The 114,448-nt window shown below is 64.1% G+C and carries 99 protein-coding genes and 1 tRNA gene (2 of these 100 only partly in view); 56 read left to right on the forward strand and 44 right to left on the reverse strand.

Annotation, left to right across the window (positions count from 1 at the left end; genetic code table 11):
• The 3 genes in view from pcnB to hda are tightly spaced (at most 11 nt apart) and all read right to left on the reverse strand, a layout consistent with a single transcriptional unit that may run on beyond the window.
• Positions 1-512 carry the 5' end (the start) of a polynucleotide adenylyltransferase PcnB gene (pcnB, locus tag NCS02_RS02725; RefSeq protein WP_008351395.1) on the reverse strand. It extends 1,066 nt beyond the left edge of the window, so only the first 512 of its 1,578 coding nucleotides appear in the window; its start codon is at positions 510-512; the stop codon falls past the left edge of the window.
• Entirely contained in the window at positions 505-1,191 is a 687-nt protein-coding gene (locus tag NCS02_RS02730; protein ID WP_008351393.1) for a histidinol-phosphatase, read from the reverse strand. Before NCS02_RS02730 ends, pcnB begins: the two co-directional genes overlap by 8 nt.
• 11 nt (positions 1,192-1,202) lie before the next feature.
• Entirely contained in the window at positions 1,203-1,997 is a 795-nt protein-coding gene (hda, locus tag NCS02_RS02735) for a DnaA regulatory inactivator Hda (protein WP_008351391.1), read from the reverse strand.
• 250 nt (positions 1,998-2,247) lie between these two features.
• Between hda and purM the strand changes: the two genes are divergently transcribed.
• Positions 2,248-3,303, forward strand: coding sequence for a phosphoribosylformylglycinamidine cyclo-ligase (gene purM, locus NCS02_RS02740; RefSeq protein ID WP_244807700.1), 1,056 nt, complete (start codon positions 2,248-2,250; stop codon positions 3,301-3,303).
• 63 nt (positions 3,304-3,366) lie between these two features.
• On the opposite strand, the gene NCS02_RS02745 is transcribed toward purM, so the two are convergent.
• The 3 genes from NCS02_RS02745 to mutL all read right to left on the reverse strand — a co-directional run bounded on the left by NCS02_RS02745 (position 3,367) and on the right by mutL (position 6,865).
• Positions 3,367-3,804: a hypothetical protein gene (locus NCS02_RS02745; protein ID WP_244807701.1), complete on the reverse strand. Its 438-nt coding sequence runs from the start codon at positions 3,802-3,804 to the stop codon at positions 3,367-3,369.
• A gap of 155 nt (positions 3,805-3,959) precedes the next feature.
• Positions 3,960-4,907: a tRNA (adenosine(37)-N6)-dimethylallyltransferase MiaA gene (gene miaA, locus NCS02_RS02750; protein WP_244807702.1), complete on the reverse strand. Its 948-nt coding sequence runs from the start codon at positions 4,905-4,907 to the stop codon at positions 3,960-3,962.
• Positions 4,904-6,865: a DNA mismatch repair endonuclease MutL gene (gene mutL, locus NCS02_RS02755; RefSeq protein WP_175979827.1), complete on the reverse strand. Its 1,962-nt coding sequence runs from the start codon at positions 6,863-6,865 to the stop codon at positions 4,904-4,906. Before mutL ends, miaA begins: the two co-directional genes overlap by 4 nt.
• 502 nt (positions 6,866-7,367) lie before the next feature.
• On the opposite strand from mutL, the gene NCS02_RS02760 reads away from it, so the two are divergent.
• Together NCS02_RS02760 and NCS02_RS02765 are read left to right on the forward strand one after the other, a co-directional pair.
• On the forward strand, positions 7,368-8,669 hold the full coding sequence (locus NCS02_RS02760) for an esterase/lipase family protein (protein WP_250522878.1): 1,302 nt from the start codon (positions 7,368-7,370) through the stop codon (positions 8,667-8,669).
• 182 nt (positions 8,670-8,851) lie between these two features.
• Positions 8,852-9,511, forward strand: a complete 660-nt coding sequence (locus NCS02_RS02765; protein WP_008351380.1) for a DedA family protein — start codon at positions 8,852-8,854, stop codon at positions 9,509-9,511.
• Positions 9,512-9,569: 58 nt separating this feature from the next.
• Here the strand turns inward: NCS02_RS02765 and NCS02_RS02770 are convergent, their stop codons facing one another.
• Positions 9,570-9,821 carry a GlsB/YeaQ/YmgE family stress response membrane protein gene (locus NCS02_RS02770; RefSeq protein ID WP_008351379.1) on the reverse strand — a complete coding sequence of 84 codons (252 nt, stop codon included), beginning with the start codon at positions 9,819-9,821 and terminating at the stop codon, positions 9,570-9,572.
• Positions 9,822-10,135: 314 nt separating this feature from the next.
• On the opposite strand from NCS02_RS02770, the gene NCS02_RS02775 reads away from it, so the two are divergent.
• From NCS02_RS02775 to NCS02_RS02785, 3 genes are read left to right on the forward strand one after another with little or no spacing between them, the layout of a single operon-like run.
• On the forward strand, positions 10,136-11,065 hold the full coding sequence (locus NCS02_RS02775; RefSeq protein WP_033536531.1) for a peptidoglycan DD-metalloendopeptidase family protein: 930 nt from the start codon (positions 10,136-10,138) through the stop codon (positions 11,063-11,065).
• A gap of 42 nt (positions 11,066-11,107) precedes the next feature.
• Positions 11,108-11,656 carry an outer membrane protein assembly factor BamE gene (locus NCS02_RS02780; protein WP_244808099.1) on the forward strand — a complete coding sequence of 183 codons (549 nt, stop codon included), beginning with the start codon at positions 11,108-11,110 and terminating at the stop codon, positions 11,654-11,656.
• Positions 11,657-11,664: 8 nt separating this feature from the next.
• Positions 11,665-12,060 (forward strand): hypothetical protein, encoded by a 396-nt coding sequence (locus NCS02_RS02785; protein WP_250519312.1) that lies wholly within the window; start codon positions 11,665-11,667, stop codon positions 12,058-12,060.
• A 321-nt stretch (positions 12,061-12,381) separates the two neighbouring features.
• On the opposite strand, the gene NCS02_RS02790 is transcribed toward NCS02_RS02785, so the two are convergent.
• Complete coding sequence (locus NCS02_RS02790; protein ID WP_008351375.1) at positions 12,382-12,873, reverse strand: hypothetical protein; 492 nt, start codon at positions 12,871-12,873, stop codon at positions 12,382-12,384.
• 312 nt (positions 12,874-13,185) lie between these two features.
• On the opposite strand from NCS02_RS02790, the gene NCS02_RS02795 reads away from it, so the two are divergent.
• A complete protein-coding gene (locus tag NCS02_RS02795) occupies positions 13,186-14,073 on the forward strand; it encodes a glutamate/aspartate ABC transporter substrate-binding protein (protein ID WP_250480296.1) in 888 nt (295 codons plus the stop codon).
• Between the two features lie 16 nt (positions 14,074-14,089).
• Here the strand turns inward: NCS02_RS02795 and NCS02_RS02800 are convergent, their stop codons facing one another.
• The 7 genes from NCS02_RS02800 to NCS02_RS02830 all read right to left on the reverse strand — a co-directional run bounded on the left by NCS02_RS02800 (position 14,090) and on the right by NCS02_RS02830 (position 21,435).
• Positions 14,090-14,644, reverse strand: coding sequence for a carboxymuconolactone decarboxylase family protein (locus NCS02_RS02800; RefSeq protein ID WP_034470707.1), 555 nt, complete (start codon positions 14,642-14,644; stop codon positions 14,090-14,092).
• Positions 14,645-14,652: 8 nt separating this feature from the next.
• Positions 14,653-15,984, reverse strand: coding sequence for an aspartate aminotransferase family protein (locus NCS02_RS02805; protein ID WP_250481481.1), 1,332 nt, complete (start codon positions 15,982-15,984; stop codon positions 14,653-14,655).
• 108 nt (positions 15,985-16,092) lie between these two features.
• On the reverse strand, positions 16,093-16,953 hold the full coding sequence (locus tag NCS02_RS02810; RefSeq protein WP_175979834.1) for a MurR/RpiR family transcriptional regulator: 861 nt from the start codon (positions 16,951-16,953) through the stop codon (positions 16,093-16,095).
• 119 nt (positions 16,954-17,072) lie between these two features.
• Positions 17,073-17,149, reverse strand: a tRNA-Met gene (locus NCS02_RS02815).
• Positions 17,150-17,237: 88 nt separating this feature from the next.
• Complete coding sequence (locus tag NCS02_RS02820; RefSeq protein WP_008351365.1) at positions 17,238-18,896, reverse strand: MFS transporter; 1,659 nt, start codon at positions 18,894-18,896, stop codon at positions 17,238-17,240.
• A 233-nt stretch (positions 18,897-19,129) separates the two neighbouring features.
• Complete coding sequence (locus NCS02_RS02825) at positions 19,130-20,701, reverse strand: sensor histidine kinase (protein WP_008351363.1); 1,572 nt, start codon at positions 20,699-20,701, stop codon at positions 19,130-19,132.
• 5 nt (positions 20,702-20,706) lie between these two features.
• Positions 20,707-21,435: a response regulator transcription factor gene (locus NCS02_RS02830; protein WP_250480300.1), complete on the reverse strand. Its 729-nt coding sequence runs from the start codon at positions 21,433-21,435 to the stop codon at positions 20,707-20,709.
• A 282-nt stretch (positions 21,436-21,717) separates the two neighbouring features.
• Between NCS02_RS02830 and recA the strand changes: the two genes are divergently transcribed.
• From recA to NCS02_RS02870, 8 genes are all read left to right on the forward strand, one after another.
• Entirely contained in the window at positions 21,718-22,788 is a 1,071-nt protein-coding gene (recA, locus tag NCS02_RS02835; RefSeq protein ID WP_008351360.1) for a recombinase RecA, read from the forward strand.
• A 19-nt stretch (positions 22,789-22,807) separates the two neighbouring features.
• Complete coding sequence (gene recX / locus NCS02_RS02840) at positions 22,808-23,755, forward strand: recombination regulator RecX (RefSeq protein ID WP_250481482.1); 948 nt, start codon at positions 22,808-22,810, stop codon at positions 23,753-23,755.
• A gap of 112 nt (positions 23,756-23,867) precedes the next feature.
• Complete coding sequence (locus NCS02_RS02845; RefSeq protein WP_034470713.1) at positions 23,868-24,506, forward strand: DUF2889 domain-containing protein; 639 nt, start codon at positions 23,868-23,870, stop codon at positions 24,504-24,506.
• A 105-nt stretch (positions 24,507-24,611) separates the two neighbouring features.
• Positions 24,612-25,778, forward strand: coding sequence for an ADP-forming succinate--CoA ligase subunit beta (sucC, locus tag NCS02_RS02850; RefSeq protein ID WP_008351353.1), 1,167 nt, complete (start codon positions 24,612-24,614; stop codon positions 25,776-25,778).
• Between the two features lie 97 nt (positions 25,779-25,875).
• Positions 25,876-26,757 (forward strand): succinate--CoA ligase subunit alpha, encoded by an 882-nt coding sequence (gene sucD, locus NCS02_RS02855; protein ID WP_008351350.1) that lies wholly within the window; start codon positions 25,876-25,878, stop codon positions 26,755-26,757.
• Between the two features lie 108 nt (positions 26,758-26,865).
• Complete coding sequence (locus NCS02_RS02860) at positions 26,866-27,576, forward strand: TerC family protein (RefSeq protein ID WP_250481484.1); 711 nt, start codon at positions 26,866-26,868, stop codon at positions 27,574-27,576.
• Between the two features lie 111 nt (positions 27,577-27,687).
• On the forward strand, positions 27,688-28,278 hold the full coding sequence (locus NCS02_RS02865) for a pilin (protein WP_008351347.1): 591 nt from the start codon (positions 27,688-27,690) through the stop codon (positions 28,276-28,278).
• Positions 28,279-28,440: 162 nt separating this feature from the next.
• Complete coding sequence (locus NCS02_RS02870; protein ID WP_244807708.1) at positions 28,441-30,246, forward strand: PglL family O-oligosaccharyltransferase; 1,806 nt, start codon at positions 28,441-28,443, stop codon at positions 30,244-30,246.
• A gap of 4 nt (positions 30,247-30,250) precedes the next feature.
• Here NCS02_RS02870 and moaC read toward each other — a convergent pair whose 3' ends face one another.
• Positions 30,251-30,748, reverse strand: coding sequence for a cyclic pyranopterin monophosphate synthase MoaC (gene moaC / locus NCS02_RS02875; RefSeq protein WP_008351343.1), 498 nt, complete (start codon positions 30,746-30,748; stop codon positions 30,251-30,253).
• 167 nt (positions 30,749-30,915) lie between these two features.
• Here moaC and NCS02_RS02880 point away from each other — a divergent pair, with 167 nt between their 5' ends.
• Positions 30,916-32,886 carry a M48 family metalloprotease gene (locus tag NCS02_RS02880; RefSeq protein WP_244807709.1) on the forward strand — a complete coding sequence of 657 codons (1,971 nt, stop codon included), beginning with the start codon at positions 30,916-30,918 and terminating at the stop codon, positions 32,884-32,886.
• 5 nt (positions 32,887-32,891) lie between these two features.
• On the opposite strand, the gene NCS02_RS02885 is transcribed toward NCS02_RS02880, so the two are convergent.
• The 6 genes from NCS02_RS02885 to NCS02_RS02910 all read right to left on the reverse strand — a co-directional run bounded on the left by NCS02_RS02885 (position 32,892) and on the right by NCS02_RS02910 (position 37,604).
• Positions 32,892-33,476: a DUF2946 family protein gene (locus NCS02_RS02885; protein ID WP_250481486.1), complete on the reverse strand. Its 585-nt coding sequence runs from the start codon at positions 33,474-33,476 to the stop codon at positions 32,892-32,894.
• Between the two features lie 6 nt (positions 33,477-33,482).
• Positions 33,483-34,574 carry a YheT family hydrolase gene (locus NCS02_RS02890; RefSeq protein WP_244807711.1) on the reverse strand — a complete coding sequence of 364 codons (1,092 nt, stop codon included), beginning with the start codon at positions 34,572-34,574 and terminating at the stop codon, positions 33,483-33,485.
• 33 nt (positions 34,575-34,607) lie between these two features.
• Positions 34,608-35,054 (reverse strand): nuclear transport factor 2 family protein, encoded by a 447-nt coding sequence (locus tag NCS02_RS02895; protein ID WP_008351336.1) that lies wholly within the window; start codon positions 35,052-35,054, stop codon positions 34,608-34,610.
• Positions 35,055-35,219: 165 nt separating this feature from the next.
• Entirely contained in the window at positions 35,220-36,293 is a 1,074-nt protein-coding gene (waaF, locus tag NCS02_RS02900) for a lipopolysaccharide heptosyltransferase II (protein WP_008351335.1), read from the reverse strand.
• Positions 36,294-36,419: 126 nt separating this feature from the next.
• Positions 36,420-36,617 (reverse strand): zinc-finger domain-containing protein, encoded by a 198-nt coding sequence (locus tag NCS02_RS02905; RefSeq protein ID WP_008351333.1) that lies wholly within the window; start codon positions 36,615-36,617, stop codon positions 36,420-36,422.
• Between the two features lie 66 nt (positions 36,618-36,683).
• Complete coding sequence (locus NCS02_RS02910) at positions 36,684-37,604, reverse strand: branched-chain amino acid transaminase (RefSeq protein ID WP_008351330.1); 921 nt, start codon at positions 37,602-37,604, stop codon at positions 36,684-36,686.
• 355 nt (positions 37,605-37,959) lie between these two features.
• On the opposite strand from NCS02_RS02910, the gene NCS02_RS02915 reads away from it, so the two are divergent.
• The 5 genes from NCS02_RS02915 (at position 37,960) to fba (ending at position 43,660) form a co-directional block, all read left to right on the forward strand.
• Entirely contained in the window at positions 37,960-38,706 is a 747-nt protein-coding gene (locus tag NCS02_RS02915; RefSeq protein ID WP_250519313.1) for an AzlC family ABC transporter permease, read from the forward strand.
• Positions 38,703-39,026 carry an AzlD domain-containing protein gene (locus NCS02_RS02920; RefSeq protein WP_008351327.1) on the forward strand — a complete coding sequence of 108 codons (324 nt, stop codon included), beginning with the start codon at positions 38,703-38,705 and terminating at the stop codon, positions 39,024-39,026. The genes NCS02_RS02915 and NCS02_RS02920 overlap by 4 nt, the downstream gene beginning before the upstream one ends.
• A gap of 407 nt (positions 39,027-39,433) precedes the next feature.
• Positions 39,434-40,630, forward strand: coding sequence for a phosphoglycerate kinase (locus NCS02_RS02925; protein WP_008351325.1), 1,197 nt, complete (start codon positions 39,434-39,436; stop codon positions 40,628-40,630).
• 352 nt (positions 40,631-40,982) lie between these two features.
• A complete protein-coding gene (pyk, locus tag NCS02_RS02930; RefSeq protein ID WP_008351324.1) occupies positions 40,983-42,419 on the forward strand; it encodes a pyruvate kinase in 1,437 nt (478 codons plus the stop codon).
• Positions 42,420-42,595: 176 nt separating this feature from the next.
• Positions 42,596-43,660 carry a class II fructose-bisphosphate aldolase gene (gene fba / locus NCS02_RS02935; RefSeq protein ID WP_008351323.1) on the forward strand — a complete coding sequence of 355 codons (1,065 nt, stop codon included), beginning with the start codon at positions 42,596-42,598 and terminating at the stop codon, positions 43,658-43,660.
• On the opposite strand, the gene NCS02_RS02940 is transcribed toward fba, so the two are convergent.
• Positions 43,645-43,794, reverse strand: a complete 150-nt coding sequence (locus NCS02_RS02940; RefSeq protein WP_160172878.1) for a hypothetical protein — start codon at positions 43,792-43,794, stop codon at positions 43,645-43,647. The two genes, fba and NCS02_RS02940, sit on opposite strands and share 16 nt — an antisense overlap.
• Between NCS02_RS02940 and NCS02_RS02945 the strand changes: the two genes are divergently transcribed.
• Genes NCS02_RS02945 through NCS02_RS02960 form a run of 4 tightly spaced genes read left to right on the forward strand, consistent with a single transcriptional unit; the run spans position 43,787 to position 47,452 of the window.
• A complete protein-coding gene (locus tag NCS02_RS02945) occupies positions 43,787-44,677 on the forward strand; it encodes a phosphoribosylaminoimidazolesuccinocarboxamide synthase (RefSeq protein WP_008351322.1) in 891 nt (296 codons plus the stop codon). The genes NCS02_RS02940 and NCS02_RS02945 overlap by 8 nt on opposite strands.
• A 9-nt stretch (positions 44,678-44,686) precedes the next feature.
• Positions 44,687-45,199 (forward strand): 5-(carboxyamino)imidazole ribonucleotide mutase, encoded by a 513-nt coding sequence (purE, locus tag NCS02_RS02950; protein ID WP_008351321.1) that lies wholly within the window; start codon positions 44,687-44,689, stop codon positions 45,197-45,199.
• Positions 45,200-45,224: 25 nt separating this feature from the next.
• Positions 45,225-46,412: a 5-(carboxyamino)imidazole ribonucleotide synthase gene (locus tag NCS02_RS02955; RefSeq protein WP_008351320.1), complete on the forward strand. Its 1,188-nt coding sequence runs from the start codon at positions 45,225-45,227 to the stop codon at positions 46,410-46,412.
• 20 nt (positions 46,413-46,432) lie between these two features.
• Positions 46,433-47,452, forward strand: coding sequence for an L-threonylcarbamoyladenylate synthase (locus tag NCS02_RS02960; RefSeq protein ID WP_244807712.1), 1,020 nt, complete (start codon positions 46,433-46,435; stop codon positions 47,450-47,452).
• 231 nt (positions 47,453-47,683) lie between these two features.
• Here the strand turns inward: NCS02_RS02960 and NCS02_RS02965 are convergent, their stop codons facing one another.
• Both NCS02_RS02965 and dacB read right to left on the reverse strand, forming a co-directional pair.
• On the reverse strand, positions 47,684-48,787 hold the full coding sequence (locus NCS02_RS02965) for an SGNH/GDSL hydrolase family protein (protein ID WP_008351318.1): 1,104 nt from the start codon (positions 48,785-48,787) through the stop codon (positions 47,684-47,686).
• Between the two features lie 223 nt (positions 48,788-49,010).
• Positions 49,011-50,609, reverse strand: a complete 1,599-nt coding sequence (dacB, locus tag NCS02_RS02970) for a D-alanyl-D-alanine carboxypeptidase/D-alanyl-D-alanine endopeptidase (protein ID WP_244807713.1) — start codon at positions 50,607-50,609, stop codon at positions 49,011-49,013.
• Positions 50,610-50,871: 262 nt separating this feature from the next.
• On the opposite strand from dacB, the gene NCS02_RS02975 reads away from it, so the two are divergent.
• The 6 genes from NCS02_RS02975 to NCS02_RS03000 all read left to right on the forward strand — a co-directional run bounded on the left by NCS02_RS02975 (position 50,872) and on the right by NCS02_RS03000 (position 56,496).
• Positions 50,872-51,534, forward strand: a complete 663-nt coding sequence (locus tag NCS02_RS02975; protein WP_008351316.1) for a response regulator — start codon at positions 50,872-50,874, stop codon at positions 51,532-51,534.
• Entirely contained in the window at positions 51,534-52,835 is a 1,302-nt protein-coding gene (locus tag NCS02_RS02980) for an ATP-binding protein (protein WP_008351315.1), read from the forward strand. The genes NCS02_RS02975 and NCS02_RS02980 overlap by 1 nt, the downstream gene beginning before the upstream one ends.
• A gap of 133 nt (positions 52,836-52,968) precedes the next feature.
• Positions 52,969-54,474: a DegQ family serine endoprotease gene (locus NCS02_RS02985; protein ID WP_008351314.1), complete on the forward strand. Its 1,506-nt coding sequence runs from the start codon at positions 52,969-52,971 to the stop codon at positions 54,472-54,474.
• A gap of 140 nt (positions 54,475-54,614) precedes the next feature.
• Positions 54,615-55,109, forward strand: a complete 495-nt coding sequence (locus NCS02_RS02990) for a hypothetical protein (RefSeq protein ID WP_008351312.1) — start codon at positions 54,615-54,617, stop codon at positions 55,107-55,109.
• Positions 55,110-55,252: 143 nt separating this feature from the next.
• The gene (locus tag NCS02_RS02995) at positions 55,253-55,630 is read left to right on the forward strand and encodes a DUF427 domain-containing protein (protein ID WP_008351311.1); all 378 of its coding nucleotides are present in this window, start codon (positions 55,253-55,255) and stop codon (positions 55,628-55,630) included.
• A gap of 74 nt (positions 55,631-55,704) precedes the next feature.
• Positions 55,705-56,496 (forward strand): SRPBCC family protein, encoded by a 792-nt coding sequence (locus NCS02_RS03000; protein WP_008351310.1) that lies wholly within the window; start codon positions 55,705-55,707, stop codon positions 56,494-56,496.
• A gap of 10 nt (positions 56,497-56,506) precedes the next feature.
• On the opposite strand, the gene NCS02_RS03005 is transcribed toward NCS02_RS03000, so the two are convergent.
• A complete protein-coding gene (locus NCS02_RS03005) occupies positions 56,507-57,151 on the reverse strand; it encodes a TetR family transcriptional regulator (RefSeq protein WP_033536527.1) in 645 nt (214 codons plus the stop codon).
• Positions 57,152-57,600: 449 nt separating this feature from the next.
• Here NCS02_RS03005 and NCS02_RS03010 point away from each other — a divergent pair, with 449 nt between their 5' ends.
• From NCS02_RS03010 to NCS02_RS03035, 6 genes are all read left to right on the forward strand, one after another.
• Positions 57,601-58,860, forward strand: a complete 1,260-nt coding sequence (locus NCS02_RS03010; protein WP_244807714.1) for an efflux RND transporter periplasmic adaptor subunit — start codon at positions 57,601-57,603, stop codon at positions 58,858-58,860.
• Between the two features lie 15 nt (positions 58,861-58,875).
• The gene (locus tag NCS02_RS03015) at positions 58,876-62,040 is read left to right on the forward strand and encodes an efflux RND transporter permease subunit (protein ID WP_244807715.1); all 3,165 of its coding nucleotides are present in this window, start codon (positions 58,876-58,878) and stop codon (positions 62,038-62,040) included.
• 1 nt (position 62,041) lies between these two features.
• Complete coding sequence (locus NCS02_RS03020; RefSeq protein WP_250522879.1) at positions 62,042-63,568, forward strand: efflux transporter outer membrane subunit; 1,527 nt, start codon at positions 62,042-62,044, stop codon at positions 63,566-63,568.
• Between the two features lie 477 nt (positions 63,569-64,045).
• Positions 64,046-65,245, forward strand: coding sequence for an efflux RND transporter periplasmic adaptor subunit (locus tag NCS02_RS03025; RefSeq protein WP_250481490.1), 1,200 nt, complete (start codon positions 64,046-64,048; stop codon positions 65,243-65,245).
• A 17-nt stretch (positions 65,246-65,262) separates the two neighbouring features.
• Positions 65,263-68,442, forward strand: coding sequence for an efflux RND transporter permease subunit (locus NCS02_RS03030; protein WP_250481491.1), 3,180 nt, complete (start codon positions 65,263-65,265; stop codon positions 68,440-68,442).
• Position 68,443: 1 nt separating this feature from the next.
• Positions 68,444-69,904 (forward strand): efflux transporter outer membrane subunit, encoded by a 1,461-nt coding sequence (locus NCS02_RS03035; RefSeq protein ID WP_244807718.1) that lies wholly within the window; start codon positions 68,444-68,446, stop codon positions 69,902-69,904.
• Positions 69,905-69,983: 79 nt separating this feature from the next.
• On the opposite strand, the gene NCS02_RS03040 is transcribed toward NCS02_RS03035, so the two are convergent.
• A complete protein-coding gene (locus NCS02_RS03040) occupies positions 69,984-71,375 on the reverse strand; it encodes a nucleobase:cation symporter-2 family protein (RefSeq protein WP_008351297.1) in 1,392 nt (463 codons plus the stop codon).
• Between the two features lie 334 nt (positions 71,376-71,709).
• Between NCS02_RS03040 and NCS02_RS03045 the strand changes: the two genes are divergently transcribed.
• The 4 genes from NCS02_RS03045 (at position 71,710) to fghA (ending at position 76,471) form a co-directional block, all read left to right on the forward strand.
• Positions 71,710-73,143, forward strand: coding sequence for a xylulokinase (locus NCS02_RS03045; RefSeq protein WP_250519314.1), 1,434 nt, complete (start codon positions 71,710-71,712; stop codon positions 73,141-73,143).
• A gap of 108 nt (positions 73,144-73,251) precedes the next feature.
• Positions 73,252-74,466, forward strand: a complete 1,215-nt coding sequence (locus NCS02_RS03050; RefSeq protein ID WP_034474373.1) for an AGE family epimerase/isomerase — start codon at positions 73,252-73,254, stop codon at positions 74,464-74,466.
• A 27-nt stretch (positions 74,467-74,493) separates the two neighbouring features.
• A complete protein-coding gene (locus NCS02_RS03055) occupies positions 74,494-75,600 on the forward strand; it encodes an S-(hydroxymethyl)glutathione dehydrogenase/class III alcohol dehydrogenase (RefSeq protein WP_008351283.1) in 1,107 nt (368 codons plus the stop codon).
• Positions 75,601-75,622: 22 nt separating this feature from the next.
• Positions 75,623-76,471: an S-formylglutathione hydrolase gene (fghA, locus tag NCS02_RS03060; RefSeq protein ID WP_244807721.1), complete on the forward strand. Its 849-nt coding sequence runs from the start codon at positions 75,623-75,625 to the stop codon at positions 76,469-76,471.
• A 115-nt stretch (positions 76,472-76,586) separates the two neighbouring features.
• On the opposite strand, the gene NCS02_RS03065 is transcribed toward fghA, so the two are convergent.
• The 4 genes from NCS02_RS03065 to NCS02_RS03080 are packed head-to-tail and all read right to left on the reverse strand — an operon-like array spanning position 76,587 to position 79,642.
• On the reverse strand, positions 76,587-77,375 hold the full coding sequence (locus tag NCS02_RS03065) for a metal ABC transporter permease (RefSeq protein WP_175979860.1): 789 nt from the start codon (positions 77,373-77,375) through the stop codon (positions 76,587-76,589).
• An 8-nt stretch (positions 77,376-77,383) separates the two neighbouring features.
• Positions 77,384-78,265, reverse strand: a complete 882-nt coding sequence (locus NCS02_RS03070; protein ID WP_008351261.1) for a metal ABC transporter ATP-binding protein — start codon at positions 78,263-78,265, stop codon at positions 77,384-77,386.
• Positions 78,262-79,143, reverse strand: coding sequence for a metal ABC transporter solute-binding protein (locus NCS02_RS03075; RefSeq protein WP_008351260.1), 882 nt, complete (start codon positions 79,141-79,143; stop codon positions 78,262-78,264). The genes NCS02_RS03070 and NCS02_RS03075 overlap by 4 nt, the downstream gene beginning before the upstream one ends.
• 40 nt (positions 79,144-79,183) lie before the next feature.
• Entirely contained in the window at positions 79,184-79,642 is a 459-nt protein-coding gene (locus tag NCS02_RS03080; protein WP_008351259.1) for a Fur family transcriptional regulator, read from the reverse strand.
• 333 nt (positions 79,643-79,975) lie between these two features.
• Here NCS02_RS03080 and NCS02_RS03085 point away from each other — a divergent pair, with 333 nt between their 5' ends.
• From NCS02_RS03085 to NCS02_RS03110, 6 genes are all read left to right on the forward strand, one after another.
• Entirely contained in the window at positions 79,976-80,749 is a 774-nt protein-coding gene (locus NCS02_RS03085; protein ID WP_250522880.1) for an L-iditol 2-dehydrogenase, read from the forward strand.
• Positions 80,750-80,982: 233 nt separating this feature from the next.
• The gene (locus NCS02_RS03090; RefSeq protein WP_008351257.1) at positions 80,983-82,350 is read left to right on the forward strand and encodes an ABC transporter substrate-binding protein; all 1,368 of its coding nucleotides are present in this window, start codon (positions 80,983-80,985) and stop codon (positions 82,348-82,350) included.
• A 63-nt stretch (positions 82,351-82,413) separates the two neighbouring features.
• Positions 82,414-83,352 (forward strand): carbohydrate ABC transporter permease, encoded by a 939-nt coding sequence (locus NCS02_RS03095; RefSeq protein ID WP_008351256.1) that lies wholly within the window; start codon positions 82,414-82,416, stop codon positions 83,350-83,352.
• Positions 83,349-84,200, forward strand: a complete 852-nt coding sequence (locus NCS02_RS03100) for a carbohydrate ABC transporter permease (protein ID WP_008351255.1) — start codon at positions 83,349-83,351, stop codon at positions 84,198-84,200. The genes NCS02_RS03095 and NCS02_RS03100 overlap by 4 nt, the downstream gene beginning before the upstream one ends.
• Before the next feature lie 10 nt (positions 84,201-84,210).
• Positions 84,211-84,924 carry an HAD family hydrolase gene (locus NCS02_RS03105; RefSeq protein ID WP_244807723.1) on the forward strand — a complete coding sequence of 238 codons (714 nt, stop codon included), beginning with the start codon at positions 84,211-84,213 and terminating at the stop codon, positions 84,922-84,924.
• Positions 84,925-84,970: 46 nt separating this feature from the next.
• Positions 84,971-86,107 carry an ABC transporter ATP-binding protein gene (locus tag NCS02_RS03110; protein WP_008351252.1) on the forward strand — a complete coding sequence of 379 codons (1,137 nt, stop codon included), beginning with the start codon at positions 84,971-84,973 and terminating at the stop codon, positions 86,105-86,107.
• 303 nt (positions 86,108-86,410) lie between these two features.
• On the opposite strand, the gene NCS02_RS03115 is transcribed toward NCS02_RS03110, so the two are convergent.
• Positions 86,411-86,845, reverse strand: coding sequence for a glycosyltransferase family 2 protein (locus tag NCS02_RS03115; RefSeq protein WP_342346276.1), 435 nt, complete (start codon positions 86,843-86,845; stop codon positions 86,411-86,413).
• Positions 86,846-87,103: 258 nt separating this feature from the next.
• On the opposite strand from NCS02_RS03115, the gene NCS02_RS03120 reads away from it, so the two are divergent.
• Both NCS02_RS03120 and NCS02_RS03125 read left to right on the forward strand, forming a co-directional pair.
• Complete coding sequence (locus NCS02_RS03120) at positions 87,104-87,970, forward strand: glycosyltransferase family protein (RefSeq protein ID WP_244807725.1); 867 nt, start codon at positions 87,104-87,106, stop codon at positions 87,968-87,970.
• An 85-nt stretch (positions 87,971-88,055) separates the two neighbouring features.
• Complete coding sequence (locus NCS02_RS03125) at positions 88,056-88,907, forward strand: MOSC domain-containing protein (protein WP_244807726.1); 852 nt, start codon at positions 88,056-88,058, stop codon at positions 88,905-88,907.
• A gap of 4 nt (positions 88,908-88,911) precedes the next feature.
• Here the strand turns inward: NCS02_RS03125 and NCS02_RS03130 are convergent, their stop codons facing one another.
• The 4 genes from NCS02_RS03130 to NCS02_RS03145 all read right to left on the reverse strand — a co-directional run bounded on the left by NCS02_RS03130 (position 88,912) and on the right by NCS02_RS03145 (position 95,543).
• Complete coding sequence (locus tag NCS02_RS03130) at positions 88,912-89,859, reverse strand: sugar-binding transcriptional regulator (RefSeq protein WP_008351245.1); 948 nt, start codon at positions 89,857-89,859, stop codon at positions 88,912-88,914.
• A gap of 760 nt (positions 89,860-90,619) precedes the next feature.
• The gene (xylB, locus tag NCS02_RS03135) at positions 90,620-92,101 is read right to left on the reverse strand and encodes a xylulokinase (protein WP_034474392.1); all 1,482 of its coding nucleotides are present in this window, start codon (positions 92,099-92,101) and stop codon (positions 90,620-90,622) included.
• Between the two features lie 199 nt (positions 92,102-92,300).
• Complete coding sequence (dalD, locus tag NCS02_RS03140; RefSeq protein WP_244807727.1) at positions 92,301-93,680, reverse strand: D-arabinitol 4-dehydrogenase; 1,380 nt, start codon at positions 93,678-93,680, stop codon at positions 92,301-92,303.
• A gap of 1,038 nt (positions 93,681-94,718) precedes the next feature.
• Positions 94,719-95,543 (reverse strand): EAL domain-containing protein, encoded by an 825-nt coding sequence (locus tag NCS02_RS03145; protein WP_008351242.1) that lies wholly within the window; start codon positions 95,541-95,543, stop codon positions 94,719-94,721.
• 252 nt (positions 95,544-95,795) lie between these two features.
• Here NCS02_RS03145 and hmgA point away from each other — a divergent pair, with 252 nt between their 5' ends.
• Together hmgA and fahA are read left to right on the forward strand one after the other, a co-directional pair.
• On the forward strand, positions 95,796-97,133 hold the full coding sequence (gene hmgA / locus NCS02_RS03150) for a homogentisate 1,2-dioxygenase (RefSeq protein WP_244807728.1): 1,338 nt from the start codon (positions 95,796-95,798) through the stop codon (positions 97,131-97,133).
• Positions 97,130-98,416 carry a fumarylacetoacetase gene (gene fahA / locus NCS02_RS03155; protein WP_244807729.1) on the forward strand — a complete coding sequence of 429 codons (1,287 nt, stop codon included), beginning with the start codon at positions 97,130-97,132 and terminating at the stop codon, positions 98,414-98,416. Before hmgA ends, fahA begins: the two co-directional genes overlap by 4 nt.
• Positions 98,417-98,440: 24 nt before the next feature.
• On the opposite strand, the gene NCS02_RS03160 is transcribed toward fahA, so the two are convergent.
• The 3 genes from NCS02_RS03160 to NCS02_RS03170 all read right to left on the reverse strand — a co-directional run bounded on the left by NCS02_RS03160 (position 98,441) and on the right by NCS02_RS03170 (position 101,199).
• Positions 98,441-98,782 (reverse strand): zinc ribbon domain-containing protein YjdM, encoded by a 342-nt coding sequence (locus NCS02_RS03160; protein ID WP_244807730.1) that lies wholly within the window; start codon positions 98,780-98,782, stop codon positions 98,441-98,443.
• Between the two features lie 82 nt (positions 98,783-98,864).
• Positions 98,865-100,004 (reverse strand): MFS transporter, encoded by a 1,140-nt coding sequence (locus NCS02_RS03165; protein WP_244807731.1) that lies wholly within the window; start codon positions 100,002-100,004, stop codon positions 98,865-98,867.
• Between the two features lie 22 nt (positions 100,005-100,026).
• Entirely contained in the window at positions 100,027-101,199 is a 1,173-nt protein-coding gene (locus NCS02_RS03170; protein WP_033537120.1) for an MFS transporter, read from the reverse strand.
• 327 nt (positions 101,200-101,526) lie between these two features.
• Here NCS02_RS03170 and NCS02_RS03175 point away from each other — a divergent pair, with 327 nt between their 5' ends.
• Positions 101,527-101,970: a hypothetical protein gene (locus tag NCS02_RS03175; RefSeq protein WP_008351236.1), complete on the forward strand. Its 444-nt coding sequence runs from the start codon at positions 101,527-101,529 to the stop codon at positions 101,968-101,970.
• On the opposite strand, the gene pdeM is transcribed toward NCS02_RS03175, so the two are convergent.
• Genes pdeM through NCS02_RS03195 form a run of 4 tightly spaced genes read right to left on the reverse strand, consistent with a single transcriptional unit; the run spans position 101,933 to position 107,891 of the window.
• Positions 101,933-102,616, reverse strand: a complete 684-nt coding sequence (gene pdeM / locus NCS02_RS03180; protein ID WP_250458196.1) for a ligase-associated DNA damage response endonuclease PdeM — start codon at positions 102,614-102,616, stop codon at positions 101,933-101,935. The genes NCS02_RS03175 and pdeM overlap by 38 nt on opposite strands.
• Entirely contained in the window at positions 102,617-105,214 is a 2,598-nt protein-coding gene (locus tag NCS02_RS03185; RefSeq protein WP_250522881.1) for a ligase-associated DNA damage response DEXH box helicase, read from the reverse strand.
• Positions 105,211-106,866 (reverse strand): ATP-dependent DNA ligase, encoded by a 1,656-nt coding sequence (locus tag NCS02_RS03190; RefSeq protein WP_244807735.1) that lies wholly within the window; start codon positions 106,864-106,866, stop codon positions 105,211-105,213. The genes NCS02_RS03185 and NCS02_RS03190 overlap by 4 nt, the downstream gene beginning before the upstream one ends.
• Positions 106,863-107,891: a ligase-associated DNA damage response exonuclease gene (locus NCS02_RS03195; RefSeq protein ID WP_244807736.1), complete on the reverse strand. Its 1,029-nt coding sequence runs from the start codon at positions 107,889-107,891 to the stop codon at positions 106,863-106,865. The genes NCS02_RS03190 and NCS02_RS03195 overlap by 4 nt, the downstream gene beginning before the upstream one ends.
• A gap of 233 nt (positions 107,892-108,124) precedes the next feature.
• Here NCS02_RS03195 and NCS02_RS03200 point away from each other — a divergent pair, with 233 nt between their 5' ends.
• Entirely contained in the window at positions 108,125-108,631 is a 507-nt protein-coding gene (locus NCS02_RS03200) for a plasmid fertility inhibition factor family protein (protein WP_008351228.1), read from the forward strand.
• A 106-nt stretch (positions 108,632-108,737) separates the two neighbouring features.
• Here the strand turns inward: NCS02_RS03200 and NCS02_RS03205 are convergent, their stop codons facing one another.
• The gene (locus tag NCS02_RS03205) at positions 108,738-109,742 is read right to left on the reverse strand and encodes a LysR family transcriptional regulator (protein WP_239295376.1); all 1,005 of its coding nucleotides are present in this window, start codon (positions 109,740-109,742) and stop codon (positions 108,738-108,740) included.
• A gap of 475 nt (positions 109,743-110,217) precedes the next feature.
• Between NCS02_RS03205 and aspT (NCS02_RS03210) the strand changes: the two genes are divergently transcribed.
• The 3 genes in view from aspT (NCS02_RS03210) to NCS02_RS03220 are tightly spaced (at most 55 nt apart) and all read left to right on the forward strand, a layout consistent with a single transcriptional unit that may run on beyond the window.
• A complete protein-coding gene (gene aspT / locus NCS02_RS03210; RefSeq protein WP_244807737.1) occupies positions 110,218-111,900 on the forward strand; it encodes an aspartate-alanine antiporter in 1,683 nt (560 codons plus the stop codon).
• 4 nt (positions 111,901-111,904) lie between these two features.
• A complete protein-coding gene (aspT, locus tag NCS02_RS03215; protein WP_244807738.1) occupies positions 111,905-113,596 on the forward strand; it encodes an aspartate-alanine antiporter in 1,692 nt (563 codons plus the stop codon).
• 55 nt (positions 113,597-113,651) lie between these two features.
• Positions 113,652-114,448: the 5' portion of an aldo/keto reductase gene (locus NCS02_RS03220; protein WP_244807739.1), read on the forward strand. 52 nt of this gene lie beyond the right edge of the window; only the first 797 of its 849 coding nucleotides appear in the window; the start codon lies at positions 113,652-113,654; its stop codon lies off the right edge, out of view.

Consider the following 114,448-nt stretch of genomic DNA (forward strand, 5'->3'; position numbering starts at 1 on the left):
AGCTCGCCGCGCTTGAGGCGTCGCGGCGGTTCGGCGGAAGGCTCCGGCGGCGCGTCCATGAGCGCGCGGAACGTCGATGTCTCGATGATCTCCTGCCCGAACTGCACATGCACGATCTGGAAGCGCCGGCCGATGATGCGCGCGCGGCGAAAGAGCTTCTGCACCTGATCGGGCGTGGCGTCGGTGGCGACGTCGAAGTCTTTCGGCGCGACGCCGAGCAGCAGGTCGCGCACCGCGCCGCCGACGATGAACGCGCGATGCCCGGCCTGCTGCAGGCCGTCGGTCACGCGTATCGCGTTCTTCGAGATCAGCGAAGGATCGATGCCGTGAATCTCCGACGACAGGATGACCGGCACGTTCGGATCGCGCTTCACGGGCGCGGCGGCTTTCTTGCGCGTGCTCTTGCGAGCGGGTTTCGGCGCGGCTTCGGAAGCAGCGGCGGGGACGTCGTGGCCTTCGTCGGCAGAGGCGGTTTCTTGCCCGAACAGCTTGCGGATGAGTTTTTTAATCACGAGTGTCGAACAGGTTCAGGATGCGCCAGCCTTTGGCTTGCGCGTGCGCGCGCAGGGTGTCGTCGGGATTGGTCGCGACCGGATCCGTGACGCGCTCGAGCAGCGGGATGTCGTTGTGCGAGTCGCTGTAGAAATAGCTGTGCTTGAAGTCGTCGAGCGTCTTGCCGAGCGTTGCGAGCCATTGCTCGACGCGCACGATCTTGCCTTCGCGATAACTCGGCGTGCCCGTCGGCCGGCCGGTGAGCGCGCCGAGCGGATGATCGTCGACCGTTTCGACTTCGCAGGCGATCAGCGTTTCGATGCCGAAGGCTTCGGCGATCGGCGCGGTGATGAACGCGTTCGTCGCGGTGACGAGGCAGCAGAGATCGCCTTCGTCCTGATGCTCGCGCACGAGCGTGACGGCGGCCGGCACGATGCGCGGGTTGATCACTTCGCGCATGAATTGCGCGTGCCAGTCGGTGAGCTGTTCGCGCGAGTATTTTGCGAGCGGGGCCAGCATCGCGTGCAGATACGCGTTGATGTCGAGCACGCCCGCCTTGTAATCGGCGTAGAAGGCGTCGTTCTGACGCGCGAAGGATTCCGCCTCGACGATGCCGAGCTTCACCATGAAGCGGCCCCATTCGTGGTCGCTGTCGGTGGGAATGAGCGTGTGATCGAGATCAAAGAGGGCAAGGTTCATGGGAGCGCATTCTACTTGAAGCGGGTCGGATCGTTGTCCGGCGCGGCGGGGCCGGATTCGGGGCCGTTCGGATCGGCGGGCGTTTCTTCCGGCGCCGATACGGGAACGAGGGGCGCGGCCCGGCCGGTTTGCTGGAGCATCGTGCGCAGCAGCGCTCGCGTCACCGCGCGCTTTTGTTCCAGGGAGAAGCGGTCGAGTTCGTCGAGCAGGGCCATGAGGCTCGGCATGTCGCGGCGAAAGTGCGTGAGCAGATAGGCGGGCACGTCGTCGGCGAGCACGATGCCGCGTTCGCGCGCCGCGTGCTTCAGCACCGATGCCTTCGCTTCGTCGGAAAGCGGCTGAAGATGGAACACGAGGCCCCAGCCGAGCCGCGTGCGCAGGTCTTCGCGGACCGTGAGCGCGAGCGGCGCGTCGTTGCCGGTGGCCACGAGCGCGCTCGCCGGATATGCGCGCACTTCGTTGAAGAGATTGAAAAGGGCGATCTGCTGCGCGGGGGAAAGGCGGTCGCAATCGTCGACGGCGTAAAGCGTCACGCGCGGATCGAACCCGAATGCGTTGAGCGCGCTCTGCGGGCCGAGATAGCGCGCATGGCCGTTCGCCTCGTGCGTGAGCGCCTGCAGCAGGTGGCTGCGGCCGCTGCCCGGCTCGCCCCACACGTAGAACGTGCGGTCGGCGACCGGCCCGGCCGCGAGCGCGCCTTCGAGTTCGCGCAGCCGCGCGATCAGTTCGTGATTGCCGGCGGCGAAAAAGTTATCGAAGGTGGCGGGCGGCGGCGTGCCCAGATCGAGCGTCAGTTGGCGTTGCACGGGAGATCGGTATCGTCGGGCCTTGAGTCGGGCGAATCTTGAAAACTGCCGGATGAGCTGCGGGTATACGCGCAAAGCCGCGGCGGACGGCCCTGCGCGCCAATGGCTCGGGCGCTTCTGAGATTGTCTGCGATCTCGAAAAAAGCGCCTTCGCGGATTCTGGCGTGCGCGGGAAAATCCGGCTGGCCGACCGTCGACGGGTCATCATCGGGTAAAATCGCATTTTACCGACCTTCTTGCTCCTCCCTCCATGAATCAACCGAAATCCGCACCGGACGCCCAAGGTTTGTCGTATCGCGACGCGGGCGTGGACATCGACGCGGGCGACGCGCTCGTCGACCGGATCAAGCCGTTTGCCAAGAAAACGTTGCGCGACGGCGTGCTGGGCGGCATCGGCGGATTCGGCGCGCTCTTCGAGGTGCCGAAGAAGTACAAGGAGCCGGTGCTCGTATCGGGCACGGACGGCGTCGGCACGAAGCTGCGCCTCGCGTTCACGCTGAACCGGCATGACACGGTCGGCCAGGATCTCGTCGCGATGAGCGTCAACGACATTCTCGTGCAGGGCGCCGAGCCGCTCTTCTTCCTCGATTACTTCGCGTGCGGCAAGCTGGATGTCGACACCGCGGCGGACGTCGTGAAGGGCATCGCCACGGGCTGCGAGCTGGCGGGCTGCGCGCTGATCGGCGGCGAGACGGCGGAAATGCCGGGCATGTATCCGGACGGCGAATACGACCTCGCGGGCTTCGCGGTCGGCGCGGTGGAAAAGAGCAAGATCATCGACGGCAGCACGATCAAGCCGGGCGATGTCGTGCTGGGCCTGGCATCGAGCGGCATCCACTCGAACGGTTATTCGCTGGTGCGCAAGATCATCGAGCGCGCGAATCCGGATCTCAACGCCGATTTCGACGGCCGGACGCTTGCCGACGCGCTGATGGCGCCCACGCGCATCTACGTGAAGCCGCTCTTGTCGGCGATGCAAAGCGTCAGGGTGAAGGGCATGGCGCATATCACGGGCGGCGGTCTCGTCGAGAATATTCCGCGCGTGCTGCGCGATGGGCTGACGGCGGAGCTGGATCATCGCGCGTGGCCGCTGCCGCCGCTGTTCGCGTGGCTGCAGAAGCACGGCGGCGTCGCGGATGCGGAGATGCATCGCGTGTTCAACTGCGGTATCGGCATGGCGGTGATCGTTGCGGCGGAAGATGCCGATGCGGCAACCGGCCTGTTGTCGGGCGCCGGCGAGCAGGTGTGGAAGATCGGCGTCGTGCGCGAGAGCAAGGAAGGTGAGGCGCAGACGGTGGTGGTTTGATAGTGCCGTTGTCGCGCTGATAAGAAAGACCCTCGCGAAGTGCGAGGGTTTTTTGTTTGGGGATTACATCGGCCGCATGTAAGGCGACCGAATTTGCTGCGGATTCGGCCCCAGTTGCGTGAGGAGGAAGTCCATAGCTGTCTTGTTATAGGCCGGTCTTGGATCGACGTGCGAAACGCCGTTGGGCAGGTAAGGCGGGCGCAATCCGGGTGTAAGCAACTCGCCCTTGTACAACGCGCCGTTGTATTCGACGATCCAGTTCGCGCTCTCCGTGAGCAGCCCGATAGAGGTCCCCTGCACCCGCATGTAGCGATGGCCGCCAAACGATTGGATTTCTCGCTTGTACCACGCGCTCAATTGATCGAGCGTGCGTGGGTCGCTGTATTTTTCGGATAGATCGACCCGAAGGAACGTCGTAAGCGCCTCGTAGCGCGGCACGTACATCTTCAAGCCAGGTGGCATCAACGCTGTATCGCCGGACGGAAACGACAGCCGCGGCATCAGGAGCGTTAAAGTGTCCTTCCTGCCTTGGAAGCTTTCGGTCGCGGCCGTGACTGTCTGACATTGGCAAGCCCGTGGCGCAGTGGCGCCGCTCAGCCAAGCCTTTTGATACTGAGCTTATAGAACGATCGTGTGCAAAATTTCAGTATGACTTTTCAGACTTTCGAAGTTTTCCTAATCGCTGCTACCGCCCGCTCCGTCGCGTCCCCCGCGCAGCAATCCACCACGACTCGCTCCGGCATCGCGCGCAGCCACGTCAACTGCCGCTTGCACAACTGCCGCGTCGCGAAAATGCCCTTGTCGCGCATCTCGTCGTAACCCGTCGTGCCGTCGAGATAGTCCCACGCTTGCCGATAGCCGACACAGCGCATCGACGGCATCGAAAGATCCAGATCGCCGCGCGCACGCAACGCGCGCACTTCGTCGATGAAGCCGTGCGCGAGCATCGCATCGAAACGTGCGGCGATGCGCGCATGCAGCACCGCGCGATCCGACGGCTCCAGCGCGACCGGCACGAAGCGATACGGCGCATCCGCATCCTGAACGCGCGGCGCGGCGAGCAGCGCGGACATCGGCTGGCCGGACAGCATGAAGATTTCGAGCGCGCGCTGGATGCGCTGCGAGTCGTTCGGCGCAAGCCGCGCGGCGGTTTGCGGATCGACCGCCGCGAGCCGCGCATGCAGCGCGGGCCAGCCATCGCGGGCGGCGTCGGCGTCGAGGGCGGCGCGCACGTCGGCATCGGCGGTCGGCAGATCGTTCAGGCCTTGTGTCAGCGCCTTGTAGTACAGCATCGTCCCGCCGACCAGCAACGGCACGTTGCCGCGCGCGACGATCTCGCCGACGAGCCGCAGCGCATCCGCACGAAACTGCGCGGCGGAATACGTTTCGGCGGGATCGATGATATCGATCAGATGATGCGGCGCCGCCGCGCGCTCCTCGGCGTTCGGCTTGGCCGTGCCGATATCCATCTCGCGATAGACGAGCGCCGAATCCACGCTGACGATTTCCACCGGATGCAGCGCCGCGAACGCGAGCGCGGCCGCGGTCTTTCCCGACGCCGTCGGCCCGAGAAGACACGCAACAGGCAAGGCGGAAGCGCTCATTGTCCGCGCATGAAGAGTCGGTCGAGATCGGCGAGCGTGAGCTGATACCACGTCGGACGGCCGTGATTGCACTGATCGGCGCGCTCGGTCGCTTCCATCTGGCGCAGGAGCGCGTTCATCTCGTCGAGCGTGAGCCGGCGATTCGCGCGCACCGCGTTATGACACGCGAGCGTGCCGAGCAATTCGTGCTGACGTTCGGTGAGCACGCGCGAGCCGCCATACGCGTGCAGATCGGCGAGCACGGCGCGCGCGAGCGATTGCAGGTCGGCGTCCTTCAGCAACGCGGGCACGGCGCGGATCGCGATCGACGTCGGCGACAACACCGCGAGATCGAAGCCGAGCGCATCGAGCGTCGCGCGCTCTTCCTCGACGATGCCGATCTCGACTGGCTCCGCTGTCATCGACACGGGAATCAGCAGGGGCTGCACCGCGATCGCGCGATCGGCGAGCGCGTGCTTGAATTGCTCGTAAAGAATGCGCTCGTGCGCGGCATGCATGTCGACGATCACGAGGCCGCGCGCGTTCTGCGCCAAAACATAGATGCCGTGAATCTGGCCGACGGCGAAACCGAGCGGCTGTTCATCGGCGTGATCGAGCGCACTGTCCGCACTGTCACTGGCGATCAGCGGCGCGGGAGGGCGCTCGTTCATCGACGGATACGGCGTGTCGATGGTCGTCGTCGCGCCTGACGTACCCGCGCCGATGTCCTTGCGACCGAACAGCGCGTCGTAAAGCGCGAGCGGCTGCGCGACGGGGAGCGTGCCCTGCGTCATGCGCGACTGGCGCATCCAGTTCGTGCCGTTCTCGCTTTTCAGCGTGAGCGAATCCGGCGTGCCGGCGAAAGGCTTTGCGCTGAACGAAGCCGGGCCGGTCGGCTGCAATTGCGCCGCGTGTCCGCCCGCCGTCGTTTCCGGCGACGCGCCCGCATGCCGCGCCAGCGCGCGCTGCACGGCGTGAAAGACGTATTGATGAATCGAGCGCGAATCGCGAAAGCGCACTTCGATCTTCGACGGATGCACGTTCACATCGACGGATTCGGGCGGCAAATCGAGAAACAGCACGTACGCCGGATAGCGATTGCCGTGCAGCACATCTTCATACGCGGCGCGCACGGCGTGCGTGAGCAGCTTGTCGCGCACGAAGCGGCCGTTCACGAAGAAATATTGCTGATCGGCGCGCCCGCGGCTCGCGGTCGGCAAACCCGCGCAGCCGTAGACCGCAAGCGGCCCGGCGCGTTCGTCGAGCGGCAGATGCGCGGTTTCGAACACCTCGCCGAGAATCTTCGCGACGCGCGTCTGCGGATCGCTCGCGTTCCAGTGCTCGACGGCTTTGCCGTTGTGCATCACTGAAATCGCGACGTCGGGCCGTGCGAGCGCCGTGCGGCGAATCACGTCGAGGCAATGCCCGAGCTCGGTCTGCTCGCTCTTCAGGAATTTGCGGCGCGCGGGCGTGTTGAAATACAGCTCGCGCACTTCCATTGTCGTGCCGACGGTGCCCGCGGCGGGCGAGATGGCGCCGGTTTGCGCGTCGATGCGCGTCGCGTGCGGGCAGCTTTCGGTGCGGCTCGTGATGAACAGTTCCGCAACCGACGCGATCGACGCAATCGCCTCGCCGCGAAACCCGAGCGTCGCAACGGCTTCGAGTTCCGCGAGCGAGCGGATCTTGCTGGTCGCGTGGCGCATCAGCGCGAGCGGAAGCTCGTTCGGCGGAATGCCGCAGCCGTCGTCGGCGATCACGATGCGTTTCACGCCGCCTTCGTCGAGCGTGATGCGCAGTGTCGTCGCGCCGGCGTCGAGTGCGTTTTCCAGCAGTTCCTTGACGACCGACGCAGGCCGCTCCACCACTTCGCCAGCGGCAATCTGGCTGATGAGCTGATCGGGCAGCGGGGCGATGGCGCGCGGACGGCGCCCGGCATCGGCTGTCGAAGCGCCAGCGGAGGTTTCGTTTAGGTCGGACATGGCGAAATTATAACGATTCGCAACGTTCGGGCTTCGGGTGGCCGGCTGCATCGGTCCGGGCGCGCACGTATCCAAGAGCGCGGGCCAGAGCGGGACTTTCTTGCGCCGCAATTTATTTGCATTACTGAGTTTTTTTCGGGTCCACGCGTACAATGCATTACGCCGCCGCAAGAGAGTTCTGCCAGGCCGCGCGCAATGAATCCGTCGATCTCACTCACGCAATATTTCTCGCACCGCCAATTTGTTTGCCATCGAGGCGGCGATTCCTGCGGAGATATGAATTCGTTCGTGTTTCGAATGCGCGCGTTCGCGACCGTTGAATCGGGTAATCGTCACGGCCTAATAATCATTTCGGGCATTAATTGTTTAAGAGTTTTCGTATGGCCGCGACGATTTTGATCATGCCGGTTATCCGCAAATGCGGAGCGATTCAGCCACGGGATTCCGCCGGAGGCCAAATGTATTGGGTTATGTTTTCGAAACTTCAGAAAAAGGATAATTCATGTCCCGTATCGCTTCAGAAAAAAAGAAACCGACTGGAAATCATGCCGTGACCGAAGCGCCGCCGACGAAAGGCCAGCAGGCAGGCGCGCATTCCAGTCATAAGAACGCGGAAGCAAAAACTCAGAAGAGTCGTGTGGCGGCAAACGGTAAAAGCGGAAACAACTTTCCGAATGTGCTCGTGCATGGGTTTTGCGGTTGGGGTCGCGAAAGGCTGACGAGCAAGATTTATCACTATTTCGGCGGCACAGGCGATATTCAGGAATATCTCAATAATAGGGGTTACCAGACTTTCACCCCTGCGGTCGGACCGTTATCCAGTAACTGGGACCGGGCCTGCGAGCTTTATTATTTCTTGAAGGGCGGCGTGGTGGATTACGGCGCGGTGCATTCGGCGCGTTACGGCCACGAACGTTATGGACGTTCGTATCCCGGCGTATTTCCCGAATGGAGCGAAGAACACAAGGTTCATCTGATCGGGCACAGCATGGGCGGTCCGACCATCCGCACTCTCGTGCAATTGCTGGAACATGGCGATCCGGATGAAATTGCCTTCGCGCCGAGTTCGCGGGAAGCCGGCACCTCCGAACTCTTCAAGGGCGGCAAGCAATGGGTACATAGCATCACGTCCATCGCTGGCGTCAACAACGGCACCCCGGTCGCAGACGATCTCGGCGAGCCGATGTCCGACCTGCTATTGAGCCTGGCGAGCCTGTGCGGCGCCGATAACCGCGATCTGCTTTTCGACTTCGACTTGAAGCAGTGGGGCATCCACCGCGAGAAGGGCGAGGATCTGGTCGAATACGCCAAAAAGATCATCCTCAGCAAGGCCTGGAAGACGACTGACAGCGCAATCTACGATCTTTCCTTCGCCGCGGCCCGACTGCAGAACATCTGGGTAAAGACGTCGCCGCACACTTATTACGCGTCGTATTGCGCCGATGGAACGGTGCCCGGCCTCGCCGACACGCGTGTTCCGATGTCGAACATGAACCCGTTGCTCCTCGGCGGCGGCGCGGCGCTCGGCCTCAATGAAAGGGATCTTGCGGGCGGATTCCTGAACTGGCGTCCCAATGACGGTTGCGTCCCGGTTCCGTGGGCGCAGTACCCGATCGGGCACGCGCACGAGTTCGTCGGGGACAACCCCGCTCATCCGCCGAAGAAGGGCGTCTGGTACGTTCATCCTCCGATCGCCGGCGTGGATCATATCGGCATCGTGCAGCCGGTCGGCAGCACGACGCTCGAGTGGCTGGAGGAATTTTTTGGGAAAATCGCGGCCTATAACAAGGCGCTGCCAATTTAGCGACCCGGCCGGAGCCTGATCTTTCCTGTGGGGCTTTCGGGCGCCGGGTTGCGCGCGCTTCCGGGTGAACATTCGTGTGAGCGAGCCCGGCGCCGCGCCACTTCGGTATCATGGCGCGACTCCCGCATTTGTTGCCGATGCGCCGCTTTTCCGGCGCCGGCTTACTTTTTGAGGAAAGATTTTTGGACACGTTGCTGCAATTCCTGGGACTCATCCTTCACATCGACAAGTCGCTCGGTGTCTTCATCCAGAATTACGGCGCCTGGGTGTACGCGGTGTTGTTCCTGATCGTGTTCTGCGAAACCGGGCTCGTCGTGTTTCCGTTCCTGCCGGGCGATTCGCTGCTGTTCATCGGCGGCGCGTTCGCCGCGTCGCACGAAATGGATCTCTTCGCGCTGATCGCGCTCCTGCTCATCGCGGCCGTGACCGGCAACACGGTGAATTACTGGATCGGCCGCGCCATCGGGCCGAAAGTTTTCGATACGAACATTCCCGTGCTCGAGCGCTTTCTGGACCGCGCCGCGCTGCAGAAAACCCACAACTTCTACGAGAAGCACGGCGGCAAGACGATCGTGATCGCGCGTTTCGTGCCGGTGGTGCGGACGTTCGCGCCGTTCGTCGCGGGCGTGTCGTCGATGAGTCACGGGCGCTTCCAGCTCTTCAATATTCTGGGCGCGCTCATCTGGGTGCTGTTGCTCGTGTTGCTCGGCTATTTCTTCGGCAACATTCCGTTCATCAAGCAGTATCTGAACGTGATCGTGCTGGTGGGGATCGGCGCGGCCATCGTGCCGGTGGCGATCGGCGCGCTATGGAAGATGAGCCGTCGCAATTCTAAGGCTTGAGGAAGAGCGGGATGCGCGAGGCCGTCGGATGCCGGCCTCGCTCACGCCGCGAAACCGCTCAACGGCGCCGGAACAGGCGGATCACGAAAAGCAGCACGACCGCGCCGATCACCGCGGTGATCAGCGTGCCGAGGATGCCGCCGCCGAATGAGATGCCGAGCGTGCTGAAGAGCCATCCGCCGATCACGCCGCCGACGATGCCGACGAGAATGTCGACGATCACGCCGAAGCCGCTGCCGTTCATGATGAGGCCGGCGAGCCAGCCCGCCACGCCGCCGATGATGAGGCTGAGGATGATTCCGTGTTGCATGATTTGCATGCGTTGAGACTCCAGTCGAATTGAGAGATGCGGGACGCAGGCGGGACCTGCAATCGGGCGCGGGCAATGTAGCGGAAATGACCGTGGCGGGGGATTGTCAACTGTCAAGGATTGTCGATGCAGCGTCGGCAAACAGCGCGGACGACAGATGACACATGGCCGGGGCAAAATACGTCAAAAATTTGGATTGCCAAAAGGTTCGGTCGGCGCTTGGGCGAAGTGTGTCGTTTAGGTCACTGAGGCGAATTTGTATCTGTAATGTTTTATGCTGGCGGAATTGGTTGAAAAAGTTCAAGACGACAAGCATGAGAAAGCTGGTGGTGATGCACAAGGAAGGTTTCGGATCGGGCCCGCGCGGGGCGATCGCGGGCGTGGCGCTCGCAGCGGGGTTGGCTGCCGGATTGACGGGATGTTCATCGACGCCGCGCGAGCCCGCGCCGATCGTCGAAAGTTCCGCGCTGAGCGCGCCGCCGGTGGTGCAGAGCGGGTCGCCGATCGTGACGCCCGCGCCAGTCGTGCCGCTCGGGCCGACGACACCCGCGCCCGTCGAACCGGGCTTTTATCGCGTTAAGCCGGGCGACACGCTTTACGGCATTTCGCGCACCTTCAAGCAGAAGCCCGCTGATCTGGCCAAGTGGAACACGTTGCCGGAAAGCAGGCAGGTGAACGTCGGGCAGGTGTTGCGCGTGATGCCGCCGGGTGCGTCGTCAACGACGGTGAGTTCGGCGAGCGTCGGATCGAAGATGGCGCAGCCGCCGCTTCTGCCGACGCCGGAGAAATCGGTGGCGCAGAAGCCAGCGGCGGAAAAGCCCGCCGCTGCGGCCAGCGAAGAACATCAATCCGCAGTCACCGCGACTGCATCCAAGGGCACCTTCGTCTGGCCCGCGCACGGCGACGTCGTGCGCAAGTTCGGCGCGAGCGGCAACAAGGGCATCGACATCGAAGGCAAGGTCGGGCAGCCAGTCAAGGCAGCGGCGTCGGGCAAGGTCGTGTATGCGGGAAGCGGCTTGCGTTCCTACGGGCGCATGATCATCGTCAAGCACGGCAACGATTATCTGACCGCCTACGCGTACAACGAGAAGCTGCTCGTGAAGGAAGGCGATTCCGTCAAGCAGGGCGCGACCATCGCCGACATGGGCACCGGCCCGGGCGGCACGCCCGCGCTGCATTTCGAAGTGAGAAAGTCGGGCACCGCGGTCGATCCGATGCCGTTGCTCGGCGCGGCCGGCGGCTGATTCCTGGCCGGGCGGGAAGGGAGCCGAAAGGTGAAGAAGATCATGATCGCCGCGCTGACCGCGGCGTCGCTGACGTCGCTGCTTTCCGGCTGCGAGCAGCAGCAGAGCGAGGAAGCGTTGAACAAGCTCAAGGCATTTTTCAATGCAGTGAAGCCGGACAACTTGCTGCTCAAGAACCTGCAGCCCGGCGTGACGACCGAGGCGCAGATCCGCGACCAAATGGGCGAACCCGAGACGGAGCGCACGTTCACCGACGGAAGCAAGCGCCTCGAATATCCGCGCGGCCCGGCGGGCACGAACACCTACATGGTCGATCTCGACCCCCGCGGGCATTTCGTTTCCGTGACGCAGGTGCTGACCGCCGAGAACTTCGCGAAAGTGCGCCTCGGCATGACGATGGACGAAGTGCGCAGACTGCTCGGCAAGCCGACCGAAATCGCGGAGTATCGGCTGAAGAAGGAGCGCGTCTGGAGCTGGCACTGGCTCGAAGACGGCGTGAATCAGGACGCCATGTTCAACGTGCACTTCGGTCCGGATGGCACCGTGGCGACGACGTCGCGGTCCGAAGCGATCCGCGGCGGTCAACGCTGATTCCGGGCATGACGACGATGAGTGACTCGGTGACATACGACACGCGCCTTCGCCTGATGGACGAAGCGTCGCGCTATCGCGATCAGGCGTCGCGCCAGGCCGGCGCAAAGCAGCTTGTGCTCTGGGATTGCGGGCGCGCGCATCGCTGGGACAAGACGCTCGACATCGCGCAGAACGTGCGCTGCATGAATTGCGCGACCGAGCGGCGCGAATTGGAGACGAAGCGTCTGCAGGACATCGCGCAAGCGCGCGGCGGCGCGCTGCTTTCGCACCGCTATGTCGATGCCGCGACGCCCTTGAGCTGGCGATGCGCGTACGGTCACGTTTGGGATGCGACTCCCGATGCGGTGTCGCGCCATTGGTGCAGCGAGTGCGCGCGCACCGTGTTCGCGGCCGTCCGCTGACCGATCCAACGGCATCAAAGAAAAAGCCGGCGAATGCCGGCTTTTGAGCTTCTTTGTCGGGGCGCTGGCCTCTTTCGCCTGCGACTCGTCGCGCCGTTGGCAAAAACTCGCGCTTTGCTTTTTTATTCTCGCGCTTTGCTTTTACCCACGACCTGATCGAGTGCCGCCCATCCTGTTTGTCGGTCTCTCAGCGCGTTTTGCTGCTGCCCCCCGTGCGCTGGAAAAAGTATTGCAAATGGCCATTCCTAAGAATGTACGCTCGCAAACACATTCGCAAATTGATAAGCATCTGCGGGGAAGTCCCGATCCGCGAAGCGATCTTCAGTCGGCCGACGACACCGTTTCCACACGCCCGATACCCGAACGCATGTTCGCCGCGACGAGCGATTGCGTGACCATGCGCGCTTCCGCCTGCGCGATGTGCTCGAGCGTCGCTTCTTCCAGTTGCGCCGCGAAAACGGCGAGCGCCGTGCACAGACGTGCGTGCTGACCGGCATCGAGCGTCCAGACGCCTTCGTCCGAATGACGCGCGTCCAGTTCGACGAGCGCTTCGTGCGCGAGCGTGATGTCGTGGTCGCATTCCGCCGCGTGGCCCAACTGGCACAACTCTTCCGCGACCAACATGTGACGGCATAGCGTCATGAAGAGCGGCTGCGATCCGTGTCCGCGATGAAACGCGTCGAGCGCCACATAGCAGCGCAGCAGCATCGCGTCGATCATCGGTTCGCGGGCGGCGCGGCTGTAGGTCAGCGCGCGCAGAAGCGGCGACATCGCGGGACGGGCGGATTTCATGTTCGTCGATTTCTTCTTCACGGCAGAGCTCCCGAAAAAGGTGTTCGCTTAACGCCGGTGCTGTCTGTCGCGCCGGGACGCGGAATGCGTTGGATGCGTTTGACGTTGGAAGCATCATCGCACCGGAAAATTAGCTGTGTCTTAAGGCGCGTAACCGCCGGATGCCTGCCAGCTATAACGCCGCGCGACGACGGCGGTGGACGCATGTGCTGTGACATTTGTAAGTAAAAGTCGCAAGAGGCCGCCGTGCGATGTGGCCTAGGGTGAATACATATGTTGCGTTAATTTTGTCGATGGCAACATATGTATCATTCCACTCTCAAAGAGGACGTCATGAAATTTGCGTCGTTGCTCACATCGACTGTCGCGTTATCTCTGGTTGCGGGCGCAAGCTACGGCCAATCCACGATTGCCAAGGTCCAGAGCGCCAATCTCATCGCGATCGGGCATCGCGAGACGTCGGTGCCGTTTTCGTACGTCGATGCGAACAACGACGTCATCGGCTTTTCGCAGGACTTGTGCAACAAGGTGATCGATGCGGTCAAGGCGAAAACGAAGCATCCGGATCTACGCGTGCGCTTCATTCCGGTGACATCGCAGAATCGGATTTCGCTCGTGCAGAACGGCACGGTCGATCTCGAATGCGGCGTGACGACGAATCTCACGTCGCGGCAGAATCAGGTTGCGTTTTCGGACACGTTCTTCGTCGCGACGACGCGTCTGCTGACGAAAAAGGATTCCGGCATCAAGGACTTTCCCGATCTCGCGGGCAAGACCGTCGTGACGAATCAGGGCACGACGTCCGAGCGCATTCTTCGCAAGATGAACGAAGAGAAGAAGATGAACATGAGCATCATCAGCGCGAAGGATTACGGCGAAGGGCGCGCGACGCTCGAAACCGGCCGCGCGGTGGCCTACATGATGGACGACGTGCTGCTCGCCGGCACGCGCTCGCTGACGGCGAAGCCGTCGGACTGGGTGCTCGTCGGCACGCCGCAGTCGTCGGAGGCGTACGGCTTCATGATGCGTCGCGACGATCCCCAGTTCAAAAAGCTCGTCGACGACGCCATGAGTCAGGTGATGAAAAGCCCCGAGATCAAGACGATGTACGACAAGTGGTTCATGAAGCCGGTGCCGCCGAAGAACATCAACTTCGATTTTCCGATGAGCGAAGCGATGCAGAAGCTCTACGCCGAACCGAACGACAAGGCGTTCGAATAGCGCGACGGCGCGCGCGTCATTCCGCGAAGGGCAGATCCGTCTGCCCTTCGGCGCGCATCGCGAACGTGTTGAGGGTCATCGCGACGAGCGCGTAATAGCCCAGCAAGCCGACGAGATTCACGACGACCGTGTGCCCGAAGCGTGCGACGGCGGCGTCGTAGGTTGCATCGCTCACGCGCTTCGTGTCGTAGAGTTCGCTGGCGAAATCGAAGATGAGCTTGTCGTCGGCATCGGCGAATGTCGGCGTCTTTCCCGTGCGCAGCGCTTCGGCGAGATCGGCAGGCAGGCCGGCATCGAGCGCGATCGGATGATGAATGTGCCATTCCGCCTGCGAGCGCCAGCGCGCCGCGGTGACGAGAATCGCAAGCTCGGAAAGGCGCAGCGGCAGGCCGGTCTCGTAGCGGCAGAACGCGCCGAGTTTTTGCGCGTGCTGCGCGAGTTCCGGGCTGAAGATCCAACCGAGAAACGGCCCGTTGAGATTGCCGCGCGGTCCGCTCAGGATGTCCTGCAACACGGCTTTTTGCGCATCGGAAGCGTGCGCGATGTCGAAATCGGGAAGTCGCTTCTTCATGTTTGTTCTCACTGGATGACGGAAAGCGCGCCATCGATTGCATCGGAGAGCCGCTCGACGATCGTCTCGATTTGCGCGCTTGTCGTGATGAACGGCGGCGCGATGAGTACGTGATCGCCGATGCGGCCGTCGACGGTGCCGCCCATCGGATACACCATGAGGCCGCGCTTCATCGCCTCGCTCTTGATGACCGCGTGCAGCCTGTGCTTCGGATCGAACGGCATCTTGCCCGCGCGATCCTGAACCAGTTCGACGCCGGTGAACAGGCCGCGGCCGCGCACATCGCCGATGAACGGATGATCCGCATGCCGCTCGCGCAGCAACGCGCGCAGTTGTTCGCCGCGCGCCTTCACGTTGTCGAGCAGTTTGTCTTCGGCGATGACTTTCTGCACTTCGAGCGCCGCGGCGCACGCCGTCGCGTGACCGATATACGTGTGGCCGTGCTGAAAGAAGCCCGAGCCGCCGACGATCGTATCGAAGATCGCGTTGCTGACGAGCGTCGCGCCGATCGGCTGATAGCCCGCGCCGAGACCCTTCGCGATCGCGAGAATATCGGGCGACACGCCGTCTTCCTCGCACGCGAACAGATGACCGGTGCGGCCCATGCCCGACATCACTTCGTCGAGGATCAGCAGCACGCCGTATTTGTCGCAGACCGCGCGGATCTTGCGGAAGTATTCGCGCACGGGCGGCACCGCGCCCGCCGTCGCGCCGACGACCGTTTCCGCGACGAACGCCGCCACCGATTCGGCTCCGAGTTCGAGAATCTTCGCTTCGAGTTCATCGGCGAGACGTTGCGCGAAGGCTTCGTCGGTTTCGCCCGCCCGCTGTTCGCGATACGCGAAGCAGGGCGTGACGTGATGCGCTTCGATCAGCATCGGCAGGAAGGGCTCGCGCCGCCACGCGTTGCCGCCGATCGCGAGCGCGCCGAGCGTGTTGCCGTGATAGCTCTGCCGGCGCGCGATGAAATGCCGGCGCGCGGGTTCGCCTTTCTCGACGAAATACTGGCGCGCGAGCTTGAGCGCGGCTTCCATCGCTTCGGAGCCGCCGGACACGAAGTAGACGTGGCCGAGATTTTTCGGCGCGGCATCGATGAGCCGGTCGGCGAGTTCTTCGGCGGGCTCGGTCGTGAAGAACGACGTGTGCGCGTACGGCAACTGCTGCACTTGCCGCTGGATGGCTTCGATCACGCGCGGATGGCTGTGTCCGAGACACGAGACGGCTGCGCCGCCGCATGCATCGATGTAGCGTTTGCCGGTCGAATCGACGATCTCGATGCCGTCGCCGCGGACGGCGACCGGAAGCGTGGCGCGCGGCGCGCGATGAAATACCGTGGTCATGGTGCCTGCCTTTCGAATGCGGAATGCGCGTGCAACACGCGATGTGGCATTCTAGCGTGATAACAACATATGTTGTCAATATCGCGTGTGACGCAACGCTCGGCCGATTTAGCTCGCCGCGTAGGCGCCGTGCGCGTGCAGCGCGGCTTCGGCCTGTTCGAGATGGGCGACGGCGTCCTTGCCTTCGAGCGCGAGCAGATGCGCGACGAGCATCTCCGCCAGCGCCGACGCCGCGACGAGCGACGGAAAGAACGACGGCGATTCGTGCGCGAAGATCAGCGTGTGATCGGCGTTCAGCGCGATGGGCGACACGGCGCTGTCAGTGAGCGTGATGAGTTTCGCGCCGCGCTCGATCGCCGCCTGCGCGACGCGCACGGCTTCGACGGAATACGGCGCAAAGCTGACGACGACCACCGCGTGCTTTTTCTCGATGCCGCGCAGTTGCATTTCGAGCGTGCCCGCTTCGCCGCTGATCAAACTCACCGACGGCCGAAACAGGCGATATCCATAAAGCAGGCCGAACGCGACCGGATAGCACGACCGAAAGCCCGCGACGTGCACATGCGGCGCTTTCTTGAGCGTCTTCGCCGTATCGACGACGCTCTGCGCGTTTTGCGCGAGCGTGAGTTCGAGATTGTGCGATTGCGCGTGTGCGAGATCGCGGCTCAGGTGATTGTCGGCGCCGCCTTTGACGAGCGAACGGGCGCGCGTCGTCAGCGGCTCGGGGCGCGTGCGTACGCGGCTCACGAAAATTTCGCGCAACTCGTTCCAGCCGGGGAAGCCGAGTTGCTGGGAGAGACGGACCATCGCGGCGGGCTGGACCTTGGCGCGCTCGGCGACCTTGCGCATCGAGAGGACGGCGACTTCGTCGGGATAGTCGAGAAGGAAGGCGGCGCCGGCCTGGAATTGCGGGCTCAGATCGGGGAAGCGGTCGCGGATCGTCGCCGCGAGTTGGTCGAAGGTGGGCACGTTCTGGATGCTTGAGGAAGCGGACGCGCTATTTAAGCATGAGCGCGACGTGGAGAGCGGTCGCGCGCAGAAAACAAAAAAGCCGCTGTCCTTGTGGAACAGCGGCTTTTTCTTGAAGCTGGTGGCGAATCAGGGACTCGAACCCCGGACCTGCGGATTATGATTCCGTCGCTCTAACCGACTGAGCTAATTCGCCGAAAGAAGACGAGATTATGGCGAGCGTCGAAGCGGGTGTCAACCCCTTCTGCGCGATTTATTTAACAAATCGCGCAGAAGCCCGTCGATTAATCCTCGTGATAGACATTCGACTTGCGCGTGTCCTTCACGAACAGCATGCCGATCACGAAGGTGATCAACGCGATCACGATCGGATACCACAAGCCCGAGTAGATATCGCCCTTCGCGGCGACGATCGCGAACGCGGTCGCCGGCAGGAAGCCGCCGAACCAGCCATTGCCGATGTGATACGGCAGCGACATCGACGTATAGCGGATGCGCGCCGGGAACATCTCGACCAGCATCGCCGCGATCGGGCCGTAGACCATCGTCACGAAGATCACGAGGATCGTCAGCACCACGATCGCCATCGGCCAGTTGATCAGCGCCGGATCGGCCTTTGCCGGATAACCCGCGCTCTTCAGCGTGCCGGCGAGCGTCTTGTCGAACGCCGCGCCTTGCGTCTTCGCGTCGGCGGCCTTGCCGTCGTACGTGTTCACCACCGTTTCGCCGACCTTGATCTGCGCCTGCGTGCCCGCCGGCGCCGCCACGTTCTCATAGTTGAGACCGGCCTTCGACAGCGCGCTCTTCGCGATATCGCACGAGCTCGTGAACTTCGCCGTGCCCACCGGATTGAACTGGAACGAGCACTCGCCCGGATCGGCGATGACGACGATCGGCGACTTCTGCGTCGCGGCTTCGAGCGTCGGATTTGTGTAGTGCGCGAGCGCCTTGAAGAGCGGGAAGAAGGAGAGCGCGGCAATCAGGCAGCCCGCCATGATGATCGGCTTGCGGCCGATACGATCCGACAGCGACCCGAAGAACACGAAGAATGGCGTACCGATCAGCAGCGCAACCGCGACCATGATGTTCGCGCTGGTGCCATCGACCTTGAGCGTCTGCGTGAGGAAGAAGAGCGAGTAGAACTGGCCCGTGTACCACACGACCGCCTGTCCCGCCGTCAGACCGAAGAGCGCGAGCAGCACGATCTTCAGGTTCTTCCACTCGCCGAACGCTTCCTTGAGCGGCGCCTTCGAGGTCTTGCCTTCCGCCTTGATGCGCTCGAACACCGGCGATTCATGCAGTTTCATCCGAATCCACACCGAGATCGCGAGCAGCAGGATCGATACGAGGAACGGAATGCGCCAGCCCCAAGCGCCGAACTGCTCTTCGCCCATGATCGTGCGGACCGCGAGAATCACGATCAGCGAGATGAAGAGGCCGAGCGTCGCCGTGGTCTGGATCCACGCCGTCCACGCGCCGCGCTTGTTCGACGGCGCATGTTCCGCGACATACGTCGCCGCGCCGCCGTATTCGCCGCCGAGCGCGAGGCCTTGCAACAACCGCATTGCGATGAAGATGATCGGCGCCGCGATGCCTATGGTCGCGTATCCCGGCAGGAAGCCGATCAGGAACGTCGACAGACCCATGATGACGATCGTCACGAGGAACGTGTACTTGCGCCCGACCATGTCGCCGAGCCGCCCGAACACGATCGCGCCGAACGGACGCACCGCGAAGCCCGCCGCGAAGCCCAGCAAGGTGAAGATGAAGCCGGCCGTCGGATTGACGCCCGAGAAGAACGTCTTGCTGATATAGACGGCGAGCGAGCCCGCCAGATAGAAGTCATACCATTCGAACACCGTGCCGAGCGACGAAGCGAAGATGACCTTCTTCTCCTCCGCCGTCATCGGTGCGTGTGACACGCGCCCTTCGACCGTAGCCATGCATCGTCTCCTGTTCTGATTTTCGATTACATCGGTCCGCGATAAGGCGGCTCCCGGTGCAAAGGATTATTGGAACGAAAACTTACGGCGTTCTGACGCGGCGTGTCCGGACGCGAGTGACGTCCGAAACGACGATTTGCGCCGAAGCCGCGCATATGTGATGCGAACGACCATCTAAATTAGTCTATGCTCGTGCTTCGTGCGCGCGAAATGGGAATCCGCCGCGCTCGCGCTCAGGGTTTGTCCCGGGCAGGAAAAACCCGCTGAAGACTGACGCGGACAAGCGTTCCGGCGAGTCGCGGGCTGTCCTGATACACGTGATCCTCGATGGCGAGCGCGCCGCCGTGCATCGCCGCGATCTCCTTGACGATGGCAAGACCGAGTCCGCTGCCGTCGCCGTCGCGCCCGAGAATGCGATAGAAGCGCTCGACCACGCGCTCGCGCTCCGCCGCCGGAATGCCGAGTCCCGTGTCTTCCACTTCCAGATGCACGAGATCGAGATCGTCGTCGTCGGTCCGCACGCGTACGGTGATGCGCCCGCCCGCCGGCGTGTAGCGGATCGCGTTGTCGATCAGGTTCGACAGCATCTCGCGCAGCATCACGACATTGCCTTCCACTTCGACCGCAAACGGCGGCTCCTCATAACCGAGATCCATGCGTTTCGCGAGCGCCGCCTGAACCCAGTCGCGCACCGCGAGCCGCGCGAGATCGGTCAGGACGATGCGCGTGAATATCTGCCCCGTCGCGCGATTCTCGGCGCGCGCGAGCGCGAGCAATTGCGTGACGAGACGCGCGGCATGCTCGGAACTCATCGCGATCTGTTCTAGCGAGCGCTGCACTTCCGTCGAGACGTCCTGGCGCATCGCGAGTTCCGCCTGCATGCGCAGGCCCGCGAGCGGCGTTTTCATCTGATGCGCGGCATCGGCGATGAAGCGCTTCTGGAACTCCATGTTCTGTTCGAGGCGCGTGAGCAGGTCGTTGAACGACGCGACGAGCGGCGCGATCTCCGGCGGCGCGCTGCCGGCCTGCAGCGGCGACAGATCGTCGGGGCGGCGCGCGCGGATGTTCGACTGCAGCGCGTGCAGCGGCGCGAGCCCGCGCGAAAGCCCGAACCATACGAGGATGATCGCGAGCGGCAGGATCACGAACTGCGGCAGGATCACGCCCTTGATGATGTCGTTGGCGAGCTGGCTGCGTTTGTCGAGCGTCTCCGCGACCTGCACGAGCACCGGCTGCGCGCTGTGCGGATCGCGCCCGGGCGCGAGGCCGGGCAGATCGACCGTCGTGTATGCGACGCGGATATCGTTGCCGCGCAGCACATCGTCGCGAAACTCGACGATGCCCGGCTGCGGACGATCGTCGTCGTGCGGCAAGGGCATGTCGCGATCGCCGCCGACGAGTTCGCCGCGCGTGCCGAGCACCTGGAAAAACACGCTGTCGACGTTATCGGCGCGCAGGAAATCGCGCGTCGCGTCGGGCAGGCGGAGTTCCGCGACGCCGTTTACCGGCTGAATCTGGCGCGCGAGCACGTAGGCGTCGGCTTCGAGCGCGCGGTCGAACGGCCCGTTCGCGATCGATTTCGCGACCAGATACGTCACCGCGATGCTCATCGGCCAGAGCAGCAGCAGCGGCGCGAGCATCCAGTCGAGAATCTCGCCGAAGAGCGAGCGTGGATGCGTTTCGGCGTCGGGCTCGAGCTCGTCGGGCGGCGCGAACGGATTCGCGTAGCGCGCGTCGCGCAGCGCGTCGGAGTCGTCGTTCGCTTGTGCGTTTCGCTGAGTTTCGTGGGAAACGGGCGACGCCATGCGGCCTACTTATAGTGATGGCCGGCGGACTCGCCGGCGTGCGGCCCGCCCGCGCCGTTCGTCGTGGCGGCCGCTTTCTCCAGCGTGTAACCGAGACCGCGTACCGTGATGATCTTCGCGCCGCTCGGCTCGATCTTCTTCCGTAGCCGATGCACGTAGACCTCGATCGCGTTATTGCTGACTTCCTCGCCCCACTCGCACAGGTGATTGACGAGCTGCTCCTTCGATACGAGCCGGCCGGTTCGCTGCAGCAGCACTTCGAGCACGCCGAGCTCGCGCGCCGAAAGATCGATGACCTGATCGCCGATGGTCGCAATGCGCCCGATCTGATCGAAGGCGAGCGAGCCGTGCCGGACGACGGTCGGACCGCCGCCCGCGCCGCGGCGCGTGAGCGCACGGACGCGCGCTTCGAGTTCGTTGAGCGCGAAGGGCTTCGCCATGTAATCGTCCGCGCCGAGATCGAGACCTTTCACGCGCTCGTCGACGGAATCGGCGGCGGTGAGGATCAGCACGGGCATCTGCGAATTGCGCGCGCGCAGGCGGCGCAGCACCTCGAGACCGGGCATCAGCGGCAGGCCGAGATCGAGGATCAGCAGGTCGAAAGTTTGCAGGGAAAGGGCGGTGTCCGCTTCGACGCCATGCTTCACATGGTCGACGGCGTATCCCGATTGGCGGAGTGATCGGACGAGCCCGTCCGCGAGTATGCTGTCGTCTTCGGCAATGAGGATTCGCATCGTCGTGTGCGCCTTTGTACGCCATGCATGCGCGATGAAGCGCATCGGCATTGCCGGCACCGTGTGTCGCCCGGCGCGGCGGTCTCCAGGTGTTCGTGGTTCTTGCGTGCTTGGGCGACGTGGAAAAAAAGCTGCGCCACGCCGCGACAGGCTTGCAAAAACTACTGTTTTTTTATACAGTGTCTGCGTGAGTGGGAAGGGCGGTTTCGTATGCTCGATCGAGCGGCGAAAAACCCCGTGAACACTGCCTCAGACGCCGTTCATCATAGCAAAGGACGATTCATGGAAGAAAGCAAGAAAGGCCCGGCTGGCATGACTGCGGAGAAGAGCAAGGCCCTGGCCGCCGCGCTCTCGCAGATCGAAAAGCAATTCGGCAAAGGGTCGATCATGCGGCTCGGCGCAGGTGAGGCGGTCGAAGACATTCAAGTGGTTTCCACCGGTTCGCTCGGGCTGGACATCGCGCTCGGCGTCGGCGGCTTGCCGCGCGGTCGTGTCGTGGAAATCTACGGTCCGGAGTCGTCGGGTAAAACCACGCTCACGCTGCAGGTGATCGCGGAGATGCAGAAGCTCGGCGGCACAGCGGCGTTCATCGACGCGGAACACGCGCTCGACGTGCAGTACGCCGGCAAGCTCGGCGTGAACGTGCCCGAACTGCTGATCTCGCAGCCGGACACGGGCGAGCAGGCGCTCGAAATCGCGGACGCGCTGGTGCGCTCCGGCTCCATCGACATGATCGTGATCGACTCGGTCGCGGCGCTCGTGCCGAAGGCGGAAATCGAAGGCGAAATGGGCGACTCGCTGCCGGGTCTGCAAGCGCGTCTGATGTCGCAGGCGCTGCGCAAGCTCACCGGCACGATCAAGCGCACGAACTGCCTCGTCATCTTCATCAACCAGATCCGCATGAAGATCGGCGTGATGTTCGGCAACCCGGAAACCACCACGGGCGGCAACGCGCTCAAGTTCTACTCGTCGGTGCGTCTGGATATCCGCCGTATCGGTTCGATCAAGAAGAACGACGAAGTCATCGGCAACGAGACGCGCGTGAAGGTTGTGAAGAACAAGGTCTCGCCGCCGTTCCGCGAAGCCATCTTCGACATTCTTTATGGCGAAGGCATTTCGCGTCAGGGTGAAATCATCGATCTGGGCGTGCAGGCGAAGCTGGTCGACAAGGCGGGCGCCTGGTACAGCTACAACGGCGATCGCATCGGTCAGGGCAAGGACAACGCGCGGGAATTCCTGCGCGAAAATCCGGACATCGCGCGCGAGATCGAGAACAAGATCCGCGAATCGCTGGGCGTCGCTGCATTGGGCGAAGCTGTCGTCGCAAGCGCCGCAGCGGCCGACGACGAGTAAGCATCGAGCCTGAAGGAAGATGCAGACGCGCCGGCTCGGATCCAAGGCAGACCCGGCGGATAACGGAACCGGCGACGATTCCGATTCCGTCGATCGCTACGAGCGAAGCAGCGAGCGGCGCGGTGCATCGTCGAAGTCAGGCGGCTTCAGGCGCAGCAACAAGGAACGCGCCGGCGCGAAGTCATTCGCGTCGGCGCATCGCGTTTTCGAGCCTGTTAAAAGGGATGAAAGCAGCGTAGACGCGAATGATCGCGCGGCCCGCCTGGAACAAGCTCGCGCCTTACTGAAGCAGGCGACAGCGCAGCCGAAGGCGCCTGCCGCCGATCGCAGCCCGCCGTCCGCTAACCCGCCGGACCCATTCGAAGACGCCGATCCATTCGAGCCCTTCGAACAATGCGTGCCTTCCGAGCCATCGCCAGCCGTTTCCGGCGAAACGGTTTATAGCCGCTCCAGCCAGCGCACCCGCAAGACATCGGCAAACGAAGTCAACAATCCCAAACGTCCGCAACGCTCGTTGAAGGGCCGCGCGCTCGCGTTCCTGTCGCGTCGCGAGTACAGCCGCGCGGAGTTGTCGCGCAAGCTGCGTCCGTACGTCGAAGAAGCCGCTCCGCTCGAATCCCTGTTGGACAGTCTCGAGCGCGATGGCTGGCTGTCGAACGAGCGCTTCGTCGAGAGCGTCGTGCATCGGCGGGCGTCGCGCATGGGCGGCAGCAGGATCATCAGCGAGCTGAAGCGGCATGCCGTCGGCGAAACGCTCATCAGCGAAACCGCCGACAAGCTCGCGCAGTCCGAAACCGCGCGCGCCAGGGCGGTGTGGGAAAAGAAATACGGCGTGCCGCCGGAGACGCCCGCCGAGCGCGCCAAGCAGGCGCGCTTTCTGGCTGCGCGCGGTTTTTCGAGCGGTACGATCGGCAAGATATTGAAGGGCGGTGACGAAGATTGGAGCGAGGAAATCGTCGACGACTGAGCGCCCGTTCGGCTTGATCCGCACGCGCGTTCCATTCGTCAGGCACATGCCCGGCTCGAAATACCCGATATGCTAAAATTCCACGGTTTTCCCCGTACCGGCTCACTCCAGCATGCCTCTCTCGCCTCCCGCTCCCCGACAATTGCGTCATAGCCGCGCGATTCGAGTGGAAGCGTTCGAACGCGACGACGGCCTGTGGGATATCGAAGCCTGTCTAACCGATGAGAAGCCGCGCGACTTCCAGCTCGCGACGGGCGTCCGGCCGCACGGCCTGCCGATCCATGAACTCTGGCTGCGCATCACCATCGATCGCACACTCAGCATCGTCGACGTCGAAGCGTCGTCCGACTGGGCGCCGTATGGCGGTTTGTGCGCCGAGTCCAATGCGGTCTATCGCAAGCTCATCGGGCTCAATCTCCTCCAGAATTTTCGCCGCGAAGCCAACACGCTGCTGCGCGGCACTGCCGGCTGCACGCATCTCACCGAGTTGTGCGGGGTCTTGCCGACCGCAGCCATTCAGGCATTCGCGGGCGACGTCTGGAAGATCGAGGACGGCAATCCATTCAAGCAAGCCGACGCCAACGCGCAGCGCGACGAGCCGCCGTTTCAGCTCGGCCGATGCCACGCGCTGCGTTTCGACGGACCCGCGGTCAGGGAACACTACCCGCGCTGGTTCGGCCACGCGCCCGGCGAACCATCCAGATCCGGAACAACGGTGCAAGACAGGCCGGAGACAAAGTCCGCCTCGTAGCGCGCAAGCAGCGCTCGCGCTCACGCACGGAATTCAAACAAGAAAAGAATCAGCGGTTCAAGCAAACAGAAGTTCACTCCAACTCTCAGACTGAAGGAATCACGCATGAAGATTCACGAGTACCAGGGTAAGGAAATCCTGCGGAAATTCGGCGTCGCGGTCCCGCGCGGCAAACCCGTGTTCTCGGTGGATGATGCGGTCAAGGCCGCGGAAGAGCTGGGCGGCCCGGTTTGGGTCGTCAAGGCGCAGATTCACGCCGGCGGCCGCGGTAAGGGCGGCGGCGTGAAGGTCGCGAAGTCGATCGAACAGGTCCGCGAATACGCGAACCAGATCCTCGGCATGCAGCTCGTCACGCACCAGACCGGCCCCGAAGGCCAGAAGGTCAATCGCCTGCTGATCGAAGAAGGCGCGGACATCAAGAAGGAACTGTACGTCGGCCTCGTGCTCGACCGCGTTTCGCAGAAGATCGTCGTGATGGCGTCGAGCGAAGGCGGCATGGACATCGAAGAAGTCGCGGAAAAGACGCCGGAACTGCTGCACAAGTTCGCCGTCGAGCCGTCGACCGGTCTGCAAGACGCGGACGCCGATGATCTCGCACGCAAGATCGGCATTCCCGATGCATCGATCCCGCAAGCGCGCGCGATCCTGCAAGGCCTGTACAAGGCGTTCTTCGAAACCGACGCATCGCTCGCGGAAATCAACCCGCTGATCGTGACCGGCGAAGGCAAGGTCATCGCGCTCGACGCCAAGTTCAACTTCGATTCGAACGCGCTGTTCCGTCATCCGGAAATCGTCGCGTACCGCGATCTGGACGAAGAAGATCCGGCTGAAGTCGAAGCGTCGAAGTTCGACCTCGCATACATCTCGCTCGACGGCAACATCGGCTGTCTCGTGAACGGCGCAGGCCTCGCGATGGCCACGATGGACACCATCAAGCTGTTCGGCGGCGAGCCGGCGAACTTCCTCGACGTCGGCGGCGGTGCGACGACCGAGAAAGTGACCGAAGCGTTCAAGCTGATGCTGAAGAACCCGAACCTGAAGGCGATCCTCGTGAACATCTTCGGCGGCATCATGCGTTGCGACGTGATCGCCGAAGGCGTGATCGCTGCGTCGAAGGCCGTGGACCTGAAGGTGCCGCTCGTCGTGCGCATGAAGGGCACGAACGAAGACCTCGGCAAGAAGATGCTGGCCGACTCGGGCCTGCCGATCATCTCGGCGGACAGCATGGAAGAAGCCGCGCAGAAGGTCGTCGCGGCGGCCGAAGGCAAGTAAGCGCGTTCGCTTGTTGCCTTAAGAGAGCGTTCCACCAGATACGAATGGCGGCGCCTGGCTTTTTGCATGGCGACGCCAAACGAACAGAGGTCACTACATGTCGATTCTGATCAACAAAGACACGAAGGTCATCACGCAGGGCATCACCGGCAAGACCGGCCAGTTCCACACGCGCGCCTGCCGCGAATACGCGAACGGCCGCGAAGCGTACGTCGCGGGCGTGAACCCGAAGAAGGCCGGCGAAGACTTCGAAGGCATTCCCATCTACGCGTCCGTGAAGGAAGCGAAGGCCGAAACCGGCGCGACCGTTTCGGTCATCTACGTGCCGCCCGCGGGCGCTGCCGCCGCGATCTGGGAAGCCGTCGAGGCCGATCTCGATCTCGCGATCTGCATCACGGAAGGCATTCCGGTTCGCGACATGCTCGAAATCAAGGACCGCATGCGCCGCGAAAATCGCAAGACGCTGCTGCTCGGACCGAACTGCCCCGGCACGATCACGCCGGACGAGCTGAAGATCGGCATCATGCCGGGTCACATCCACAAGAAGGGCCGCATCGGCGTCGTGTCGCGTTCGGGCACGCTGACGTATGAAGCGGTCGGCCAGTTGACGGCGCTGGGCCTCGGCCAGTCGTCGGCGGTCGGTATCGGCGGCGATCCGATCAACGGTCTGAAGCACATCGACGTGATGAAGATGTTCAACGACGATCCGGAAACGGACGCCGTCATCATGATCGGCGAGATCGGCGGTCCGGACGAAGCGAACGCCGCTTACTGGATCAAGGACAACATGAAGAAGCCGGTCGTCGGCTTCATCGCGGGCGTGACGGCGCCTCCGGGCAAGCGCATGGGCCACGCAGGCGCGCTGATCTCGGGCGGTGCGGACACGGCTGACGCCAAGCTCGAAATCATGGACGCGTGCGGCATCAAGGTCACGAAGAATCCGTCGGAGATGGCACGTCTGCTGAAGTCGGTTCTCTGATCGAAGCAGGCAAATTACGCGAGGGTTTGGTACTCTTACTGATTCCTTTCGTAAAAGCCATTGAAAAGCGAGGGAGCGCTGCTTCCTCGCTTTTTTCATTTCAGCCTCATGCTTGAATTCTTTTCGACGCTCCATTGGGGCGCGGTCGTTCAGATCATCGTGATCGACATTCTGCTCGGCGGCGACAACGCCGTCGTGATCGCGCTCGCCTGCCGCAATCTGCCGGATCGGCAGCGCACGCGCGGCATCGTGTTCGGCACGCTCGGCGCAATCATCCTGCGCGTCGTGCTCATCGCGTTCGCGGTCTTTCTGCTCGACATTCCGTTTCTCAAGTTTCTCGGTGGCTTGCTGCTGCTGTGGATCGGCGTAAAGCTGATGCAGCCGGACCACGACGATCATCAGATCGACGCATCCGACCGGCTGTGGGCGGCGGTGAAGACGATCATCGTCGCCGATGCCGTCATGAGCCTCGACAACGTCATCGCGATCGCGGGCGCGGCCGAAGCCGCCGATCCGCGTCATAGGCTCACGCTGGTGATCTTCGGCCTGGTCGTGAGCATTCCGCTCATCGTCTGGGGCAGCACGCTGGTGCTGAAGCTGCTCGACCGCTTGCCCGCCGTCGTGCTGCTCGGCGCGGGTCTGCTCGGCTGGATCGCGGGCGGCCTCATCATCGACGATCCATTCATCGACCGATGGCCCGCGCTCAATACCGAACTCGTCGGATATGCGGCGCGTCTGGCGGGCGCGTTGCTTGTCGTCGCGTTGGGCTGGCTGCTCAAGCGGCGCGCGCTCGCCGACGGCAATCGCGCGGCGAGTTGATTTCTCCTAGGCCGTTCGGCTGACTGCCGCCGGAGCGGCTCCCTGAATACGATCGAAGCGTCCTGACCGCATTGCGCGGAAGGGCGCTTTTCTGTTTTTCAGGGAGTAGCAATGACGACGAAGGCTTCGGTTTTGGACGTGCCGCGCGAACGGCGCGCATGGTGGTTCGGGCGCACGAAAGATGCGCTGACACGCGGCTTCACACTGATCGAACTGATGATCGTGCTTGCGATCGTCGGCGTGGTCGCGGCGTATGCGATACCGGCGTATCAGGATTATCTTGCCCGAAGCCGCGTGGGTGAAGGCATGACGCTCGCGGCGGCCGCGCGCCTCGCAGTGGCGGAGAACGCGGCGAGCGGCGCGGATCTGGCGGGCGGATTCGCGTCGCCGCCGGGCACGCGCAACGTCGAGTCGATTCACGTCGACAGCGACAACGGGCAGATCACGATCGCCTATACGACGCGCGTCGCGCCGGCGGGTTCGAACACGCTCGTGCTCGTGCCTTCGACACCCGACAACGCCGATACACCTACGGCGCGCGTGTCGCTCAGCCGCGGTTCCGTGCAATCGGGGTCGGTGACGTGGGAATGCTTCGCGGGCAAGAAGACCGAGTCGTCGCTGCCCGCGCCGGGCGCCGGTCCGACGCCCGCGCAGGCACCGACATTGCCAGGCAATCTCGCACCGCCGGAGTGCCGCGCGTAAGCACTGACGCGAAGCGCGGCGGGAGGATTTACGTCGCCGCCGCGCCGTCGCGCCGTCGTTTTTGCGCGAAAGTTGGCGATTTGGTAGCAAAACCGGCCGTTCGACGGACAGCGGGGGCAAAGTTTTGTATAGTGCGCCGGTCGCCGACGTTCCCAGTTCCTCATGCCTTCCCAATACGCGCGCTTTCTCTGCTTCGCCGTTCTGTGCCTTGCGTTGACGTTTCCCTTCGCGGTCGTCAACCACACGTATCCGATTCCGACCTTCTACGCCGAATACAGCGCGCTCGCGCTTTATCTGGCGCTCGGTGCGACGGTTGCGCTCCTCGTGCGCGTCTCCGAGCCGAAGGTGCCGTTCGCATCGCCGGTCGTCGCATTGATGCCGCTTGCGTTCGGCGTGTTGCTCGTCGCGCAGACGGTGCTGTTGCCGATCGCGCAGCCATCGATGAACTGGCTCGGCGGCGCGTTTCTGCTCGCTTCGTTTCTCGCGGTGCATACGGGCTTCGGTCTCGTGCGGGCGGGGCTCGGCGAGAAGACGCTGCGTATCGGCGCGGCTGCGCTGATGGTCGGCGGACTGTTCGCGGTCTTCTGTCAGATCGTGCAGTTGCTGCATCTCGAAGTGAAATTCACGCCGTTCGTGGTCGCGTACAACGTGATGATCGAACGGCGCCCGTTCGGCAACATGGCGCAGGCGAATCACCTCGCGACCGTGATCGCGTTCGCGCTGGCGGGCGCGCTTTATTTCGTGCAGGCGCGTCGGCTGCCGCTCGTTCTGTGGCTGATCTTGTCGGCGATCTACTCGCTCGGGCTCGCGTTGACCGTATCGCGCGGGCCGTGGCTGCAGACGGCGGTGATAGTCGTCGCCGGCTTCTGGATGGCGTTCGTGCTCGGGCGGCCGGTCGCGTCGGAAGGCTTCGACGGCCCCGGCCGCCGCGATACGCGCGCGTGGATCGTCCCGATTCTGCTCGCGATCGTCTTTTTCGCGGTGAACGCGGCCGTGCGCTGGGCGAACGTGCGCTTCGATTTCGGGCTCGCGCAATCGGCGGCGGAGCGCATGCAGGAAGCGAGTCAGATCGCGCCGCGCCTCGCGCTCTGGAAGTACGGCTGGACGATGTTCAAGACGCATCCGCTGCTGGGCGTCGGATGGGGCGAGTTTCCGCGCTATCAGTTCGACCTCGTGCGCGATCTGGGCGGCGTCGAGATCGCGAACAACGCGCACGACATCTTCATCGATCTGCTCGCGAAAACGGGTGCGCTCGGCGTCGCGATTCTGGTCGCGAGCGTCGTATTCTGGCTGATTCGCGTGCTGCGCGCGCCGCAGACGCCGGCGCGCATTTTCGGATTGTCGCTGCTCGGCGTCCTGATGATGCATGCGCTCGTCGAGTATCCGCAGCAGTACATGTTCTTTCTGATGCCGGCGATGCTCGTCATCGGCCTTCTGGAGACGCGTCCCTTGCGGCTGGTTCCGCGTCCGCTCTCTTATGGCGTATATGTCGTGCTGGTGCTCGGCGGGCTCGCGGCGTTGTATCCGACCTTACGCGACTACAACCGCGCGGAAGTGCTGTACTACGGCTCGCGCCCGGCCGAGCAGTATCGTGAAAATCCGTCTTTCCTGTTCACGGCGTGGGGCGAATACGGTGCGGCGACCTTGCTGCCGATCAACGCGCAGAACGTCGAGGAGAAACTCGCGGCGCATCGGAAGGCGATTGCGCTGTTGCCGGGGGAGACCGTGCTGCGCCGCTACGCGGTGTTGCAGGCGCTCGCCGGGCAGAAGGCCGAGGCGCTCGACACGATGGCGCGCCTGAAGATCTTCGCGACGCAGTTGCACGACTGGCCAAAGCAGCTTTTGGCCGTCTACGATCTGGCGGACGAAGCGGGCAAGCCGCTGGCGTCGTTCAAGGCGGATCTGGTGAAGCTGTATGGTGTGCCGCTGCCGAATCAGGAGCCTTCGGAGGATGAGGAAGAAGAGTGAGCGGTCAGGGCGCGGGCGACGGCTGGTCGTCCGCCACCCAATCCCCCGACTTCCCACCGTGCTTTTCCATCACTTTCACATTGGTGATGGTCATCCCCCGATCCACCGCCTTGCACATGTCGTAGATCGTGAGCAATCCGACCTGCACGGCGGTCAGCGCTTCCATTTCCACGCCCGTGCGCCCGACCGTCTCCACGCGCACTTCACAGTGCACGCCGGGTAGCGCTTCATCGATCGTGAAATCCACCGCGACGCGCGTCAGCGCCAGCGGATGACACAGCGGAATCAGATCGGCCGTGCGCTTCGCACCCTGAATCGCGGCGATGCGCGCGACGCCCAGCACATCGCCTTTTTTCGCTCGGCCTTCGCGGATCAGCGCGAGCGTGGGCGCGAGCATCGCGATCGAGCCGCGTGCAACGGCCACGCGGCGCGTTTCGTTTTTCGCGCCGACATCGACCATATGCGCCTCGCCGGCGGCATCGAAATGGGTGAGTCCGGACATAGCGTCTCCTTCGAATGGGCGCCTATCATACCAGCGTGAATCCGCGCGATTTTCCGCACAAAGCCACGGTCCGGCGCGACGCACCGCGGACCTGAGACGCGCCGCGCGCAACACTTGATACGATAAGCCCGTTTCGATTCTCGAGCCGACTATCGGCGCTTCGCGCCATGCATTTCACACGTCCGAGCCGCGCGCTCGCCTCCCTCCTTTGCGTCGCCCTCGCCATGCCGCCCGCGGCGCTGGCGCAATCCAGTTCGCCTTCCGCGGGCTCGACCGGCACGCTCGCGGCCGCGCAACTGCGCGCGTCGCAGGAAAGCGCCAGCGGCGACGTGCCGGGCAACATCGCGGAAGGCGTGTTCGGCGTCTACGGCGGCGCGGAAAGCCGTTTCGCGAACCGCCCCGGGACGATGTCCGGTTTGCGCGCGCCGCTGTCGTCGGTGCAGCTTCCGGATCTCGGCGACGGCTCCGGCGGCTCCCTCACGCCGCAGGCCGAGCGCAAGGTCGGCGAGAAGATGATGCGCGAAGTGCGCGCCGATCCCGATTATCTCGACGACTGGCTGCTGCGCGACTATCTCGACTCGATCTCGTCGAAGCTTTCAGCGGCGGCGGCGACGCAGTATCTCGGCGGCTATCGGCCGGATTTCGATCTCTTCGCCGTGCGCGACGCGCAGATCAACGCGTTTTCGATGCCGGGCGGCTTTATCGGCGTGAACACGGGGCTGATTGCCGCGACGCAAACGGAATCGGAGCTGGCGTCGGTCATCGGCCATGAAATGGGGCACGTCCTTCAGCGGCACATCGCGCGGATGCTCAGCACGCAGGAAAAGAGTTCCTACGCCGCACTCGCCGGGATGCTCGCCGGCCTGCTCGCGGGCCTGCTCGCCCATAGCGGCGATCTCGGCATGGGCATCGCGATGGGCGGCCAGGCGTTCGCCGTCGACAATCAGTTGCGCTTCTCGCGCGCGGCCGAGCACGAGGCCGACCGCGTCGGTTTCCAGATGCTCGCGGCCGCCGGCTACGATCCTTACGCGATGGCAGCGTTCTTCGAGCGTCTCGATCGCGCGTCGATGGCCGATAACGGCGTGCCGCCGTACGTGCGCACGCACCCGCTCACGATCGACCGCATCGCCGACATGGAAGGCCGCGCGCGGCGCGTGCCGTACCGGCAGCCGCGTCAGTCGGCCGAATACGCGTTCGTGCGCGCCCGGGCGCGCGTGCTGCAGGTGAATTACGCGAGTGATTATCGCGAGGTCGCGAGCCGGCTCAAATCAGAAATCGAGGATCAGACGGCGCTCAATCCCGCGTCCAACTGGTACGGCATCGCGCTCGCGCAATCGCTGCTGGGCAATCACGACGCGGCCAGCGACGCGCTCGCGAAGGCGCGCGCGCTATTCGAGGGCGAGGAGGCGAGCGCGGCGGCGGCATCGGCGCAAGTGCAAAAGGAGGATCGCGCGGTTGGTCAAACGCAGCCGGCTCCGCGCAAGAAGAGCGGCGAGCCGTCGCTGCGCAACGCGGATGCGTCGACGATCGCGACGCCGCTCGACAACGCGCGCACGCCGCTCAATCTCGGAGACTCGGGCAACGGCAATGCATTGCGCGCGAAGAGCGACATCGTGCTTCCACCGGTTCGCGTCGAAGCCCGCTCGGCTCCGCCGGCGAAACCTCAATCCGCACCGCCGGCGCTGCGCAGCACGCCGAGCCTCGACGTGCTCGCCGCCGACATCGCGCGCCGCGCGGGCCGCAACGACGATGCGATCCGCCTCGCGGACCTCGCGCAAAAGCGCTGGCCGGCGTCGCACGCCGCCATCGACGTGCATCTGCAGACGCTGCTTTCCGCGCGCCGCTTCGCCGACGCCCAGATGCTCGCGCGCCGCGAAACACGCGCCGAGCCGACGCGCCCCGACTGGTGGTTCTATCTCGCGCAGGCAAGCGCGGGTCTCAACGATCCGCTGCAACAGCATCAGGCGATGGCGGAAAAGTTCGCGCTCGATGGCGCGTGGGCATCCGCGATCCGGCAACTGAAGGAAGCGCGCGACGTCAAGACCGCGAGTTTCTACGATCTTTCGACGATTTCCGCCCGGCTGCGCGATTTCGAGACGCGCTACAAGGAAGAGCGCGAGATGGAGAAGAACGGCTAGCTAGCTCAGTCTTTCTTCGCGGCGGCGCGTTCGGCCGGACTCGCGACGAAGCGAAAGCGCGCGGCGACATCGGCGCGGGCGATCGGCTGCACGGTCAGATCGACGCCGTCGCGCCAGTGGAACACGCCGCGTGTGCCGGCATCGTCGAGCGACGCGTGGTCCGCGAAGAGTTCGAGATCGTGATCGTGAAGGGCGGCGATGCGTGCGGGCGAGGCGTCATCGGAAAGGAGAATGCCGCCTGCGTCGTCGATCCAGACATGCGCCGGCTCGAACGGCGCGCCGCCCTGATCGATCAGCCGCAATGCGCCGTCCGCCGCATGCAGACGCACGATCCACGGCGTGTACACGAGCTCAACATACACGCGCTGCGGGCCGTTCTGAAAGAACCACTGGCCGTCGGCATCGCTTTCGTAGTTGCGGTTGATGAAGCCCAGCAGCGCCTCATGCCGGATCGGCGTGCCGAGTTCGCCGGCGGCTTGCGCGGCGTCGTCGCGCATGCGCCACTGACCGCGCCGGTCGAGCAGCAGCCAGCCCGTGCAGTGCGGAACGTTGGGCCATTTGGCGAGCGCCTGCTTGACGATGTCATCCATGACGGTTCACGAAACGAAGTTCTCCAGATAACCGAACACGCGCTGCGACAGCCAGTCGATCCGGCCCGGAAACGGTCCCGTCATGAAGCCGACGTGCCCGCCGTGGTTCGGCTGATCGAGCGTCACGCGCGCCGATACTTCCGCCGTCGACGGCAACGCGAACTCGGGCAGGAACGGATCGTTGCGCGCGTTCAGCAGCAGCGCGGGCACTTCGATGTGCTTCAGATGCGCGCGGATCGTCGCCGTCGACCAGTAGTGATTGGTGTCGCGAAAGCCGTGCAGCGGCGCGGTGACGACGTTGTCGAACTCGTACAGCGTGCGCGCGGCGAGCACGGCGTTGCGGTCGTAGAGACCGGGATACTGCCCGAGCTTCGCGAGCGCCTTCTTTTTGAGCGACTTCAGGAAGCTGCGCGTATAGACCATGCCGAAGCCTTGCGAGATCGCGAGGCCGCCCGCGTGGACATCGAGCGGCGCGGAAATGGCCGCCGCCGCGCTGATGATCGACGCGTCCGTGCCGCGCTGGCACAGCCAGTGCAGCAGCACGTTGCCGCCGAGCGACACGCCCGCCGCGACGATCGGCCCGCGATGCACTTGCGCGAGCCGCCGCAGAATCCAGTCGACTTCGGCGCTGTCCGCGAGATGGTAGAAGCGCGGCAGCAGATTGAGCGGGCCGCTGCAACTGCGGAAATGCGGCACGACGCCGTGCCAGCCGCGCGCCCGGGCGGCGGCCATCATCGTGCGAGCGTAGTGCGAATCGGAACTGCCTTCGAGGCCGTGGAAGAGCACGAAGAGCGGGGCGTTCGCGGCGGGTTGATCGGCGGGATCGGCGGGATCGGCGGGATCGTGCGCGAGAAAGTCGAGATCGATGAAATCGCCGTCGGGCGTATTCCAGCGCTCGCGCCGGTAACGCACGTCGGGCTTGCGGCCGAAGAGCGCCGGGACGATGGTTTGCGCATGGCTCGTGGGCAGCCAGCGCGGCGCGCTGTAGAGCCATTCGGCGGCGCCCGGCGAAAGCAGGCGCGCGGTTTCCTTCAGTGCCACGGCGGGCGCTTTGTCCACGAACGACGAATCGTGCTTCAACAACGGATCGCGCTTCATGGCCCCTCCCGACAGACGTCTTCTTCGAATTTCTTAGTGCAGCGGTCCCTGACCGTGACGCAGCTTCGCGGCGAACTGGCCCGCGGTTTCGATCGGCATCTCGCTTGCGTGAATATGCGCGATGCGCCACTCGCCGCGTTCGTGAACCATCACATACGTCGTGTAGATCATGCGCGGCGCGCTGGCTGGCTCGGCCGGCTGATGCGCCTCGGCGATCGCATAGACGACCGTGCCCAGGCTGTCGTACACGCGAATATCGAGCGGCTCGACGGTCACGGGCTGCGTCTCGAACTGCTTCGCGAGACCCGCGCGGATGCTTTCCAGCCCGTGCAGATGCGTGCCGTCCGCGCACACGCAGGTGGCGAACTCCTCGTCGATCCACAACGACATCACCGTGTCGATGCTGTTGTCCGCGACTGCCTGATAGTAAGCGTTGAGGGTATCGGCGGCGGCTTCGAAGAGGCGGGCGAAACGTGGCATGGCTCGTGGGTCTCTGGCATTCGATGCTTCACGCCAACGAAACGGCGCGCTGCAACGGTCATTGGTCAAAGCATGCCCCCGTTCGGAGACATTCGCGTGTCCGCACCCGCACACACGGCCGGAAACCGCCGGTACGAACACGCGTTTCGACGCGTGAGCGCAACATCAACGATGCGCGAGCAGCATGCCGCGCACATCGGCGAAGACCTGTTCGGCCGAGAGTTCGCGAAGGCAGTTCAGATGGCCGAGCGGACACTCGCGGGCAAAGCACGGACTGCATTCAAGATGCAGCCATTGTACCTTTGCGAGATCGGACAAGGGCGGCGTGTGGCGCGGATCGGTCGAGCCGTAGACCGCGACGAGCGGCCGGCGCGAGGCGGCCGCGACGTGCATCAGCCCCGAATCGTTCGTGACGACGGCGCTCGCCCGCGAAATAAGCGCGCACGCCTCACCGAGCGAAGTCTGGCCGCACAGGTTGCGCACCATCGGCGCGCGCTCCGCGATGGCCTGCGCGATCGGCGCATCCTTCTTCGAACCGAGCGCGATCATGCGCGCATACGGAAACGACTGCGCGATGAACTGGGCGAGCGAAGCGAAATGCTCCGGCGGCCAGCGCTTGGCCGGACCGTATTCCGCGCCGGGGCAGAACACGACGAGCGGCGCGCGCGTGTCGAGGTTGAAGCGCGTCGAGACGCGCGCGGCTTCGTTCGGATCGGCTTCGAGGCGCGGCACCGGCAGCGTCTGCGCGTCGGGAAGCGCGGCGGCTTCCGGCTGCGCGAACCGGTCGACGAACGGCAGCTTCGCGCCCGGCGCATAGGCGAGCGCCGCGTAATGCGCGGTCATCGGCGGACGGTCGGTTTTCGGCGGATTCGCGTGGCGCACGTTCAAGAGCCCGTAGCGGCTCTCGCCCTTGTAGCCGATGCGCAGGTTGATGCCCGCCATCCACGGAATCAGCGCGGATTTGACGGAGTTGGGCAGCACATAGGCGGCGTCGTAACCGACATCGCGCAAATCACTCGCGAGCTGCCAGCGGCGCAGCAGTTGCAGCTTGCCGTGGGCGAGGTCGGTCGCGTAGACATCGCGGATTTCCGGCATGCGCTCGAGCACGGGTGCGACCCAGGTGGGCGCGACGGCGTCGATCGCGATACGCGGATGAAGCTTGCGCAAGAGCGTGAAGAGCGGCTGCGCCATCAATGCGTCACCGATCCAGTTCGGTGCTATAACCAGCGCGCGGCGCATCTGTTGTTATCCGATCTCAAAATGAACGCGGCCCGCCGCCTTGGGGCGAGCCGTCGATTGTCGTGGGTATGTTTCGCGCCGCGTACGGCGCGCGTGAGCCAGGGCGCGGCCAGCGCCCCGCGGGCTTCAGTGACCGCCCTTGAGCACTTCGCCGTCTTTCAGCTTGTAGCGCGTGCCGCAATACGGGCAGCGCGCCTCGCCGTGCGTCACGTCGATGAACACGCGCGGATGCGTGCTCCAGCGCTGCATCTTCGGGTTCGGGCAGAAGGCGGGCAGATCCTTCGCCGACAATTCCACCAGCGGCATTTCCTTCAGGTCGCTCATTGCTATCTCTTTTCGTGATGTACGTCGCGCGGCGAGCGAACGGCCCGCCGCGTCGCATGAGATTGTTTAAACCTTCGCGAGCCAGCTCGCGTACTTCTCGTTCTTGCCGCCGACGACGTCGAAGAACGCGCTTTGCAGCTTTTCCGTGATCGGACCGCGCGCGCCCGAACCGATGGTGCGGTTGTCCAGCTCGCGGATCGGCGTGACTTCGGCGGCGGTGCCGGTGAAGAACGCTTCGTCGCAGGTGTAGACCTCGTCGCGGGTGATGCGCTTTTCGATCACCGGGATGCCGAAATCGCGCGCCAGCGTGATGACTGTGTCGCGCGTGATGCCGTCGAGGCACGAAGCCAGATCCGGCGTGTAGATCTTGCCGTTGTTCACGAGGAAGAAGTTTTCGCCGGAGCCTTCCGACACGTAGCCGTCGACGTCGAGCAGCAGCGCTTCGTCGTAGCCGTCGGCGACGGCTTCCTGGTTGGCGAGAATCGAGTTCACGTACCAGCCGGACGCCTTCGCGCGGACCATCGACACGTTCACATGATGGCGCGTGAACGACGACGTCTTCACGCGGATGCCCTTGGCGAGCCCGTCTTCACCGAGATATGCGCCCCACGGCCACGCGGCGATCGCAACATGGATGGTGTTGCCCTTCGCCGACACGCCGAGCTTTTCCGAGCCGACCCAGATGATCGGGCGGATGTAGCACGACTCGAGCGCGTTCGCCTTCACGACTTCGAGTTGCGCGGCTTCGAGCGTCGCGGCATCGAACGGGACGTCCATCTGGAAGATCTTCGCCGAGTTGAGCAGGCGCTTCGTGTGTTCCTTCAGGCGGAAAATGGCCGTGCCCTGCGCGGTCTTGTACGCGCGCACGCCTTCGAAGACACCCATGCCGTAGTGCAACGTGTGGGTCAGAACGTGGATCTTGGCATCACGCCAGTCGATCAGCTTGCCATCCATCCAGATCTTGCCGTCGCGGTCGGCCATTGACATACGGTTCTCCTAGCTGTCTCGTTCAAGTGAGTTCGGGGCAGGCCGCCAAAGACTTCCGGGCGGCGGCGCTCGCGCATCTCGCGCCGCGTTCGTGCATCGGCGATTGCCGGCGAACGCGCGCATGAAGGCGCAAAGGCTGTGAAAGACCGTCATTTTAGCGTCTTTTCGCGACGAAACCGATCTTGGAGCGCCTTTCACGACGCTATAATTTGCCTTTCGCCGTCCGCTGAAAACAGCGGGACGAAACGGCGAAGCCCGCCATTCCCGATTTTCCCGGTTTTTCCCGATCCATCGCGCAATCGCTCGAGGCCGCGCATTGGCATCACGGGTGGTCTTCATCGCCTCGCATTCGCTCATGCTTAACCGGCTGTCCGACACCAATCGCCGCGCGTTTTTCGAGGGCGTGCGTACCTTTTCTCCCGCCGTCCTGGCGACGTTTTCCTGGGGTCTCGTGACCGGCGTCGCGATGACGAAGTCCGTGCTCACCGTGCCGCAGGCGCTCGGCATGTCGTTCGCGGTGTACGCGGGCTCGTCGCAGCTCGCGGTGCTGCCGCTCTTCGCCGCGAAGCTGCCGCTCTGGACGATTCTCCTGACCGCCGCGATGGTCAATCTGCGCTTCGTGATCTTCAGCGCGGGGCTCGCGCCGCATTTCTCGTGGCTGCCGCTGAAGCGGCGTCTGCTGCTCGGCTATTTCAACGGCGACATCATCTATCTGATGTTCTCGAAGCGGAATTTTCCTGCCGGCTGGCAGCCCGGCAAGGAGGCGTTCTTCTGGGGACTGGCGATATCGAGCTGGTTGTCATGGCAAACATCGTCGGTGCTCGGCATCTTGCTCGCGAGCCTGATTCCCGATGACTGGGGCCTCGAACTCGCCGGCACGCTCGCGCTGATCCCGCTCATCGTTTCCGCTATCGCGACGCGTTCGACGCTCGCGGCGGTCGCGGTGGCGAGCGTCGTCGCGTTGCTGGCGTTCGATCTGCCGTATCGTTTCGGCTTGCCGCTCGCGGTGTTCGCGGCGCTTATCGCGGGCACGCTCGCGGATGTCGTCGCCGAGCGGGCCGCGCCCAAATCCGCATCCGATGCCACGAGGTCCAGCCGATGAGCGCGCTGCAAGTCTGGCTCGCGATCATCGGCATGGGCGTGGTCACGGCGGTGACGCGCGCGCTCTTTCTGATCGGCGGCGAGCGCATGGTGCTGCCGCCGCGCGTGCAGCGTGTGCTGCGCTATGCGCCGGCCGCCGCGCTCGCGGGCGTCGTCGTGCCGGATCTGCTCGAAACGCCCGCGGGCATTTCGCTGTGGCTGTCGAACCATGCGTTGTGGGCATCGGCGGCGGGACTCGCGTATTACCTGTGGCGGCGCGGCATGATGGGCACGATCGCCGTCGGCATGGTGGTGTTCACGCTGCTGCGGCTCGTGGCCTGACCGCGGCGTGGAGATGGCTACGCGCCGCGTCAAATACGCGTCATCAACGATTGCCCGCTAAAAGCGGCCGGGTTGATCGGTTAAAATGAGGGTCTTTCCCGAGTGAGCGAGGTCGAAAGTGTGTCCGGCAGTCACCGCGCTACGGTTTTGCAATTCATTTTGCAACACGCCGCTCCCGGCTCCATCGCCGCGCCCGGGCAGGGCTTGCGCGCCTCTCCGGATTCATCTGTCTCATCCCTTTCTCCCGCATCCCGCGCGCGCGTTCGGCTTAAGCGCGCGTCCTTCGCCCCCAGCTTGAACCGCGCGCGAGCCGTCCTGCCCGGCGGCCTGCGCGCGGCGACTCCACGAACCGGCCCGCCCCGACGGCCGTTCCCGCCCGAACCGCTTCTTTATCTACGTTGACTCCCATGACGAAAGTACTGCGTTTCACCGATCTGATCGCCGAAGGCAAAGTCTCCGGCAAGCGTGTGTTCATCCGCGCGGATCTCAACGTGCCGCAAGACGATAACGGCAACATCACCGAAGATACGCGCGTGCGCGCCTCGGTCCCGGCGATCAAGGCCGCTCTCGACGCGGGCGCGGCCGTGATGGTCACGTCGCACCTCGGCCGTCCGACCGAAGGCCAGTTCAAGCCGGAAGACTCGCTCGCGCCGGTCGCGAAGCGTCTGTCGGAGCTGCTCGGCCGCGACGTGCCGCTCGTCGCCGACTGGGTCGACGGCGTTCAGGTCCAGCCGGGCAACGTCGTGCTGTTGGAAAACTGCCGCTGCAACAAGGGCGAGAAGAAGAACGACGACGGCCTCGCGCAGAAGATGGCGAAGCTCTGCGACGTCTACGTCAACGATGCGTTCGGCACCGCGCACCGCGCCGAAGCCACGACGCACGGCATCGCGAAGTACGCGCCTGTCGCGTGCGCGGGACCGCTCTTGGCCGCTGAACTCGATGCGCTCGGCAAGGCGCTCGGCAACCCGAAGCGTCCGCTCGTCGCGATCGTCGCGGGCTCGAAGGTGTCGACCAAGCTCACCATTCTCAAGTCGCTCGCCGAGAAGGTCGATCAGCTGATCGTCGGCGGCGGCATCGCCAACACGTTCATGCTCGCGTCGGGCCTGAAGATCGGCAAGTCGCTCGCCGAAGCCGATCTCGTCGGCGAGGCGAAGGAAATCATCGAACAGGCGCGCACGCGCGGCGCATCGGTGCCGATTCCGAGCGATGTCGTCACCGCGAAGGAATTCGCCGCGACCGCGAAGGCGGAAACGAAGCCCGTCGCCGACGTCGCCGACGACGACCTCATCCTCGATATCGGCCCGGACACCGCGAAGGCGCTCGCCGCGCAACTCGAAACGGCCGGCACGATCGTCTGGAACGGGCCCGTCGGCGTGTTCGAATTCGACCAGTTCGGCAACGGCACCAAGACGCTCGCGCAGGCCATCGCGAATTCGTCGGCGTTCTCCATCGCCGGCGGCGGCGACACGCTCGCGGCCATCGCGAAGTACGACATCGCCGACAAGGTGAGCTATATCTCGACCGGCGGCGGCGCGTTCCTGGAATTCCTCGAAGGCAAGAAGCTGCCCGCGGTCGAAGTGCTCGAATCCCGCGCCGGGGCTTGAGGCGTTGGCCGCCCGAAACAATCCGGCGAAAGCAGGAAAGAAGGGCGCGCCAGCCGGCGGCGCGCAAACCGAAGAAATGGAAAGCGGCGCCGCGCTCGACGCGGCCGCCGAAGCAGCGCGGGTGATCGCGGAAGCGGCTCAACCCGATCAGACGGCGCCCGAAGACGAATCGGTGATTCCGGAAACGCCTCCGGTCATCATCGGCGGCGTGCCCGCCCATGCCCTGAATGAAATCGACAAAGCGACGCCGGCACGAACCGGCGCGCGCGCGCAACCGGTGAGCAACACCTCACTGCAAGCGCAACGTGCTCGCGGCCTCAACACGGGCGTTCCTACAGAGACGAGGAAAGACATGCATCGCGCTACCAAGATTGTTGCCACCATCGGCCCGGCTTCAACGAGCCCGGACGTCCTGCTGCAAATGCTGCAGGCGGGCCTCGACGTCGTTCGCTTCAACTTCTCGCACGGCACCGCCGACGATCACCGCCAGCGCGCCGAAATCGTCCGCGAGGCGGCGCGTCAGGTGGGCCGGGAAGTCGCGATCATGGCGGACCTGCAGGGCCCGAAGATCCGCGTCGGCAAGTTCGAGAACAACAAGACGATGCTCGTCGCGGGCAATCCGTTCATCCTCGATGCGAACTGCACGCTCGGCAACAACGAGCGCGTCGGGCTCGACTACAAGGATCTGCCGCGCGACCTGCGCGCGGGCGACGTGCTCCTGCTCAACGACGGCCTCATCGTGCTCGACGTGGTGCGCGTCATCGGCGAAGAGATTCACACGACGGTGAAGGTCGGCGGCGAGCTCTCGAACAACAAGGGCATTAACCGTCAGGGCGGCGGTCTCACCGCGCCCGCGCTGACCGAGAAAGACATGGAGGACATCAAGACGGCGATGTCGCTCGGCGCGGATTTCGTCGCGGTGTCGTTCCCGAAGAACGCGACCGACATGGAAATGGCGCGTCAGCTCGCGAACATCGCGGGCGCGCCGTACGGCATCAAGCCGAAGATGATCGCGAAGATCGAGCGCGCCGAAGCCATTCCGGCGCTGCAAGGCATTCTCGACGCATCGGACGGCATCATGGTCGCGCGCGGCGATCTCGCGGTCGAAGTCGGCAACGCGGCGGTTCCGGCGCTGCAAAAGCGCATGATCCGCATGGCGCGCGAGTCGAACAAGCTCGTGATCACCGCCACGCAGATGATGGAATCGATGATCCACGCGCCCGTGCCAACGCGCGCCGAAGTCTCCGACGTGGCGAACGCCGTGCTCGACGGCACCGACGCCGTGATGCTTTCCGCCGAAACCGCGGCCGGCAAGTATCCGGTGACGACGATCGAAACGATGGCCGCCATCTGTATCGAAGCGGAGAAGTCGGAAGAATCGCAGCTCGATCGCGATTTCCTCGACCGCACGTTCACGCGCATCGACCAGTCGATCGCGATGGGCGCGCTCTTCACGGCGTTCCATCTCGGCGCGAAGGCCGTCGTCGCGTTGACGGAATCCGGCTCGACCGCGCTGTGGATGTCGCGTCACTGGACGCACGTGCCGATCTTCGCGCTGACGCCGCGCGTGTCGAGCGAACGGACGATGTCCCTGTACCGCAACGTGACGCCGCTGCACGTGGACACCAACATGGACCGCGACACGGCGCTGAATCAGGCGCTGGAAGTGGTCGTGTCGAAGGGTTACGCGGCGCGCGGCGATATGGTCGTGCTGACGGTCGGCGAACCGATGGGCCAGGCAGGCGGCACGAACACGCTCAAGATCGTGCGCGTGGGCGATCACTTCTAAGCGTTTTTGAGAACGCTGCGCGGTCAAACGCCGCGCGATTTGTCGCAAGTCCGGAGCGAGCGCGGTCCCAGCAGCCGCGCTCGTTTCGTCAAGCGCGCAGGACGATGAAGCCGAAAACCGCCCGAGAGCGAGTTCGCGCGCTGAAGAATTCGTTTCACTTATGGAGTCTCACCACAATGCCTCTCGTATCAATGCGTCAACTGCTGGATCACGCTGCGGAAAACGGTTACGGTCTCCCGGCGTTCAACGTCAACAATCTGGAACAAGTGCAGGCGATCATGTCGGCGGCGAACGAAGTCAACGCGCCCGTCATCATGCAGGCGTCCGCTGGCGCGCGTAAGTACGCGGGCGAAGCGTTCCTGCGTCATCTGATCGAAGCGGCGGTCGAGTCGTATCCGCATATTCCGGTCGTGATGCATCAGGATCACGGTCAGTCGCCCGCGGTGTGCATGGCCGCGATCCGCTCGGGCTTCACCAGCGTCATGATGGACGGCTCGCTCGAAGCCGACGGCAAGACGGTCGCTTCCTACGAGTACAACGTCGCGGTGTCGAAGCAGGTCGTAGAGTTCTCGCATTCGATCGGCGTCACGGTCGAAGCCGAACTGGGCGTGCTCGGCTCGCTCGAAACGATGAAGGGCGACAAGGAAGACGGCCACGGCGCCGAAGGCACGATGACGCGCGAGCAGCTTCTGACCGACGTCGAGCAGGCCGCCGATTTCGTCAAGCAGACGCAATGCGATGCTTTGGCGATCGCGATCGGTACGTCGCACGGCGCGTACAAGTTCTCGAAGAAGCCGACGGGCGATATCCTCGCCATCGACCGCATCCGCGAAATTCACCAGCGCATTCCGAACACGCACCTCGTGATGCACGGTTCGTCGTCGGTACCGCAGGAATTGCTGGCCGAAATCCGCGAATTCGGCGGCGACATGAAGGAAACCTATGGCGTGCCGGTCGAGGAGATTCAGGAAGGCATCAAGCACGGCGTTCGCAAGGTGAACATCGACACCGATCTGCGCCTCGCGATCACCGGCGCGATCCGCCGCTATCTGTTCGAAAATCCGTCGAAGTTCGATCCGCGCGATTATCTGAAGCCCGCGCGCGAAGCGGCGAAGGAAATCTGCCGCCAGCGCTATATGCAGTTCGGCTGCGAGGGCATGGCCGGCAAGATCAAGCCGGTTTCGCTCGACAAGATCGCCGAAAAGTACAAGTCCGGCGCGCTGGCTCAGATCGTGAAATGAGACTGATCTGAATCAGCCGGGTTTTGTAAAGTAAAATCAACGGGTTCCGGGTTCGGAACCCGTTCGTCTTTCTCCTCGCCGCTTCCCACGTCGAAGCGGCGAATCACTTTTTTCCGGTACATGACGATGTCCACGCTATACGAATCCACGATCAAATCGCTGCCGCTGCTCGGCCGCGGCAAGGTCCGCGACAACTACGCCGTCGGCGACGACAAGCTCCTTATCGTGACGACCGACCGGCTTTCCGCATTCGACGTCGTCATGGGCGAGCCGATTCCGAACAAGGGCCGCGTGCTCAACACGATGGCCGATTTCTGGTTCGAGAAGCTCGGCCACATCGTGCCGAACCACAACACGGGCATCGATCCGGCGACGGTCGTCGCGGCGGACGAAACCGAGCAGGTGAAGGGCCGCGCGGTCGTCGTGAAGCGCCTGGAGCCGATTCTCGTCGAAGCCGTGGTGCGCGGTTATCTCGCGGGCAGCGGCTGGAAGGACTATCAGGCGACGGGCGCGGTGTGCGGCGTCGAACTGCCGCCGGGCCTGCAAAACGCGCAGAAACTGCCCGAGCCGATTTTCACGCCTGCGGCCAAGGCCGAAATGGGCCATCACGACGAAAACATCACCTACGATGAGATGGAACGCCGCATCGGCACGGAGCTTTCCGCGACGATCAAGCGCATTTCCATCCAGTTGTACAAGGAAGCGGCCGAGTACGCGGCGACGCGCGGCATCATCATCGCGGATACGAAGTTCGAGTTCGGCCTCGACAACAAGGGCGATCTCTATCTGATGGACGAAGTGCTGACCGCCGATTCGTCGCGCTTCTGGCCCGCCGATGGCTATCAGGTGGGCACGAATCCGCCGTCGTTCGACAAGCAGTTCGTGCGCGACTGGCTCGAAACGCAGCCGTGGAAGAAGGAACCGCCCGCGCCGAAGCTGCCCGACGACGTGATCGCGAAGACGTCGGAGAAGTATCAGGAAGCGCTCCAGCGTTTGACCGGCAAGACGCTCGACTGAGTAAGAAAGATGACGAACGAAGTACACAAGAACGAAGCGCCGCTCGTCGGCGTGTTGATGGGCTCCAGTTCCGACTGGGACGTGATGAAGCATGCCGTCGCGATGCTGCAGGAATTCGGCGTGCCGTACGAGGCACAGGTCGTCTCGGCGCACCGGATGCCGGACGAGATGTTCGCCTATGCGGAAAGCGCGCGCGAGCGCGGCCTGCGCGCGATCATCGCGGGCGCGGGCGGCGCGGCGCATCTGCCGGGCATGCTGGCCGCGAAAACCACGGTGCCGGTGCTCGGGGTGCCGGTGGCGAGCAAGTATCTGAAGGGCGTCGATTCGCTGCATTCGATCGTGCAGATGCCCAAGGGCGTGCCGGTCGCGACGTTCGCCATCGGCGAGGCGGGCGCGGCGAACGCGGCGCTCTTCGCGGTATCGATATTGAGCGTCACCGATGCGAAATTCGCCGATGCGCTCGCCGCTTTTCGCGTGAAGCAGAATCAGGCGGCGCGGGACATGACGCTGCCGCCGCTGTGATCCCACTTCGCAATCTGGCCCAACGATGAATCCACAAAACTCCCCGATCTCTCCCATCCTGCCGGGCGCATGGCTCGGCATGGTCGGCGGCGGCCAGCTCGGCCGCATGTTCTGCTTCGCCGCGCAATCGATGGGCTATCGCGTCGCCGTTCTCGATCCGGATGAGACGAGCCCCGCTGGCGCCGTCGCGGATCGCCATATCCGCGCCGCCTACGACGACCGCGCCGCGCTCACGGAACTCGGCCGACTGTGCGCGGCAGTATCGACGGAATTCGAGAACGTGCCGTCCGCCAGCCTCGAATTTCTCGCGTCGTGCACGTTCGTGAGCCCGGCGGCGAGTTGCGTGGCGATCGCGCAGGATCGCGTCGCGGAGAAACGCTTCATCGCGGAATCGGGCGTGCCGGTCGCGCCGCATGTCGTGATCGAATCGACGGAAGCGCTCGCCGCGCTGCCCGACGAGAAGATCGCGGCCGTGCTGCCGGGCATTCTCAAGACCGCGCGTCTCGGCTATGACGGCAAGGGGCAGGTCAGCGTGCGCAACGTCGCGGAATTGCGCAACGCGCATGCGTCGCTGTCGGGCGTGCCGTGCGTGCTGGAAAAGCGCATGCCGCTGAAGTACGAAGTGTCCGTGCTGATCGCGCGCGGCGGCGACGGCAAATCGGCCGTGTTTCCGCTCGCGCAGAACGTGCATGTGAACGGCATTCTCGCGAGGACGGTCGTGCCCGCGCCCGATGCGCCCGATGCGCTCGTCGCGCAGGCGCAGGACGCCGCGCTGACGATCGCCGCGAAGCTCGGTTACGTCGGCGTGCTGTGCGTCGAATTCTTCGTGCTGGAAGACGGCTCGCTCATCGCCAACGAAATGGCGCCGCGCCCGCACAATTCCGGCCACTACACCGTCGATGCCTGCGCCACGAGTCAATTCGAGCAGCAGGTGCGCGCGATGACCGGCATGCCGCTCGGCGACACGCGCCAGCATTCGCCGGCCGCGATGCTGAATCTGCTCGGCGATATCTGGTTCGATGGCGACAAGGCGCGTTCGCCCGCGTGGGCGGAAGTCGCCGCGATGCCGGCGGCGCGGCTGCATCTGTACGGCAAGGAAGAGGCGCGCCGGGGCCGCAAGATGGGCCACATCAACTTCACGGCGGCGACGCTCGAGGAAGCGCGCACGGCGGCGCGTGACTGCGCGCGCATGCTGCATATCCCGCTCGATTGAGTTTTTTCGTAGTAGAAGCAATGACCATCATCTATCCGAGCGCCGCGCAGATCGACGAAGCCGCGGCCCTGCTCGATGCCGGCGAACTCGTCGCGTTTCCGACCGAGACGGTCTACGGGCTTGGCGGCGACGCCGAGAATCCCGAGGCCATCGCGCGCATCTATGCGGCGAAAGGGCGGCCGGCGAGTCATCCGGTGATCGTGCATCTCGCGCCCGAGGCTGATCCGGGCTATTGGGTGCGCGAGTTGCCCGCCGATGCGCAGAAGCTCATCGATGCGTTCTGGCCCGGTCCTTTGACGCTGATTCTCAAGCGCGCCGCGCATATTCCGGCGGCGGTCAGCGGCGGACAGGATTCGGTGGGCGTGCGGTGCCCGTCGCATCCGGTGGCGCAGCAATTGTTGTCGGCGTTTCATCGGCGGCGAATGGGGACGGGCAAGCAGGGCGGCGTCGCGGGGCCGTCGGCGAACCGTTTCGGGCATGTGAGCCCGACGACCGCGCAGCACGTTCGCGACGAGTTCGGCGATGCCGTGCATGTGCTCGATGGCGGCGCGGCGGATGTCGGCATCGAATCGACGATTCTGGATTTGTCGCGGGGCTTTCCGGCGCTGCTGCGGCCGGGGCATGTGAGTCCGCGGCAGATCGCGGATGTCATCGGGATCGCGCCGAAGCTGCCGGATGGATCGGATGCGACCGCGCCGCGTGCTTCCGGGACGCTGAAGGCGCATTACGCGCCGCGCACGCCGCTTTTGCTGCTGCCGTTCGCTTCGATCGAGCCGTTGCTTCGTAATCGTGACGGGAAGATTGCGCTGGTGGCGCGGGCGTCGAGCGCGGGGGAATGGGCGCGGGCTGCCGATGTTCACTTCGTGGCGGCGCCTGAGGATCCGCAGACTTACGCGCGCGATCTTTATGGCTTGCTGCGGGCGCTGGATCGGGCCAATGTCGAGCGGATTCTGATCGAGAAGCTGCCGGAGACGGTGGAGTGGATTGCTGTCAACGATCGGCTTGGCAGGGCGGCGGCGGCGTTCGAGGCGGAAGAGTGATTACTGGACTTTGCGCCTGTTTGTGAAAGATGGGTTTGGGGGATTTTGCTTTCCGGTCAGGAAGTTATGATGCAGGGATTCCTCCGCGTGCGCGGAGATAGACCGTACTAGAACGTCAAACTGGACCGTATCGACGAATTCCTCCGCCCCGCGGAGCCTTTCTCACCGCAACAAAAAAACCGCTCGGGCGATCCCTCGCCCGAGCGGTTTTTCATCCTAAAACCCCAACCCTTACTTCCCCAACCCCGTCGCCGCAATCGTCTGCTCCGCGGCCTGCGCGTACAGCGCGTGCAGATGCGTCGTCGGATGCACGGTATCGGCGTACATGTACGTCTGATCCGCGCCCGCGACCGTCAATGTTTCCGGCGAGCAGAACAGCGACGTCGCGAAATCCTGCGGATTCGGCTCGCCGTACTTCTGCGCGGCCGCGGCCATCGCCTTCAGGTTGCACGCGGTGCCCGTATTCGACACCGTGAAGCCTAACTGCTGATAGTTCGCGGTGATCTGCGCCAGCTTCGGCGGCGTATCGAGGTAGATGACTTTCGACTTGATGTTGAGCGCCTGCAACGTCTGATCGAGCGCAGTATTGAACCCGATCGAAGCGCTCGAAAGACCGGCGCGCGTGACCGCGTCGCTCATCGTGCCCTGCGGCGTCGTGCCGATATCCGGCACGTTCGATACCAGCACATGCGTCGCGCCGTGCTGCAGGATCGTCGCGACGATTCCGCCGAGTTGCTTGGCCGCCGTGATGATCGCAGTGGATGCATCGGCCTGCGAGATCGCGCCGGCCTTAACCAACTGCAAGTTGTAAAGGACGTCGTTCGCGCCGCCATTCACGATGACGAGCTGATTCGCGTTGAAACTGCCGTGCGCCGCAAGGTAGTTCTGCACTTGCGTCGCGACCGGCACGGTCAACGCGCCCGCGTAGCTGTTCGGATCCGTGGCGTGACCGATGCCCATGGGATTCGTCACGCGCGCGCCGCCTTGCGCATAGCCGAGTCCCGACTGATTCGTCGGCGCAACCCCAAACCCCCCCGTCATCGCCGGCGTCAGCGTATCGCCGTAATACTGCGCGACGTTCTGCACCCACACCTGACCCGGATTCGTCGTGAACCGTCCGCCGCCGAAGTTCGCGGCCGCGACCGGCGCATACGTGCCGACATCGGAAAGGCTGTCGCCGAACGACACCACTTGCAGCTTCACGCCGCCCGCGGGCGTCGAATTGTTGTCATCGCCGCCGCCGCCGCACGCGGCGATCAGGGCGAAGGCCGCGCTGGCCGTCGCGACTTGGGCAAAGCGCACCAGTGCGGCGCGCGTCGAGCGTTGCTTCTTCATGACCTCGTCTCCCTTCTTACCTGTTTTCTAGTTCGATTACGGCGTCAGACCGTGTCGCGGTCTTCATGCCGCTAGCTGCGAGTTTAAGCGATGCCGCGCGCCATCCTGGCGCGCGCGCAGCTTACGGCCGAGCGCCGTGCCCGACAGCGTACACGCGGCGCGCGTCTTTCCGAACGCGACTTCGTAGAAGAAATCTTCGGTGTTTGCAGACGCCCGTGCCCGCTCAATCCGCCATGCCCGGCCGACGCGCGCCTTCGTAGACCCATTCGAGCAGCGCATCGTGCGCGGCGCGCGCGGCCTCGGCGCGCGGATCGTTGATGAAACTCACGACCACATAGCTCTCGCCGTTCGCCGCGCCGACATAGCCCGCGATCGCGCGCACGTCGCGCAGCGTGCCGGTCTTGATGTGCGCGTTGCCGAGCGCGCCCGCGTTCGTTAGACGGTTGCGCATGGTGCCGTCGACGCCCGCGATCGGCAGCGATTCGACGAACACCTGCGCGACCGGACTCGCGTTCGCGGCCATCAGCAGATCGGCGAGCGAGATCGCGGAAATATGCTCGTCGCGCGAAAGGCCGGAGCCGTTGTCGAGCACGAGACCGTTCATCGGCAGGGCGCTGCGTTTCAGGAACGCCTGGATCGCCGTCGCCGATTTCGCCGTCGTCGCGGGCGGCTTCAGTTGCGCCGCGCCGATCGTCAGGAACAGGTTGCGCGCCATCACGTTGTTGCTGAACTTGTTGATGTCGCGCACGACATCGGACAGCACCGGACTGCGATGCGTGCCGACGAGGCGCGCATTCGACGGCGTCGGGCCTTCGCGCGTCGTGCCTGCGAACGTGCCGCCCGCCTGCTTCCAGAGCGCGAGGAAACCGCCCGCGAAGAAGGTCGAATGATCGAGCGCCGCGACGTTGATCGTGCGCGAGCCGCAACGCAGCGGATAGTCGCCGACGAACGACGCCTGCACGAAGCCGCCCTGCGTCTGCGCGACGCTCGGCGACGCCGCCGAAAGCGAGCCGACGCACGCGCCGCGCGTCACGCGCAGTTCGTTGTCGATCTGAAGTTGCGCGAGTTGCGGCAATACGTCGATGGATACTTGTCCGTCGGCGTTGGGCGTCAGCGTGAAGGACAGCGATTTGAACGCGTAAAGCAGCGGATCGGGGCCGACGTTGTAGGGCGCGCTGTCGTCGTTGTCGAACGCGGGCAGATCGCGCGTCGACGCGTCGAAGTAGCGCTTGTCGAGCACGAGCGCGCCGTCGATGCCCGTGATGCCGTTCTTGCGAATCTGATCGACGAGATCGATCAGCTCTTCCGGCACGAGCTTCGGATCGCCCGTACCCTGAATGTACAGATTGCCGTGCAGCACGCCTTGCGCATCGAGCTGGCCGTCGGCGTACGCGGTCGTCTTCCAGCGATAGTCCGGGCCGAGCATCGAAAGGCCCGAGAAGGTCGTGACGAGCTTCATCGTCGATGCGGGCAGCATCGGCTCGTTCGCGTTCACCGAGACGAGCGGCAGCGGCGCGCCGACACGCTGCACGACGACGCTCATCGACGACAGCGGCACATGCGCGTGCGCGAGCGCCGTCATCACCGATGCGGGCAGCGGGCCGGCCGGCACGACCGCTTTCGCCGCGCGCTCGGCTTTCGCGCGCTTCGACTTCGCCCCGCCGATGGCCGCGCGCTGCGGCGCGTGACCTTGCGCATCGGCCTTCGAGCCGCCGCCGCGCGCATCGGCATCCGGCATATGGCCGAGGGTCGCGCAGGCGAACGCTGCGGCGAGAGCGTACGAAGACAGTCGGCGAGAGAAGGAGCGGGAAACGGGCGGCATGGACGAGCGTTGTTCTTGGCTGGATGACGAGCGGCGGCGCGTGGCCGGGCGGGGTCGCGCCGCGAGGAAGCGGCTATTGTAGACAAGCTGGCTTGCGGAAATCGTACGGGTAAAAAATCATCGCACGACGCGCTTCGGGTGCGGCATGCGGTTGTCCTCCGATGCTGGACGATCGGCGCCGTTAAGTCCCGTTTAAGCCCCGCGCGGATACAATGACTCGCGGCCCCCGGCTGCCCCACGTAACCATCAACAGACATGTGCCATGCGAATCCTGCTTGTCGAAGATGACCGGATGATCGCCGAAGGCGTGCGCCGTGCGCTGCGCGCGGACGGCTTCGCAGTCGACTGGGTCCAGGACGGCGAGGCCGCGCTCACGGCGGTCGCGGGCGAGTCCTACGATCTGATGCTGCTCGATCTCGGCCTGCCCAAGCGCGACGGCCTCGACGTATTGAAGACCCTGCGCGCGCGTTCGAACTCGCTGCCGGTGCTGATCGTGACGGCGCGCGACGCCATCGCGGATCGCGTCAAAGGACTCGACGCCGGCGCGGACGATTACCTCGTCAAACCTTTCGATCTCGACGAACTCGGCGCGCGCATGCGTGCGCTGATCCGCCGTCATGCGGGGCGCGGCGAATCGCTCGTTCGGCACGGTGAACTGACGCTCGATCCGGTCGGTCATCAGGTGACGCTCGCGGGCAATCCCGTGTCGCTGTCGGCACGCGAATTCGCGCTGCTCGAAGCGCTGATGGCGCGGCCCGGCGCAGTGCTGTCGAAGAGCCAGCTCGAAGAAAAGATCTACGGCTGGGGCGAGGAAATCGGCAGCAATACGGTCGAGGTCTACATCCATTCGCTGCGCAAGAAGCTCGGCGCCGATCTCATCCGCAACGTGCGCGGCCTCGGCTACATGGTCGCGAAGGACGCCTGATGCGGTCGATCCGCCGGCAATTGCTGATCTGGCTGCTTGCGCTCGTGATCGTCGGCGTGGGCTTCGCGGGCTGGCTCATTTACCGGCAGGCGCTCGCCGAAGCCAACGAACTCTTCGACTATCAGCTTCAGCAGATCGCGGCCGCGCTGCCGTCCGAGCCGTTTTCTTCGGTGCTCAGTTCGCGCAGCGAAAGCGACGAAGGCGTCGTCATCCAGATCTGGAATCGCAACGGCGCGCTGATGTACTTCTCGCATCCGCGCGTGCCGCTCGCGCCGCATGCCGAACTCGGCTTCTCCACGGAGATGACGCCGCGCGGCGAATGGCGCGTGTATAGCGCGATCGTCGGCGATAACGTCGTGCAGCTCGCGCAGCCGCTGTCGATCAGAAATCGCGTCGCGGCGGGCGTCGCGTGGCGCACGCTGTGGCCGCTCGTGCTGCTGCTGCCGCTGCTCGGGCTCGCGATCTGGGTGATCGTCGGGCTCGGGCTCGCGCCTTTGCAACGCGTCACGCGCGCGCTCGACACGCGTCATCCGGAAGCGCTCGATCCGCTGCCGGATCGGCCGCTGCCGCAGGAAGTGCGGCCGGTCGTGCGTGCGCTGAATGCGCTGCTGTCGCGCTTGTCGGCGGCGCTCGACACGCAAAAGGCCTTCGTCGCCGATGCCGCGCACGAGCTTCGGACGCCGCTCGCCGCGGTGCAGATTCAGGCGCAGCTCGTCGCGCGCGCGCAGGATGACGAAACGCGTCGCGAGGCGCTCAGGGATCTGCACGAAGGCATCGCGCGCGCGACGCGGCTTGCGGAGCAACTGCTGGCGCTCGCCCGCTCGGAACCGGATGGCAAGGCGGCGTTCGCATCGGTCGATCTCGCCGCGCTGCTCGAATCATGCGTGCGCGGCTCGGTGCTGGTGGCGCAGCAACGCGGCGTCGATCTCGGCATCGAGGAGAGCGAACCGGCGACCGTGAACGGCGATCCCGATTCGCTGCGCGTGATGTTCAACAATCTCATCGACAACGCGACGAAGTACACGCCTCGCGGCGGCCGCGTGGACGTGTGCCTTCGTCTCGCCGATGGCCGTCCCGTCGTCGAAATCTCCGATACCGGACCGGGCATTCCTCAAGAAGAGCGAGAAAGGGTGTTCGACCGGTTTTATCGCGTGGGCGAAGGGGCGAATCGCGCCCGCACGGATGTGTCCGGCAGCGGCCTCGGGCTCGCGATCGTGAAGCGGATCGCGCAGCAGCATGGCGCGACGGTGACGTTGGCGGAGTCGAGCGCGAGCGGTCTCAAGGTGGCCGTAACGTTCTGATGCGCGTGGCCGCCGCGCCGAAGCAAGCCGCTCTTTCTCCTCTTTTAAGAGCGGTTTAAGCGACGCCCCGTAACCTTGCTCCATCGATAAAGCGCGCTCCGTGAGAGCGCATCCCTCGTCAGGAGCACACACGATGAAAGCGAAGATTCTTACCCGCAGCGCCGTCGCGGCTGCCGTTGCCGTCGCCTTGTCGGCGGGTTACGTGGCGGGTCATAACAACGTTCCTGCACCGCAAGTCATCGCGCCCGCGCAAGCCGCCGCGATGATGCCCGCCGAAGCCGCGGCCAAGACGGGCATCCCCGATTTCTCCGGTCTCGTGGAAACGTATGGCCCGGCCGTCGTCAACATCAGCGCGAAGCACGTCGTCAAGCAGACGTCCGCGCGCAGCGGCCAGAATCAGTTGCCGATGGACCCCGACGATCCCTTCTATCAGTTCTTCAAGCGCTTCGGCGGCATGCCCGGCTTCGGCGGCGGCGATGGCGGCCCGCGCGCGGATCGTCCGAGCGAAGGCCTCGGCTCCGGCTTCATCGTCAGCAGCGACGGCTACATCCTCACCAACGCGCACGTAGTCGATAACGCGAACGTCGTCACCGTGAAGCTCACGGACAAGCGCGAATACCGCGCGAAGGTCATCGGCGCGGACAAGCAGTCGGACGTCGCCGTGCTGAAGATCGACGCGAAGAGCCTGCCGACGGTGAAGATCGGCGATCCGAACGGCAGCAAGGTCGGCCAGTGGGTCGTCGCGATCGGCTCGCCGTACGGGTTCGACAACACGGTGACGTCGGGCATCATCAGCGCGAAGTCGCGCGCGCTGCCCAACGAGAACTACACGCCGTTCATCCAGACCGACGTGCCGGTGAATCCGGGCAACTCCGGCGGGCCGCTTTTCAATCTGCAAGGCGAAGTGATCGGCATCAATTCGATGATCTATTCGCAGACGGGCGGCTTCCAGGGCCTTTCGTTCGCGATCCCGATCAATGAGGCGATCAAGGTCAAGGACGCGCTCATCAAGACGGGTCACGTCGATCGCGGCCGTCTCGGCGTGACGGTGCAGGGCATGAATCAGACGCTCGCGAATTCCTTCGGCATGAAGTCGCCGCAAGGCGCGCTCGTGAGCTCGGTCGAGCCGGGCGGGCCGGCCGCGAAGGCGGGTCTGCAACCGGGCGACGTCATCACGGCGCTCAACGGCGAGCCGGTCACGGATTCGACCTCGCTGCCGTCGCAGGTCGCGGGTCTCGCGCCGGGCACGTCCGCGAAGGTCACGGTGTGGCGCGACAAGAGCGCGAAGGATCTCAGCGTGACCATCGGCGCGTTGAAGGACACGAAGACCGCGAGCGCGAAGACCGGCGGCGGTGACGAATCGTCGGCGCAGGATGCGCGCCTCGGCGTCGCGGTGCGTCCGCTTACGCCGGAAGAAAGGCAGAACGATTCGCTCTCGCGCGGCCTGCTGGTGCAGCAGGCGGGCGGCGCGGCAGCGAACGCGGGCATTCAGCCGGGCGACGTGATTCTCGCCGTCAACGGCCAGCCGGTGACGTCCGTGCAACAGTTGAAGTCGATGGTTCAGCACGCGGGCGACAGCATCGCACTTTTGATCCAGCGCGACGACGCGCAGATCTTCGTGCCTGTCGATCTCGGCTGACGCAGCGCATCGGCGGCCGCGACGCGGGCACGAAGCATGCTCCCGGGTTCCCTGGTGCCCCATCGCGTGAAACCGACGCATCGGGCGTGACGCCGCCGGCGCTTTCGAGCGCGGCGGCATCGGAAAAAGGAGCTGAAAACATGACGAGCAGAACCACGGGCAGGCTGGCGGCCGCGCTTCTCGTTGCGGCGGCGAGCGCGAGCATGGCGGGCAGCGCCTGGGCGCAGCAGGCGAGCGGCGCCTCGGGCGGCACGGCGACCGATTTGTCGAGCGCCGGCAACACCAACGGCGGCGGCCTGCCGCAGATCGAGCAGCAAGGCGACGTTTCGTATACGTCGGGCGGCGTCGGCCTCGACGAGTCGCGCGCATTGTTGCGCGAACAGGCGCACTGGCCGCTATCGCTGCGCTTCACGGGTCCGACTTCCGATTACCTTTCGGGCGTGCATGTGCGCGTCGTCGGCGGCAAGGGCGGCGAGGTGCTGTCCACGGAATCGATGGGACCGTACATGCTCGTCAAGCTGCCGCCCGGCAACTATACGGTCTACGCGAAGTACAAGGATCAGGAGAAAAAGCAGGCCGTGACGGTCGCGGGGCCGGGCAAGGCCAAGGCGGCATTCCACTGGAACATTCAGTAAGCGCGGGCGTCGAAAGGGAAACGCCCGGGCCGTCGAAAGCGCTCACGCAGGATCGGAAGTTTGTCTCATAATTAAGCCACGGGTGTCTCGATGACTCGTGGCTTTTTCTTTGGAAGCCGGTTCTTACGCGGAGGGGCAGCACGATGGGCACGGAACTGAACGTCGGGCACGAAACGGCGCATCACATCGAGATCACGCTGAACGGCCGGCGCTGCCGCGTGATCCATCAGGGCGTGACCTACGCCGATACGCACGCATCCCTCACGCTCGTCGAGCAGGGCGCGGAGAAAGTGCACTACTTCCCGCGCGCCGACGTGAACATGGCGCGCCTCGAACGCTCGATTCACACCACGCACTGCCCGACGAAGGGCCAGGCGACGCACTATCATCTGCTGACCGAAGACGGCCCGGTCGAGAACGCCGCGTGGAGCTACGAAGCGCCGCTCGACGCCGCCGCGAAAATCAAGGGCTATCTCGCGTTCTACGGTTCGCGCGTCGATCGCATCGACGAGACTTCCTAGGCGCGCATCCGAACAGACACCTTACATCCGCTCCGCCATAACGAACGCATGCGATCCTTGTCCCGGAGGCTCGAATGGAAGTCACCGATGCGCTGTGCGTTCCGCTCGATTGCGCGCACGTCCGCGAGGCGCTCTCCGATCTCGCGTTGCTGCGCGCGAGCCTCGACAATTGCGAATCGTTTACGCGCACGCCCAACGGCGAGTATGTCCTCACGCTGATCGTGCCGCTCGGCGCGCTGCGGGCGCGCTACGAAATTCGCGCGCACGCCGCCGGGCGCACGCGACAGGCGGCGCATGAAGAAGGCGAAAGCGACGCGTCGCACGACGGCGCGTACGCGCGCACGCTGAGCTTCAAGGCGCGCGGCGAAGGCGTCGGCTCATTGCGCGGGCAGATCGCGGTCGCGCTCAATCCCGATGACGACGGCGCCGCGACGTGGATCGAATACACCGTCTGGGCGACGGTCTCGGGACCGCTCGCCGGCTTGCCCGCGCGTCAGATCGAAAACGCGCTTCGTGAAGGCGCCGACGATTTCTTCGCCGAGTTCTGCGAAGTGGTGCGTGCGAAGCACGGCTTGCCGTCGATGCGCGCGGCAGGCGCAAGCGCCGAGCGCCGGCATGTGTTCTTGCGGCCGGGCGCGATGTCGGCGGCGTTCTCGCGTCGCTCGGGCGCGATGCGCGGGCATTCCGCCGACGCCCACGCGAGCGGCGTGCTGCGGCATCGGCTGCACGGACACGGATTCGTGCACAACGACCGCGATCATTCCCACGATCCGCATCCGCTCGGCCTGCCGATATGGGCGTGGGCGGCGATGCTCGTGTGCATCGCGCTGTTCGCGTATTTCGCGCAGCGCATCGGTTCGCAATAGACGGCGCGAATCAGGCGCTCGCGGGCATCAGCAGCGACGGGCTGCAGCGCAATGCGTCGAAGCATGCGTCGATGAGCGCTTCGGCGTCGCGTTCCGGATGAACGATGTCGGGCAGCATCAGCGAATCGTGCAGGATGCCCGTGAAGAGACAGTGGAGCATGGTCATCGCGCGGCGCGTGTCGAGCGTCGCCGGAAGCTGCTTCTTTTCGACGGCGTTGCGCAGCGCGCGCTCGATGCGCTCCATGCCGTCGCGCATGTTGTTCTGATGCCGCTCGCGCACCGGCCCCATTTCCTCGACGAATTCGCATTTCATGAAGAGGATGTCGAAGACGCGGCGCCGCTGCTCGTCGGTCGTGATGTTGCGCATGCACCAGACGAAGAGTTCATGCAAACGCGCGAGCGGGTCTTCCTCCTTGCCGTCCAGCGTGGATTCCACGAGTTCGTCGAGCGGCAAAAGGCTGCGGTCGAACATCGCGTTGAAGAGATCGCCCTTGTTGGCGAAATGCCAGTAGATCGCGCCGCGCGTGACGCCCGCCGCCTGCGCGATGTCCGCGAGCGTCGTGCGCGATACCCCTTTTTCGTAGAAGACGCGCTCGGCCGCGTCGAGTACGCGGTTGCGCGTCAACTGCGCTTCTTCCTTGGTTCGTCTGACCATATCCTGCGGCCGGTGGCCGTCTGCTCCTGCTACTGCCGTTTGTAAGCCGCTCTGTGGACGACTCTGTCGAAGGTTCGTCGAACGTAATCGATTCCCCGGAGCGGTTTCTTCTCATCGCCAATGGGGAGAAACACGTACGGTTTTTTACATTCATTCGTGAATGTATATACAATACCACCCGTTTACGAATATTCACAAATTCATCCGGCGGGCGGATTTCGCATAAGCTTGCGTTTCCATTGCCCGTTCTGGCCGTCCTGTGGCCACGGGCGACGCCTCCGAGCGTCGCGCACGGGTATGAGGCGTCACGCGCAGGCTGGCGTCGCCGCTCACTCGCCGGACAAGTTGGTGTATTCACAGCGTCCCGAAGGACGCTCGTGCGCGGCGTTGCCCGGGGAAGGCCGCCGCGTGCCCAAACTTCACTCTCAGTCTTAGACAGAGGTCGCTCCATGCGCGTCGAACGGGTTCCACTCCGCTTAATCACCGCCGCGACGGCTGCCGTGTTCCTGGCAGCGTGCGGGCAAAAACAATCAGCGCCTCCGCCGCAAACGCCCGAAGTGGGTATCGTCACCGTGCAGCCGACGAGCGTGCCGGTCATCGTCGATTTGCCGGGCCGCACCAACGCCTATCTGGTCGCGCAAGTGCGCGCACGGGTCGATGGCATCGTGCTGCGCCGCGAGTTCACTGAAGGCTCCGAGGTCAAGGCCGGTCAGCGTCTCTACAAGATCGATCCGGCGCCGTACATCGCCGCGCTGAACAACGCCAAGGCGACGCTCGCGAAGGCGCAGGCGAACGTCGCGTCGCAGAATGCGCTCGTCGCGCGCTACAAGATCCTCGTCGCGGCCAATGCCGTGTCGAAGCAGGATTACGACAACGCCGTCGCGGCGCAAGGCCAGGCCGTCGCGGATGTCGCCGCGGGCAAAGCATCGGTCGATACCGCGCAGATCAACTTGGGCTACACCGACGTCGTCTCGCCGATCACCGGCCGCACCGGTCTCTCGCAGGTCACGCCGGGCGCCTACGTTCAGGCGAGCGCCGCGACGCTGCTCACGACCGTGCAGCAGCTCGATCCGATCTACGTCGATCTGACGCAATCGAGCGTCGAAGGCTTGCGCCTGCGCCGTCAGATTCAGGAAGGCCGTCTGCAGACCGAAGGCATCCACGCCGCGAAGGTCACGCTCCAGCTCGAAGACGGCCGCACGTACACCGAGCAGGGCAAGCTGCAGTTCTCCGACGTGAGCGTCGACCAGAGCACCGGTTCGGTGACGGTGCGCGCGATCTTCCAGAACAAGGACCGCGTGCTTCTGCCGGGCATGTTCGTGCGCGCGCGGATTCAGGAAGGCACGAACGACCACGCGCTCGTCGTGCCGCAGATCGGCGTCACGCATGACCAGAAGGGCACGCCGACCGCGCTCGTCGTCAACAAGGACAACAAGGTGGAACTGCGCCAGCTCGTCACGGGCAGCACGTTCGGCAACAACTGGGTGGTCGACAGCGGCCTGAACCCGGGCGACCGCGTGATCGTGAACGGCGTGGAGAAGGCGAAGCCCGGCATGCAGGTGAAGCCGGTCGACGCGAAATTCCCGTATCCCGTAGCCGGCGCATCGGATGCGCAGGCGGCATCGGCGCCGGCCGGTGCCAGCGGCGCGAGCGCTGCCAGCGGTCCGCAAGCCGCATCGGCCGCCTCCGCTGCATCGGGCGCGCAATAAAAGGGAGCCTGTTACATGGCAAAGTTTTTTATCGATCGACCGATCTTCGCGTGGGTGATCGCGATCATCCTGATGCTGGCGGGGATGGCGTCGATCTTCACGCTGCCGGTCGCGCAGTATCCGACGATCGCGCCGCCTGCGATCCAGATCAGCGCGACGTATCCGGGCGCATCCGCGAGCACCGTCGAAAACACGGTGACGCAGGTGATCGAGCAGCAGATGACCGGCCTCGACCACTTGCTGTACCTGTCGTCGACGTCCGATGACTCGGGCACGGCCACCGTCACGCTGACGTTCGCGGCGGGCACGAACCCGGACATCGCGCAGGTGCAGGTGCAGAACAAGCTGCAGCTCGCGACGCCGCTGCTTCCGCAAGTCGTGCAGCAGTTGGGCACGAAGGTCACGAAGTCGAGTTCGAGCTTCCTGCTCGTGCTCGCGTTCGTGTCCGAAGACGGCAGCATGAGCAAGTACGACCTCGCGAACTACGTGGCGTCGAACGTGGCGGATCCGCTCTCGCGTATCGACGGCGTCGGTACGACGACGCTGTTCGGCTCGCAGTACGCGATGCGCGTCTGGCTCGATGCGACCAAGCTCACGAACTTCGCGCTCACGCCTGTCGACGTGAAGAACGCGATCACGAACCAGAACGTGCAGGTGGCGGCGGGTGCGCTCGGCGGCACGCCGGCGGTGCCGGGGCAGATGCTCCAGGCGACCATCACGGAAGCGACGCTGCTGCGCACGCCCGAGCAGTTCGGCAACATCCTGCTGAAAGTGAATCAGGACGGCTCGCGCGTGTTGCTGAAGGATGTCGCGCGGATCGAGCTCGGCGGCGAAAACTACAACTTCGATACGAAGTACAACGGACAGCCGACGGCCGGCTTCGGTATCCAGCTCGCGACGGGCGCGAACGCGCTCCAGACCGCGAAACTGGTCCGCCAGAAGATCGACGATCTGTCGAAATACTTCCCGCATGGACTGGTGGTGAAGTATCCGTATGACACGACGCCGTTCGTGCGACTGTCGATCGAGGAAGTGGTCAAGACGCTGATCGAAGGCATCGTGCTCGTGTTCCTCGTGATGTATCTGTTCCTGCAGAACCTGCGGGCGACGATCATCCCGACGATCGCGGTGCCGGTCGTTCTGCTCGGCACGTTCGCGATCATGTCGGCGGTGGGCTTCTCGATCAACGTGCTGTCGATGTTCGGCCTCGTGCTCGCGATCGGCCTGCTCGTCGACGATGCGATCGTGGTCGTGGAGAACGTCGAGCGGGTGATGTCGGAGGAGCATTTACCGCCGCGCGAAGCGACCCGCAAGGCGATGGGGCAGATCACCGGCGCGCTGGTCGGCGTGGCGCTCGTGCTGTCGGCGGTGTTCGTGCCGGTGGCCTTCTCCGGCGGCTCGGTCGGCGCGATCTACCGTCAGTTCTCGCTGACGATCGTCGCGGCGATGGTGCTGTCCGTCATGGTCGCGCTGATTCTCACGCCGGCGCTGTGCGCGACGATCCTGAAGCCGCATCCGGAAGGGCACGAGCCCGAGAAGAAGGGCTTCTTCGGCTGGTTCAACCGCACGTTCAACAAGAGTCAGGAGAAGTATCACAGCGGCGTGCAGCACGTCATTCGCCGCTCGGGACGCTGGCTCATCATCTATATCGTCGTGATCGTCGCGGTGGGCATGCTGTTCCTGCGTCTGCCGAAGTCGTTCCTGCCCGATGAAGACCAGGGCACGATGTTCGTGCTCGTGAACGCGCCGTCCGGCTCCACGCAGGAGTACACCGCGCACGTTCTGAAGGACGTGCAGGACTATCTGCTGAAGGACGAGAAATCGATCGTCGAATCGGTCTTCACGGTGAACGGCTTCTCGTTCGCGGGCCGCGGCCAGAACTCCGGCCTCGTGTTCGTGCGGATGAAGGACTACGCGGAACGTCAGCACAGCGACCAGAAGGTGCAGGCGCTCGTCGGACGCATGTTCATGCACTTCGCGCCTTACAAGGACGCGATGATCTTCCCGGTCAATCCGCCTTCGATTCCGGAACTCGGCACGGCGGCGGGCTTCGACTTCGAGCTGCAGGATCGCGGCGGCCTCGGCCACGCGAAGCTGATGGAAGCGCGCAACATGCTGCTCGGCATGGCCGCGAAGGATCCGACGCTCGCACAGGTGCGTCCGAACGGCCTGAACGACACCCCGCAGTTCAAGGTGAATGTCGATCGCGAGAAGGCGAGCGCGCTCGGCATCGCCGTATCGGACATCGATCAGACATTCTCGATCGCGTGGGCGTCGCAGTACGTGAACAACTTCCTCGACGTCGACAACCGGATCAAGAAAGTCTACGTGCAGGGCGATGGTCCGTTCCGCATGAACCCGGACGACCTGAACAAGTGGTACGTGCGCAATGGCGCCGGAACGATGGTGCCGTTCGGCGCCTTCGCGACGGGCAACTGGACCTACGGTTCGCCGAAGCTCGAACGCTACAACGGCATCTCGGCGGTGGAAATCCAGGGCGCGGCGGCGGCGGGCAAGTCGACCGGCCAGGCGATGACCGCGATGGAAGCGATCGCGGCGAAGCTGCCGGCGGGCATCGGCTACGAATGGACGGGCCTTTCCTATCAGGAACGCCAGTCGGGTTCGCAGGCGCCGATTCTCTACGGCATCTCGATCCTCGTCGTGTTCCTGTGTCTCGCGGCGCTGTATGAAAGCTGGTCGATTCCGTTCTCGGTCATCATGGTCGTGCCGCTCGGCGTGCTCGGCGCGCTGCTCGCGGCGACGCTGCGCGGTCTGGAAAACGACGTGTTCTTCCAGGTCGGCCTGTTGACGACGGTGGGTCTGTCGGCGAAGAACGCGATTCTGATCGTGGAATTCGCGCGCGAGTTGCGGATGCAGGGCATGTCGACGGTCGAAGCGGCGATGGAAGCGGCGCGCCTGCGGTTGCGCCCGATCCTGATGACCTCGCTCGCGTTCATTCTCGGCGTGATGCCGCTCGCGATCAGTAACGGCGCGGGCTCGGCGAGCCAGCACGCGATCGGCACCGGCGTGATCGGCGGCATGTTGACCGCGACCTTCCTCGCCATCTTCATGATTCCGATGTTCTTCGTCGTTATCAGCAAGTTCAGCAAGAGCAAGGACGTGCCGGCGCCGGGTTCGTCGGGCGACATCGAAGGCACGAACGGTAAGGAAGGACACTGAGATGCTTAAACATTCCTTGATCGCGGCCGCCGTGGCGGTATTCGCCGCGGGCTGCACGCTCCAGCCGAAGTACGAGCGTCCGCCCGAGCCCGTCACGCAGACGTTTCCGGAAGGCGGCGTGTACGCGCACCAGCCGGATGCGAGTTCGAGCGCGAGCAACGGCCGCACGGCGAACGGCCAGAGCGCGCCGGACATCGGCTGGCGCGATTTCTTCGCCGATGCGCGCCTGCAGAAGATCGTCGAGCTCGCGCTGAAGAACAATCGCGACCTGCGCGTCTCGGTGCTCAACGTCGATGCGGCGCGCGCGCAGTATCAGATCACGCGCGCGGGTCTGTTCCCGACGCTCGATGCGGCCGCGTCGCAGACGAAGCAGCGCACGCCGAAGAATCTGTCGTTCTTCGGTAACACGATCTCGAACGAGTATTCGGTCGGCCTGAATGCGTCGTGGGAAATCGACTTCTTCGGGCGCATCCGCAGCCTGAAGGATCAGGCGCTCGCGCAATATCTGTCGACGGCGGAATCGCGCAAGGCGGCGGAGATCTCGCTGGTGTCGTCGGTGGCGGACCAGTATCTGACGATGCTCGCCTACGACGATCAACTCGTCGTCACGCAGAACACGCTCAAGACGGCGCAGGAGTCGTTCCGCATCACCAAGCTGCAATACGAGAACGGCACCGGCACCGAACTCGATCTGCGTCAGTCCGAAGGCGTGGTCGAGGAAGCGCAGGCGAATCTGCAGACGCAGTCGCGTTTGCGCGCGCAGGCGGAAAACGCGCTCGTGCTGCTCGTCGGGGAGCCGTTGCCTGCGGATTTGCCGGCCGGCATGCCGCTCGATACGCAGAATCTGCTCTCCGACATTCCCGCGGGTCTGCCGTCCGATCTGCTGACGCGCCGTCCCGATATCGCGGCGGCGGAGCAGTCGCTGCTCGCGGCCAACGCGAATATCGGCGCGGCGCGCGCGGCGTTCTTTCCGCGCGTCTCGCTGACGGGCAGCTTCGGCACGCTGTCGCCGACGCTCGGCGGCCTGTTCAAGCCGGGGTCGGCTGCGTGGTCGTTCGCGCCGCAGATCACGGTGCCGATCTTCGAGGGCGGCCAGAACAAGGCCAATCTCGATCTGGCGAACGTGCAGAAGCGCATCGAGATCGCCAACTACGAGAAGGCGATCCAGACCGCGTTCCGCGAAGTCGCGGACGGCCTCGCCGCGCGCGGCACCTTCGACGAGCAGATCAAGGCGCTCGAGCGCTTCGTCAATTCGCAGAGCCGGCGTCTGGAGCTGTCGGACCTGCGCTATCGCAATGGCGTGGACAGCTATCTGTCGGTGCTGACCGCGCAGACGGCGCTTTACGAAGCGCAGCAGCTGCTCATCACGGCGCGGCTGAATCGACTGACGAACCTCGTCGATCTGTATCAGTTCATGGGCGGCGGATGGATCGAGCGTTCCGGCGACGCGCCGCGTCCCGCCGATGCGCCCGTCGACTACGGCTCGCAAGGCGCGCCGCAAGCAGCCTCGGCGTCCGCGGCGAGCTGATTCGCCTAAAACCGTCGCACTCGAAGCCCGGCCGCGCGCCGGGCTTTTTTTCGCGCTTTCGAACTTGTTCCACATCGTTTTGCATCGATGTCTGTGTGATGCAACAGACTTGGCACATTGTTTCAGTTGCCATCAAAGATCCACACATCTGCCTACTCTTTAGTCTTCCTCACTGCGCGCGATAACTATAATCGGCTGCTTGCCGCAGTCGTGACGGCGCGATCCGTTCCATCGATCGTTCGAAAAAGTCGTTGACGAAGCTCGCCGCGAGCGTCGCATACATTCAGTTATCCCAAAAATATGGCCGCATTTCTTCCGAAAGCGGCCAGCCCCATCCAAGGCGCGCGGGCCGCACGAATGCCCCGGTCGCCGCGGTCAGCGACTTTCGCATCGCACGACAGCACATTGCGCGCGGCTCGCGGTCAACGCGAAGACGCGCGCCTTTCATTGTCAGTAACCTCAGAGGTCTCGCGTTCCATGCGTCTCATACGGATTCCATACCGCCTCATCGGTGTCACGACGGCCGCCTTGCTGGCAGCCGGTTGCGGAGAGAAGCATCCCGCGATGGCGCCGCACACGCCGGAAGTCGGCGTTGTCATCGTCGAGCCGGCCGCTGTGCCGGTCACGACAGAACTCTCGGGCCGCACGAGCGCCTTTCTCGATGCCCAGGTGCGTGCGCGCGTCGATGGCATCGTGCTGCGCCGCGAATTCACGGAAGGCAGCCTCGTCAAGGCCGGGCAACGCCTTTACAAGATCGATCCGGCGCCGTATATCGCGCAACTGAACAACGCGAAGGCGTCGTTCGCGAAGGCCCATGCGAATCTCGTCTCGACCGCGGCGCAGGCCGAGCGCTACAAGGTGCTCGTCGCGTCGAACGCGGTCAGCAAGCAGGACTACGACAACGCCGTGGCGGCGCAAGGCCAGGCCGAAGCCGATGTCGCGTCGGCCAAAGCCGCGATCGACACCGCGCAGATCAAGCTTGGCTATACCGACGTCACGTCGCCGGTCTCGGGTCAGGCCGGCATTTCCCAGGTCACGCCGGGCGCATACGTGCAGGCGGCGCAGGCGACGCTGATGGTCACCGTCCAGCAGCTCGACCCGATGTACGTCGATCTCACGCAATCGAGTCTCGACGGTCTCAAGCTGCGCCGTCAGATTCAGGAAGGGCGTCTTTCGACCAACGGCCCGAACGCGGCGAAGGTCACGCTGATTCTCGAAGACGGCCGTGAGTATCCGGAGCAGGGCAAGCTGCAATTCAGCGATGTGAGCGTCGATCCGTCGACCGGATCGGTGACGCTGCGCGCGATCTTCATGAACAAGGACCGGGTGCTGCTGCCGGGCATGTTCGTGCGCGCGCGCATCGAGCAAGGCGTGAATCCGAAGGCGCTCGTCGTGCCGGTGCAGGGCATCACGCACGATCAGAAAGGCACCGCGCTCGCGATGGTCGTCGGCAAGGACAACAAGGTCGCGATGCGCCCGCTCGTCACCTCCGGCACGCTCGGCCAGAGCTGGATCGTCGACAGCGGTCTGAACGCGGGCGATCGCGTGATCGTCGAGGGCATCGATCACGTGCGTCCGGGCATGGAAGTGAAGGCCGTGCCCGCGCGTCAGCCCGAAGCGAAAGCCGACGCTAAAGCCGAAGCGAAAGCCGACGCAACGGCCGCCTCCGGCGCGTAAGGACGGGAGACACGTCCATGGCCAAGTTCTTTATCGATCGCCCGATTTTCGCGTGGGTGATCGCCATCATTCTGATGCTCGCGGGTCTCGCGTCGGTGACGACGCTGCCCGTCGCGCAATATCCGACCATCGCGCCGCCCGCGATCCAGATTTCCGCGAACTATCCGGGCGCATCCGCTCAGACCGTCGAAAACACCGTCACGCAGGTGATCGAGCAGCAGATGAGCGGTCTCGACCATCTGCTGTATCTGTCCTCGACCTCCGATGACAGCGGCACCGCCACCGTCACGCTGACGTTCGCGGCCGGCACCAATGCCGACATCGCGCAGGTTCAGGTGCAGAACAAGCTGCAATTGGCCACGCCCAATCTGCCGGCCGTCGTGCAGCAGCTCGGCATCAGCGTGACCAAGTCGAGCAGCAGCTTCCTGCTCGTGCTGGCGTTCGTGTCCGAAGACGGCAGCATGAGCCGCGAAGACCTCGCGAACTACGTGGCGTCGCACGTGCAGGATCCGATCAGCCGGCTGAACGGCGTCGGCACCGTCACGCTCTTCGGCTCGCAGTACGCGATGCGAATTTGGCTCGATCCGAACAAGCTGACCAAATTCAGCCTGACGCCGGTCGACGTGCAGAACGCGCTGACTTCGCAGAACGTGCAGGTCGCGGGCGGCCAGCTCGGCGGCGTGCCCGCGGTGCCGGGTCAGTCGATGCAGGCGACCATCACCGAAGCGACGCTGCTGCGCACACCGGAGCAGTTCGGCAACGTGCTGCTGAAGGTGAATCAGGACGGCTCGCAGGTGCGTATCCGCGACGTGGCGCGCGTCGGTCTCGGCGGCGAGAACTACAACTTCGAGACGCAGTACAACGGCCGTCCGGCTGCCGGATTCGGCATTCAGCTCGCGACCGGCGCGAACGCGCTCGCCACCGCGAATCTGGTGCGCGCGAAAGTCGACGAGCTCGCGAAGTTCTTCCCGCACGGTCTCGTCGTGAAGTATCCGTACGACACCACGCCGTTCGTGAAGCAGTCGATCGCCGACGTCGTCAAGACGCTCATCGAGGCCATCGTGCTGGTGTTCCTCGTGATGTACCTGTTCCTGCAGAACCTGCGCGCGACGCTCATTCCGACCATCGCCGTGCCGGTCGTGCTGCTCGGCACCTTCGCGATCATGGCGGCGGCGGGCTTCTCCATCAACACGCTGTCGATGTTCGGGCTCGTGCTCGCCATCGGCTTGCTGGTGGACGACGCGATCGTGGTCGTCGAAAACGTCGAGCGCGTGATGACCGAAGAGGGACTGTCGCCGAAGGAAGCCACGAAGAAGGCGATGAGTCAGATCACCGGCGCGCTCGTCGGCGTGGCGCTCGTGCTCGCGGCGGTGTTCGTGCCGGTGGCGTTCACGGGCGGCTCGGTCGGCGCGATCTATCGCCAGTTCTCGCTGACGATCGTCTCGGCGATGGGTCTCTCGGTGCTCACCGCGATGGTGCTCACCCCTGCGCTGTGCGCAACGATGCTCAAGCCGCACCCGGAAGGCCACACGGAAAAGACGACCGGCTTCTTCGGCTGGTTCAACCGCACGTTCGCGAAGAGCCAGGCGAAGTATCACGGCGGCGTGGCGCATGTCATCAGGCGTTCGGGGCGCTGGCTCGTCATCTATGTGGTGATCATCGTGGCGGTCGGCATGTTGTTCGCGCGTTTGCCGAAGGCGTTCCTGCCCGATGAAGACCAGGGCACGATGTTCGTGCTGGTGGCGACGCCCGCCGGCTCCACGCAGGAGATGACGCAGCGCGCGCTGGACGATGTCGCGGGCCATCTGCTGAAGAAGGAAAGCGCGCTCGTCGAGTCGGTGTTCACCGTGAACGGTTACAGCTTTGCCGGTCATGGCCAGAACTCGGGTCTCATCTTCGTGCGGCTGAAGGACTTCGCCCAGCGCACGAGCGCCAACCAGAAGGTGCAAGCGCTGGTGGGCCGCACGTACGGCGCGTTCGCGGGCTACAAGAACGCGCTCGTGTTTCCGGTGAATCCGCCGTCGATTCCGGAACTGGGCACGGCGTCGGGCTTCGACTTCGAACTTCAGGATCGCGCCGGTCTCGGCCACGAAAAGCTGATGCAGGCGCGCGCGATGCTCCTCGGCATGGCCGCGAAGGACGAGACGCTCGCGCAGGTCCGGCCGAACGGCCTGAACGACGCGCCGCAGTTCAAGGTGAACATCGACCGTCAGAAGGCGCTGGCGCAGGGCGTCGATCCGTCGAGCATCGACCAGACGTTCTCGATCGCGTGGGCGTCGAAGTACGTGAACAACTTCCTCGATACGGACAGCCGCATCAAGAAGGTGTACATGCAGAGCGATGCGCCGTTCCGCATGTCGCCGGAGAACATCAACAGCTGGTACGTACGCAACGCGTCGGGCTCGATGGTGCCGTTCTCGTCGTTCGCGACGACCGAATGGAGCTACGGCTCGCCCAAGCTCGAACGCTACAACGGCCTGTCGTCGATCGAAATCCAGGGTGTCGCGAAGCCGGGCAAATCCACCGGCGAGGCGATGGCCGCGATGGAAGCGCTCGCGGCGAAGCTGCCCGCGGGCATCGGCTACGAATGGACGGGGCTGTCGTATCAGCAGATCCAGTCCGGCTCGCAGGCGCCGATTCTTTACGGCATCTCGATCCTCGTCGTGTTCCTGTGTCTCGCGGCGCTGTACGAGAGCTGGTCGATTCCTTTCTCCGTGATCATGGTCGTGCCGCTCGGCGTGGTCGGCGCACTGCTCGCCGTGTCGCTGCGCGGACTGGAGAACGACGTGTTCTTCCAGGTCGGCTTGCTCACGACAGTGGGCTTGTCGGCGAAGAACGCGATTCTGATCGTCGAGTTCGCCCGCGATCTGCAGCTCTCGCAAAAGATGGGGCCGATCGAAGCGGCGCTCGAAGCGGCGCGCCTGCGCCTGCGTCCGATTCTCATGACATCGCTCGCGTTCATTCTCGGCACGATGCCGCTCGCGATCAGCAACGGCGCGGGCTCGGGCAGCCAGCACGCGATCGGCACGGGCGTGATCGGCGGCATGGTGACCGCGACTTTCCTCGCCATTTTCATGGTGCCGATGTTCTTCGTCGTGGTGCGCTCGCGTTTCGGCGGCGACAAGGAGGACACGGATGCCGCGCTCGCGCGTTACGAAGCGCAGCGGCGCGCGCAACAGGGCAACGAAGGACACTGACATGCGTAGACTTTCCTTGATTGCAATGGCCGTCGCCGTACTGGCGACCGGCTGCACGATGGCGCCGAAGTACGAACGCCCCGCCGCGCCGGTGTCGGCGAATTTTCCGGCGCAGGGCGTCTACGCGACGCAGCCGGTCGCGACGCCGGACGGCGCACGCAGCGCGAACGGCGTGGCCGCGGCCGATATCGGCTGGCGCGATTTCTTCGTCGATGCGCGTTTGCAGCGGCTCATCGACATCGCGTTGAAGAACAACCGTGACTTGCGCGTCGCGATGCTCAACGTGCAGGCCGCGCAGGCGCAGTATCAGGTCGTCACGACGCTTCTGCTTCCGTCCATCACCGCCGTGGGCGCGCAGTCGAAAACGCGCAAGCCCGACAATCTGTCGTTCTTGAATCAGACCATCTCGAATACCTACACGGTGGGCCTGAATGCGTCGTGGGAGATCGACCTGTTCGGTCGGGTGCAGAGCATGCGGAATCAGGCGCTCGCGAAATATTTCGCGACTGCCTATGCGCGCAAGGCTGCGGAGATTTCGCTCGTCTCGCAAGTGGCGGCGCAGTACCTTCAGGTCTTGCAGACGGACGACCTGCTGAAGGTGACGCATCAGACGCTGGCCAGCGCGAGCGAATCGTACCGGATCGTCAAGCTGCAATTCGACAACGGCGCCGCGTCGGAGCTGGACGTGAGCCAGGCGCAAACGGTGATGGAAGGCGCGGCGGCGAATCTGCAGGCGCAGGAGCGCGCGCGGGCGCAGGCCGTCAATGCGCTCGTGTTGCTGCTCGGCGAGCCGGTGCCCGACGATCTGCCGGGCGGCATGCCGCTCGACGGTCAAGACCTGCTCGCGGACATTCCTGCGGGTCTGCCGTCGGATTTGCTGCTGCGGCGGCCGGACATCATGGAGGCCGAACAGAATCTGCTCGCGGCGAATGCGAACATCGGCGCGGCGCGCGCAGCGTTCTTTCCCAACATTTCGCTGACCGGCATGCTCGGCACACTGAGCCCGACGCTCGGTGGTCTGTTCAAAGCGGGGTCGGCGGGATGGAGCTTTGCGCCGACCATCACCTTGCCGATCTACGGCGATCAGTTCGCGAATCTCGAGTACGCGAATATCCAGAAGAAGATCGAGATCGCCAATTACGAGAAGGCGATTCAATCCGCGTTCAAGGATGTCGCCGATGGTCTCGCCGCGCGCGGCACCTACGATCAGCAGATCGCCGCGCTCGTGCGCGATACGGCCGCGCAGCAACGCCGGCTGGAGTTGTCGACGCTGCGATACAAGCAGGGCGTCGACAGCTATCTCGGCGTGCTGACCGCGCAGCAGGATCTGTATTCGGCGCAGCAGACGCTGATTGCCGCGCGCACGCAGCGGTTGGCGAATCTCGTGACGTTGTATCAGGCGCTGGGAGGCGGGTGGATCGAGCGGACGGGCGATGCGCCGCGGGCGGCGGATGCGGGCTGACGCGGGGCCCTCGCTTCGATAAACAAAAAAACGCCGCGGCTCCCGCCGCGGCGCTCAACGCAAGCACAGCCCAAACTCCTCAGTGCGCGTCGCCCGCATGGGCCGCGCCTTCGAACTCATGCGCGGCTTCACGCGCATCGCGTTCGGCATCGCGTTCCTTGCGCACGCCGTTGAACACGATGTTCAACACCACCGCCGACACCGACGCCAGCAGAATCCCGCTGTGAAGGATCGGCTCCAGCGCGTGCGGCAGTTGCGTGAAGAACTTCGGCGCGACGACCGGCACCATGCCCATCCCGACGCTCACCGCGACGATGAACAGGTTGTGCTGATTCTTCGAGAAGTCCACGCGCGACAGCGTCTTGATGCCGTTCGCCGCGACCATGCCGAACATCACGATGCCCGCGCCGCCGAGCACGAACGGCGGCACCGACGCCACCACCTGCGCCATTTTCGGAAAGAGGCCGAGCACGACGAGAATCACGCCGCCTGTCGCGCAGACGAAGCGGCTCTTCACGCCCGTCACGCCGATCAAACCGACGTTCTGCGAAAACGACGTATGCGGGAACGAGTTGAAGATGCCGCCGATCAGCGTGCCGAGACCGTCGACACGCAAGCCGCGCACGAGCGCCTTCTGGTCGACCGGACGCTCGACGAGATCGCCGACCGCGAGGAACATGCCCGTTGATTCGATGAACGTCACGAACATGACGATGACCATCGTCGCGACGGAGAGCGCATCGAAATGCGGCATGCCGAAGTGGAACGGCAGCACGATGCCGACCCACGGCGCGTGCGCGACGCCGTCCATGTCGACGCGGCCGAGCATCGCGGCGATCACGAAGCCGACGACGATCCCGAGCAGCACCGAAATATTCGCGATGAAACCTCGCGCGAACTTGTTGATGAGCAGAATCAGCGACAACACGACGAGCGACAGCAGCAGGAAGACCGGATTGCCGTAGTCGGGATTGCCGATGCCGCCCGCCGCCCAGTTGATGCCCACGCCCATCAGCGAGAGGCCGATCACCGCGATCACCGTGCCGACCACGACCGGCGGGAAGAAGCGCAGGAGCTTGCCGATCATCGGCGCGAGGACGATGCCGATCACGCCCGCCGCGATGGTCGCGCCGAACACGTCGAGAATGCCGAGCGAAGGATTCGTGCCGATCGCGACCATCGGGCCGACGGCGGCGAAGGTGCAGCCCATGATGACGGGCAGGCGAATGCCGAAGATCCACAGGCCGAGCGTCTGGATCAGCGTGGCGACGCCGCACGAGAACAGATCCGCGCTGATGAGAAACGCGACCTGATCTTTCGGCAGGCCCATCGCGGCGCCGAGGATCAGCGGCACCGCCACCGCGCCCGCGTACATCACCAGAACGTGCTGGATGCCGAGCGTCAGCAGTTGACCGGCGGGGAGCCGTTCGTCGCACGGATGCACCGACGGGTTCACCGAACTTGAAGCCATGTCTCTCTCCTATGTCTACTTCCATTTGAATGGCCTCCAAGTTAAGTGCATCGGCAACCATGAACAAGACCACGCGGCGCTATACGTCGCGTTCGCGTGCCGATATGGGTCTCGCGCGCCGCGAGCGGCGCAAACGTGCGAACGGCCCTGTCACAAGGGGTTTGACGCAAATCAAGGGAAATTCGTCGCCTGACGGAAGGCCGCGATCTTCGGACGGTCGTTATGATGTGCATCACGCCCCGCGTATAGTCCATTTTTCACGTTCATCGCGCGATGGCGGGGTTAACCCCCGTTTTACGCGTTTTCCCTAACGCCTTTTCAGACTCGGAATCCCATGCGTTTTTTAGGCATCGATCTCGGCACGGGCTCCCTCAAGCTCGCGATCGTCGATGAAGCCGGACGCGACATCGCGTCGTCGAGTGCGGCGTACGCGGTGACGAGCGCGCAGCCCGGCTGGGCCGAAACCAGCGTCGATGCGTGGTATGGCGCGCTCGTCGACGCAGCATCGCGTTTGCCCGCCAACGAGCGTCAAGCGGTGCGCGGCATCGGCTTTTCGGGGCAGATGCACGGCGTCGTTTTGACCGACGCGCATGGCCACGCGCTTCGCCCCGCGATGCTGTGGCCCGACACCCGTGCCCGCGATCTGCTCGACGCGTGGCGCGAGCCGCAGCCGAATCCGGTCGCGCCCGGCATGGCGGGGCCGTTGCTGCGCTGGCTCGCATCGAACGAACCGCGGATCGCGGCGCAAACGCGCTGGGCCTTGCAGCCGAAAGACTGGCTGCGCGCGAAGCTCGGCGGCGCGTTCGTCACCGACGCATCCGATGCGTGCGCGACCGCGCTCGCCGCGCCATCGGGCGAATGGGACGAGGCGCTGATCGACCGGCTCGGCTTGCCGCGCGCGTGGTTCGCGCCGCTCGCGGCATCGCATGAAGTCGGCGGCGCGTTGTCTGCGGCGTCGGCGTCCGCGCTCGGTCTCGAAGCGGGCATTCCGATGGCCGTCGGCGCCGGCGATACGCCGTGCGCTGCGCTCGGCAGCGGCCTTTGCGCCGATGGCGACGCGCTCCTCACCACCGGCACCGGCGGGCAGATCGTCGTCATGTGCGCCGACGCGCCCGCGCCCGTGCACGGCCTGCACACGTATCGCGCGGCCAACGGCGCGTGGTATCGCATGGCGGCGATGCAGAACGTCGGCGTCGCGCTGGAAGCGGTGCGCGGCTGGCTCGGTTACGCATCGTGGCCCGACGCCTACGACGACGCCTTCGCCGCGTCCGCGAGTGCATCGGTGAGTTTTCTGCCGTATCTGAGCGGCGAACGCTCACCATGGATGAACCCGAACGCGCGCGGCGGCTGGCTCGGACTCGGCCTCGAGGACACGCGCGGCACGATGATGCGCGCCGCGTTCGAGGGCGTGGCATTCGCATTGCGTGCGGGACTCGACGCGATTCGCGCCAACGGCACGCCGCTCGATGCGATGCTGCTCGCGGGGGGCGGCTCGGTCGATCCGCGCTGGCGGCAGTTGCTCGCCGATGCATTGCGCGTCGAGCTGCGCGCCGTCGATTGCCCGAACGCGGCGACGCGAGGTGCGGCGCTGCTCGGCGGCATCGCGGCGGGGCAGTGGCGCATCGGCGATATCGCTTCGCTCGCACCGAAGGCGACGCTCGCCGCGACGCCGCGTCCGAATCCGTCGCTCGATCAGCGGCTCGCCCGTTTCATCGATCTGTACCGGCGCACCGAAGACTGGTTCGCGATCGGGCGCGAGTCCGCTTAAACTTGCGTACCTTGGATCCCGACGCCATGCGCGCCGGGGAGTATGAAGCGACGCTTCATATGAGCGGTAACTGAAGCTCGCTTCGTCACGACAACATCGAACTCAGCCATGCCCGCACCGTCACCGTCACATCCCGATTTCCGCTCGCGCGCGTTCCTGCTCGATCACGCGCTGCGCACGATGACCTTCTATCATCCGCACTGCATGGACCCGGCGGGCGGCTTCTACCACTTCTACAAGAACGACGGCACGATCTACGACCGCACGTCGCGTCATCTCGTGTCGAGCACGCGCTTCGTCTTCAACTATGCGATGGCCTACAAGCACTTCGGACTCGACGAATATCGCGGCGGCGTGGCGCATGGCATCGAATATCTGCGCGAGGTTCATCGCAATCCGCAGACGGGCGGCTATGCGTGGACGTTGAACGGCCGCGACGTCACGGATGCAACGAATCATTGCTATGGCCTCGCGTTCGTCGTGCTCGCGTATGCGAAGGCGGTCGAAGCCGGATTCGACGAAGCGCGCGCGTATCTCGACGAAACCTGGCATCTGATGGAGACGCACTTCTGGGACGCGCAGCACGGCCTTTACAAGGACGAGGCGAGCGCGGACTGGCAAGTGTCCGACTATCGCGGGCAGAACGCGAACATGCATACGTGCGAAGCGCTGCTCGCCGCGTTCGAAGCGACCGGAGAAGCGCGCTATCTCGATCGCGCGGCGCTGCTCGCGGACAACATGGTGAATCGGCAGGCCGCGCTCGCGGGCGGGCTCGTATGGGAACACTACAAGCCGGACTGGTCGATCGACTGGGACTACAACAAGGGCGATCGCAGCAATATTTTCAGGCCGTGGGGCTTTCAGCCTGGGCATCAGACGGAATGGGCGAAGTTGCTGCTGATCCTCGATCGTCATCGGCCGGAGGCGTGGCACGTCACGCGTGCGCGCGAGCTGTTCGATCGCGCGCTGCAATTGTCGTGGGATCACGAGCACGGCGGCATGGTCTATGGCTTCGACACCGAAGGCAAGTTCTACGACGAAGACAAGTATTTCTGGGTTCAGGCGGAATCGTTCGCGGCGGCCGCGCTGCTCGCGGATCGCGCGCAACGCGATGGCGACGCGGCGCTTGCCGCGCGTTACTGGAACGATTACGACCGCCTGTGGACTTATAGCTGGGAGCATTTCGTCGATCACAAGTGGGGTGCGTGGTATCGCATTCTCACGCGCGACAATCGCCAGTACAGCGACGAGAAAAGCCCGGCGGGCAAGACGGACTATCACACGATGGGCGCATGCTACGAAGTCCTGAATATCGTGCGCTGAAACAATCACAACCTTGGGAGTCAGACGATGAAAACGAAAGCAGCAATCGCATGGGAAGCCGGCAAGCCGTTGACGATCGAAGAGGTCGATCTCGAAGGTCCGCGCGCGGGTGAAGTGCTGATCGAGGTGAAGGCGACGGGCATCTGCCACACCGATTACTACACGCTCTCCGGCGCGGATCCGGAAGGCATTTTCCCCGCGATTCTCGGGCATGAAGGCGCGGGCGTCGTCGTCGACGTCGGGCCGGGCGTCGGCACGTTGCGAAAAGGCGATCACGTCATTCCGCTCTACACACCGGAATGCCGCGAGTGCAAGTTCTGTCTGTCGCGCAAGACCAATCTCTGCCAGAAGATTCGCGCGACGCAAGGCAAAGGCCTCATGCCCGATGCGACTTCGCGCTTCTCGCTCGATGGCAAACCGCTGTTCCATTACATGGGGACGTCGACGTTTTCCAATTACATCGTCGTGCCGGAGATCGCGGTGGCGAAAGTGCGCGAGGACGCGCCGTTCGACAAGATCTGCTATATCGGTTGCGGCGTGACGACGGGCGTCGGCGCGGTCGTGTATTCGGCGAAGGTGGAAGCGGGCGCGAATGTCGTCGTATTCGGACTGGGCGGCATCGGCCTGAACGTGATTCAGGGCGCGAAGATGGTCGGCGCGGACAAGATCATCGGCGTCGATATCAATCCGGGCCGCGTCGAGCTCGCGAAGAAGTTCGGCATGACGCACTTCATCAACCCGAAGGAAGTGGAGAACGTCGTCGATCACATCGTGCAATTGACCGATGGCGGCGCGGATTATTCGTTCGAATGCGTCGGCAATACCACGCTCATGCGTCAGGCGCTCGAATGCACGCACAAGGGCTGGGGCCAGTCGTTCATCATCGGCGTGGCGGCGGCGGGGCAGGAAATCAGCACGCGTCCGTTCCAGCTCGTCACGGGCCGCGAATGGAAGGGCTCGGCGTTCGGCGGCGCGCGCGGCCGCACGGATGTGCCGAAGATCGTCGACTGGTACATGGAAGGCAAGATCAACATCGACGATCTGATCACGCATCATCTGAAGCTGGAGCAGATCAACGACGGCTTCGACCTGATGAAGAAGGGCGAGTCGATTCGTTCCGTCGTCATCTATTGAGCTACTGAGCGAGGAAAACGCGATGCTGGAACTCGTGGAAGAACATCGTTGTTTCGATGGCGTGCAGCGCATCTATCGGCATGAATCGCAGACTATCGGCCTGCCGATGCGCTTTTCCGTCTTTTTGCCTGCTGCCGCGTCTTCTTCGAAGGTGCCGGCGTTGTTTTATCTCGCCGGCCTGACTTGCACCGAAGAGACGTTCCCGATCAAGGCGGGCGCGCAACGTTACGCGGCGGAGCACGGCATCGCGCTGATTGCGCCAGATACTTCGCCGCGTGGCGCGGATATTCCGGGCGAGAAGGATTCGTGGGATTTCGGCGTCGGCGCGGGGTTTTATGTCGATGCAACGCGCGAGCCTTGGGCGCGGCGTTATCGCATGTACTCGTATGTGACGCAGGAGTTGCGCGAGACAGTTCTCGCGGAGTTGCCGGTGCGAGAGGATCGTATCGGCATCTTCGGGCATTCGATGGGCGGGCACGGGGCGCTCGTGCTCGCGTTGCGCAATCCGGATCTTTATCGGAGTGTGTCGGCGTTTGCGCCTATTGCGGCGCCGTCGCAGTGTCCGTGGGGCGTGAAAGCGTTTTCTGGCTATCTCGGCGATGATCGTTCGGCGTGGGCGCAGTACGATGCGAGCGAGTTGATTCTCGGCGATGCGGCTGCTCGGTTCGAAGGCGGGATTCTCATCGATCAGGGACTGGCGGATCAGTTTCTCGCCGAGCAGTTGCATCCGGATGTCTTGGAGCGCAATGCGCGTGATGCCGGACACAGTTTGATCGTGCGGCGGCATGAAGGCTATGACCACGGGTATTTCTTTATTTCTACCTTCGTCGGGGAGCATGTCGCGCATCATGCGCGGGTTTTGTGTCGGTGAGGTTTGGTCTTCTTTTTGTTGCCGGATCCCGTGATCGTGTCGGTCTATCAGCGTTGCCCCTGTGCGGGGCGGCATTGCTGACAGACCGACGCGATCACGGGCTCCAGCGAAGAAATCAATTCCCCCGCTTTCCCAACAGGCTCGCCCCATAAACAACCGCAGCCAGCATAGTGATCCAGAAACTAGTAGGCCAATCGGTATAGAAGGCGAGCGTAAGCCCAGCCCAAGCCTGTGCGAGTGCAAACAGCGCCGCAAGCACGAGCCCTGACGACAATCGCGTCGTGACGTTCTGCGCCGCCGCCGCGGGCCCGACCATCAACGCAAAAACGAGCAGCACCCCGACGATCTGCGTGCAAGCCGCGACTGCCAGCGCGGTGATCGCGAGAAACATCACGGAGACGAGCCGCAACGACACGCCCTTGGCCTCCGCGAGCTCCGGCTGCAAGGACGCAAACAACAAAGGCCGCATGATGACCGCAAGCGCACCGAGGCTGACGACAGCGAGCCCGGCAAGCACGACCAGCGTGTCATGACTCACGCCAAGCACGTTGCCGAACAGAAGGGCAGTAGCCTGAGTCGCATACGCGGTGAAGAAGTGCAGAAACAGCAACCCGAACCCGAGCGAGAGAGAAAGAATCACACCGATGGCCACATCGCGGCCCGAGAGCCGCTCGCCGAGCGCACCCATCCCGACGCCCGCCGCGAGCGTGAATCCGACCATCCCCCAGAGCGGCGGCATGCCGAGCAGCACCGCGCCCGTCGCGCCGGTAAAGCCAACGTGCGATAGCGCGTGACCCGCGAAGGTCTGTCCGCGCAGCACGAGAAAATACCCGACGATCCCCGACAGCACCGCGACGATCCCCGACGCCGCGAATGCATTCACCATGAAGTCGTATTCGAACATTGCGCTTTCTATTTGACGTGACTGTGGCTGTGGCCGTGATCGTGCTCATGGCCGTGATCGTGTTCATGCTCGTGCTCTCCGCCTTCCTCGTGCGCGTGATCGAGCTTGTCGATTTCGACATCGCCCGACATCACGAAGATGCGGCCGTTCACGCGCATCACGTCGATGGGCGAGCCGTACAGACGCGAGAGCACCGGCTTCGAAATGACTTCATCGACAGTTCCGAGCGCCGCGCGCCCGCTGCCGAGATAAAGCACGCGGTCGAGCGAATTGAGCAGCGGATTGAGTTCGTGCGCCGAGAACAGCACGGTGATGTTCAACTCGCGCTGCACCCGCCGCACGAGTTCGACGACCCCCGTCTGATGCCGTGGATCGAGGCTGATCAGCGGCTCGTCGAGCAACAACAGACGCGGATTGCCGAGCAGACACTGCGCGAGCAAAAGACGCTGGCGCTCGCCGCCCGACAACTCCGACAACGGACGCGAAGCAAGCTGATGCGCGCCGACGAGCTCCAGCACGCGCTCGACATCCGCACGGATGCGGGCATTGCGATGCGGCAGTCCCCAGTGATGACCATCCGCGGCCATCGCGACGAAATCGCGGCCGAGCACGCGCCGGTTCGCGAGACCCGTGCGTATCTGCGGCATATAGCCGATCGACGGATTGCCGCGCACGACCGCTTCGCCATTCACGCGAATCGTCCCGCTCTTCACAGGCACGAGTCCGAGCAGGGCGCGCATCAGCGTGGTCTTGCCCGCGCCGTTCGGCCCGAGCACGCCGATGAACTCGCCGTTCTTCACCGTGAAACTCGCGTCGTTGAGAATCTCGCGCCCGCCGAGCGCGAGCGTCACGCGATCGACTTCGAGCGCGGGCTGCATCGTCGCATTCATCGCTGCCATCCTTGCAAGGCGCCCGCTAGCGAGTCGAGCTGCGACTGCATCCATTGCTGATACGTCTTCTTCGCGGGCAAAGTCTCCGTCACGCTGATGCTCGGCACATGCGCGTCCTTCGCGATGTCGAGCAGACGCTTCGTCAGCGCGCCCGTCGCCTGGCTGTTGTAGATGAGCACATGCACGCGACGCTCGCGCAGATCCTTCTCGAACGCGGCGATGTCGGCGGGACTCGGCTCGGTCTCGTTCATCGACGCGAGCTGGAAGCGCTGGTTGCGCATCTCGAAGCCGATCGCATCGGCCATGTAGCCGAACACCGGCTCGGTCGCCGTCACGGGCACGCCCTTGTAATGCGACTTCATCTGCGCGACGGTCGCGTCGATCGGTTTCATCGAATCGAGGAACGCTGCGAGGCGCGCGTCGTAATCGCTCTTGTGCGACGGGTCCGCGCTCACGAGATACGCGCTCACCGCCTTCGCGACGACGGGCATCGTCGCCGGGTCGTACCAGAGGTGCGGATTGTCGCCGGCCTTCTTGCCGACGAGCTTCGCCGCGACGATCGCCGTGCGCTTGCCATTGCTCTTGGATGCCGCGAGCAGCTTGTCCATCCACGGATCGTAATCCGCGCCGTTATAGACGACGAGCGCCGCGTGCTGCAACGCGCGCGCGGTCTTGGGACTGGCTTCGAAGAGATGCGGGTCTTCGTCCGGATTGTTGAGGATGCTCGTCACCTGCACGTGATCGCCGCCGAGCTGGCGAATGACGTCGCCGTAAAAGTTCTCCGCCGCGACGACCGGCACGCGCGCGGTCTGTGCCGATGCCGCGCTGCAAAAGCCGAGCGCGAGGGCGAAGCAGGTCAGGACGTGCGCGAGTTTCATCGATTTCCTTGCAAGTGAGATGTTCTTGAGACGCGGCGATTCAGACATCGCGATGTTTTCGCTGGCAATCGGCGCACAGCCCGCTCAACTCCACGACCTGGTGATGCACCTGAAAGCCGTGCGCGGGCGGGCTCGCCGACAGCGACGATGCGAGTTCGCGGCCCTGAATTTCGAGCGTCGCGCCGCATTCGTCGCAGATGAGGAACTGGCTCTCGTGAGGCTTGCCGGCATCGCAACACGCGATGAACGCGTTCTTCGATTCGATGCGATGCACGAAGCCGTTATCGACGAGAAACTCCAGCGCGCGATACACCGTGGTCGGCGGCACGCGCGCGCCGCGTTGCGGCTCCATCGCGTCGATGAGGTCATAGGCGCCGATCGGCTTGTGCGCCTTCAGCACGAGTTCGTAGACCTGACGGCGCAGCGGCGTCAGCGCGACGCCGCGCTCGATAGCGAGCGCCTCGGCGCGCGCCAGCATGTTTTCGACGGATGCGGTCATGTGATATCGGCCACGCAGAGGTGGCTGCAAAAGGTTGAAGCGCGAGCGAGGGCCGCTCGTCGGACGTTTGGGCGATGATATAACGTATCACGTTCCGTTGCACATTCGCGCACGCTTTATTTTCGGCGGCCGCGGTACGCCTTTTGCTCTCGCGCGCTTGCCGGACGGGGTTTTCCCGAGGTTTTGCGATGTTTGCGCGTCGCAGCATCGAAAGCTGTGTTGACACCTTGACACGATCACGCGCAGCGCCGATCATTCGATCAAACAGAGAGCAATTGTTCATTCGCGGAGCGTTCGCTCGCCGCGAGGGACAAAAAACTATCGGAGACATCGGTGAGATTGAGAGACAAGGTCGCGATCATCACGGGCGCCGCGAGCGGCATCGGCGAAGCAGTTGCGCGGCGCTATCTGGAAGAAGGCGCGAACGTCGTCGTCGTGGATGTGAAGAACGAAGACGACATGGCCCAGCGCTTCGCGGACGTGGCCGACCGCGTGCTCGCGCTGAAGGCCGACGTCACTCAGCGCGACGACATCGCACGCATCGTGACGCGCACCGTCGAACGGTTCGGCGGCATCGACATTCTCTTCAACAACGCGGCGCTTTTCGACATGCGCCCGATCCTCGACGAATCCCGGGACGTCTATGACCGCCTCTTCGCGGTCAACGTCAAAGGGATGTTCTTTCTGATGCAGGCGGTCGCGCAGCGCATGGTTGAGCAGGGGCGCGGCGGCAAGATCATCAATATGTCATCGCAGGCCGGGCGGCGCGGCGAAGCGCTCGTGTCGCATTACTGCGCGACCAAGGCGGCGGTCATCAGCTATACGCAATCGGCGGCGCTCGCGCTCGCGAAAGAGCGCATCAACGTGAACGGCATCGCGCCGGGCGTCGTCGACACACCGATGTGGAAGGAAGTCGACGCGCTCTTCGCGCGTTACGAGAATCGTCCGCTCGGCGAGAAGAAACGGCTCGTCGGCGAAGAAGTGCCGCTTGGACGCATGGGCGTGCCCGACGATCTGACGGGCGCGGCGCTCTTTCTGGCGTCATCGGATTCGGATTACATCACCGCGCAGACGCTCAATGTCGACGGCGGCAACTGGATGAGCTGACGCGCCGCACGCGCGCCACGCAGCTTGAAGCGCGGGAAGCACCGTCTATAGTGAAACGGCGTCGAGTCGATGGCGCCAAGTCGGCGAAGGCAAGGGCGGCAACAAGGATAACCCCGGCAACCACGCGATCCACGATCGCGCACCCTCAAAAAGCAGGCAGCGGCATCCACGGCGCTTGCGTCATGCAGCGAGACCACCACGGCGCCCGTGCCAACAAAAAGGAGACGAACTCAATGAAACGCACTCAACGCATCGTTCGAGCACAACCGCGCGCGCGTCGCGCTCCGTTCGCGACCGCGGCGCTGTCCGCCGCGCTTGCAGCGGCCGCGCTCGTGCCGCTGTCGGGGCATGCCGCGACGACCATCACCATCGCGACGCTGAACAATCCGGACATGATCGAGCTGAAGAAGCTCGCGCCGGCGTTCGAAAAGGCCAATCCGGACATCCAGCTGAAATGGGTGATTCTCGAAGAGAACGTGCTGCGCCAGCGCGCCACGACCGACATCACGACCAACAGCGGCCAGTTCGACGTCATCACCATCGGCACGTACGAAGCACCGCAGTGGGGCAAGCGCGGCTGGCTCTCGCCGATGACCGGCCTGCCCGCCAACTACGATCTCGACGATGTCGTGAAGACCGCGCGTGACGGCCTCTCGTCGGGCGGCGTGCTGTATGCGCTGCCGTTCTACGTCGAAAGTTCGATGACGTACTACCGCAAGGATCTGTTCCAGGCCGCGGGACTGAAGATGCCCGATCAGCCGACCTACGACCAGATCAAGCAGTTCGCCGACAAGCTCACCGACAAGTCCAAAGGCCAGTACGGCATCTGCCTGCGCGGCAAGGCGGGCTGGGGCGAGAACATGGCGTACGTGTCGACGGTCGTGAACACGTTCGGCGGCGAGTGGTTCAACGAGAAGTGGCAGGCGCAGCTCGACACGCCCGAATGGAAGAAGGCAGTCGGCTTCTACGCCGATCTGCTGAAGAACGACGGCCCGCCGGGAGCGAGCTCGAACGGCTTCAACGAGAACCTCACGCTGATGTCGTCCGGCAAGTGCGCGATGTGGATCGATGCGACGGTCGCGGCAGGCATGCTCTACAACAAGTCGCAATCGCAGGTGTCGGACAAGATCGGCTTCGCCGCCGCGCCCGTCGCCGTCACGCCGAAGGGCTCGCACTGGCTGTGGTCGTGGTCGCTCGCGATCCCGAAGACGTCGAAGCAGCAGGAAGCCGCGAAGAAGTTCGCCGCGTGGGCGACGTCGAAGGAATACATCGAGATGGTCGGCAAGGACGAAGGCTGGGCATCGGTGCCGCCGGGCACGCGCAAGTCGACCTACGCGCGCCCCGAGTACAAGCAGGCCGCGCCCTTCGGCGACTTCGTGCTGAAGGCGATCGAAACCGCCGATCCGAACGATGCGACGCTGCACAAGGTGCCGTATAGCGGCATCCAGTTCGTCGGCATTCCGGAGTTCCAGTCGTTCGGCACGGTGGTCGGCCAGTCGATCGCGGGCGTCGTCGCCGGACAGACGAGCGTCGATCAGGCGTTGAAGGCCGCGAATGCCGCGGCGGATCGCGCCGTGAAGCAAGCGGGCTATCAGAAGTAATTCCTGTGGTAACGGGCCGCGTCGCCTGATGCGGCCCGGGAAGCATCATCGAGAGGTGACACGATGAGTCAACTGAATCCCCCCATCACCGATCATCATCTGGAGGAGTCCGCCGCCGAACGCGACAAGCGCCGCGCGAAGTCGGTGCGATGGCTGATCTCGCCGTCGACCGGACTGCTCTTCCTGTGGATGGCCATTCCGCTCGCGATGACGATCTGGTTCTCGTTTTCGCGCTACAACCTGCTGAATCCCGATGTCAAAGGTTTCGCGGGCTTCGACAACTTCGAGTTTCTCGTCACCGATCCCGCGTTCGGGCCGTCCATCGGACATACGCTGACGCTGATCGTGTCGGTGCTCGTCATCACGGTCGTAGGCGGCGTGCTGCTCGCCGTGCTGTTCGATCGCAAGTTCTTCGGACAGGGCATCGCGCGTCTGCTCGTGATCGCGCCGTTCTTCGTGATGCCGACGGTCTCCGCGCTCATCTGGAAGAACATGATCCTGCATCCGGTGTACGGCCTGATCGCCAGCCTGATGCGCTCGATGGGCATGCAACCGATCGACTGGTTCGCCGACTATCCGCTTTTCGCGGTCATCGTGATCGTCGCGTGGCAGTGGCTGCCGTTCGCCTTCCTGATTCTCTTCACGGCGATCCAGTCGCTCGATCAGGAGCAGAAGGAAGCGGCGCGCATCGACGGCGCGGGTCCGTTCGCGATGTTCTTCTTCATCACGCTGCCGCATTTGAAGCGCGCGGTGGCCGTGGTCGTGATGATGGAAACCATCTTCCTGCTGTCGATTTTCGCGGAAATCTATACGACGACGGGCGGCGGTCCCGGCACCGCGACGACGAATCTGTCGTACCTGATCTACGCGCTCGGCCTGCAGCAGTTCGACGTCGGCCTTGCATCGGCGGGCGGCATTCTCGCGGTGATTCTCGCCAACATCGTCGCGTTCTTCCTCGTGAGAATGCTCGCGAAGAACCTCAAAGGGGAGTACGAGTCATGAGCACGCAATCGGTCAATGTTCCGCCGCGGACTTCCGCGCTCGGCCATGCGAAGAACATCGTGCCTGGCATCGTCGCGTGGATCGTGTCGATCCTGCTGTTCTTCCCGATCTTCTGGATGACGATCACCGCGTTCAAGACCGAGCAGCAGGCGTATTCCTCGTCGCTGTTCTTCACGCCGACGCTGGAGAGCTTCCGCGAAGTGTTCGCGCGCAGCAATTACTTCGGTTTCGCGTGGAATTCGGTGCTGATCTCGGTCGGCGTCACGGTGCTCTGCCTGATCCTCGCCGTGCCGTGCGCCTACGCGATGGCCTTCTTTCCGACCAAGAAGACGCAGTCGGTGCTGCTGTGGATGCTGTCGACGAAGATGATGCCGTCGGTCGGCGTGCTCGTGCCGATCTATCTGCTGTGGAAGAACACGGGCCTGCTCGATACCGTGTCCGGCCTCGTGATCGTGTACACGCTCATCAATCTGCCGATCGCCGTATGGATGGCCTACACGTACTTCAACGAAGTGCCGAAGGACATTCTGGAAGCGGGCCGCATCGACGGCGCGACGACGTGGCAGGAAATCGTCTATCTGCTGATGCCGATGGCGTTGCCCGGTCTCGCATCGACGGGGCTCTTGCTCATCATCCTGTCGTGGAACGAGGCGTTCTGGAGCATCAACCTGTCGAGCTCGAACGCGGCGCCGCTGACGGTGTTCATCGCGTCGTATTCGAGTCCGGAAGGCTTGTTCTGGGCCAAGCTCTCGGCGGCTTCGTTGCTCGCGGTCGCGCCGATTCTGATCGTCGGCTGGGTCTCGCAGAAGCAACTGGTGCGCGGCCTTACGTTTGGCGCGGTGAAGTGAGGACGCACTCGTGAATCTCACTCCATCCCGAGACGCCAATCTCGAAGATCGCCTGCTGATCTGCGATTGCGACGGCGTGCTGATCGACAGCGAAACGGTGGCGGCGCGCGTGCTCGTCGCCGAGTTGCAGGCGCTGTGGCCGGGCGTCGATGTCGAGCCGGTCGTGATGCCGCTGCTCGGCCTGCGCATCGAGGCCGTGCTCGCCAGCGCCGCCGATACGGTGAACCGGACGCTGACGCACGATCAGGTCGTCGCCATCCGGCGGGCCGTCGAAGCCGCGGCGATGCAGGCGCCGACCGTGCCGGGCATCGCCGAGGCGCTCGCGGCCGTGCCCTTCACGAAGGCGTGCGCGAGCAACAGCTTCTCGACGTATGTCGATGCCGTGCTGCAGCGCACGGGTCTGCTGCGCTTTTTCGGCGAGCGGCGTTTCTGCGCGGACATGGTCGCGAATCCGAAGCCCGCGCCGGACGTGTATCTCGCGGCGGCGCGCGCGATGCGCATCGATCCGCTGCGCTGCCTCGTCGTCGAAGACAGCGTGACCGGCGTGACGGCGGCGCGCGCGGCGGGCATGCCGGTGCTCGGCTTCATCGGCGGCGGACACGCGACCGAAGGGCAGATCGGCGCGCTCGAAAAAGCGGGCGCGCAGGCGGTATTCGACGACATGACGCGACTGCCTGCGCTCGTCGAGCAATGGGTGCAGAACGCGACGTTCGAACTCAGATAGCGATGGCGTTTCATCGCATCGCCAATGAAGACTGGAGACACACACCATGGCTAGCCTGACACTTCGCAACATCAGCAAGCGTTATGAAGAAACCGAGGTGATGCGCAACATCAACCTCGATATCAACGACGGCGAGTTCGTCGTGTTCGTGGGCCCGTCGGGCTGCGGCAAGTCGACGTTGATGCGGATGATCGCCGGCCTCGAAGACATCAGCGGCGGCGACCTGATGATCGACAATGCGCGCGTGAATGAGCTCGCGCCCGCGAAGCGCGGCATCGCGATGGTGTTCCAGTCGTACGCGCTTTATCCGCACATGACGCTGTACGACAACATGGCGTTCGGCCTCAAGCTCGCGGGCGAGAAGAAGCCCGCGATCGACGCCGCCGTGAAGAACGCCGCGAAGATTCTGCACATCGATCATCTGCTCGATCGGAAGCCCAAGCAGCTTTCGGGCGGCCAGCGTCAGCGCGTCGCGATCGGGCGCGCGATCACGCGCAAGCCGAAGGTGTTCCTCTTCGACGAGCCGCTCTCGAACCTCGACGCCGCGCTGCGCGTGAAGATGCGCCTGGAATTCGCGCGCCTGCACGACGATCTCAAGACGACGATGATCTACGTGACGCACGATCAGGTCGAAGCGATGACGCTCGCGGACAAGATCGTGGTGCTGTCGGCGGGGAACATCGAGCAGGTCGGCACGCCGAACACGCTTTATCACGCGCCGGCGAACCGGTTCGTGGCGGGCTTCATCGGCTCGCCGAAGATGAACTTTTTGTCGGGCACCGTCGCCGCGGTGCAAAACGACGGCGTCCTCGTGAAGTACGCGACGGGCGAGACGCAACTCGTCGGCGTGCTGCCGGGCAATGCGAAGCCGGGCGATGCGGTGACGGTCGGCGTTCGTCCGGAGCATCTGCAGCCGAATTCGCCGGAAGCGGGCGATTACGGTCTCTCCGCGACGGCGATGACCGTCGAGACGCTCGGCGATGCGGCATATCTGTACGCGGAAACCGAAGTCGCGCCGGATGGATTGATCTCGCGCATTCCGCCGCTGGAGAAGCACGCGCGTGGCGAGAAGCTGAAGCTCGGCGCGTCGCCTGAGCATTGTCATCTGTTCAACGCGGAAGGGCAGGCGTTTACGCGCAAGGTGGTCGATTCGTGGCTGCGGGAGCACGCGACGGCGGCTTGAGCGTTCCTCGGGTGTTGCGGGCGCGGTTCGTCGGGACCGCGCTTTTTCGTTTTATGCCGCGTTATTCGACCTGACACCTTCCCAAAGGGCTTCGGTGCAAAGCGCAATGTGCTCCGGACTGCGCGGATAGACTTGCTCGCGGGCCTTTACGACTTCGTCGAGCATTCCCAGCAACCGGCCTTCGAGCTCGACGCGGCTTGCGCCCCAAGTCATATCGATATCGGAGATGGCAACGCCTACGGATCGGTGCAGCTTGATCAGGGCATCGACGATATCGAGATTCGGGTCGTAGCGGATAGCGTGTTAATGAATGAACGCGCGCCGGAACATGGTGCTCGGATTGGCTAGATAAGCCGCTCCGAGAAGAAAGCGGCCTTTGATGGTCGCATCGTCGAGCGGAAAGTCGGTTATGGATTCTTCGTCGCCAAAGAGCCTGATCTGAGAGCCGACCACGGTCACATCCGGATTCGCATCGAGAAAATCTGCCTGTTTTCGGAGACGCCCCGGTTCGGCCAGATCGTCGTGATCGATGCGCGCGATGTATTCGCCCCGGCACAGATCGAAACCGCGATTGGCGTTGGCAGGGCGGCCCTGATTGTGCTCGAGCGGGAAGATGCGGATGCGCTCGTCGTTCAGGCTTCGAACGAGTGAGAGCGTGTCGTCGGTGCTGGCGTCGTCGAGAACGAGGATTTCGAAGTCGGCGTCCTGATTGAGCAACGATTTCAACGTTTCGACGATATGCGATTAGGTGTTATAGGTTGGAACGACGATTGATATTTTTGGCATTACTAATAGTGAAGGAATAAAGTCGGCGCGTAGCTTACGTCCCAATGTCGCTCAAAAGGAACCAGCGCATCGATTAATCATTTGAGTTGCCTGCAAATCGATGATCCGCGTCAAATCCTTGTTTCTCTCGGCTTCCTCCTAATCAAATCACGACAGCGAGCCGCTAGCATGTCGTGCACATTTATGCACCTGACGCGACAAGGAGAAGCAGTGCGTTTCGACGGCTATTTCATCAATCTGGATCGGAGTCAGGATCGGCGCAAGTCGATGGAGACGCAACTGGCGAGCATCGGCTATCAGGATCGAATCGTGCGTTTCGCCGCGGTTGACGGCATCGCCCAAGGACCGTTCGACAACGCGGGCAAGAACTGCGTCTGGGCATGTCGGCAATCGCACGAACGGGTAATCCTCAACTCCTCCGCCGACACCGCCACCGTCGTGCTGGAAGACGACGTGGAACTGAGCCCGCTCTTTCCGACGCTCATCAACGATCGCATACTCGCGGCGCACATCGGCAACAATCCCGACCTCGACCTGATGTTCCTCGATTGCGCACCCGTATTCGACCGCGTGTCCCTTCTGCTGCTGGAGGCGGAGAAGCGCATGAACGGCCGCGCGAATCCGCAATTGCTCGGCGATGGCCGTCACTATTTCGACAATGTCAGTTTGTTCGACGCGAGGGCAACCTACGCGTTTTGTGCGGCGGCGTACGTTGTCACGCCGAAGGGAAAGCAGAAACTTCGTACGCTGTATTCAGCGTCGGAAGACCAGGCCGTGCCGGTCGACATGCTTTTCAGGCATTGGCTGCACTTCGACGGGCTGTCCGGCCAGCTGGTCGTTCCGTTCCTCGCAACGCCGGAATACATGAGCGCAACGACGATTTCGTACGATGCACTCGACGCGCCCGTCATCGATCAGACAGTCGGCCTGGCGATCGGCGCCATCCGCAGGCTGCTCTTCGCCGGCGATGCCAATCTCGACACGAACAGGATCGATGCGCTCATCGAAGCCGGCCCGCGTTCGCCCGAATACAAGCTAGGGCTGGAACTTGCCGCAGCGATGATGAGGGCGTCGTAAAACCGTACCCGTATCGGGCGATGCGCGATAATCTCGGCTTTCGACCGGCCACATCCGATGACCGGCGCCGAACCCCCATACCGCCATGCCCGTCCTGAACGAAATCTTCGTCTATCCGATCAAGTCCTGCGCGGGCATTTCACTGCGCCGCGCGACGCTCTTCGAGACCGGCCTCGAATACGACCGCCACTGGATGGTGATCGACACCGCCGGCGCCATGTTCACGCAACGCTCGCATCCGCGCATGGCGCTGGTCCGCACCGCGTTCGATGCCGATGATCTCGTCATCGACGCGCCCGGCATGCCGACCCTGCGCACGCCCTTGCGCGCCGAAGCGCTCGCCGATGCGAAGCCGATTCGCGCGACCGTCTGGCGCGACACCGTCGATGCGCTCGACGCGGGCGAACAAGCCGCGCACTGGTTCAGCACGTTCCTCGGCGTATCCGCGCGGCTCACGCGATTCGCACCGGCATCCCGCCGCGATGTCAGCGATAAATGGACCGCGCCGCAATCCACGCACACGCGTTTCGCGGATCAGTTTCCGTTGCTGGTCGTCGGTCAGGCATCGCTCGACGATCTCAACGCGCGGCTGTCGGCCAAAGGCGCGCCGGGCATCGCGGCGAATCGCTTCCGCCCGAACCTCGTGATCGGCGGACTCGATGCTTACGGAGAGGACTACGTCGGCGAAATGCGGATCGGCGATGCGCAATTGCGGCTCGTGAAGCTCTGCACGCGCTGTCCGATTCCGTCGATCGATCAGGCGACGGGCGCGCCGAACCCGGCATGGCCGCACGAACCGCTCGACACGATGAGCGCGTACCGTGGCAGCGACCAGTTCGACGGCGCGCTCACCTTCGGCAAGAACGCGATCGTTCTGGAAGGCGAGGGCGTTGCGCTGGAGATCGGACAGGAAGTGGAAGCGGAAATCGACTTCTGAGCCGTCAGGCTTCGAGCGCGGCCTTCGCGCACAGTTCATCGGTGACGAGTCCCGACAGCCACTTTCCCTTCAACGCCGCGACCAGTGCTTCGCGCTTGCGCTCGCCGCCCGCGAAGCCGATGGTCGGACGTTTGGGCGGCGAGTCGAGCGCGAGGCTCGTCGCGCGCGCGCCGGTCTTCGATTGCACGCGGCGGCCGTCTGCATCGATCGGCAGGCCGAGCCATTCGGCGACCGCGCCTGCCGACATCATTTCATCGACTTCCGCGCGCGTGATGAAGCCGTCCTCGTGCAGCGGGCAATTCACGCCCACGTTGCCGATGCCGACGAACGCCACGTCCGCCTTCTGCGCGAGTTCGCCGACGATGCGATACAGCCGGTGATTGACCCACTGCGCGCGCTCGGCGACGTTATCTGCCATGAGCGGCGCGGGCAGCATGAAGTGCTTGCCGCCGGTCTTTTCCGAAAGCTGCTGCGCGACGTCGTAACGATTCGACGAGCCGTCCTGCGCGATTGCGCCGACCATCGACACGAAACGATGCTGCGGCCGGTCGATCTGCCCGATCTGCGCGACGCAGGCTTTCAGCGTGCGCCCGCTGCCGATGGACACGACGAGCGGCTTTTCTTCGAGCAGATAGCGCTCCATGACCTGCGCGCCGGCGACGGCGAGCTTGCGGTCGACCTGTTCGGGCGCATCGCCGTCGATGGGCACGACTTCGCACATCGCGAGGCCGTAGCGGTCGCTCAGCGCTTTGGCGAGCGAAAGACAATCGGCGATGCGGTGATCGACGCGCACGCGGATCAGGTTTTTTTCGACCGCGAAGGCGACGAGGCGCTGCGCCACCGGACGCGAGATCTGGAGCTTTTCGGCGATCTCGTTTTGGGTGTTGCCGGCGACGTAGTAGAGCCACGCTGCGCGCGTTGCGAGATCGAGTTTTTCAGTGGATTTGGGCACTGGGGGTTTGGTTTTCGGTTCTTGGTTTTTGATTTTCGCTTTCTGGCGAGGGTGTTTGTCGTGGAATCCTGATTACGTGTCGGTCTATTAGCACTGCCCCTGTGCGGGGCGGCACTCACTTTCTTTGCTGCTGCAAAGAAAGTAAGCAAAGAAAGCAGCTTCCGATACGCCCGCGGTCACACGCAATTTGGGTAGTCCTCTCGTCCATCGTGGGCTGCCTAAAGAGTGCCCTCATAGGCCCCATCGGGCTTGGCTCGCGCACGGTCTGTCTCATCGCACCACACACCAAACTGGTTCAGCACCAAATAGCTCCGGCCCGCTTCGCGGCCGACCGGTCAATCGGGTCCGCGCGTGCTTCTCTACTAACGTCTCCATCTCACTGCAATCGCCGCCCTTTGGTTTCCCTTGCATACCCAACGGCAGCGCGTAGCGCTGTGCCGAAGCTCTTTCGTGCTGAACCAGCGGCCATCTAAAACTAGCTCGTCAGACCGTGCGCGATCCAAGCCCGATTGGTCCTTTGAGGGCGACACTTAGGCGAGTGCCACCGAGGACGAGAGAACTACCCAAATTGCGTGTGACCGCGGGCGTGTCGAGCTGCTTTCTTTGGTTACTTTCTTTGCAGCAGCAAAGAAAGTGACTGCCGCCCCGCACAGGGGCAACGCTAATAGACCGACACGACAACGGGATCCGGCGAAGAGAAACAAAGCGCCAAACCCCGCACCGCCCACACGCTTCATAGAAGCTCAATACCAATACAAAATCAAGCCAACCGCGGCCGCGCCGAATCGAACAACGGCCTCACATGCTGATACAGCTCCCGAAACCCCTTCAACCGCTGCCGCAGCAACGCATGCCGTTCGGAATTCGGCGTGAATTCCTGCTTGATCTCGGGCTTCGCGAGCACCGTCGCCGGATCGCCGCCCGCCGCAAGCCACCCGAGCCGTGCCGCGCCGAGCGCCGCGCCGGTCTCGCCGCCGCCGTGCGTGCGCGTCGGGGTATCGAAGGCATCGGCGAACATCTGCGCCCAATACGCGCTACGTGCACCGCCCCCGAGCATCGATAGCGCGCGCGCCTGCGTGCCCGCGGATTGAAGCGCATCGAGGCCATCGGTCAAGGAGAGCGTCACGCCTTCGAGCACCGAATAGCCGAGCAACGCGCGATCGGTCGCGTGCGTCATGCCGAAGAACACGCCCTGCGCATACGGATCGTTGTGCGGCGTGCGCTCACCACTCAGATACGGCAAAAACAACGGCGCAGACGACAAAACATCGACAGGCAAAGATTCGATTTCCGCGAGCAGCGTCGGCTCATCCGTCGATGTCAGCTTGCACACCCAGCGCAAACAGCTTGCCGCCGACAGCACCACGCTCATCTGATGCCACCGATCCGGAATCGCGTGACAGAACGCGTGGACGGCCGAAGCCGGGTTCGGCCGAAAGCGATCGCCGATGACGCACAGCACACCCGATGTGCCCAGCGACAGAAAACCATCGCCCGGATCGGTCGCGCCGATGCCCACCGCGCTCGCGGCATTGTCGCCGCCGCCCGCCGCGACGATCACGCCTTCGCGCAAGCCGAATTCGCGCGCGAGCTCGGGCCGCAAGGTGCCCGAGGGCGCGCTGCCTTCCGCGAGCGACGGCATCTGCCGGCGCGACATGCTGCACGCGGCAAGCAACTCGTCGGACCAGTCGCGGCGCGCGACATCGAGCCAGAGCGTGCCCGCGGCATCGGATGGATCGGACACTTTCGTGCCCGTCAGATGCATCCGCAGATAATCCTTCGGCAACAGCACGCACGCGGTCTGACGGAAGACATCGGGTTCGTTGTGCGCGACCCAGAGCAGCTTCGGCGCGGTGAAGCCAGGCATCGCCAGATTGCCGGCGATCTCGTGCAAGTTCGGCGCGCGCTCGTAGAGCTCGGCGCATTCCTTGTCGCTGCGCATGTCGTTCCACAGGATCGCGGGACGCAGCACCTTGTCCTGCGAATCGAGCAGCACGGCGCCGTGCATCTGACCGGACAGACCGATGCCGCGCACCTGCGCGAACTCATCCGGGAATTTCTCGCGCAGCTTGAAGAGCGCGGCGCGCGTGCCTTCCCACCAGTCGAGCGGATTCTGCTCCGACCAGCGCGGCTTCGGACGCGAAACGGTGAACGGCGTGCCGGCCGTGCCGACGACGCTGCCGTCGCTCGCGAGCAGCAGCACTTTCACTTCGGAGGTGCCGAGGTCGATGCCTAAGTACATGAACGGACCCTTTGTCGTTGCCGGAATCGAACTTGGTCAGAAACCAGGCGGGACGCCATATCGGCGGGAGGCGCTAATTTAACGCCACGCGCGACGCCGCGCCATGAGCACATTACCCGAGCGGCGCGGCTTGCAGTTTCGCGATGCCATTAACGCGGCGATAACAGCGGGCTTATGGCCGCTTATGGCCGCTTGCCGCCTACGGCCGATTGGCGAGCCATGCATCGACTTTCGCAATCGCGCTGCGCATCACGCGTTCGAGGCCTTCGGTCTGCGCCATGCTGCCCCACAGGAGCTTGTCGCTCGTGAAGGCCTTGACCGGATCGGGCGACGTGAAGAAGCCGTGCGCCACCGCCGGATCCATCACGCCATCCTGATAGGCATACGGCAGCTTGCCCTCGTGCCAGCGTTCGAGAAAGCGGAAGAAGAGCGCAGGCAGGATCGCGGTCGAATCGGGATCGACCTTGCGCGCGAAGCATTCCGAGAGCGTCGGCGCGATGAAGCCCGGCAGCTTCGAGAAGCCATCCGCCGCGACGCGCTGGTTCGTGTCCTTGATGTACGGATTGCTGAAGCGGTCGAGCACGACATCGCGATATTTCTCGAGATCGATCGGGCTCGGCGTGAGGCAGGGAATCACGTCGTCGGTGACGTAGGCGTCGGCGAGCGCGCGGATTTCCATGTCCTGCGTGCCTTCGTGAATGTATTGCAGCCCGACGAGCGTGCCCGCCCACGCAATGCAGCTATGGCTCGCATTGAGGATGCGGATTTTCGCCTCCTCATACGGATGCACCGATTCGACCATCTCCGCGCCGACCTGCTCCCACGCGGGCCGCCCGGCGATGAAGCTGTCTTCGATCACCCACTGGATGAACTTTTCTCCCATCACGGGCGCTTTGTCGTCGAAGCCGGTCGCGGCCTTCACGCGTTCGGCGACGTCGGGTGTCGGGCGCGGCGTGATGCGATCGACCATCGCGTTCGGACACGACGTGTTCGCGATCATCCACTCGCGCAGCGCGGTCTCGCCGCGCCGTTCGAGAAATTCGAGCATGCCCGCCTTGAAGCGGTCGCCGTTGCTGCGCAGGTTGTCGCAGTTCTGCAGCGATACCTGGCCCGCGCCATTCTTCATGCGCGCATCGAGGATCGCGGCGAGCGCGCCGTAGATCGTGGTTTTTGCGCCCTTGAGGTCGGCGGCGAGATCGGGGTTCGCGGTGTCGAGCTTGTCGTGCTCGTCGAGGTAATAGCCACCTTCGGTGACGGTGAACGACACGATCTTCGTCTTCGGGTCCGCGCCCACGGCGACGAGTTCGGCGAGATCCGCGGACCACGGCACGACCTTTTTGATCGCCCGGATCGTCTCGTATTCGCGCTCGCCCTTCGGCGTGACCGTTTCGAGCGTGTATTCGCCGTTCTGCGCGGCGAGGGCATCGAGCACGGCGTTCATGTCGCCGCGAATATTCCCGACCGCGAGCGACCAGCTTTTGTCGCCCGACTCGTTCAGTCGATGCAGATACCACGCCTGATGCGCGCGATGAAAAGACCCGGCGCCGATGTGCAGGATCACGTTGGCTTCGTTCGTCATGTCGTCTCTTCCTCTGAATGGCGGCGCGCCCGTTCTTCGCGGGCGGCTGGTCGCTTTGGCGCCACGACGGCGGCGGTCAAGGCGGTTTGAGTGAACATTTGCTCGTTCGATGATCGAATGATCGTATTCGGTTCGGCGAAAGTCAAGGCGCGAGGTGGGGTGGGGTTTGCCGCAATGCGGCGCAATTCGCGCGCCTTTGAGCGTTGGGAAGGCGAGTGGTGGAGCGCTCGCGAGCGGCGTTGCAGTGCAACAAGCGATGCGGCAGCGGGAGATCGGGAATAACCCGTAGCGGTGATGCTTTCGGCACTAAGCGAGCCAGATGCCTTCGGATCGGGGGCGGTGTTCGAGCCGATTTCCCAGCGCGTGGGTCTGCGCCTTCATGAAATCCTGTCTTCGCGTCGGTCTATTTGCACTGCCCCTGTGCGGGGCGGCACCTACTTTCTTTGCTGCTGCAAAGAAAGTAGGCAAAGAAAGCAGCTTTTCAGGCCCGCGGTCACACGCAATTTGGGTAGTCCTCTCGTCACAGGGGGCACTCGCCTAAAGAGTGCCCTCAAACACCTAATCGGGCTTGGATCGCGCACGGTCTGACGAGCTAGTTTTCCAAGGACACTGGTTCAGCACGAAACAGCATCGGCACAGCGCTACGCGCTGCCGCTGGGTCTGCAAGGGAAACCATCGGTTTGCGCGCGCAGTGTGCTAAAGATGTTAGGAGCGAAGCGCCTGCCTCCCCGATTGACCGGTCGGCCGCGAAGCGGGCCGGAGCTATTTTGTGCTGAACCCGTTTGGCGTGTGGTGCGATGAGACGGACCGTGCGCGATCCAAGCCCGATTAGGTGTTTGAGGGCACTCTTTAGGCAGCCCACGATGGACGAGAGGACTACCCAAATTGCGTGTGACCGCGGGCGTATCGGAAGCTGCTTTCTTTGCTTACTTTCTTTGCAGCAGCAAAGAAAGTGAGTGCCGCCCCGCACAGGGGCAGTGCTAATAGACCGACACGAATACGGGATCCAACGACAACCAAGACCCCGAAAAAAACACGTCACCGCGCATGCAAACTCGGATGCGCATCAAACACCGGTCCTTGCACGAAATGCACATCGAACTGCTGAAGCGCATTGAACTGCGCCTCATCGCAGACATTCGAAAAGATGAGCGGAATCCTCAACCGATGTGCATACGCCACGAGATGCTTCACCACCGAGTCCCGTAAAGCCTGCGCCGCATCCATCTTGATGAAATCGAGCCGCGCCATATCCGACACTGCCATGATCTGCCCGGCATTCGGCAGATTCCCCGCGACCTTGAATCCGTAATGCTGATAGCTCTTCGTGAGATACCCAAGAAACGTCTTGTGCGCGACCGCCGCCGCAGGCAATTCGATCACCACCCGCGACGGGTTCATCCCGAACTCCATCAGGACGGAAGAGAAGTGCAGTCCGTGGTCATACTTCACGCTCTTCAATAGCCGCTCATGCACGCGCAGAAACAAAAGCCCCGGCCGATGCGGCCCGAAGAAATTGAACGCATGCAGCGCGCGCGACAGCCGGTCCAGCACGACCAGCTCGCGATCGTCTTCCAGTTGTCCGAACGGATCGCGCGGCGCATCGCCCTGAATGAGCGTCAACGCCTGCACGCCGAGTTCATCGCCGAAACGCTCCGCGCTCTCCGGCGATGCGCTCAAAGTCTGCGGAAAGCTGTGCGTGCCGACATCGAAGATCGGCTCGTAGGCGCTCGAAATGCACAAATCGCGGTAGTGCGCGATCGCCTGACCGGCGTGCTCGTTCTCGCCAAGCACGACATGCGCGCCAAGAAACGGATGTTCCGCGGCGCGGGCGACGAGTTCAGGCAAGGACGGGGCGATCATGGATGGAGCGTCGAGTTCGTGAGGCGTGCCGTACCGGGCAATTTTCATTCGAATGGTCGATGGTATCAGCGCGCAACGCCACGTCCAGCACCAAATTCACATATTGATATGCGCGGCGAGGCCCGTCGATTAAGGGTATACGATGAATTTCACTAATCGTAATTGGTTTTACCATCCGTAAATTGCAGCGACGACATGCCGCGCACGGCGCCGTCGCCTGAACCGTTGCACTTTTCGTCGAGGATTCCGACCATGCCAACGTTCGAGACGCACACGGACGCGAACCAGCACTATCAATCGGGTTTCGCCAACGACTTCGCCACGGAGGCGCTGCCGGGCGCGTTGCCGATCGGCCGCAACTCGCCGCAACGCGCCGCTTACGGCCTGTACGCCGAGCAGCTTTCGGGCACCGCGTTCACCGCGCCGCGCGCGCACAATCGCCGTTCGTGGCTCTATCGGATACGTCCGGCGGCCGTGCACAAGCCGTTCACGCGCATTCCCGCCGACATGCTGCGCGCCAAACTCGTGGCCAATTTCGCCGATGTTCCGCCGACGCCGCCGAACCAGTTGCGCTGGGATCCGCTGCCGATGCCCGCCGCGCCGACCGATTTCATCGACGGCTGGGTGACGATGGTCGGCAACGGCGCCGCGGAATCGATGTCCGGTTGCGCGATCCATCTCTACGCCGCGAACCGCTCGATGCAGGACCGCTTCTTCTACAACGCCGACGGCGAATTGCTGATCGTGCCGCAGCAGGGACGTCTCGCGATCTTCACGGAACTCGGCAAGCTCGATATCGAGCCGCACGAAATCGCGGTGATTCCGCGCGGCGTGCGCTTTTCGGTGACGCTGCCCGATGGCGAAGCGCGCGGCTACATCTGCGAAAACTTCGGCGCGCTGCTGCAATTGCCCGATCTCGGTCCGATCGGCTCGAACGGGCTGGCGAATCCGCGCGACTTCCTCACGCCGAACGCCGCGTATGAAGACCGCGAAGGCAGGTTCGAACTCGTCACGAAGATGAACGGCGTGCTTTGGCGCGCGGACATCGGTCATTCGCCGCTCGATGTCGTCGCGTGGCACGGCAATTACGCGCCGTACAAGTACGATCTGCGCCACTTCAACACCATCGGCTCGATCAGCTACGACCATCCGGATCCGTCGATCTTTCTCGTGCTTCAATCGCCGAGCGACACGCCGGGCGTCGATTCCATCGACTTCGTGATCTTCCCGCCGCGCTGGCTCGCCGCGGAAGATACGTTCCGGCCGCCGTGGTTTCATCGCAATGTCGCGAGCGAGTTCATGGGACTCGTGCACGGCGTCTACGACGCGAAGGCCGAAGGCTTCGTGCCCGGCGGCGCGAGCCTGCACAACTGCATGTCGGGGCACGGGCCGGATGCGGAAACGTTCGAGAAGGCATCGAAGAGCGATACGTCGAAGCCCGCGAAAGTCGACGCCACGATGGCCTTCATGTTCGAGACGCGCACGCTCATCAAGCCGACTCAGTTCGCGCTCGAAACCGCGCAGTTGCAGGCGAATTATTACGAGTGCTGGCAAGGTCTCACGAAACACTTCAACCCGGAGCAACGATGATCGACGCGCTGAAGGCCACACTCGCGCCCACTTTGAAGAGCTGGATCGAATCCGCGAACGATCCCGCGAGCGACTTCCCGATTCAGAACCTGCCGTTCGGCATATTCAGCGACGCGGTGAACGCGCAGCCGCGCGCGGGCGTCGCGATAGGCGACTGGATCGCCGATCTCGCCGTGCTCGAAGACGCGCGTCTGATCGATGCGCGCGGCACGTTCCACGCATCGCGCCTGAACGACTTCATCGCGCTCGGACGCGAGACGTGGCGAGGCGTGCGTATCGCGCTGTCCGCGTTGCTCGCGCACGGCAATGCGACGTTGCGCGACGACGAAGCCTTGCGCCGCCGCGCGCTCGTGCCGCGCTCCGATGCGACGATGCATCTGCCGGTCGAGATTCCTGGCTACACGGATTTTTATTCGTCGAAGGAGCACGCGACGAACGTCGGCTCGATGTTCCGCGATCCGAAGAACGCGCTTCTGCCGAACTGGTCGGAATTGCCGGTCGGCTATAACGGGCGCGCGTCGTCGGTGGTCGTGAGCGGCACGCCCGTGCGCCGCCCGAACGGTCAGATCAAGCTGCCGAACGAAGAGCGCCCGATCTTCAGCGCGTGCCGCAAGCTCGATATCGAACTGGAGACGGGCTTCATCATCGGGCGCGGCAATGCGCTCGGCGAGCCGATCGCGTGTGAGGACGCGGAGGCGCATATCTTCGGCATGGTGCTGCTCAACGACTGGAGCGCGCGCGATATCCAGCAATGGGAGTACGTGCCGCTCGGCCCGTTCAACTCGAAGGGCTTCGCGACGACGATCTCGCCGTGGATCGTCACGCTCGATGCGCTCGAACCGTTTCGCACCGCGACGCCCGCGCAGGATCCGCAACCGCTCGCGTATCTGCGTCACGAAGGCGATCACGCGTTCGATATCGAACTGGAAGTCACGCTGCGTCCGGAAGGCGCGCACACGCCGACGACCATTTCACGCACCAACTTCAAGCTGATGTACTGGTCGATGGCGCAGCAACTCGCGCATCACACGGTTGGCGGATGCAATACGCGCGTCGGCGATCTGATGGGATCGGGCACGATAAGCGGGCCGACGCCGGATTCGTGCGGCAGCCTGCTCGAAAGCACCTGGAACGGCCAGCGGCCCGTGAAGCTGGAAGAGGGCGGCGAGTGCGCGTTTCTACAGGACGGCGATGAAATCACCCTGCGCGGATGGTGCCAGGGCGAGGGATATCGCGTGGGCTTCGGCGAATGCGCGGGGCGGATTTTGCCGGCGCGCGGGTGAAACACCGCGGCCGGTCGTTGCGGGTCAGGCTTTCCTGACGAACTCGGTCTTGAGGCTCATCGCGCCGAAGCCATCGATTTTGCAGTCGATGTCGTGATCGGCGTCGACGAGCCGGATGTTCTTGACCTTGGTGCCCATCTTGACGACGCCACCGCCGCCCTTGAGCTTCAGATCCTTGATGACGGTGACGGTGTCGCCATCGTGAAGAACGTTGCCCGCGGAATCGCGATAGACCTTCGCGGCGGGCTCCGATGCGGTATCTGTCTGCGCGGACCATTCGTGCGCGCATTCGGGACAGATGTACATGCCCGCATCTTCATAGGTGAATGCCGACCGGCATTGCGGACAGGGAGGTAAAGCGCTCATACGTTTCCTTGATGCCTCGTAGCGGAATTGAAGGCCGGAAAAGTATACCGCCGACCTCGCGCCGAACGACACGCTCGAACTCCTAACCGCGCCGCTCCCACCACGCCGCAGCGAGAAACGCGCACGCGGCCGCCGTCAGCACGCCGATGAGCGCATCGGCGCCGACGCGCTGCATCAGCGTGCCCGCGACGATCGGTCCGCCGAAACTCGCGACGCTCCACGAAGCCCCGACAATCGCCGTCGCCGAGACCAGCGACGGTCCGCGAAAGCGTTCGCCGCACGCGACGAGCGACAGCGTGTACACGCTGCCCGCCGCCGCGCCGGTCACGAAGAGCAGCGGCCAGCAGATCCACGGATACGCGATCGCCCAAGGCAAAAGCGGCAGCAGCAGCGCGACGACCACGCCCGCGCCCGCATGCACCTTCGCGCGCCCGATGCGGTCGGCGAGCCAGCCGATCGGGAACTGCATCGTCGTATCGCCGAGCAGGATCGCCGATGCGAACAGCACGCCGATATCCTCGCCGACGCCGTGCGACATCGCGAAAAGCGGCATCAGCGAGAGCGCGAGCGTGTCGAAGAGCGCGAAAAAGCCCGTGCCGATCACGAGCGCGGGCATGCGCGGCAACACGCTGCGCCAGTCGCCGTGCTCGCCTTCTTCCGATGCCAGCGCGTGCGGCGCGCCGCGTATCGATGCGAGCGCGGGCAACGCCAGCAGAAAGATCGCCCCGCAGATGGCAAAGCGCATCGACGGCAAGCCGCCGATCACGCTGACGAGCACCGGGCCCGTCATCTGGAAGAGCGTGAAGTTGGTCGCGTAGATCGCGACGACGCGGCCGCGCGTGGAGTCGTCGGCGAGTTGCGTGACCCATGCTTCGCCGATCGTGAAAAGCAGCATCAGCGCCGCGCCGCACAGAAAACGCAGCACGGCCCACAGCCACAGGTTCACGGTGAACTGCATCGCGATAGTCGAGAACGCCGCGACGATCACCGTGCCGACGATCGTCTCGCGCGCCCCGCAACGCCCCGCGAAGCGGCTCGCCACCGGCGCAACCATGAGCCCGCCGAGCGCCTGCGTCGCCGTCATCCAGCCGACGATGTCCGTGCCAAAACCCGATTGCGTCAGCGCGAGCGACGTCAGCGGCAGCGTCGCGCCGAGCCCCAGGCCGACAACCGCGACGCTCAGAATCAGCGCGAGAAAATCGCGCGAGAGAATGCCTTTCATGCAACGTACTGCCCGAAGCAACTCAGGCGGGTTGTCCGATCGAAAGACGGCGCGCGCGCTTGTCGAGCGTCGCCGAGAGCAGCGTCAGGCCGAACGCGCTCACCGCCATCAGTACGCCGACCCACGGCAGCGACGTGAGCGGTGCGCCCGCGCCGATCACGCAGCCGCCGAGCCACGCGCCCGTCGCGTTGCCGAGATTGAACGCGCCCTGGTTCAACGTCGATGCGAGATTCGGCGCATCGCTCGCGCGGTTCACGATCAGCATTTGCAGCGGCGGCACGATCGCGAAGGCGAGCACGCCCCAGAAGAAGATCGTGATCATCGCGGCGACCGGCTGATGCATCGTGCCGGCGAAGATCGTCAGAACGGCGACGATCGCGAGCAGGAAGGACAGCAGCGAACGCAGCAGCTTCCAGTCCGCGAGCTTGCCGCCGAGCGTGCTGCCGACCGTCAGGCCGAGACCGAACAGCAGCAGCACATACGTGACCGCGTGCGGCGAAAGGCCCGTCACGTCTTCGAGAATCGGCGTGATATACGTGAACACCGAGAAAAGACTGGCCGACGCGAGCACGCTGATGCCGAGCACCATCAGCACTTGCGGGTTCTTGAGCACGTCGAATTCGCGCAGGATGCTGGTTTCCGGCATCTCGATGTGCTTCGGCAGGCACACATGCAGCGCGCCCGCCGCCGCGACGCCGATCAGCGTGACGACCCAGAACGTCGAGCGCCAGCCGGCCGCTTGGCCGAGCGCGGTGCCGAGCGGCACGCCGAGCACGTTGGCGAGCGTGAGGCCGGTGAACATCAGCGCGATGGCCTGCGCGCGGCGGTTCGGCGCGACGAGATCGGCCGCGACCACCGAGCCGATGCCGAAGAACGCGCCGTGACAGAACGCGGTGACGATGCGCGCGCCCATCAGCACCCAGTAGTTCGGCGCGAGCGCGCACAGCAGATTGCCGACGATGAACACGCCGATCAGGCTCATCAGCGCCTTCTTGCGCGGCATCTTCGCGGTGACGACGGCCAGAATCGGCGCGCCGACCGTCACGCCGAGCGCATAGCCGGACACGAGCATGCCCGCCGCCGGAATCGTCACCGCGAGATCGCGCGCGACGTTGGGCAACAGGCCCATGATGACGAATTCCGTCGTGCCGATGCCGAACGCGGCAATGGCGAGAGCGAAAAGAGGCAGAGGCATGGCGGAAGAGAAGGAGATGTCACGTCTGGGCGCATCGTCGGATTGAGCGATGCAGGCGCCGAGGCGGAGTTGAAGGCTCGAATTGTACCGAAACGTCATTTTCGACGCTGGTATAAACCCTTATTCCGATCGGCCGATCCATGCTCCGGCCCGAACGGATATTCTTTCTGACGCGGCAGCGGCGCACGACTCTTGCAAACGCTGCGCCGCCATGCGTCAGATGTTTCCGGTAACACGCTCGCGGCCTCGCATTCCTTGCGCGTCGGGGGCGCCGCGCAGTGTTGGTCGCAGTGTTGGTAAAACGCAGCAACTTTTTGAACGAGAAAGATGTCACTGACAAAATTCTGTATTCACGCGGCAGCCGCCGGCACGCTGTTCATCGCTACGCTTGCGTTCGCCCAGAGCGACGCCGCCGGGCCCATCGCAACGCAGGCGGGAACGCTGCACTTTCTCCGCGATGAATCCGGCATGGCCGCGGTCATCGACAAAGAGGTATTCGATCGCTTCGACGCGAAGCGCGTCGTCCATTTCGATGAAACTTCCGGCACGAGCGACACCGTCACGCGCATGCTCGTGCAGACCGGTTCAGGCCCGATCCTCTACGATTTCCGCCGCCATCCGCCACTCGTGCAGCGCGCCGGCCAGCGCATGACGGTCAAGCGCGTGTTCTGGCAAGGCGAGGAGGTGGTGATGCAGTCGAATCTCGGCTGGTACCGCTTGCAGCGCGGCAAGCTCACGAAGCTGCAATCGTCGACGAACGTCTATCACTGAGCGGGAACACGCGCTCGCCCGCGATCACGTAGAGCGCTTCGCCGCGCACGCCGCCGTTGACTTCGAAGCCGCCCGTGAACGCGCCGAACGCCGGCAGCACGCCCGCGCGAGGGCCGAAGCGGAAGCACGGCAGACGCGCGCTGTCGACGCGCGTCGCGAGCCGGTACACCGGATGCTCGTGTCCCGCGAGCGCGTAAGCGCCATCGACCGTCTGCGGATGATGGCAAAGCGCCCACGGTCCGAGCGCGTGCGGTTCCTTCACGACATCGACGCCGTACAGCGCGGGCAGCGCGCCCGCGTGCCTGTCGTGATTGCCTTCGACGAGCACGAGCGCGAGTTCGCGATGCTTCGCGCGCCACGCGGCGAGGGCGTCGAGCGTCTCGTCGGCGTGGGATTCGCGCGCGTGCAGCAAGTCGCCGAGAAAGACGATCGATTCCGGCCGATGCGCCGCGACGAGCGCATCGAGCCGCGCGAGGCTCTCGCCGGTCGTGCCGACGGGCACCGGAATGCCGCGCGCGCGGAACACGGCGTCCTTGCCGAAGTGCGCATCGGCGATGAAAAGGCTTCGGGCGTGCGGATCGAACGCCGCGCGATCGGCGGATAGGACGAGCGCGTGGCCATTCACATCGATGGTCAAAGCTTCCATTTATGTCTTCGCCGCCTTCTCCAGATCCGCGAGCATGCGCTCGACGCGATCCGAGAGCTTCTCCGTGCTCACCTTTTCCCGCAAGCGCGCGACGATCAGCGGAAACGCGAACGGCGTGGGCTTCTTCGGCGCATGCAGCGCGAGGCGGCTCGCGCTCATGCGTTCGAGCGCCGCGCGGATGCGGCCGAGTTCGAGTTCCTGCAGCATCACTTCCTGATCGGCCTGCGCAAGCAGCAGATTGCTGCTGTCGTGCTTGCGAAAGACTTCGTAGAACAATCCGCTCGACGCCTGCAATTGCCTCGCGCTTTTCTGCTGTCCCGGATGCCCCTGATAAATCAGCCCCGACACGCGCGCGATTTCGCGAAAACGCCGCGCCGACAATTCGGATGCGTTGAGGCTCGCGAGAATGTCGTGCTCCAGATTCTCCGGGGAAAAAAGCCCTTCCGCGATGAGCGTCTCCCAGTCGAACGGTTTTGCCGACAGCAGTTCGAAGCCGTAATCGTTCATCGAAATCGAAAACGTGCTCGGCTGATCGCGTGCGACGCGCCATCCGATCAGCGATCCCAGGCCAATATGCGCCATGCGCCCCGCAAACGGATAGCAAAAGAAGTGATGACCTTCGCGCGAGCGCACGCGTTCGACGACGAGCACGCCCGGCCCCGGCAGCGCGGACCACTTCGCCTGCAAATCGAGCAGCGGTTTGACGGCGCGCATTTCCGGCTCGTCGTAGATGCCGTCGTTGGCGCGCGCGAGCATCACGAGCGCGGCATCGGCCAGTTCGGACGACAGCGGCATCTTGCTGCCCGCCCATTGCGGCATCGCCCCGCGCGATGAAGTCGCGCGTTTCACATACGCGGTCATGTCGCGCACGCGCACGAGTTCGAGCGCGCGTCCGCCGAAGGTGAAGACATCGCCGGGCTTCAAGCGCGAGATGAACGACTCCTCCATCGCGCCGATGCGCCCGCCCGTCATATAGGCGACGTTGATGGTTGCGTTTGCAACTATTGTCCCGACGTTGTTGCGATGCCTGCGCACGAGGTCTTCGCGCGGCACGCGATACACGCCGTCATCGTCCTTCACTACGCGATGAAAGTCCGGATACGCCGCGAGCGATGCGCCGCCGCGCTCGACGAAAGCGAGCGCCCAGTCGAATTCCCGCTGCGTCAGATCGCGATACGCATACGCGCTCTTCACTTCGTCGAGCATGTCGGCGGGCGTGAAGCCGCCGCCGATCGCCACCGTCACGAGATGCTGGACGAGCACGTCGAGCGGCTTCAACGGCATGTCGCGTCCTTCGATGCGCCGCTCTTCGATCGCCCAGCGCGCCGCGGCCGCTTCGACGAGTTCGAGCGCATGCGTCGGCACGATCGTCACGCGCGATACGCGCCCCGGCGCGTGCCCCGAGCGTCCCGCGCGCTGCATCAGACGCGCGACGCCTTTGGGCGAGCCGATCTGAAAAACGCGATCGACCGGCAGAAAATCGACGCCCAGATCGAGACTCGACGTGCACACGACCGCCTTCAGTTGCCCGTTCTTCAAGCCTAGTTCGACCCAGTCGCGCACTGCCTTGTCGAGCGATCCGTGATGCAGCGCGAGCAAGCCGGCCCAGTCGGGCCGCAATTCGAGCAGCGCGCGATACCAGATTTCCGATTGTGAACGCGTGTTGGTGAAGACGAGCGAGCTTTGCGCGCGCTCGATTTCGTCGGCGACGGGACCGACTTGCCGCACGCCGAGATGGCCACCCCACGGGAAGCGCTCGATGGTTTCGGGAATCAGCGTATCGACGACGAGCGTTTTCGGCTGCGCGCCACGCACCACGACGCGCGGCGTCTTCACCGGATGCAGCAACGCATCGTGCGCGAGCGCGAGATTGCCGAGCGTCGCGGACAAGCCCCAGATCTGCAGATCGGGACGCCAGCGCGCGAGCCGCGCGACCGCCAGTTGCGTCTGCGTGCCGCGCTTGTTGCCGAGCAGTTCGTGCCATTCATCGACGACGATCATGCGCAGATGCTTCAGTTCTTCTTGCGCGTTGGCGCGCGTGAGCATCAGCGTGAGGCTTTCGGGCGTCGTGACGAGCGCGGACGGCATCCGGCGACTCTGACGCGCGCGTTCCGTCGATGACGTGTCGCCGGTGCGCAGCCCGACCGTCCACGGCACGTTCAGCGCAGTGACGGCGCTTTGCAGCGCGCGGGCGCTGTCGGCGGCGAGCGCGCGCATTGGCGTGATCCAGAAGACGGTGAGCGGCGCGGGATTTTTATCGGCTTTCGATGACCGCGCGAAAGCCGCGAGCGCCCCGAGCCACACGGCCCACGTTTTGCCCGCGCCCGTCGTCGCGTGCAGCAGGCCGCTCGCGCCACGCTCGATCTCACGCCACGCTTCGCGCTGAAACTCGAAAGGCTGCCAGCCGCGCTCGTCGAACCAGCGCGCGATGCGTTCGTCGATTGGCTTTGCAGCTTCGTTCGCGTCGTACGCGAAAGGCGCGGGCGTGAAGGATTCGGCGGCGGCATCGAGTTTTGCCTGCGCCGCACGCGTGCGCGGCACGCGTCGAGGTCGCGGCGCGCGGTGCCTGCGCTCGCCGGCCGATTCGGACTCGCTCATGCCGTGGCCTCGTTCAGAAAGCCCTTGAGGATGTCGAGCGTATCGGCGTCTTCGATTTTTTTATCGGTGCGCCAGCGCAGCATGCGCGGAAAGCGCACGGCGATGCCCGATTTGTGACGCGGGCTCGCCTGTATGCCTTCGAAGCCGATCTCGAAGACGAGCGTCGGCGTGACGCTTCTCACCGGCCCGAATTTCTCGATGGTCGTCTTGCGCACGATCGCATCGACCTGGCGCATTTCTTCGTCGGTCAGTCCTGAATACGCTTTTGCGAAGGGCACGAGCGTGCGCGTGCCGTCGGCTTCGTCCCAGACGGCGAAGGTGAAATCCGTGTACAAGCTCGCGCGCCGGCCGTGACCGCGCTGCGCATAGAGCAGCACGGCGTCGATCGCATACGGATCGATCTTCCACTTCCACCACGTTCCCGACGCCTTCGTGCGCCCGACGCCGTACATCGACGCGCGTTCCTTCAGCATGAATCCTTCGACGCCGCGCGCACGGCTTTCGTCGCGCAATTTCGCCAGTGCAGTCCAGTCGGATGCCGTCACGACCGGCGACACGCGCAAGACATTCACCGCAAGCGACGACGCGAGCGCGTCGAGTTGCGCGCGCCGCGCGTGCAGCGGCTCCATGCGCTGATCGCGGCCATCGATTTCGAGCAGATCGTAGGCAAGCAGCGCGGCGGGGGAATCGGCCAGCACTTTCTTCGTGAGCGACTTGCGCGTGATGCGCGGCTGCAGTCGCGCGAAGGGCAAGGGCGCGTCCGCGCCCGGTTCCCACGCGAGGATTTCGCCGTCGATCACGGTGCCGTCGGGCAACGCTTCGCCGAGCGACGCGAGCTCCGGAAAGCGCTCCGTGACGAGATCCTCGCCGCGCGACCAGATCCATACGCGGCCCGCGCGCTTCACGAGCTGCGCGCGTATGCCGTCCCATTTCCATTCGACGATCCAGTCGTCGGGCGAGCCGAGCGTCGCCGGATCGGCCTGCAGCGGATGCGCGAGAAAGAACGGATACGGCAGGCCGATATCGCTTTCGTGCGGCGTGTCGACGTCATCGCCTTCTGCTGCCGGCGCGATCAGCCGAAGATAGCGCGCGGCGCTCGGCTTCTCGCGCGAATCGGTCCAGCCGACCATGCGTTGCGCGATGCGCTTATGATCGACGCCCGCGACCTGCGCGAGCGCGCGCACGACGAGCTGCCGCGCGACGCCGACGCGAAAGCCGCCGCCGATCAGCTTCGTCAGCAGGAAACGCTCGCTCCAGTTGAGTTCGTCCCAGTAACTCAGAAGCCGCTCGCGCAATTCGGACGGATCCGCGCCGCGCAGCGTGAGGATGCGTTCCTCGATCCATTGCGCGAGTCCGAGCGACGATTCTCCCGACGCCGGCGGCAAAACGTGCGCGATGGTTTCAGCGAGATCGCCGACCGCCTGATACGACTCTTCGAAGAGCCACTCCGGCAAGCCCGCGCGTTCGCGGGCGAACTCGGTGAGCAGACGCGTCGGCACCGACTGGCGCGGCTTGCCGCCTGCGAGAAAGTACGACGCCCACGCGGCGTCTTCGGCTTGCGCGCCCGAGAAATACGCGATCAGCGCTTCGAGCTTTTCGTTCGTCGATGTCGTCGCGTCGAGCGCGGCGTAGAGCGTCGCGAAGCGCTTCATGATGTTTGCGCCATATCGGCTTCGATGGCGTCGTCGCCGTATTCGGTCGTGAACGCGCCCGCATCGAGGCCTTGCTCGTTGAGCCAGCGCACCATCGGCTCGATCTGTCCGTGCGTGACGATCACGCGCTCGGCGCCGCTCGCACCGATGGCGAGCTGCAGGCCGGGCCAGTCCGCGTGATCCGAGAGCACGAAGCCGCGATCGACGCCCTTGCGGCGCCGCGTGCCGCGCAGACGCATCCAGCCGGACGCGAAGGCATCGCTGTATTCGCCGAAGCGGCGCATCCAGGTGCTGCCTTGCGCGGACGGCGGCGCGACGATCAGCGCGCCTTTGAACGCGGCCTTGTCTTTCGCGGCGATCTCGCTGACGAGGCGCGTCGGCGGCAACGCGACGCCCGATTCGCGATACGCGCGATTGAGCGGCTCGACCGCGCCGTGACAGAAGATCGGACCGATGGCGGCATCGACGCCCGCGAGCACGCGCTGCGCCTTGCCGAACGAATAGCAGAACAGCACCGACGCGCGGCCTTGCGCCGCGTTATGCCGCCACCATGAGTCGATGCCGTCGAAGACATCGCGCGAGCTGTCCCATCGATAGATCGGCAGCCCGAACGTCGATTCGGTGATGAACGTATCGCAGCGTACCGGCTCGAACGGCGCGCAGGTCGGGTCGGGCTCGACCTTGTAATCGCCGGACGCGACCCACACGCGGCCCTTGTGTTCAACGCGCACCTGCGCCGATCCGAGCACGTGCCCGGCGGGATGCAGCGACACGCGCACACCGTTCACGACGATTGCTTCTCCGTAAGCGAGCGCTTGAACATCGATGCCCGGCAGCCGCGACAGCAACACGCCGACGCCGGGCTCGGCCGCCAGGTAATGCGTGTGCCCGAAGCGCGCGTGATCGGCATGCGCGTGCGTGATGACGGCACGTTCGACAGGCCGCCACGGGTCGATATGGAATTTGCCCGGCACACAGAAAAGACCCTCGGGCCGCGCGACGATGAGATCGGAAGAAGTGTCCACGAGTCGTTGATCGGTGCCGTGAATGAAAGTCACATGACAAGCGATCTCGCAGGCTATGTCCATGTGTTCGATTCTGGCAACAAAAGCACATGCCGTGCCCGTCATGGCGCTTTCACGAATTGCGTCTAGGGTGTAAAAGTTTGTTTAGCCCGAGCGCCTGTTCAGCGGCGGTCGTTCAGGCTGCTTGTCAGCGAAACACGCGCGCACGGGGCGCGCGCCGCAGTCTTCCTCCTATGCCGAACATGGACACGATGGTTGCGCCGACCGCCGCAGAAGCGGTCTGGATCGTCAGATTGCAGAGCCATCCGCAGTACGACTTCGTGCGGCTGAAGCGGGTGTTCACCGACCATGGCTCGCGTCATCAGGTCGTGCTCGTCGACGTGAGGAAGCTCCTCGCGTGCGCCGATCGCGACGACACCGACTACGTGCTCAAGGCCGTCGACGACTGGCACGCGGGCAAGGTGCGCGGCATCCGCGAGTTTCTCGATCCGGACAATCCGCGCGTGCCCGAAATGCCCTACGTGACGATCAGCGTGCGCCGCTCGCCCGGGCTGCTCGGGTTGCTGGGCGTGCATCGGGAAGGTGTCGTGGCGTTTCGCAACGGCCAGCATCGCGCGCGCTACATGGCCTATGCCGGCGCCTTGTTGATGCCGGTTGAAGTGCACGAGCGCGAGGCGTCCTTGCTGCGCGAGATGTGCGCGGCGCCGGATGCGTCGAATGCGGAGTACGGGGAGGGTTGAGCGCCGCCCGATTCGGCGCTGGACGAAGCTTAGTTGTGCGGTGCGATCGGGAGATTGGGTCAGACGGCGGTAAAACGCCGTGCTGGCCCTTGTGCTTGCTATGGCTTCAGTTGGCGGTCGCGGTCGCGTTGCGCAACGCCTGCATCGGCATCATCGCCGGCATGGTCGGGCGGATGATTTCGTCGGGACGCGTGCCGCCTTGCGCGGTGAATTCCCGGCCGAGATAGTCCAGCGCATAGTCGATGAAAAAGCGCGTCTTCGCGGGCAGATATTGCCGCCCCGGATATACGATCGACACTTTCATGTCGGGGTCGTCGATCGAATAGCCGTCGAGCAGGCGGACGAGCGTGCCGCTTTCGATGTCTGCCCGCACGATGCCTTCGGGAAGAATCGAGAAGCCCATGCTTTTCAGCGTGGCGAGACGCACCATCAGCGCGTTGTTGACCGTGTAGACCGGCGCGAGCGTGACCTGATCGGCGGCGCCGTGACGATGCCGGAAATGCCAGGTCTGGCTGCGCATTTCGTTCGGCAGTCCGACGGACGGCAACGTTTGCAGATCGGTCGGCGTGGCGGGCGTGCCGTGCTCGGCGACGAACGCGGGCGTCGCGACCGTCACGAGCGCGCTGGTGCCGACCGGCCGCTCGATGAGCGCGGTGCTCGACACCATGAACGCCGTGACGATGCCGACGTCATAGCCGTCCTCGACGAGATCGACATGGCGCTCCGCGAGCGTGAGCCGCACGTTGACCTTCGGATACACCTTGCGGAAGCCGTCGATGAGCGGCGTCAGCGTGAGCAGCGAAAGCGCGCTGGATGCAACGACGCGCAAAGTGCCGCTCGGCTCGCCTTCGGTGTGCGTGACTGTGGATTCCAGATGATCCAGTTCCTCCAGCAACGCGCGGCAGCCCTCGAGATAGCGTGTGCCCGCTTCCGTGAGAGACAGATTGCGGGTAGTGCGGTTGATGAGACGTGTTCGCAAATGCGCTTCGAGCATCGCGATTGCCCGAGTCACGAGCGCATTCGAGACATCGAGTTGTTGAGCAGCGCGGCGAAAACTCTCCGTGTCTGCCACGCGCACGAACACACGCATTGCATGGATCTGATTCATCATTTAGCCCTCTCAGGTTTTACCACACGGGCCGGACATGTTGTTCTAGGACAACTTTGTGTCCGGTTCTTGAATCTCGCGTTAAGTCGATAATATTTAGAGCTAACCAAATTTGCAATATCAAATTTCCATTGAGCGATAAATTTACCGCATCGTTATTGCCGCTGTTAATAGCGAAGACGCATGTTTCGAAAACTAATTTAGCGCTGTTCGAAATGCAATAGGTACGAAATGCATGTATTTCGTAAATCTTTCGCGAATTAGGACTGTATGGTTAATTTGCTTAAAAAACGGCATTTTCTGCGCGCTTTCCGCGTGCGAACGCATCGAAGTAACACTCAAGGCCGAAAGAGATTTTATATATCGCCCGGTAAATGCCGATTAAAACTTTTGGTGCAAACCCGTTTCTCTTTTCGGATATTGATGGATATATCGATGCCGCAATTACGTTCGAAATTCGAAAACACGGGTTGACGTCATGATTTGGACTCTGCTTGCGGCGCATCCTGAAATCGCCCTATTTTCGAGCCTCGCTATTGGTTATCTCGTCGGGTCCGTGAAGCTCGGCCCCATTCAGCTCGGCGGCGTTTGCGGCACACTCGTCGTCGCGCTGATTCTTGGACAAAGCGGCGCGCGCATTTCACCCGATCTCAAGAACATCGCATTCGCGCTCTTCATCTTCGCGCTGGGTTTCACGGGCGGCCCGCAGTTCTTCGCGAACATCGGGCGCGGCTGGCGTTACGGCGCGTTGTCGATCGTCGAGATCGTCGTCGTGGTCGCGCTCGTGCTCGGCGCCGCCGTCATATTGAAACTCGACGCGGGAACGGCGGCCGGCTTGCTTGCCGGCGGCGCGACGGAATCCGCGGTGATCGGCACGGCGTCGGAGGCCATCGGGCGGCTCGGCCTGTCCACGACAGATACCGCGCGGCTGCAGGCGAACATCGTCACCGCTTACAGCGTGAGCTATCTGTTCGGCCTCGTCACGATCGTGCTGTTCACGAGCCAGTTCGCGCCGCTCATCCTGCGCGTGAATCTGCGCGACGAAGCGGAGCGCGTGTGGCGCAAGCTGGGCGGCGACGGCGCGCTCGGCACCGGGCAGACGCCCGCCGCGCCGCCGCTCGCGGGCCGCGAGCTAAGGGTGACGGCCGCCGCGGGCCTCACCGTCGGCGACCTGGAGAAGCGCTTTCGCGACAACATCAGCGTGCAGCGCGTGCAGCGCGACCGCTCGGTCATCAAGCCGCAAGCGGCGGTCATGCTGAAGGCGGGCGATCTCGTCGTGGTCGGCGGGCGACGCGAGGCGCTGGTCGAGGCGATTCCCGCGATCGGCGAGGAAGTTTTCGGCAACGGCGTCTCCGATGTCTATGTCGAACGCACGGATGTGATGCTCACGCGGCGCGAACTGCACGGCCTCACGCTCGCCCAGGTGCGCGCCCGCGCCGCGCCCGCCGACGCCCACGGCGTCTTCGTCGCGGCCGTGACGCGTCTCGACAGCACGATTCCCGCGCTCGCCGGCACGCAGGTGCATCGCGGCGACGTGCTGACGCTCATGGGCAACAAGGAGGATGTCGCGCGCGGCGCGGCCAGGCTCGGCTACATCATCCGCGCGACGCAGAAAACCGACTTCGTGTTCCTCGGGCTCGGCGTGCTGCTCGGCATCGCGGTCGGGCGGCTGTCGGTACATGCCGGCGACATCGATCTCACGCTCGGGACGGGCGGCGGCTGCCTGCTCGCGGGGCTGCTGTTCGGCTGGATCCGCTCGCGTTATCCGCTGACCGGCTCGCTGCCCTCGGCGGCGGCGCAGATATTGAAGGACTTCGGCCTGTGCACGTTCATCGCGGCGGTCGGGCTGTCGGCGGGCCCGGACGCGTTGCGGCTCGTTCGCGAATACGGCATCGCGCTGCCGGTCGCGGGCATCGTCATCACGCTCGTGCCGGCGCTCGCGTCGCTCTTCATCGGACGATGGCTGCTCAAGCTCGACGTGCCGATGCTGCTCGGCGCGATCGCGGGGCAGCAATGCAGCACGCCCGCGATCAGCGCGCTCGTCGGCGTGACGGGCAACGCGACGCCGATGATCGGCTACACGATCACGTATGCGCTCTCGAACGTGCTGTTGCCGCTGCTCGGCCCGGTGATCGTCGGGCTCACGAGCAAACTGGGCTGACCGTATGGAATGGCTCCACGACATCTTCCAGAAAGCGCCGGAATCGGCGCTCTTTCTTTCGCTCGCGGCGGGTTATCTGATCGGCCAGATCAGCTTCGGCAAGTTTCAACTGGGCGGCGTGGGCGGCTCGCTGATCGCGGCGGTGATCGTGAGCCAGGCGGGCGTGCAGATCGACAACGGCGTGAAATCCGTGATGTTCGCCGTGTTCATCTACGCGGTCGGCTACGACTCCGGCCCGCAGTTTTTCAGCTCGATCAACCGCCGCACGCTGCGCGAAATCGCGATGGCGCTGTTCCTCGCGGTGACGGCGCTCGCGAGCGTGATCGTCTGCGCGAAGCTGTTCGGGCTCAACAAGGGGCTAGCGGCCGGACTCGCGGGCGGGGCGCTGACGCAATCGGCGATTATCGGCACGGCGGGCGATGCGATCGCGCGGCTCGGATTGCCCGCCGATCAGACCAAGGCGTTGCAGGCCGACGTCGCGGTCGCGTACGCGGTAACGTACGTGTTCGGCTCGCTCGGCGCGATCATCGTATGCGTGAACATCCTGCCGAAGTTCATGGGGCAGAGTCTCAGGGATGCGTCGATCGAAGCGGAGAAGGCGCTCGCGGGCGGGGCGTCCGGTCCCGGACCAGGGCAGATTTCGGCGTTGCCCGCGCTCGTCGGACGCACGTATCGCGTGACGCACGATGGCGCGGCGGGGCGCACGGTCGCGCACGTCGAAGTCGACGACCGGGACATGATCACCGTCGAGCGCATCCGGCGCGGCGGGCGCGCGCTGGAGCCTGCCGCGGACTTCGTATTGCGAGCGGGCGATATCGTGCTCGTCGTCGGGCGGCGCGAGGCGATGGCGGGCGCGACGGCGCACATCGGCGAGGAAATCGCGGACGCCGATGGCAGCAGCGTCGTCATGCAGAAGCGTCAGGGCGTGTTCACGAAGCGCGGGATGAACCACGTGAGCATCGCCGACGTGCGCGCGACGGTCGATCGCGACATTCGGCACGGCGTGTATATCCACGGCATCACGCGTGCGGGGCATCCGTTGCCGGTGCTGCCCGAGACGACGCTCGATCACGGCGATGTCATCACGTTCTACGGCGCGCCGCAGGACACGAAGCGCGCCGTCGATGCCGCCGGTTACGAACTGCCGTATTCCGACAAGACCGATTTCATCTACATGGGCGTGGGTATCGTGCTCGGGTTGCTGATCGGGCTGATCGTCGTCGATGCAGGCGGCGTGCCGCTCACGCTCGGCTCGGGCGGCGGCTGCCTGCTCACCGGTTTGCTGTTCGGCTGGATGCGCGGCAAGCATCCGATGTACGGCGTGATGCCGCCGGCCGCATCGCAATTGCTGAAGGATTTCGGACTGGCGGCGTTCGTCGCGGTGGTCGGGCTGAATTCCGGCTTGCAGGCGGTCGTCACGGTGAAACAGAGCGGGCTGACGATCTTCCTGCTCGGCGTGTTCGTCACGCTGTTTCCGCTCGTGCTGACGATGCTCTTCGGCCGCTACGTCCTGCGTTACGACAACGCGGCGCTGCTCGCGGGCGCGCTCACCGGTTCGCGCAGTGCGAATCCGGCGTTCGGCGGCGTGCTCGACAAAGCCGAAAGCGCCGCGCCGACGGTGCCGTTCGCGATCACGTATGCGTTGGCGAACGTGCTGCTGACCTTGCTCGGACCTTTGGTGGTCGGGCTCGTCTGAAGCGGCGGGCGTGCTCCTTGCGCCATAATCGGCGGACCTGCAAGGAGACTTCTTCATGGCTCAATCCAATGCGGCAACCGTCACGCTTCCGTCCGGCGAAGCGATTCCGAAACTCGGCCAGGGCACCTGGGAAATGGGCGAGCGCCCGAACGCGCGCAAGAGCGAGATTGCCGCTTTGCGCGAGGGCGTCGATCTCGGCATGACGCTCGTCGATACCGCCGAGATGTACGGCGAAGGCGAAAGCGAGAAGCTCATCGCCGAAGCGCTCGGCGACAGGCGCGACGAGCTTTTCATCGTCAGCAAGGTGTATCCGCATAACGGCAGCGAGCGCGGCGTGCAGAGCGCATGCGAGCGCAGCCTGAAACGCCTGAAGACCGATCGCATCGATCTGTATTTGCTGCACTGGCGCGGCGGCGAGGATCTCGAAGGCGTGATCGCGGGTTTCGAAAAACTGAAGGACGACGGCAAGATTCGCCACTGGGGCGTGAGCAACTTCGACACGGACGACATGGAAGAGCTCTTATCGCTCGATGGCGGCGACGCCTGCGCGACCGATCAGATTCTCTTCAACGTCGCGCGGCGCGGGGCGGAGTTCGATCTGTTGCCGTGGCTGCGTGAGCACCGCATGCCCGCGATGGCGTACAGCCCCGTCGATCACGCGCGTCTGCCGCGCGGCGGCGCGCTGGAACAGATCGCGGCGGCGCGCGGCGTGTCGGCGTTTCAGGTGGCGCTCGCGTGGGTGCTACAGCAGCCGCAGGTATTCGCGATTCCGAAAGCGTCGGATGTCGCGCACGTTCGCGAGAATCGCGCGGCGCTCGATCTTCACCTGTCCGCCGACGAGCTCGCGGACAT

Source organism: Caballeronia sp. NCF2, from assembly GCF_023631205.1.
GTDB classification, from domain to species: domain Bacteria; phylum Pseudomonadota; class Gammaproteobacteria; order Burkholderiales; family Burkholderiaceae; genus Caballeronia; species Caballeronia zhejiangensis.

Excerpts from the sequence above, each read along its gene's own strand:
- NCS02_RS02730 (WP_008351393.1), bottom strand. The coding sequence starts at position 1,191 with ATGAACCTTGCCCTCTTTGATCTCGATCACACGCTCATTCCCACCGAC.
- purM (WP_244807700.1), top strand. The coding sequence starts at position 2,248 with ATGAATCAACCGAAATCCGCACCGGACGCCCAAGGTTTGTCGTATCGC.
- NCS02_RS02745 (WP_244807701.1), bottom strand. The coding sequence starts at position 3,804 with ATGCCGCGGCTGTCGTTTCCGTCCGGCGATACAGCGTTGATGCCACCT.
- miaA (WP_244807702.1), bottom strand. The coding sequence starts at position 4,907 with ATGAGCGCTTCCGCCTTGCCTGTTGCGTGTCTTCTCGGGCCGACGGCG.
- mutL (WP_175979827.1), bottom strand. The coding sequence starts at position 6,865 with ATGTCCGACCTAAACGAAACCTCCGCTGGCGCTTCGACAGCCGATGCC.
- NCS02_RS02760 (WP_250522878.1), top strand. The coding sequence starts at position 7,368 with ATGTCCCGTATCGCTTCAGAAAAAAAGAAACCGACTGGAAATCATGCC.
- NCS02_RS02770 (WP_008351379.1), bottom strand. The coding sequence starts at position 9,821 with ATGCAACACGGAATCATCCTCAGCCTCATCATCGGCGGCGTGGCGGGC.
- NCS02_RS02775 (WP_033536531.1), top strand. The coding sequence starts at position 10,136 with ATGAGAAAGCTGGTGGTGATGCACAAGGAAGGTTTCGGATCGGGCCCG.
- NCS02_RS02780 (WP_244808099.1), top strand. The coding sequence starts at position 11,108 with ATGATCGCCGCGCTGACCGCGGCGTCGCTGACGTCGCTGCTTTCCGGC.
- NCS02_RS02785 (WP_250519312.1), top strand. The coding sequence starts at position 11,665 with ATGACGACGATGAGTGACTCGGTGACATACGACACGCGCCTTCGCCTG.
- NCS02_RS02795 (WP_250480296.1), top strand. The coding sequence starts at position 13,186 with ATGAAATTTGCGTCGTTGCTCACATCGACTGTCGCGTTATCTCTGGTT.
- NCS02_RS02800 (WP_034470707.1), bottom strand. The coding sequence starts at position 14,644 with ATGAAGAAGCGACTTCCCGATTTCGACATCGCGCACGCTTCCGATGCG.
- NCS02_RS02805 (WP_250481481.1), bottom strand. The coding sequence starts at position 15,984 with ATGACCACGGTATTTCATCGCGCGCCGCGCGCCACGCTTCCGGTCGCC.
- NCS02_RS02820 (WP_008351365.1), bottom strand. The coding sequence starts at position 18,896 with ATGGCTACGGTCGAAGGGCGCGTGTCACACGCACCGATGACGGCGGAG.
- NCS02_RS02825 (WP_008351363.1), bottom strand. The coding sequence starts at position 20,701 with ATGGCGTCGCCCGTTTCCCACGAAACTCAGCGAAACGCACAAGCGAAC.
- NCS02_RS02830 (WP_250480300.1), bottom strand. The coding sequence starts at position 21,435 with ATGCGAATCCTCATTGCCGAAGACGACAGCATACTCGCGGACGGGCTC.
- recA (WP_008351360.1), top strand. The coding sequence starts at position 21,718 with ATGGAAGAAAGCAAGAAAGGCCCGGCTGGCATGACTGCGGAGAAGAGC.
- recX (WP_250481482.1), top strand. The coding sequence starts at position 22,808 with ATGCAGACGCGCCGGCTCGGATCCAAGGCAGACCCGGCGGATAACGGA.
- NCS02_RS02845 (WP_034470713.1), top strand. The coding sequence starts at position 23,868 with ATGCCTCTCTCGCCTCCCGCTCCCCGACAATTGCGTCATAGCCGCGCG.
- sucC (WP_008351353.1), top strand. The coding sequence starts at position 24,612 with ATGAAGATTCACGAGTACCAGGGTAAGGAAATCCTGCGGAAATTCGGC.
- sucD (WP_008351350.1), top strand. The coding sequence starts at position 25,876 with ATGTCGATTCTGATCAACAAAGACACGAAGGTCATCACGCAGGGCATC.
- NCS02_RS02860 (WP_250481484.1), top strand. The coding sequence starts at position 26,866 with ATGCTTGAATTCTTTTCGACGCTCCATTGGGGCGCGGTCGTTCAGATC.
- NCS02_RS02865 (WP_008351347.1), top strand. The coding sequence starts at position 27,688 with ATGACGACGAAGGCTTCGGTTTTGGACGTGCCGCGCGAACGGCGCGCA.
- NCS02_RS02870 (WP_244807708.1), top strand. The coding sequence starts at position 28,441 with ATGCCTTCCCAATACGCGCGCTTTCTCTGCTTCGCCGTTCTGTGCCTT.
- moaC (WP_008351343.1), bottom strand. The coding sequence starts at position 30,748 with ATGTCCGGACTCACCCATTTCGATGCCGCCGGCGAGGCGCATATGGTC.
- NCS02_RS02880 (WP_244807709.1), top strand. The coding sequence starts at position 30,916 with ATGCATTTCACACGTCCGAGCCGCGCGCTCGCCTCCCTCCTTTGCGTC.
- NCS02_RS02885 (WP_250481486.1), bottom strand. The coding sequence starts at position 33,476 with ATGGATGACATCGTCAAGCAGGCGCTCGCCAAATGGCCCAACGTTCCG.
- NCS02_RS02890 (WP_244807711.1), bottom strand. The coding sequence starts at position 34,574 with ATGAAGCGCGATCCGTTGTTGAAGCACGATTCGTCGTTCGTGGACAAA.
- NCS02_RS02895 (WP_008351336.1), bottom strand. The coding sequence starts at position 35,054 with ATGCCACGTTTCGCCCGCCTCTTCGAAGCCGCCGCCGATACCCTCAAC.
- waaF (WP_008351335.1), bottom strand. The coding sequence starts at position 36,293 with ATGCGCCGCGCGCTGGTTATAGCACCGAACTGGATCGGTGACGCATTG.
- NCS02_RS02905 (WP_008351333.1), bottom strand. The coding sequence starts at position 36,617 with ATGAGCGACCTGAAGGAAATGCCGCTGGTGGAATTGTCGGCGAAGGAT.
- NCS02_RS02910 (WP_008351330.1), bottom strand. The coding sequence starts at position 37,604 with ATGTCAATGGCCGACCGCGACGGCAAGATCTGGATGGATGGCAAGCTG.
- NCS02_RS02915 (WP_250519313.1), top strand. The coding sequence starts at position 37,960 with ATGCTTAACCGGCTGTCCGACACCAATCGCCGCGCGTTTTTCGAGGGC.
- NCS02_RS02920 (WP_008351327.1), top strand. The coding sequence starts at position 38,703 with ATGAGCGCGCTGCAAGTCTGGCTCGCGATCATCGGCATGGGCGTGGTC.
- NCS02_RS02925 (WP_008351325.1), top strand. The coding sequence starts at position 39,434 with ATGACGAAAGTACTGCGTTTCACCGATCTGATCGCCGAAGGCAAAGTC.
- pyk (WP_008351324.1), top strand. The coding sequence starts at position 40,983 with ATGCATCGCGCTACCAAGATTGTTGCCACCATCGGCCCGGCTTCAACG.
- fba (WP_008351323.1), top strand. The coding sequence starts at position 42,596 with ATGCCTCTCGTATCAATGCGTCAACTGCTGGATCACGCTGCGGAAAAC.
- NCS02_RS02945 (WP_008351322.1), top strand. The coding sequence starts at position 43,787 with ATGTCCACGCTATACGAATCCACGATCAAATCGCTGCCGCTGCTCGGC.
- purE (WP_008351321.1), top strand. The coding sequence starts at position 44,687 with ATGACGAACGAAGTACACAAGAACGAAGCGCCGCTCGTCGGCGTGTTG.
- NCS02_RS02955 (WP_008351320.1), top strand. The coding sequence starts at position 45,225 with ATGAATCCACAAAACTCCCCGATCTCTCCCATCCTGCCGGGCGCATGG.
- NCS02_RS02960 (WP_244807712.1), top strand. The coding sequence starts at position 46,433 with ATGACCATCATCTATCCGAGCGCCGCGCAGATCGACGAAGCCGCGGCC.
- NCS02_RS02965 (WP_008351318.1), bottom strand. The coding sequence starts at position 48,787 with ATGAAGAAGCAACGCTCGACGCGCGCCGCACTGGTGCGCTTTGCCCAA.
- dacB (WP_244807713.1), bottom strand. The coding sequence starts at position 50,609 with ATGCCGCCCGTTTCCCGCTCCTTCTCTCGCCGACTGTCTTCGTACGCT.
- NCS02_RS02975 (WP_008351316.1), top strand. The coding sequence starts at position 50,872 with ATGCGAATCCTGCTTGTCGAAGATGACCGGATGATCGCCGAAGGCGTG.
- NCS02_RS02980 (WP_008351315.1), top strand. The coding sequence starts at position 51,534 with ATGCGGTCGATCCGCCGGCAATTGCTGATCTGGCTGCTTGCGCTCGTG.
- NCS02_RS02985 (WP_008351314.1), top strand. The coding sequence starts at position 52,969 with ATGAAAGCGAAGATTCTTACCCGCAGCGCCGTCGCGGCTGCCGTTGCC.
- NCS02_RS02990 (WP_008351312.1), top strand. The coding sequence starts at position 54,615 with ATGACGAGCAGAACCACGGGCAGGCTGGCGGCCGCGCTTCTCGTTGCG.
- NCS02_RS02995 (WP_008351311.1), top strand. The coding sequence starts at position 55,253 with ATGGGCACGGAACTGAACGTCGGGCACGAAACGGCGCATCACATCGAG.
- NCS02_RS03000 (WP_008351310.1), top strand. The coding sequence starts at position 55,705 with ATGGAAGTCACCGATGCGCTGTGCGTTCCGCTCGATTGCGCGCACGTC.
- NCS02_RS03005 (WP_033536527.1), bottom strand. The coding sequence starts at position 57,151 with ATGGTCAGACGAACCAAGGAAGAAGCGCAGTTGACGCGCAACCGCGTA.
- NCS02_RS03010 (WP_244807714.1), top strand. The coding sequence starts at position 57,601 with ATGCGCGTCGAACGGGTTCCACTCCGCTTAATCACCGCCGCGACGGCT.
- NCS02_RS03015 (WP_244807715.1), top strand. The coding sequence starts at position 58,876 with ATGGCAAAGTTTTTTATCGATCGACCGATCTTCGCGTGGGTGATCGCG.
- NCS02_RS03020 (WP_250522879.1), top strand. The coding sequence starts at position 62,042 with ATGCTTAAACATTCCTTGATCGCGGCCGCCGTGGCGGTATTCGCCGCG.
- NCS02_RS03025 (WP_250481490.1), top strand. The coding sequence starts at position 64,046 with ATGCGTCTCATACGGATTCCATACCGCCTCATCGGTGTCACGACGGCC.
- NCS02_RS03030 (WP_250481491.1), top strand. The coding sequence starts at position 65,263 with ATGGCCAAGTTCTTTATCGATCGCCCGATTTTCGCGTGGGTGATCGCC.
- NCS02_RS03035 (WP_244807718.1), top strand. The coding sequence starts at position 68,444 with ATGCGTAGACTTTCCTTGATTGCAATGGCCGTCGCCGTACTGGCGACC.
- NCS02_RS03040 (WP_008351297.1), bottom strand. The coding sequence starts at position 71,375 with ATGGCTTCAAGTTCGGTGAACCCGTCGGTGCATCCGTGCGACGAACGG.
- NCS02_RS03045 (WP_250519314.1), top strand. The coding sequence starts at position 71,710 with ATGCGTTTTTTAGGCATCGATCTCGGCACGGGCTCCCTCAAGCTCGCG.
- NCS02_RS03050 (WP_034474373.1), top strand. The coding sequence starts at position 73,252 with ATGCCCGCACCGTCACCGTCACATCCCGATTTCCGCTCGCGCGCGTTC.
- NCS02_RS03055 (WP_008351283.1), top strand. The coding sequence starts at position 74,494 with ATGAAAACGAAAGCAGCAATCGCATGGGAAGCCGGCAAGCCGTTGACG.
- fghA (WP_244807721.1), top strand. The coding sequence starts at position 75,623 with ATGCTGGAACTCGTGGAAGAACATCGTTGTTTCGATGGCGTGCAGCGC.
- NCS02_RS03065 (WP_175979860.1), bottom strand. The coding sequence starts at position 77,375 with ATGTTCGAATACGACTTCATGGTGAATGCATTCGCGGCGTCGGGGATC.
- NCS02_RS03070 (WP_008351261.1), bottom strand. The coding sequence starts at position 78,265 with ATGAATGCGACGATGCAGCCCGCGCTCGAAGTCGATCGCGTGACGCTC.
- NCS02_RS03075 (WP_008351260.1), bottom strand. The coding sequence starts at position 79,143 with ATGAAACTCGCGCACGTCCTGACCTGCTTCGCCCTCGCGCTCGGCTTT.
- NCS02_RS03080 (WP_008351259.1), bottom strand. The coding sequence starts at position 79,642 with ATGACCGCATCCGTCGAAAACATGCTGGCGCGCGCCGAGGCGCTCGCT.
- NCS02_RS03090 (WP_008351257.1), top strand. The coding sequence starts at position 80,983 with ATGAAACGCACTCAACGCATCGTTCGAGCACAACCGCGCGCGCGTCGC.
- NCS02_RS03095 (WP_008351256.1), top strand. The coding sequence starts at position 82,414 with ATGAGTCAACTGAATCCCCCCATCACCGATCATCATCTGGAGGAGTCC.
- NCS02_RS03100 (WP_008351255.1), top strand. The coding sequence starts at position 83,349 with ATGAGCACGCAATCGGTCAATGTTCCGCCGCGGACTTCCGCGCTCGGC.
- NCS02_RS03110 (WP_008351252.1), top strand. The coding sequence starts at position 84,971 with ATGGCTAGCCTGACACTTCGCAACATCAGCAAGCGTTATGAAGAAACC.
- NCS02_RS03125 (WP_244807726.1), top strand. The coding sequence starts at position 88,056 with ATGCCCGTCCTGAACGAAATCTTCGTCTATCCGATCAAGTCCTGCGCG.
- xylB (WP_034474392.1), bottom strand. The coding sequence starts at position 92,101 with ATGTACTTAGGCATCGACCTCGGCACCTCCGAAGTGAAAGTGCTGCTG.
- dalD (WP_244807727.1), bottom strand. The coding sequence starts at position 93,680 with ATGACGAACGAAGCCAACGTGATCCTGCACATCGGCGCCGGGTCTTTT.
- NCS02_RS03145 (WP_008351242.1), bottom strand. The coding sequence starts at position 95,543 with ATGATCGCCCCGTCCTTGCCTGAACTCGTCGCCCGCGCCGCGGAACAT.
- hmgA (WP_244807728.1), top strand. The coding sequence starts at position 95,796 with ATGCCAACGTTCGAGACGCACACGGACGCGAACCAGCACTATCAATCG.
- fahA (WP_244807729.1), top strand. The coding sequence starts at position 97,130 with ATGATCGACGCGCTGAAGGCCACACTCGCGCCCACTTTGAAGAGCTGG.
- NCS02_RS03160 (WP_244807730.1), bottom strand. The coding sequence starts at position 98,782 with ATGAGCGCTTTACCTCCCTGTCCGCAATGCCGGTCGGCATTCACCTAT.
- NCS02_RS03165 (WP_244807731.1), bottom strand. The coding sequence starts at position 100,004 with ATGAAAGGCATTCTCTCGCGCGATTTTCTCGCGCTGATTCTGAGCGTC.
- NCS02_RS03170 (WP_033537120.1), bottom strand. The coding sequence starts at position 101,199 with ATGCCTCTGCCTCTTTTCGCTCTCGCCATTGCCGCGTTCGGCATCGGC.
- NCS02_RS03175 (WP_008351236.1), top strand. The coding sequence starts at position 101,527 with ATGTCACTGACAAAATTCTGTATTCACGCGGCAGCCGCCGGCACGCTG.
- pdeM (WP_250458196.1), bottom strand. The coding sequence starts at position 102,616 with ATGGAAGCTTTGACCATCGATGTGAATGGCCACGCGCTCGTCCTATCC.
- NCS02_RS03185 (WP_250522881.1), bottom strand. The coding sequence starts at position 105,214 with ATGAGCGAGTCCGAATCGGCCGGCGAGCGCAGGCACCGCGCGCCGCGA.
- NCS02_RS03190 (WP_244807735.1), bottom strand. The coding sequence starts at position 106,866 with ATGAAGCGCTTCGCGACGCTCTACGCCGCGCTCGACGCGACGACATCG.
- NCS02_RS03200 (WP_008351228.1), top strand. The coding sequence starts at position 108,125 with ATGCCGAACATGGACACGATGGTTGCGCCGACCGCCGCAGAAGCGGTC.
- NCS02_RS03205 (WP_239295376.1), bottom strand. The coding sequence starts at position 109,742 with ATGATGAATCAGATCCATGCAATGCGTGTGTTCGTGCGCGTGGCAGAC.
- aspT (WP_244807737.1), top strand. The coding sequence starts at position 110,218 with ATGATTTGGACTCTGCTTGCGGCGCATCCTGAAATCGCCCTATTTTCG.
- aspT (WP_244807738.1), top strand. The coding sequence starts at position 111,905 with ATGGAATGGCTCCACGACATCTTCCAGAAAGCGCCGGAATCGGCGCTC.